At 39.5% G+C, this 111,607-nt stretch carries 111 protein-coding genes, 2 rRNA genes, 2 pseudogenes and 1 other annotated feature (2 of these 116 only partly in view); of the genes and pseudogenes, 74 read left to right on the top strand and 41 right to left on the bottom strand.

What is annotated here, in order from left to right:
• The 6 genes from ACGLYD_RS18615 to ACGLYD_RS18590 form a co-directional block, all read left to right on the top strand.
• Positions 1 to 2,702 (top strand): 23S ribosomal RNA (locus tag ACGLYD_RS18615); it begins 230 nt to the left of the window's first position.
• Positions 2,703 to 2,783: 81 nt separating this feature from the next.
• Positions 2,784 to 2,899, top strand: a 5S ribosomal RNA gene (rrf, locus tag ACGLYD_RS18610).
• A gap of 592 nt (positions 2,900 to 3,491) precedes the next feature.
• On the top strand, positions 3,492 to 4,319 hold the full coding sequence (locus ACGLYD_RS18605; protein ID WP_399629849.1) for a YihY/virulence factor BrkB family protein: 828 nt from the start codon (positions 3,492 to 3,494) through the stop codon (positions 4,317 to 4,319).
• The gene (locus tag ACGLYD_RS18600; RefSeq protein WP_399633310.1) at positions 4,319 to 4,993 is read left to right on the top strand and encodes a response regulator transcription factor; all 675 of its coding nucleotides are present in this window, start codon (positions 4,319 to 4,321) and stop codon (positions 4,991 to 4,993) included. Before ACGLYD_RS18605 ends, ACGLYD_RS18600 begins: the two co-directional genes overlap by 1 nt.
• Positions 4,990 to 6,369: an ATP-binding protein gene (locus ACGLYD_RS18595; RefSeq protein WP_399629846.1), complete on the top strand. Its 1,380-nt coding sequence runs from the start codon at positions 4,990 to 4,992 to the stop codon at positions 6,367 to 6,369. Before ACGLYD_RS18600 ends, ACGLYD_RS18595 begins: the two co-directional genes overlap by 4 nt.
• A 75-nt stretch (positions 6,370 to 6,444) precedes the next feature.
• On the top strand, positions 6,445 to 6,843 hold the full coding sequence (locus tag ACGLYD_RS18590) for a hypothetical protein (protein WP_067213709.1): 399 nt from the start codon (positions 6,445 to 6,447) through the stop codon (positions 6,841 to 6,843).
• Between the two features lie 80 nt (positions 6,844 to 6,923).
• Here the strand turns inward: ACGLYD_RS18590 and topB are convergent, their stop codons facing one another.
• The 4 genes from topB to ACGLYD_RS18570 all read right to left on the bottom strand — a co-directional run bounded on the left by topB (position 6,924) and on the right by ACGLYD_RS18570 (position 12,162).
• Positions 6,924 to 9,074, bottom strand: coding sequence for a DNA topoisomerase III (topB, locus tag ACGLYD_RS18585; protein WP_338654522.1), 2,151 nt, complete (start codon positions 9,072 to 9,074; stop codon positions 6,924 to 6,926).
• A gap of 640 nt (positions 9,075 to 9,714) precedes the next feature.
• Positions 9,715 to 10,767, bottom strand: coding sequence for an ATP-binding protein (locus ACGLYD_RS18580; protein ID WP_399629843.1), 1,053 nt, complete (start codon positions 10,765 to 10,767; stop codon positions 9,715 to 9,717).
• Entirely contained in the window at positions 10,764 to 11,453 is a 690-nt protein-coding gene (locus ACGLYD_RS18575; RefSeq protein WP_399629840.1) for a response regulator transcription factor, read from the bottom strand. The genes ACGLYD_RS18580 and ACGLYD_RS18575 overlap by 4 nt, the downstream gene beginning before the upstream one ends.
• A 55-nt stretch (positions 11,454 to 11,508) precedes the next feature.
• The gene (locus tag ACGLYD_RS18570; RefSeq protein ID WP_399629837.1) at positions 11,509 to 12,162 is read right to left on the bottom strand and encodes a lysostaphin resistance A-like protein; all 654 of its coding nucleotides are present in this window, start codon (positions 12,160 to 12,162) and stop codon (positions 11,509 to 11,511) included.
• 310 nt (positions 12,163 to 12,472) lie between these two features.
• Between ACGLYD_RS18570 and ACGLYD_RS18565 the strand changes: the two genes are divergently transcribed.
• From ACGLYD_RS18565 to ACGLYD_RS18540, 6 genes are all read left to right on the top strand, one after another.
• Positions 12,473 to 13,030 carry a cysteine hydrolase family protein gene (locus tag ACGLYD_RS18565; RefSeq protein ID WP_399629835.1) on the top strand — a complete coding sequence of 186 codons (558 nt, stop codon included), beginning with the start codon at positions 12,473 to 12,475 and terminating at the stop codon, positions 13,028 to 13,030.
• Positions 13,031 to 14,188: 1,158 nt separating this feature from the next.
• On the top strand, positions 14,189 to 14,806 hold the full coding sequence (locus ACGLYD_RS18560; protein ID WP_067213703.1) for an NAD(P)-dependent oxidoreductase: 618 nt from the start codon (positions 14,189 to 14,191) through the stop codon (positions 14,804 to 14,806).
• A gap of 425 nt (positions 14,807 to 15,231) precedes the next feature.
• Positions 15,232 to 15,471 carry an MMPL family transporter gene (locus tag ACGLYD_RS18555; RefSeq protein ID WP_187046215.1) on the top strand — a complete coding sequence of 80 codons (240 nt, stop codon included), beginning with the start codon at positions 15,232 to 15,234 and terminating at the stop codon, positions 15,469 to 15,471.
• A gap of 974 nt (positions 15,472 to 16,445) precedes the next feature.
• Positions 16,446 to 17,126: a response regulator transcription factor gene (locus ACGLYD_RS18550; protein WP_399629830.1), complete on the top strand. Its 681-nt coding sequence runs from the start codon at positions 16,446 to 16,448 to the stop codon at positions 17,124 to 17,126.
• A gap of 110 nt (positions 17,127 to 17,236) precedes the next feature.
• Positions 17,237 to 18,874, top strand: a complete 1,638-nt coding sequence (locus ACGLYD_RS18545; protein WP_399629828.1) for a sensor histidine kinase — start codon at positions 17,237 to 17,239, stop codon at positions 18,872 to 18,874.
• On the top strand, positions 18,867 to 19,763 hold the full coding sequence (locus tag ACGLYD_RS18540) for a hypothetical protein (RefSeq protein WP_399629826.1): 897 nt from the start codon (positions 18,867 to 18,869) through the stop codon (positions 19,761 to 19,763). The genes ACGLYD_RS18545 and ACGLYD_RS18540 overlap by 8 nt, the downstream gene beginning before the upstream one ends.
• 616 nt (positions 19,764 to 20,379) lie before the next feature.
• Here ACGLYD_RS18540 and yiaA read toward each other — a convergent pair.
• Entirely contained in the window at positions 20,380 to 20,850 is a 471-nt protein-coding gene (gene yiaA, locus ACGLYD_RS18535) for an inner membrane protein YiaA (protein WP_399629823.1), read from the bottom strand.
• Positions 20,851 to 21,875: 1,025 nt separating this feature from the next.
• On the opposite strand from yiaA, the gene ACGLYD_RS18530 reads away from it, so the two are divergent.
• Positions 21,876 to 22,181: a monooxygenase gene (locus ACGLYD_RS18530; RefSeq protein ID WP_338656726.1), complete on the top strand. Its 306-nt coding sequence runs from the start codon at positions 21,876 to 21,878 to the stop codon at positions 22,179 to 22,181.
• 482 nt (positions 22,182 to 22,663) lie between these two features.
• On the opposite strand, the gene ACGLYD_RS18525 is transcribed toward ACGLYD_RS18530, so the two are convergent.
• Entirely contained in the window at positions 22,664 to 23,089 is a 426-nt protein-coding gene (locus ACGLYD_RS18525) for a GatB/YqeY domain-containing protein (RefSeq protein WP_067213697.1), read from the bottom strand.
• 270 nt (positions 23,090 to 23,359) lie between these two features.
• Between ACGLYD_RS18525 and ACGLYD_RS18520 the strand changes: the two genes are divergently transcribed.
• On the top strand, positions 23,360 to 24,742 hold the full coding sequence (locus tag ACGLYD_RS18520; protein WP_399629819.1) for a catalase: 1,383 nt from the start codon (positions 23,360 to 23,362) through the stop codon (positions 24,740 to 24,742).
• A gap of 503 nt (positions 24,743 to 25,245) precedes the next feature.
• Here the strand turns inward: ACGLYD_RS18520 and ACGLYD_RS18515 are convergent.
• Positions 25,246 to 25,572, bottom strand: a complete 327-nt coding sequence (locus ACGLYD_RS18515) for a helix-turn-helix domain-containing protein (RefSeq protein ID WP_187046210.1) — start codon at positions 25,570 to 25,572, stop codon at positions 25,246 to 25,248.
• A 137-nt stretch (positions 25,573 to 25,709) separates the two neighbouring features.
• On the opposite strand from ACGLYD_RS18515, the gene ACGLYD_RS18510 reads away from it, so the two are divergent.
• The 3 genes from ACGLYD_RS18510 (at position 25,710) to ACGLYD_RS18500 (ending at position 27,657) form a co-directional block, all read left to right on the top strand.
• Positions 25,710 to 26,117, top strand: coding sequence for a DoxX family protein (locus ACGLYD_RS18510; protein WP_399629816.1), 408 nt, complete (start codon positions 25,710 to 25,712; stop codon positions 26,115 to 26,117).
• 18 nt (positions 26,118 to 26,135) lie between these two features.
• A complete protein-coding gene (locus ACGLYD_RS18505) occupies positions 26,136 to 26,984 on the top strand; it encodes a VOC family protein (RefSeq protein WP_340741104.1) in 849 nt (282 codons plus the stop codon).
• Positions 26,985 to 27,099: 115 nt separating this feature from the next.
• Entirely contained in the window at positions 27,100 to 27,657 is a 558-nt protein-coding gene (locus ACGLYD_RS18500; protein WP_067213692.1) for an NADPH-dependent FMN reductase, read from the top strand.
• A gap of 248 nt (positions 27,658 to 27,905) precedes the next feature.
• On the opposite strand, the gene ACGLYD_RS18495 is transcribed toward ACGLYD_RS18500, so the two are convergent.
• The 5 genes from ACGLYD_RS18495 to ACGLYD_RS18475 form a co-directional block, all read right to left on the bottom strand.
• The gene (locus ACGLYD_RS18495; protein ID WP_340767666.1) at positions 27,906 to 28,694 is read right to left on the bottom strand and encodes a DUF817 domain-containing protein; all 789 of its coding nucleotides are present in this window, start codon (positions 28,692 to 28,694) and stop codon (positions 27,906 to 27,908) included.
• A 107-nt stretch (positions 28,695 to 28,801) separates the two neighbouring features.
• Positions 28,802 to 29,023 carry a helix-turn-helix transcriptional regulator gene (locus tag ACGLYD_RS18490; RefSeq protein ID WP_067213691.1) on the bottom strand — a complete coding sequence of 74 codons (222 nt, stop codon included), beginning with the start codon at positions 29,021 to 29,023 and terminating at the stop codon, positions 28,802 to 28,804.
• A gap of 10 nt (positions 29,024 to 29,033) precedes the next feature.
• Entirely contained in the window at positions 29,034 to 29,516 is a 483-nt protein-coding gene (locus tag ACGLYD_RS18485; RefSeq protein WP_399629811.1) for a DUF2975 domain-containing protein, read from the bottom strand.
• Between the two features lie 214 nt (positions 29,517 to 29,730).
• Positions 29,731 to 30,177 (bottom strand): PaaI family thioesterase, encoded by a 447-nt coding sequence (locus ACGLYD_RS18480; RefSeq protein ID WP_187046207.1) that lies wholly within the window; start codon positions 30,175 to 30,177, stop codon positions 29,731 to 29,733.
• A gap of 441 nt (positions 30,178 to 30,618) precedes the next feature.
• The gene (locus ACGLYD_RS18475; RefSeq protein WP_067213688.1) at positions 30,619 to 31,377 is read right to left on the bottom strand and encodes a GTP pyrophosphokinase family protein; all 759 of its coding nucleotides are present in this window, start codon (positions 31,375 to 31,377) and stop codon (positions 30,619 to 30,621) included.
• A 537-nt stretch (positions 31,378 to 31,914) separates the two neighbouring features.
• Between ACGLYD_RS18475 and ACGLYD_RS18470 the strand changes: the two are divergent.
• Positions 31,915 to 32,431, top strand: a pseudogene (locus ACGLYD_RS18470) (bile acid:sodium symporter family protein); the annotation flags it as partial.
• Between the two features lie 517 nt (positions 32,432 to 32,948).
• On the opposite strand, the gene ACGLYD_RS18465 reads toward ACGLYD_RS18470, so the two are convergent.
• Positions 32,949 to 33,659: an NAD(P)H-dependent oxidoreductase gene (locus ACGLYD_RS18465; protein ID WP_399629808.1), complete on the bottom strand. Its 711-nt coding sequence runs from the start codon at positions 33,657 to 33,659 to the stop codon at positions 32,949 to 32,951.
• Between the two features lie 58 nt (positions 33,660 to 33,717).
• Entirely contained in the window at positions 33,718 to 34,587 is an 870-nt protein-coding gene (locus tag ACGLYD_RS18460; RefSeq protein WP_399629806.1) for a DMT family transporter, read from the bottom strand.
• A 118-nt stretch (positions 34,588 to 34,705) separates the two neighbouring features.
• On the opposite strand from ACGLYD_RS18460, the gene ACGLYD_RS18455 reads away from it, so the two are divergent.
• The 7 genes from ACGLYD_RS18455 to ACGLYD_RS18425 all read left to right on the top strand — a co-directional run bounded on the left by ACGLYD_RS18455 (position 34,706) and on the right by ACGLYD_RS18425 (position 42,002).
• Positions 34,706 to 35,575 carry a LysR family transcriptional regulator gene (locus ACGLYD_RS18455; RefSeq protein WP_399629803.1) on the top strand — a complete coding sequence of 290 codons (870 nt, stop codon included), beginning with the start codon at positions 34,706 to 34,708 and terminating at the stop codon, positions 35,573 to 35,575.
• A 374-nt stretch (positions 35,576 to 35,949) separates the two neighbouring features.
• A complete protein-coding gene (locus ACGLYD_RS18450) occupies positions 35,950 to 36,897 on the top strand; it encodes an ATP-binding protein (RefSeq protein WP_399629801.1) in 948 nt (315 codons plus the stop codon).
• 13 nt (positions 36,898 to 36,910) lie between these two features.
• The gene (locus ACGLYD_RS18445) at positions 36,911 to 37,783 is read left to right on the top strand and encodes a lipopolysaccharide assembly protein LapB (protein WP_187046205.1); all 873 of its coding nucleotides are present in this window, start codon (positions 36,911 to 36,913) and stop codon (positions 37,781 to 37,783) included.
• Positions 37,784 to 38,379: 596 nt separating this feature from the next.
• The gene (locus ACGLYD_RS18440) at positions 38,380 to 39,186 is read left to right on the top strand and encodes a hypothetical protein (RefSeq protein ID WP_399629798.1); all 807 of its coding nucleotides are present in this window, start codon (positions 38,380 to 38,382) and stop codon (positions 39,184 to 39,186) included.
• A 25-nt stretch (positions 39,187 to 39,211) separates the two neighbouring features.
• Positions 39,212 to 40,384 carry a helix-turn-helix domain-containing protein gene (locus ACGLYD_RS18435; RefSeq protein WP_399629795.1) on the top strand — a complete coding sequence of 391 codons (1,173 nt, stop codon included), beginning with the start codon at positions 39,212 to 39,214 and terminating at the stop codon, positions 40,382 to 40,384.
• Positions 40,385 to 41,083: 699 nt separating this feature from the next.
• Positions 41,084 to 41,236: a hypothetical protein gene (locus ACGLYD_RS18430; RefSeq protein WP_399629793.1), complete on the top strand. Its 153-nt coding sequence runs from the start codon at positions 41,084 to 41,086 to the stop codon at positions 41,234 to 41,236.
• 277 nt (positions 41,237 to 41,513) lie between these two features.
• The gene (locus ACGLYD_RS18425) at positions 41,514 to 42,002 is read left to right on the top strand and encodes a hypothetical protein (RefSeq protein WP_399629791.1); all 489 of its coding nucleotides are present in this window, start codon (positions 41,514 to 41,516) and stop codon (positions 42,000 to 42,002) included.
• 273 nt (positions 42,003 to 42,275) lie between these two features.
• On the opposite strand, the gene ACGLYD_RS18420 is transcribed toward ACGLYD_RS18425, so the two are convergent.
• Positions 42,276 to 42,440: a hypothetical protein gene (locus ACGLYD_RS18420; protein WP_156476125.1), complete on the bottom strand. Its 165-nt coding sequence runs from the start codon at positions 42,438 to 42,440 to the stop codon at positions 42,276 to 42,278.
• A 357-nt stretch (positions 42,441 to 42,797) separates the two neighbouring features.
• On the opposite strand from ACGLYD_RS18420, the gene ACGLYD_RS18415 reads away from it, so the two are divergent.
• From ACGLYD_RS18415 to ACGLYD_RS18390, 6 genes are all read left to right on the top strand, one after another.
• Positions 42,798 to 44,093 (top strand): tetratricopeptide repeat protein, encoded by a 1,296-nt coding sequence (locus ACGLYD_RS18415; protein WP_399629788.1) that lies wholly within the window; start codon positions 42,798 to 42,800, stop codon positions 44,091 to 44,093.
• Positions 44,093 to 44,227, top strand: coding sequence for a hypothetical protein (locus tag ACGLYD_RS18410; RefSeq protein WP_399629785.1), 135 nt, complete (start codon positions 44,093 to 44,095; stop codon positions 44,225 to 44,227). Before ACGLYD_RS18415 ends, ACGLYD_RS18410 begins: the two co-directional genes overlap by 1 nt.
• Positions 44,228 to 44,550: 323 nt before the next feature.
• Positions 44,551 to 44,994, top strand: coding sequence for a MarR family winged helix-turn-helix transcriptional regulator (locus tag ACGLYD_RS18405; protein ID WP_399629783.1), 444 nt, complete (start codon positions 44,551 to 44,553; stop codon positions 44,992 to 44,994).
• Positions 44,995 to 45,048: 54 nt separating this feature from the next.
• Complete coding sequence (locus ACGLYD_RS18400) at positions 45,049 to 45,990, top strand: ring-cleaving dioxygenase (RefSeq protein ID WP_399629780.1); 942 nt, start codon at positions 45,049 to 45,051, stop codon at positions 45,988 to 45,990.
• 16 nt (positions 45,991 to 46,006) lie between these two features.
• Positions 46,007 to 47,065 carry an LLM class flavin-dependent oxidoreductase gene (locus ACGLYD_RS18395; RefSeq protein ID WP_399629778.1) on the top strand — a complete coding sequence of 353 codons (1,059 nt, stop codon included), beginning with the start codon at positions 46,007 to 46,009 and terminating at the stop codon, positions 47,063 to 47,065.
• A 12-nt stretch (positions 47,066 to 47,077) separates the two neighbouring features.
• Positions 47,078 to 47,644, top strand: a complete 567-nt coding sequence (locus ACGLYD_RS18390; RefSeq protein ID WP_399629776.1) for an NADPH-dependent FMN reductase — start codon at positions 47,078 to 47,080, stop codon at positions 47,642 to 47,644.
• A gap of 160 nt (positions 47,645 to 47,804) precedes the next feature.
• Here ACGLYD_RS18390 and ACGLYD_RS18385 read toward each other — a convergent pair whose 3' ends face one another.
• Together ACGLYD_RS18385 and ACGLYD_RS18380 are read right to left on the bottom strand one after the other, a co-directional pair.
• A complete protein-coding gene (locus ACGLYD_RS18385; RefSeq protein ID WP_187046198.1) occupies positions 47,805 to 48,053 on the bottom strand; it encodes a hypothetical protein in 249 nt (82 codons plus the stop codon).
• Positions 48,054 to 48,729: 676 nt separating this feature from the next.
• Positions 48,730 to 49,305, bottom strand: a complete 576-nt coding sequence (locus tag ACGLYD_RS18380) for a nitroreductase (RefSeq protein WP_187046197.1) — start codon at positions 49,303 to 49,305, stop codon at positions 48,730 to 48,732.
• Positions 49,306 to 49,988: 683 nt separating this feature from the next.
• Between ACGLYD_RS18380 and proS the strand changes: the two genes are divergently transcribed.
• The 3 genes from proS to ACGLYD_RS18365 all read left to right on the top strand — a co-directional run bounded on the left by proS (position 49,989) and on the right by ACGLYD_RS18365 (position 53,114).
• Positions 49,989 to 51,428 carry a proline--tRNA ligase gene (proS, locus tag ACGLYD_RS18375; RefSeq protein WP_067213674.1) on the top strand — a complete coding sequence of 480 codons (1,440 nt, stop codon included), beginning with the start codon at positions 49,989 to 49,991 and terminating at the stop codon, positions 51,426 to 51,428.
• Positions 51,429 to 51,662: 234 nt separating this feature from the next.
• The gene (locus tag ACGLYD_RS18370; RefSeq protein WP_399629771.1) at positions 51,663 to 52,397 is read left to right on the top strand and encodes a sulfite exporter TauE/SafE family protein; all 735 of its coding nucleotides are present in this window, start codon (positions 51,663 to 51,665) and stop codon (positions 52,395 to 52,397) included.
• Positions 52,398 to 52,514: 117 nt separating this feature from the next.
• The gene (locus ACGLYD_RS18365) at positions 52,515 to 53,114 is read left to right on the top strand and encodes a short chain dehydrogenase (RefSeq protein WP_187048028.1); all 600 of its coding nucleotides are present in this window, start codon (positions 52,515 to 52,517) and stop codon (positions 53,112 to 53,114) included.
• A gap of 62 nt (positions 53,115 to 53,176) precedes the next feature.
• Here ACGLYD_RS18365 and ACGLYD_RS18360 read toward each other — a convergent pair whose 3' ends face one another.
• From ACGLYD_RS18360 to ACGLYD_RS18340, 5 genes are all read right to left on the bottom strand, one after another.
• Positions 53,177 to 53,995: a purine-nucleoside phosphorylase gene (locus ACGLYD_RS18360; protein ID WP_067213671.1), complete on the bottom strand. Its 819-nt coding sequence runs from the start codon at positions 53,993 to 53,995 to the stop codon at positions 53,177 to 53,179.
• Between the two features lie 112 nt (positions 53,996 to 54,107).
• Positions 54,108 to 54,365: a hypothetical protein gene (locus ACGLYD_RS18355; protein WP_340741087.1), complete on the bottom strand. Its 258-nt coding sequence runs from the start codon at positions 54,363 to 54,365 to the stop codon at positions 54,108 to 54,110.
• A gap of 54 nt (positions 54,366 to 54,419) precedes the next feature.
• Positions 54,420 to 55,613, bottom strand: coding sequence for a DHHA1 domain-containing protein (locus ACGLYD_RS18350; RefSeq protein WP_399629767.1), 1,194 nt, complete (start codon positions 55,611 to 55,613; stop codon positions 54,420 to 54,422).
• Positions 55,614 to 55,880: 267 nt separating this feature from the next.
• Positions 55,881 to 56,873: a bile acid:sodium symporter family protein gene (locus tag ACGLYD_RS18345; RefSeq protein ID WP_399629764.1), complete on the bottom strand. Its 993-nt coding sequence runs from the start codon at positions 56,871 to 56,873 to the stop codon at positions 55,881 to 55,883.
• A gap of 14 nt (positions 56,874 to 56,887) precedes the next feature.
• Entirely contained in the window at positions 56,888 to 58,270 is a 1,383-nt protein-coding gene (locus ACGLYD_RS18340; RefSeq protein WP_399629761.1) for an FAD-binding oxidoreductase, read from the bottom strand.
• 197 nt (positions 58,271 to 58,467) lie between these two features.
• On the opposite strand from ACGLYD_RS18340, the gene ACGLYD_RS18335 reads away from it, so the two are divergent.
• The 5 genes and pseudogenes from ACGLYD_RS18335 to ACGLYD_RS18315 all read left to right on the top strand — a co-directional run bounded on the left by ACGLYD_RS18335 (position 58,468) and on the right by ACGLYD_RS18315 (position 61,473).
• Positions 58,468 to 59,181, top strand: a complete 714-nt coding sequence (locus ACGLYD_RS18335) for a FadR/GntR family transcriptional regulator (RefSeq protein WP_399629759.1) — start codon at positions 58,468 to 58,470, stop codon at positions 59,179 to 59,181.
• 192 nt (positions 59,182 to 59,373) lie between these two features.
• Positions 59,374 to 59,820, top strand: coding sequence for an NUDIX hydrolase (locus ACGLYD_RS18330; RefSeq protein ID WP_067213663.1), 447 nt, complete (start codon positions 59,374 to 59,376; stop codon positions 59,818 to 59,820).
• 56 nt (positions 59,821 to 59,876) lie between these two features.
• Positions 59,877 to 60,567 (top strand): annotated as a pseudogene (locus ACGLYD_RS18325) (class I SAM-dependent methyltransferase).
• Between the two features lie 31 nt (positions 60,568 to 60,598).
• On the top strand, positions 60,599 to 60,982 hold the full coding sequence (locus ACGLYD_RS18320; RefSeq protein ID WP_399629757.1) for a YxiJ family protein: 384 nt from the start codon (positions 60,599 to 60,601) through the stop codon (positions 60,980 to 60,982).
• 59 nt (positions 60,983 to 61,041) lie between these two features.
• Complete coding sequence (locus ACGLYD_RS18315) at positions 61,042 to 61,473, top strand: GNAT family N-acetyltransferase (protein WP_399629754.1); 432 nt, start codon at positions 61,042 to 61,044, stop codon at positions 61,471 to 61,473.
• Positions 61,474 to 62,193: 720 nt separating this feature from the next.
• On the opposite strand, the gene ACGLYD_RS18310 is transcribed toward ACGLYD_RS18315, so the two are convergent.
• The 7 genes from ACGLYD_RS18310 to ACGLYD_RS18280 form a co-directional block, all read right to left on the bottom strand.
• Positions 62,194 to 62,955, bottom strand: a complete 762-nt coding sequence (locus ACGLYD_RS18310) for an ABC transporter ATP-binding protein (protein ID WP_399629751.1) — start codon at positions 62,953 to 62,955, stop codon at positions 62,194 to 62,196.
• Positions 62,946 to 63,767 (bottom strand): ABC transporter ATP-binding protein, encoded by an 822-nt coding sequence (locus ACGLYD_RS18305; protein ID WP_399629748.1) that lies wholly within the window; start codon positions 63,765 to 63,767, stop codon positions 62,946 to 62,948. Before ACGLYD_RS18305 ends, ACGLYD_RS18310 begins: the two co-directional genes overlap by 10 nt.
• Complete coding sequence (opp1C, locus tag ACGLYD_RS18300) at positions 63,730 to 64,617, bottom strand: nickel/cobalt ABC transporter permease (RefSeq protein WP_399629746.1); 888 nt, start codon at positions 64,615 to 64,617, stop codon at positions 63,730 to 63,732. Before opp1C ends, ACGLYD_RS18305 begins: the two co-directional genes overlap by 38 nt.
• 1 nt (position 64,618) lies before the next feature.
• Positions 64,619 to 65,548, bottom strand: coding sequence for a nickel/cobalt ABC transporter permease (opp1B, locus tag ACGLYD_RS18295; RefSeq protein WP_399629744.1), 930 nt, complete (start codon positions 65,546 to 65,548; stop codon positions 64,619 to 64,621).
• 204 nt (positions 65,549 to 65,752) lie between these two features.
• Entirely contained in the window at positions 65,753 to 67,357 is a 1,605-nt protein-coding gene (gene nikA / locus ACGLYD_RS18290; RefSeq protein ID WP_338654609.1) for a nickel ABC transporter substrate-binding protein, read from the bottom strand.
• 209 nt (positions 67,358 to 67,566) lie between these two features.
• Positions 67,567 to 68,319, bottom strand: coding sequence for a hypothetical protein (locus ACGLYD_RS18285; RefSeq protein WP_399629740.1), 753 nt, complete (start codon positions 68,317 to 68,319; stop codon positions 67,567 to 67,569).
• Entirely contained in the window at positions 68,316 to 68,852 is a 537-nt protein-coding gene (locus tag ACGLYD_RS18280) for an RNA polymerase sigma factor (protein WP_231885741.1), read from the bottom strand. The genes ACGLYD_RS18285 and ACGLYD_RS18280 overlap by 4 nt, the downstream gene beginning before the upstream one ends.
• A 188-nt stretch (positions 68,853 to 69,040) precedes the next feature.
• On the opposite strand from ACGLYD_RS18280, the gene ACGLYD_RS18275 reads away from it, so the two are divergent.
• Positions 69,041 to 69,586, top strand: a complete 546-nt coding sequence (locus tag ACGLYD_RS18275) for an NADPH-dependent FMN reductase (protein WP_399633307.1) — start codon at positions 69,041 to 69,043, stop codon at positions 69,584 to 69,586.
• An 854-nt stretch (positions 69,587 to 70,440) separates the two neighbouring features.
• Here ACGLYD_RS18275 and ACGLYD_RS18270 read toward each other — a convergent pair.
• Positions 70,441 to 71,004: a GNAT family N-acetyltransferase gene (locus ACGLYD_RS18270; RefSeq protein WP_338654613.1), complete on the bottom strand. Its 564-nt coding sequence runs from the start codon at positions 71,002 to 71,004 to the stop codon at positions 70,441 to 70,443.
• Positions 71,005 to 71,099: 95 nt separating this feature from the next.
• Positions 71,100 to 71,984 carry an EamA family transporter gene (locus ACGLYD_RS18265; protein WP_399629736.1) on the bottom strand — a complete coding sequence of 295 codons (885 nt, stop codon included), beginning with the start codon at positions 71,982 to 71,984 and terminating at the stop codon, positions 71,100 to 71,102.
• 526 nt (positions 71,985 to 72,510) lie between these two features.
• On the opposite strand from ACGLYD_RS18265, the gene ACGLYD_RS18260 reads away from it, so the two are divergent.
• The 6 genes from ACGLYD_RS18260 (at position 72,511) to ACGLYD_RS18235 (ending at position 78,119) form a co-directional block, all read left to right on the top strand.
• On the top strand, positions 72,511 to 73,449 hold the full coding sequence (locus ACGLYD_RS18260; RefSeq protein WP_338654619.1) for a carbohydrate kinase: 939 nt from the start codon (positions 72,511 to 72,513) through the stop codon (positions 73,447 to 73,449).
• A gap of 114 nt (positions 73,450 to 73,563) precedes the next feature.
• On the top strand, positions 73,564 to 74,718 hold the full coding sequence (locus ACGLYD_RS18255; RefSeq protein ID WP_399629733.1) for an ABC transporter substrate-binding protein: 1,155 nt from the start codon (positions 73,564 to 73,566) through the stop codon (positions 74,716 to 74,718).
• Positions 74,719 to 74,810: 92 nt separating this feature from the next.
• Complete coding sequence (locus ACGLYD_RS18250) at positions 74,811 to 75,695, top strand: branched-chain amino acid ABC transporter permease (protein ID WP_399629730.1); 885 nt, start codon at positions 74,811 to 74,813, stop codon at positions 75,693 to 75,695.
• A gap of 4 nt (positions 75,696 to 75,699) precedes the next feature.
• Positions 75,700 to 76,680 carry a branched-chain amino acid ABC transporter permease gene (locus tag ACGLYD_RS18245; protein WP_342539287.1) on the top strand — a complete coding sequence of 327 codons (981 nt, stop codon included), beginning with the start codon at positions 75,700 to 75,702 and terminating at the stop codon, positions 76,678 to 76,680.
• Positions 76,652 to 77,425, top strand: coding sequence for an ABC transporter ATP-binding protein (locus ACGLYD_RS18240; RefSeq protein WP_399629727.1), 774 nt, complete (start codon positions 76,652 to 76,654; stop codon positions 77,423 to 77,425). Before ACGLYD_RS18245 ends, ACGLYD_RS18240 begins: the two co-directional genes overlap by 29 nt.
• On the top strand, positions 77,418 to 78,119 hold the full coding sequence (locus ACGLYD_RS18235; protein WP_399629724.1) for an ABC transporter ATP-binding protein: 702 nt from the start codon (positions 77,418 to 77,420) through the stop codon (positions 78,117 to 78,119). Before ACGLYD_RS18240 ends, ACGLYD_RS18235 begins: the two co-directional genes overlap by 8 nt.
• Positions 78,120 to 78,562: 443 nt before the next feature.
• On the opposite strand, the gene ACGLYD_RS18230 is transcribed toward ACGLYD_RS18235, so the two are convergent.
• Entirely contained in the window at positions 78,563 to 78,811 is a 249-nt protein-coding gene (locus ACGLYD_RS18230) for a hypothetical protein (protein ID WP_067213645.1), read from the bottom strand.
• A gap of 177 nt (positions 78,812 to 78,988) precedes the next feature.
• Here ACGLYD_RS18230 and ACGLYD_RS18225 point away from each other — a divergent pair, with 177 nt between their 5' ends.
• A complete protein-coding gene (locus ACGLYD_RS18225) occupies positions 78,989 to 79,444 on the top strand; it encodes a general stress protein (RefSeq protein ID WP_399629721.1) in 456 nt (151 codons plus the stop codon).
• 349 nt (positions 79,445 to 79,793) lie between these two features.
• Here the strand turns inward: ACGLYD_RS18225 and ACGLYD_RS18220 are convergent, their stop codons facing one another.
• Positions 79,794 to 79,988: a CsbD family protein gene (locus tag ACGLYD_RS18220; protein WP_067213643.1), complete on the bottom strand. Its 195-nt coding sequence runs from the start codon at positions 79,986 to 79,988 to the stop codon at positions 79,794 to 79,796.
• A gap of 212 nt (positions 79,989 to 80,200) precedes the next feature.
• Here ACGLYD_RS18220 and ACGLYD_RS18215 point away from each other — a divergent pair, with 212 nt between their 5' ends.
• Positions 80,201 to 80,605 carry a hypothetical protein gene (locus ACGLYD_RS18215; RefSeq protein ID WP_340741078.1) on the top strand — a complete coding sequence of 135 codons (405 nt, stop codon included), beginning with the start codon at positions 80,201 to 80,203 and terminating at the stop codon, positions 80,603 to 80,605.
• Positions 80,606 to 80,647: 42 nt separating this feature from the next.
• On the opposite strand, the gene ACGLYD_RS18210 is transcribed toward ACGLYD_RS18215, so the two are convergent.
• Positions 80,648 to 81,463: a flagellin gene (locus tag ACGLYD_RS18210; RefSeq protein ID WP_399629718.1), complete on the bottom strand. Its 816-nt coding sequence runs from the start codon at positions 81,461 to 81,463 to the stop codon at positions 80,648 to 80,650.
• 167 nt (positions 81,464 to 81,630) lie between these two features.
• On the opposite strand from ACGLYD_RS18210, the gene ACGLYD_RS18205 reads away from it, so the two are divergent.
• The 10 genes from ACGLYD_RS18205 to ACGLYD_RS18160 all read left to right on the top strand — a co-directional run bounded on the left by ACGLYD_RS18205 (position 81,631) and on the right by ACGLYD_RS18160 (position 89,386).
• The gene (locus tag ACGLYD_RS18205) at positions 81,631 to 82,776 is read left to right on the top strand and encodes a betaine/proline/choline family ABC transporter ATP-binding protein (RefSeq protein ID WP_399629715.1); all 1,146 of its coding nucleotides are present in this window, start codon (positions 81,631 to 81,633) and stop codon (positions 82,774 to 82,776) included.
• 13 nt (positions 82,777 to 82,789) lie between these two features.
• On the top strand, positions 82,790 to 83,446 hold the full coding sequence (locus tag ACGLYD_RS18200) for an ABC transporter permease (protein WP_067213639.1): 657 nt from the start codon (positions 82,790 to 82,792) through the stop codon (positions 83,444 to 83,446).
• A 28-nt stretch (positions 83,447 to 83,474) separates the two neighbouring features.
• A complete protein-coding gene (locus ACGLYD_RS18195; RefSeq protein WP_187048026.1) occupies positions 83,475 to 84,374 on the top strand; it encodes an osmoprotectant ABC transporter substrate-binding protein in 900 nt (299 codons plus the stop codon).
• A gap of 17 nt (positions 84,375 to 84,391) precedes the next feature.
• Complete coding sequence (locus ACGLYD_RS18190) at positions 84,392 to 85,078, top strand: ABC transporter permease (protein WP_067213638.1); 687 nt, start codon at positions 84,392 to 84,394, stop codon at positions 85,076 to 85,078.
• A gap of 93 nt (positions 85,079 to 85,171) precedes the next feature.
• Positions 85,172 to 85,393, top strand: coding sequence for a hypothetical protein (locus ACGLYD_RS18185; RefSeq protein WP_067213637.1), 222 nt, complete (start codon positions 85,172 to 85,174; stop codon positions 85,391 to 85,393).
• A 194-nt stretch (positions 85,394 to 85,587) separates the two neighbouring features.
• Positions 85,588 to 85,788: a PLDc N-terminal domain-containing protein gene (locus tag ACGLYD_RS18180; protein ID WP_399629710.1), complete on the top strand. Its 201-nt coding sequence runs from the start codon at positions 85,588 to 85,590 to the stop codon at positions 85,786 to 85,788.
• A complete protein-coding gene (locus ACGLYD_RS18175; protein WP_399629707.1) occupies positions 85,785 to 86,684 on the top strand; it encodes an ATP-binding cassette domain-containing protein in 900 nt (299 codons plus the stop codon). Before ACGLYD_RS18180 ends, ACGLYD_RS18175 begins: the two co-directional genes overlap by 4 nt.
• On the top strand, positions 86,684 to 87,466 hold the full coding sequence (locus tag ACGLYD_RS18170) for an ABC transporter permease (protein WP_067213634.1): 783 nt from the start codon (positions 86,684 to 86,686) through the stop codon (positions 87,464 to 87,466). The genes ACGLYD_RS18175 and ACGLYD_RS18170 overlap by 1 nt, the downstream gene beginning before the upstream one ends.
• A 60-nt stretch (positions 87,467 to 87,526) precedes the next feature.
• Positions 87,527 to 88,231 (top strand): CBS domain-containing protein, encoded by a 705-nt coding sequence (locus tag ACGLYD_RS18165; protein WP_340741076.1) that lies wholly within the window; start codon positions 87,527 to 87,529, stop codon positions 88,229 to 88,231.
• A 747-nt stretch (positions 88,232 to 88,978) separates the two neighbouring features.
• Positions 88,979 to 89,386 (top strand): hypothetical protein, encoded by a 408-nt coding sequence (locus ACGLYD_RS18160; RefSeq protein WP_399629704.1) that lies wholly within the window; start codon positions 88,979 to 88,981, stop codon positions 89,384 to 89,386.
• A 265-nt stretch (positions 89,387 to 89,651) separates the two neighbouring features.
• On the opposite strand, the gene ACGLYD_RS18155 is transcribed toward ACGLYD_RS18160, so the two are convergent.
• Positions 89,652 to 89,981, bottom strand: a complete 330-nt coding sequence (locus ACGLYD_RS18155; RefSeq protein ID WP_067213631.1) for a hypothetical protein — start codon at positions 89,979 to 89,981, stop codon at positions 89,652 to 89,654.
• A 274-nt stretch (positions 89,982 to 90,255) separates the two neighbouring features.
• Between ACGLYD_RS18155 and ACGLYD_RS18150 the strand changes: the two genes are divergently transcribed.
• Complete coding sequence (locus ACGLYD_RS18150; protein WP_067213630.1) at positions 90,256 to 90,477, top strand: hypothetical protein; 222 nt, start codon at positions 90,256 to 90,258, stop codon at positions 90,475 to 90,477.
• 225 nt (positions 90,478 to 90,702) lie between these two features.
• Positions 90,703 to 91,734, top strand: coding sequence for a multifunctional transcriptional regulator/nicotinamide-nucleotide adenylyltransferase/ribosylnicotinamide kinase NadR (gene nadR, locus ACGLYD_RS18145; RefSeq protein ID WP_340741075.1), 1,032 nt, complete (start codon positions 90,703 to 90,705; stop codon positions 91,732 to 91,734).
• A gap of 156 nt (positions 91,735 to 91,890) precedes the next feature.
• Here nadR and ACGLYD_RS18140 read toward each other — a convergent pair whose 3' ends face one another.
• Positions 91,891 to 92,901, bottom strand: a complete 1,011-nt coding sequence (locus ACGLYD_RS18140; RefSeq protein ID WP_399629700.1) for a PQQ-dependent sugar dehydrogenase — start codon at positions 92,899 to 92,901, stop codon at positions 91,891 to 91,893.
• 169 nt (positions 92,902 to 93,070) lie between these two features.
• On the opposite strand from ACGLYD_RS18140, the gene ACGLYD_RS18135 reads away from it, so the two are divergent.
• Genes ACGLYD_RS18135 through tatC (ACGLYD_RS18120) form a run of 4 tightly spaced genes read left to right on the top strand, consistent with a single transcriptional unit; the run spans position 93,071 to position 96,637 of the window.
• Positions 93,071 to 93,829 (top strand): gluconate 2-dehydrogenase subunit 3 family protein, encoded by a 759-nt coding sequence (locus tag ACGLYD_RS18135; protein WP_067213627.1) that lies wholly within the window; start codon positions 93,071 to 93,073, stop codon positions 93,827 to 93,829.
• Positions 93,830 to 93,844: 15 nt separating this feature from the next.
• The gene (locus ACGLYD_RS18130) at positions 93,845 to 95,557 is read left to right on the top strand and encodes a GMC family oxidoreductase (RefSeq protein WP_067213626.1); all 1,713 of its coding nucleotides are present in this window, start codon (positions 93,845 to 93,847) and stop codon (positions 95,555 to 95,557) included.
• Between the two features lie 21 nt (positions 95,558 to 95,578).
• A complete protein-coding gene (gene tatA / locus ACGLYD_RS18125) occupies positions 95,579 to 95,779 on the top strand; it encodes a twin-arginine translocase TatA/TatE family subunit (RefSeq protein ID WP_187046170.1) in 201 nt (66 codons plus the stop codon).
• A 12-nt stretch (positions 95,780 to 95,791) separates the two neighbouring features.
• Positions 95,792 to 96,637 (top strand): twin-arginine translocase subunit TatC, encoded by an 846-nt coding sequence (gene tatC / locus ACGLYD_RS18120; protein WP_067213624.1) that lies wholly within the window; start codon positions 95,792 to 95,794, stop codon positions 96,635 to 96,637.
• A gap of 97 nt (positions 96,638 to 96,734) precedes the next feature.
• Here tatC (ACGLYD_RS18120) and ACGLYD_RS18115 read toward each other — a convergent pair whose 3' ends face one another.
• On the bottom strand, positions 96,735 to 96,881 hold the full coding sequence (locus tag ACGLYD_RS18115) for a hypothetical protein (protein ID WP_187046168.1): 147 nt from the start codon (positions 96,879 to 96,881) through the stop codon (positions 96,735 to 96,737).
• A gap of 164 nt (positions 96,882 to 97,045) precedes the next feature.
• Between ACGLYD_RS18115 and ACGLYD_RS18110 the strand changes: the two genes are divergently transcribed.
• Genes ACGLYD_RS18110 through ACGLYD_RS18090 form a run of 5 tightly spaced genes read left to right on the top strand, consistent with a single transcriptional unit; the run spans position 97,046 to position 101,889 of the window.
• Positions 97,046 to 98,620, top strand: coding sequence for an ABC transporter substrate-binding protein (locus tag ACGLYD_RS18110; protein ID WP_399629694.1), 1,575 nt, complete (start codon positions 97,046 to 97,048; stop codon positions 98,618 to 98,620).
• On the top strand, positions 98,610 to 99,578 hold the full coding sequence (locus tag ACGLYD_RS18105) for an ABC transporter permease (RefSeq protein WP_399629692.1): 969 nt from the start codon (positions 98,610 to 98,612) through the stop codon (positions 99,576 to 99,578). Before ACGLYD_RS18110 ends, ACGLYD_RS18105 begins: the two co-directional genes overlap by 11 nt.
• Positions 99,579 to 100,391, top strand: a complete 813-nt coding sequence (locus tag ACGLYD_RS18100) for an ABC transporter permease (RefSeq protein WP_399629689.1) — start codon at positions 99,579 to 99,581, stop codon at positions 100,389 to 100,391. It begins immediately after the preceding gene.
• Entirely contained in the window at positions 100,384 to 101,133 is a 750-nt protein-coding gene (locus ACGLYD_RS18095) for an ABC transporter ATP-binding protein (RefSeq protein ID WP_067213620.1), read from the top strand. Before ACGLYD_RS18100 ends, ACGLYD_RS18095 begins: the two co-directional genes overlap by 8 nt.
• Before the next feature lie 18 nt (positions 101,134 to 101,151).
• The gene (locus ACGLYD_RS18090) at positions 101,152 to 101,889 is read left to right on the top strand and encodes an ABC transporter ATP-binding protein (RefSeq protein WP_399629686.1); all 738 of its coding nucleotides are present in this window, start codon (positions 101,152 to 101,154) and stop codon (positions 101,887 to 101,889) included.
• 124 nt (positions 101,890 to 102,013) lie between these two features.
• Here the strand turns inward: ACGLYD_RS18090 and ACGLYD_RS18085 are convergent, their stop codons facing one another.
• Together ACGLYD_RS18085 and ACGLYD_RS18080 are read right to left on the bottom strand one after the other, a co-directional pair.
• Entirely contained in the window at positions 102,014 to 103,393 is a 1,380-nt protein-coding gene (locus ACGLYD_RS18085; RefSeq protein WP_399633305.1) for an alkaline phosphatase, read from the bottom strand.
• A 179-nt stretch (positions 103,394 to 103,572) separates the two neighbouring features.
• Entirely contained in the window at positions 103,573 to 104,811 is a 1,239-nt protein-coding gene (locus ACGLYD_RS18080) for an MFS transporter (RefSeq protein WP_067213618.1), read from the bottom strand.
• 65 nt (positions 104,812 to 104,876) lie between these two features.
• Positions 104,877 to 105,130 (bottom strand) — a binding site (T-box leader).
• 837 nt (positions 105,131 to 105,967) lie between these two features.
• Between ACGLYD_RS18080 and ACGLYD_RS18075 the strand changes: the two genes are divergently transcribed.
• Positions 105,968 to 106,303 (top strand): L,D-transpeptidase, encoded by a 336-nt coding sequence (locus tag ACGLYD_RS18075; protein ID WP_067214102.1) that lies wholly within the window; start codon positions 105,968 to 105,970, stop codon positions 106,301 to 106,303.
• A gap of 196 nt (positions 106,304 to 106,499) precedes the next feature.
• Here the strand turns inward: ACGLYD_RS18075 and tatA (ACGLYD_RS18070) are convergent, their stop codons facing one another.
• Positions 106,500 to 106,706, bottom strand: coding sequence for a twin-arginine translocase TatA/TatE family subunit (gene tatA / locus ACGLYD_RS18070; RefSeq protein WP_067213616.1), 207 nt, complete (start codon positions 106,704 to 106,706; stop codon positions 106,500 to 106,502).
• 103 nt (positions 106,707 to 106,809) lie between these two features.
• Complete coding sequence (gene tatC, locus ACGLYD_RS18065) at positions 106,810 to 107,565, bottom strand: twin-arginine translocase subunit TatC (RefSeq protein ID WP_187046163.1); 756 nt, start codon at positions 107,563 to 107,565, stop codon at positions 106,810 to 106,812.
• A gap of 386 nt (positions 107,566 to 107,951) precedes the next feature.
• Here tatC (ACGLYD_RS18065) and ACGLYD_RS18060 point away from each other — a divergent pair, with 386 nt between their 5' ends.
• The 4 genes from ACGLYD_RS18060 to ACGLYD_RS18045 form a co-directional block, all read left to right on the top strand.
• Positions 107,952 to 108,200 (top strand): hypothetical protein, encoded by a 249-nt coding sequence (locus tag ACGLYD_RS18060; RefSeq protein WP_067213614.1) that lies wholly within the window; start codon positions 107,952 to 107,954, stop codon positions 108,198 to 108,200.
• A gap of 80 nt (positions 108,201 to 108,280) precedes the next feature.
• Entirely contained in the window at positions 108,281 to 109,039 is a 759-nt protein-coding gene (locus ACGLYD_RS18055; RefSeq protein WP_399629682.1) for a gluconate 2-dehydrogenase subunit 3 family protein, read from the top strand.
• Between the two features lie 25 nt (positions 109,040 to 109,064).
• Positions 109,065 to 110,780 (top strand): GMC family oxidoreductase, encoded by a 1,716-nt coding sequence (locus tag ACGLYD_RS18050; protein WP_067214101.1) that lies wholly within the window; start codon positions 109,065 to 109,067, stop codon positions 110,778 to 110,780.
• Positions 110,781 to 111,110: 330 nt separating this feature from the next.
• Positions 111,111 to 111,607, top strand: the 5' portion of a protein-coding gene (locus ACGLYD_RS18045) for an ABC transporter substrate-binding protein (RefSeq protein ID WP_399629679.1). Its footprint extends 472 nt past the window's final position; the window shows 497 of its 969 coding nt (coding positions 1–497); it begins with the start codon at positions 111,111 to 111,113; its stop codon lies beyond the right edge, outside the window.

Below are 111,607 nucleotides of genomic sequence, written 5' to 3'. Positions count from 1 at the left end.
ATCGATTCCCTGAGTAGCGGCGAGCGAAACGGGAAGAGCCCAAACCAAGAAGCTTGCTTCTTGGGGTTGTAGGACACTCTATACGGAGTTACAAAGGAATGGATTAGACGAAGCGACCTGGAAAGGTCCGCCGTAGCGGGTAAAAGCCCCGTAGTTGAAAGTCCATTCTCTCCAGAGTGTATCCTGAGTACGGCGGAACACGTGAAATTCCGTCGGAATCCGGGAGGACCATCTCCCAAGGCTAAATACTCCCTAGTGACCGATAGTGAACCAGTACCGTGAGGGAAAGGTGAAAAGCACCCCGGAAGGGGAGTGAAATAGATCCTGAAACCATGTGCCTACAAGTTGTCAGAGCCCGTTAATGGGTGATGGCGTGCCTTTTGTAGAATGAACCGGCGAGTTACGATTCCATGCAAGGTTAAGCAGTGAATGCGGAGCCGCAGCGAAAGCGAGTCTGAATAGGGCGATAGAGTATGGGGTCGTAGACCCGAAACCAGGTGATCTACCCATGTCCAGGGTGAAGGTAAGGTAACACTTACTGGAGGCCCGAACCCACGTACGTTGAAAAGTGCGGGGATGAGGTGTGGGTAGCGGTGAAATTCCAATCGAACCTGGAGATAGCTGGTTCTCTCCGAAATAGCTTTAGGGCTAGCCTCAAACTTAAGAATCTCGGAGGTAGAGCACTGTTTGGACTAGGGGCCCATCCCGGGTTACCGAATTCAGACAAACTCCGAATGCCGATGATTTATGTTTGGGAGTCAGACTGCGGGTGATAAGATCCGTAGTCGAGAGGGAAACAGCCCAGACCACCAGTTAAGGTCCCCAAGTATTCGTTAAGTGGAAAAGGATGTGGCGTTGCCCAGACAACCAGGATGTTGGCTTAGAAGCAGCCATCATTTAAAGAGTGCGTAATAGCTCACTGGTCGAGTGGCGCTGCGCCGAAAATGTACCGGGGCTAAACGAATCACCGAAACTGTGGATTGACATCTTAGATGTCAGTGGTAGGAGAGCGTTCCAAGGGCGTCGAAGCTAGACCGTAAGGACTGGTGGAGCGCTTGGAAGTGAGAATGCCGGTATGAGTAGCGAAAGAAGGGTGAGAATCCCTTCCACCGAATGCCCAAGGTTTCCTGAGGAAGGCTCGTCCGCTCAGGGTTAGTCAGGACCTAAGTTGAGGCCGAAAGGCGTAGACGATGGACAACAGGTTGATATTCCTGTACCACCTCCCCGCCGTTTGAGCAATGGGGTGACGCAGTAGGATAGGGTGAGCGCGCTGTTGGTTATGCGCGTCTAAGCAGTGAGGTGTGGAATGAGGCAAATCCCGTTCCTATAACATTGAGCTGTTACAGCAAGGGGATTTATCCCTGAGTCCCTGATTTCACGCTGCCAAGAAAAGCCTCTAGCGAGGCGGGAGGTGCCTGTACCGCAAACCGACACAGGTAGGCGAGGAGAGAATCCTAAGGTGATCGAGAGAACTCTCGTTAAGGAACTCGGCAAAATGACCCCGTAACTTCGGGAGAAGGGGTGCTCTGGTAGGGTGTTAAAGCCCGAGAGAGCCGCAGTGAATAGGCCCAGGCGACTGTTTAGCAAAAACACAGGTCTCTGCAAAACCGCAAGGTGAAGTATAGGGGCTGACGCCTGCCCGGTGCTGGAAGGTTAAGAGGAGAGGTCAGCGCAAGCGAAGCTTCGAATTGAAGCCCCAGTAAACGGCGGCCGTAACTATAACGGTCCTAAGGTAGCGAAATTCCTTGTCGGGTAAGTTCCGACCCGCACGAAAGGCGTAACGATCTGGGCACTGTCTCAACGAGAGACTCGGTGAAATTATAATACCTGTGAAGATGCAGGTTACCCGCGACAGGACGGAAAGACCCCGTGGAGCTTTACTGTAACCTGATATTGAATTCCGGTGCAGCCTGTACAGGATAGGTAGGAGCCTTGGATTCCGGAGCGCTAGCTTCGGATGAGGCGTTGGTGGGATACTACCCTGGCTGTATTGGACTTCTAACCCATGCCCCTTATCGGGGCAGGAGACAGTGTCAGGCGGGCAGTTTGACTGGGGCGGTCGCCTCCTAAAGAGTAACGGAGGCGCCCAAAGGTTCCCTCAGAATGGTTGGACATCATTCGTAGAGTGCAAAGGCATAAGGGAGCTTGACTGCGAGACCTACAAGTCGAGCAGGGTCGAAAGACGGGCTTAGTGATCCGGTGGTTCCGCATGGAAGGGCCATCGCTCAACGGATAAAAGCTACCCCGGGGATAACAGGCTTATCTCCCCCAAGAGTCCACATCGACGGGGAGGTTTGGCACCTCGATGTCGGCTCATCGCATCCTGGGGCTGTAGTCGGTCCCAAGGGTTGGGCTGTTCGCCCATTAAAGCGGTACGCGAGCTGGGTTCAGAACGTCGTGAGACAGTTCGGTCCCTATCCGTCGCGGGCGCAGGAAATTTGAGAGGAGCTGTCCTTAGTACGAGAGGACCGGGATGGACATACCTCTGGTGTACCAGTTGTCTTGCCAAAGGCATCGCTGGGTAGCTATGTATGGACGGGATAAATGCTGAAAGCATCTAAGCATGAAGCCCCCCTCGAGATGAGATTTCCCATTACGCAAGTAAGTAAGATCCCTCAAAGAAGATGAGGTTGATAGGTCTGGGGTGGAAGCACGGCGACGTGTGGAGCTGACGGATACTAATCGATCGAGGACTTAACCAATTTTGAAAAGGGCTTGATTACCCTGATTCTGTGTAGCACAATGTCTGTTTTATTCAGTTTTGAGCGAACAAGCTCAAAGAGTCTGGTGACGATTGCGAAGAGGTCACACCCGTTCCCATCCCGAACACGGAAGTTAAGCTCTTCAGCGCCGATGGTAGTTGGGGGTTTCCCCCTGCGAGAGTAGGACGCCGCCGGTCTCATTGAAAGACCATTACCTTATAGGTAGTGGTTTTTTTTGTGTTTATTTTTAATGTTAACTATTTGGAGAGTTTATGGGTATGTGGTCGGAAAAAGGAATGGTTCTTTATTGTCGGAAATCTGCATTTGGAATTAATCCTACTGGTTATATAATTGGTTAGGGATGAGATATGTGATTGATTAGCAATGGGATATGATCGTTACCAGTGTTATATGATTGGTTAGCGATGGGATCTGATCGTTGCCAGTGTTATGTGATCGGTTAGCGATGGGATCTGATCGTTGCCAGTGTTATGTGATTGGTTAGCGATGGGATCTGATCGTTGCCAGTGTTATGTGATTGGTTAGCAATGGGATATGATCGTTACCAGTGTTATGTGATTGGTTAGCAATGGGTTATGATCGTTACCATGATTATGTGATTGGTTTGCAATGGGATATGATCGTTACCAGGATTATCTGATCGGTCCGAGGCACCTACTCTCAACCAATAACTTAATACAATTCACCTCTATAAATATTCTATATCCCTTTATAGTTATCCTATGGCATTCTTTAGAATAGGGTATATTGAAGTAGAGGGGGTTGCAAATGACAATTATTAAAAATGTAGTGGTTCGTTTTTTTAATGAACGCTTTTTTGATCAGGCAGCACAGACTGCATACTATCTTTTATTGTCCATGTTTCCATTTTTTCTTTTCATCCTTTCCTTACTCAGTTTGTTTCCCGTTGATGAAGAGATGCTTTTGACATTTCTCAGGCCTTTCACGCCTGATGAAGCGTTTACTGTAATAGAGGAAAATGTTCGTGCGGTTCTCAATAAAGGGCATGGGAAGGTGCTATATGCAAGCCTTGTAGCAGCGTTCTGGATTACTTCCATGGCTGTACAGTCGCTTGCGCGTTCACTTGACCTGGCGAATGGCTATGTACGTCGCTATGCATATTGGAAAGTACTGATACGTGATCTTGGAGTAACGCTTCTTTTTATGTTAGTCATTCCGTTATCATTGTTTCTTCCAATTATCGAAAAGGCTTTATATAGAGTTGTGACTTATTACGATACGATTGAGGAATGGCAAGGTTGGTTTTATATTTGGCCGAATGTTAAATGGGGTTTGGGAACGTTATTTCTGTTTCTATTCTTCTTATTGTTTTATAAAGTGGTGCCAACAGGTAAGATGAAGTTTAAAGAAGCACTTCCGGGAGCACTCTTTTCTGCTATTGGTTGGCAGTTATTTTCACTTGTGTTTGGGAGCTATGTTTCGAACGTTGACTATACTCGCTTATATGGACAATTGTCGGGTATTATCCTACTTGTTATTTGGTTTTATTTGACGGCGGTTATTATTTTGCTGTCAGGTTTGTTAAATGCGGAATGGCGTAGGCCATCCGGTAGAAAGAGGAGGCGCGTAACATGATGAAGATATTGGTGGTAGACGATGATCCTAATATTTTGGAGCTTGTGAGCATTCAGCTGACACAGGCCGGGTATACAGTTATGAAAGCATCGGATGGTTTTGAGGCGCTGGAGTTATTGGAAAAGGACTTACCTGATTTGGCAGTCGTGGACGTGATGATGCCAAGAATGGACGGCTATAAGTTGACGAAGAAGCTTAGGGCAGAGGCGGATATATCGGTTTTATTGCTGACGGCCAAAGGGGAGCTAGAAGATAAGGAAAAAGGGTTCCTTGCGGGTTCCGATGATTATGTTGTAAAACCGTTCGAGCCGAGAGAATTGTTATTTCGGATAAATGCAATTTTGCGCAGATACGATAAAGCAGTTGATGTGTTCATTCAAGCTGGACCGATGAAAATAAATCGGCAGAGCTATGAAGTCTCTGTTGGCAAGAAAGTGCTTCTTCTGCCGTTAAAGGAGTTTGAATTACTTTCGGTTTTGGCATCACGGTCAAATCATGTATTTACAAGGGAAATACTAATTGAACGGGTATGGGGTTATGACTATGAGGGCGATGAACAGACGTTAAACGTTCATATCAAGCGAATTCGAGACAAATTGGTGAAGCTGACAGGGGAAGTGACCATCTTAACAGTGCGAGGTGTTGGGTATAAGCTTGAAGTGTCACCATCATGAGATCGCTGTACGGAAAATTTATCGCGATGACAACCGTTATCATGATAGCAAGTGCGCTGATTGCATTTCTAGCGGTCAATACATATTACCATCAACAGCTGAAAGGGCAAAACGACGAGAAGAATATGAGCATTGCGAAAAGCATTGCGTCATTCATTGAATCGGATAAGGAATTAGATCTGGTAAATTACCTTGAAACGCAGTCTGCGGTCGGGTATAAGCTCTACGTTGTCAATGAAAACCAAGAAGCCACGATGTATGGGGAAGCATTTCGGGTAGAAAATCTTTCAAACAACGTTGTAGAACAGGTATTGAATGGTGACGTGTATCACGGGATGAGAGATCTCCCAGGCGAAACGTTCGTAACCGGATTTTTCTCGAATGAATTAGCAAACACCGTGGGGGTGCCCTTTGAATATAGTGGGGAAACATACGCCCTTTTTCTACGCCCAGACATTAAGATGCTCTTTACGGAAGTGCACTATATCCTTGGTGGGATGGTGCTGATCATGGCAATTATCAGTTTGCTGGCGATGCTGATTGTGGCTAAAATGTTGATTGATCCCATTACAGAGTTAACTGCCGCGACGAAAAAAGTTGGCGAAGAACAGTTCTCTGGAACGCTCGATATTAATCGAAAAGATGAAATTGGGCAACTGGCGAAAAGCTTTCAGCTGATGACGAGGAAACTTAGTGAAAATGATCGGATACGCAAAGAATTCATAAGCGATGTGTCGCATGATTTCCAGTCACCGTTGCTTAATATAAAAGGATATGCAGAGCTGTTGTTGGACGATAAACTCACGGAAGATTCACGGAAAAGTTATGCTAACGTTATCCAATCCGAAACGGAACGATTGTCTTCATTGACGAAACAGTTGCTGCTTCTCACATCACTCGATCAGTTATCATCCCCACTCGAAAAGAAGACCTTTGACTTGGACATGCAGTTGAAGGAGACGGTCCGCAAGTTTAGATGGTTGCTTGAAGTGAAAGAAATGACGTTAGAAATGGATCTTGAAGAAGTTCGTTTCACCGGAGACCCTGCATTTCTTGAGAAAGTTTGGGAAAACCTGCTATCGAATGCACTAAAGTATACAGAGATTGGCGGTGCGATTGAAGTCGTGTTAACCGAACAGCCGGATCATGTTACAGTTCTTATCCAAGACAATGGAATTGGCATTGATGAAGAGGGACTTGAGCGCATTTTTGACCGTTTTTACCGAGCAGATGACTCGAGAACACAGGAAACAGGCGGAACAGGACTTGGCTTATCGATCGTCATGCAGGTTGTTAAACTGCATGGTGGAACAATTAACGCTGTTAGTCGTAAAGGGCAGGGTACGACTTTTACTGTGGTGTTTCCGAAGTTGTAATGTCCTGTTCATCTTGCGTTCATATAGGATGTTTAAGATATGGGTATAACATTAACATTACAGGAGGAATTAAATATGGAAGCAAAATGGAGTCTACGATTGATTCGTATAGCAGCAATTTTTGGTTTGATCGGTACAGTATTAGGTTCACATATGGCCGGAGCAGGATCACCTGCATTCCGTCCAATTCACGCGCACATTTTATTAGTTGGTTGGTTGTCTCTATTTGCTTGGGGCGTCTTCTATCGAATTTACAAAGTCCGAGCAAAAAAACTGATTGCGATTCATGGATGGACGGGAATTATCGGAGCAATCGGTCTGACGTCAGGTATGTGGCTACAATTCATGCGACCGTTTGGGGTGAATGAAACACTGTCACTTATTCTGTACATCGTTGGTGGAACAATTTTACTCATTAGCTTTGCATTGTTTGTTATTATTACATTTTTAACTGAAAAAGAAAGTAAACGATAAGCGATTACAATATGATAGATTAATTCAACACAAAAAGTCACTTCCTTGATTTAAAAAGGAGGTGACTTTTTTGTGTGAAATTAAAACTCAATATTTATTTTCCCGTTAACGAGCGTTAAGCTCGCATCAAACTTCTTATCAGAATTGGAGACGAAACCTTTTATAACATTCGTTTTTCCTTTCGTGCAGAGAAGTTTAACTTGAGTAGGCGTGAGCTTTTTTTTCAAAAAGACAGCAGGAAAAGTCTGCTTGCAACCACTTGCGTAGGCACTGCAACCGTAGAATTCTTTGCGTGCAATAATCATACCTTCTTTACAAGCAGGGCATGGAGCGACTTCGACTTGTTGATAGGAGGTCCGTTGAGGCATCTTGCTCACTACATTGGCGGCTAGTTTTGCATCAATGGGCTTGGCGTTTAATTGGCCCGGTACTTCTTCCAATAAGCTGTTGATGAACTTCGCAATGCTGCCGAGAAAACGTTCCTGTGTTCCTTCACCATTGCCGATCTTTCGTAAATACGCTTCCCATTTAGCAGTCATGGACGGGCTTGCGAGAAGATTCCCTTCGATTGCTTGGCAGAGAATGCGCCCTTTATCCGTAATGGAAACGATGTTTTTTGTTACGTCGATATAAGCATGCCGTTTGATCGTTTCGATGATTCCACTTCGGGTAGCTTCTGTACCGAGTCCTTCAATTTCTTTTAAAATATCGGTCTCTTTTTTATCCTCGACAAGTTTTCCGCATGTTTTCATCATCGCGATAAGTTGGCCTTCTGTATACGGTTTCGGCGGCATCGTTTTGCCTTCTTTAATGCCGATATCACTTTCCACAGGTTCGTGCATCACAAGTGGCGGTAGCGTTGGCTCGTCCTTGTCTTTGTCATTTTCTTTCGCCGAACGGATGAACAATGCTTTCCAGCCCTTATCGCGTTCCGTCTTCCCGATTGTGAAGAATGGGAGCTTGTTGACTTCTGTCGTCACTTTCGTTTCAGTGTACAGATAATCAGTATGGAACATAGCGAGTGTGGTGCGGACAACTTCTTCATATAAGTTACGCTCGATGGTCGAGAGCCCAGCAAGTACCCCTTGTGAAGGAATTTTCTTCGTTGGAATGATTGCATAATGCTCCTGTACTTTTGAACTGTCGACATAGCGCTTTTTCGGAGCGAGTGATGCGACAGGGAAAGTATGACCGATAAGCTGCTGATACTCGGTTACTTGTCCAGCGAGATAGGTGAATTCACTTGGTGTGATATACCTGGAATCCGTCCTTGGATACGTCACGAGCTTCTTTTCATAGAGCCCTTGCATTGTCTTCAATACATTCGCAGGACTTATTTTCCATAGGCGGTTTGCCGTTGCCTGTAGTGTAGACAGTGCATGTAGCTGTGGAGGCGGCGTCCGTTTATCGACCGTTTCTACCGAAGTAACTACACCAGGTGATTTCGGATGGATATTATGTTTTGCGAGAAGGTCCCGGATAATTTCTCTTTTCGAATCCTTTGCTTTGGCCTTACCTTTATATGTCCCGTTTGCGGCAGTAAACGTCGCTTCGATTTCATAAAATGGTTCAGAAACGAATGCTTCAATTTCTATTTGCCGCTGATAAATAAGGTAAACAGTCGGCGATTGCACACGTCCGATTGAAAACACATCTCGAATGCCGCGTGCTTGCAACAGAAGGGAATAGAGCCGAGAACCATTCATCCCGACAAGCCAGTCACTAATTTGTCGGGCTTTCGCCTCCTCATACATCAGAAGATCTTTGCGATTGTCTTGTAAATTCGCGAATCCTTTGCGCACTTCATCGACTTCCAGCGAATTAATCCAAAGCCGCTTTATCGTTTGGTTTTTGGCGCCTGTTTGATAATAAATACTATAGAAGATATTCGATCCTTCACGGTCCACATCACAAGCATTAATGACAGTATCAGTAGCTTTAATCAGCTTTTTTACAATGGCGAACTGCTTGGTTTTATCCTTTGCGACCTGAAACTCATAGCGTTCCGGCAATATTGGCAAACTGGCAAGCGACCACTTGGCCCATTTCGGATCGTACTCTTTAGGTTCTTTTAGTTCGACAAGATGGCCGATTCCCCATGTAATATATGCACCTTCAGAAAAAATAGGGGAGGGCAATAACTCTAAATAGCCTTCATGTCGCCGTACAGAAAAAGCGTCTGCGTATGCCTTCGCTTGGCTTGGCTTTTCGGCTAAAATTACTGGTTTCATGACAAGACCTCTTTCACTGATAAGGAAAAAACGTTAGTTCTCCTATTATCTCATAGATTGAGAAGGTTTTCTAATCAATAGTTAGGGTGAAAATTAGTGCTAAGCTATGTGGAAGTTTATTTGGTTTTCAAGTAGAAAAGACAATACTCAACAAATAGTTGAGAAGTGACAAGTAGAATTAATATTGTTGATACCGTATTGTCATTCTTGGTGATTATCAAGCTTTTGATAAGGATAGTATCATTAAGATACATGAGGAGGGCTTTCAAGCAGGCTATTTTGATGAATCATTAAGGGACCACCTAGCGAACGCTGCAATTAATTACTATGCAAATAAATCAGCTGAAGATTTAAAGTTAGAATTAACTAGAGATGTAAGTCTTGCTTCAATGTCCTTAATTTTATTAGCAAATGAAGCTGGTTTTGAAACAATCACTATGTCAGGTTATGATTCTAAACAATTAAAGGCGACTTTAAATATATCTGAAAGGTATTTAGACGTTTTGCTTATAGCGATTGGTAAAGGAACTACAGCCGGTCATAAAACAGTAAGACATGATGTGAACAAGGTACTTTATAAAGACAAGATACTGTAATTATTTTCTTCAGCAATATGATATATAAAGAGTTGTAATTCTTTTTAAATTCCTTCATCATAAATCGGCAATTCAATCGTTATGATAAATCTATTCTTATTTATAGAAGCTTTTATTTCACCTTGCATTAAATGAACTAGATTCTTTGATATACTCAACCCAATCCCTAGATGTCCTTTAGGGTTTCCATTTCTATATTCACCAGAATAATATCTATCAAATAGTTTAGATAACTCTTCCGGTTGCAAGTGATGTCCATCATTTGCAACCGAAATGTAAATCGTTTGATGATTATTCCAGCCTTTCATTTCAAATGTATTCATTGCATACCTGGTAGCGTTATTGACTAAATTACTAACCACCCTTTGCATATGGTCCTTATCCACTTTAATTCGACAATCATTCTCTATTTCATTGATCAAAACACAAGGTATTCCCTGTAAGGCTACATCCACCCCACACGTTTCGTATAAATCTTCTAGAAGGTCCTTTGCATAGAGCACTTCACCCTTTGTAGGTAGCTGATCTCCCTCGGATTCATTGAATACCTTTAATTGACCAATCAAAGTATCCAGTTCTTTCACTTTTTTATCAATCACTTTTAGGTATTTTTGAAAGTCTTCTTCGTCAACAGCCATCCCATCTCCTAACCCCTCAACATAACCACTGATAGAGGCTAAGGGTGTCTTTAAATCATGGGTAATGTTTGTGATAAACTGTCTACGTTTTTGTTCAAAGACCATTTGTTCCGCCTTGTTTTTCTTTAAACTCAATCGCATTTTTTCAAAATGAGTAGCAAATCTACCAATCTCATCATTTCGATCATAATTAATGGGGAAATCGAGGTTTCCTGAAAGAATTTCGTTCGATACTTGTGTTAATTCCTCTAAAGGCTTAACCACTCTTATTTTTATAAAACGGGTTAGCACCATTGTTACAAGAATATAAGGAATAGCAAAAAAGAGGCTTATAGAAATAATGAAAAGTAATTGTTCTCTTGACGAACTAAATCCCACCAGTAATAGGCCCATAAGCAAAGGCGAAATTATGAGCAGGATGAGAATAGATTTTAATGTCGATATTAATCCTCGTTTCATTGTAAATCACCGTTAAACCGATAACCTACACTACGAACAGTGACGATGCAATTTGCCAACGCGAGTTTATCTCTAATTTTTTGAATATGGATAACCACAGTGTTTAAGTCCCCGTATTCATCAAATCCCCATACTTGATCATACAGATGCTGTTTTGAAAAAACTTGATTTGGATGGGACAACAGGAATGAAAGGATATCAAACTCTTTTGCGGTAAATTGAATTTCAACTCCGGATTTTTTGACTACTCTGGATATCCTATTTACTTGTATATCGCAAAATTTTAAGATTGACTTTTCATCAGTTTGTAAGTTTGTAAATGTCGTTGCTCTTCTTAGTTGGGCTTTTACCCTTGCTACAAGTTCCTTTATAGAAAACGGCTTCACCACGTAATCATCCGCACCTAATCCTAACCCTAAGATACGATCTAGTTCTGTTTCCTTTGCACTGATAATAATGACAGGCAGTGTAGACTGTAGCCGAATATTCCTCAAAATTTCTAGCCCATCAATTCCTGGCAACATTAAATCTAGCAAAATAATATCAGGCTGCACTTTATTGAAAATGGTTAACGCTTCATTCCCTGAGTTGCAGATGATAACTTCAAAGTTATCCTTCTTGAGATAATCCCTAATTATATCTGCTAGTTCAGTCTCATCCTCAATTATTAAGACTTTCTTATTCAACGTCAGGCCTCCTCTGGTGTAGATTTTACTGCTTGATTTAAACTAAAATGTCATTTTACGTATACAGGACTAGTGGGATCAAGGCGCTTAGATTGTTAAATGTATGAAAAATAATTGGAACAAGCAAGTTGTATTTAGAAACGACGTACAATGTGCCAAGTATAAGGCTAATTGTTAAATAAGGCACGATGTTTGTGAGGTCAGAGAAACTGTGCATATGCAGTAATCCAAACAAAATGCTTGATAGCAACACACAACCCCATACGGGTATACGACTTGATAATCTGTAGATCAGCAAATGCCGGTATACAAATTCTTCTACTATCGGCCCCATAATACCTAGAATAGCGAGAATGAGAATTGTAGGAAATGCCATTGCGATCTGATAAACATTTTGATCATTGGTTGCATCACCGATAGGTAACAAGTAGTAAGCCAAAACAGAAAATAAGATGAAAATGAAGTAGAAGCCAATCAGTAACAATAAGCTACGAGAAATGGATTTCTTCAGAAGTTGCCAACTATCAGCCAGATGCTGGCGAAATAAAAAGATTCCTGCGATAAAAAGCACGGTATATAACATGAGTGTCATGGCTGACCTTACTTCGACCGTATACAGATGCTGGAAGAAACGAATTGCAAAAATAAGACAATAAGTAAGTGCAAAAATAATTATTTTTCTGATAGGTACATTTCTGGTTTCGGTCATCCTCTTTCACCTGGTTTACTTATTATAAAAGTTTCGTTTTTGCGTAACCTGATATTCACCATAAAAATTCCTCCCTCTTTTTATTAATCGTACAAGAGGAAGTTAATGTGTTCGTAATGACTAGATAGTAATTTTATAAAGCTTTGATAAAGTTTTGATAAAGTCATTAATATTCCTCTATTCTTTTTTTACCATTAATCAATGCGGTGAAGTAATCATTTAATTAGTGGAGGATACAAGCTACAAATGATTGATTAAATCGTGATTAGTCTGTATGTTTTAATTGTATGGGAAATTAGGAGGATTAGTGATGGATAAAAGAAACCAAGCTTTAATTATCATAGATGTGCAAAAAGCTTTCGATGATAAAAAATGGGGAGAACGAAATAATCTTCATGCCGAAGAAAATATTAGTGAGATCCTGACATTATGGAGGGAAAAAGGGTGGAAAGTAATCCATATTCAACATATGTCAGATAATCCAGATTCCGTATTTCATCCTAAGAATGTTGGATTTGCAATTAAAAAATTGGTTGAACCTACTGCTGAAGAAGTAGTGATCACAAAGAAAGTAAATAGCGGTTTTATTGGTACAAATTTAGAAGAATATCTAAAACAAAATGATATCTCAACGGTTGTAATCGCAGGATTGACCACGCCTCATTGTGTTTCTACGACTACAAGAATGAGCGGTAATTTAGGATTCAATACATACCTTATTTCAGATGCAACAGCAGCCTTTGGTATGACGGATCAAAATGGTACATATTACGATGCAGAAGTGATACACAATGTTTCTATTGCAACTTTGCATGAGGAGTTCGCGAAAATAATTACAACAGAACAACTAGTAAATGAACTTTCATAGTACTCTTATTGAACCACCGGATTGTTTATAGCCAAATGAGAAGGTGTAACAGGGCAGTAATAATTGAATAAAGGGAAGAAAAACGCCTTAATTTAAGGCGTTTTTCTTCCCTTTATTTGTGTCAGTGTTAAATATTAACGGAGTCAGTAATAAATTCACCCAAAATGATTGATCTTCTAATCCTCGTTATTGTTAGACTATTTACTCGGAAAAGTCTATCGTAAATATGGTCTACAGTTCTTATCAAGTAAGGGATTCAACAAATGTTATTCAAGTATAGAGGTTGCTTGACCCATATCATCCACATAATGGGATGACCGGTTTCATGACCACACCTCTTTTCTTTTTACGATGAAACGTTAGTTCTGATAGTTGTATTATCGCCCAAATGGGGGAGGTTATCTAATGTATGACGGCACCATATTTTATTTCTTCATGGGTTACTCAATTCAATGTAATATAGGGATTTTATCGATCTTATAGAATATAGAAATGAAGATCAGTGTAACAATCAGTACTTTTTAAAGCAATGAGATGTACAGAGAGAAAAATGAAAAGTATATTGTTGATGTATATGTCTAAATTCACTTCTCTGAACGACGAGGACCAACTATAGCTGAAATATAAACATTGAGGAATTTAACAAGGGAACCATTGAACCATTCATCTTGGATAAGGAGAGGTCCCCACCAGTAGTGGGTGCACTCCAAAACGATTAATCCAATAGACCAAATGAGTTCAAACGCTTCCAAGCGCTATGCCATGTTTGCTTGAAGCTGATCCATTTTCAATAATGATAAGTGATATACCTTAAGTAAGAGCAGCTTTCCTTAGATTTGTTGAGTCCTTTTTAACTACCTATTTTTGTTCTAGCTTTATTGTAATCGGTGGTTTAAGATGATTAATCGACTTAAGTTAAGACCTGTTTTTTACAATCAAAAGATTGAAGTTGTTAATTAAACAACCACGCTTACATCGATTAGAAAAAGTGATGTTTTCATTCCGAACAAGTTGGCGGGGGATTTGTTAGCAATAATTACTCAATGCTGGAAAGTGATTTTTAGTATTCCAATTCGAAGGAGGTCGTACTTTAATAGTTATGTTAGAATTAGTTTACGAGTTAAATAATGGTAAACCAATTCAGCTTGGAGGGAACTTATGAAAATCATCATTTTTGGAGCTTCTGGAAAAACAGGGAAGTTGCTTGTTGAGCAAGCGCTTTCTGACAACCATAGGGTCACAGCATTCGTAAGAAACCCAAGTAACTTAAACATTTCCAATCCGAACCTTGTGATTGTACAGGGGGATGCAACAGATGCATCTGATGTAAAAAAAGCTATTCTTGGGCATGATGCAGTTATTTCAACACTTGGAACGAACACTGGATTACGAAAAACGACAATACTTCATGAAATGACGCAAAACATCGCTCAAGGTATGAAGGAACAGCAAGTGTCGCGGATCGCTTACATGGCTTCGGCAGGAATCGACAAGGAAATACCAGGTGTTATCGGGAAAATTACGATAAAATTGCTTGGAAATGTGCTAGACGATCATCATAATGCAGTGGCTGTATTAAAAGATAATAATTTACAATGGACGATTGCAAGACCCCTAGGACTCAACGACAAACCGTTTACAGGGACATATCGTAAAGAAGCGATTGGGGTTCCTAAAGGCGGCCGTGCAATTTCTCGTGCGGATGTCGCCGACTTCTTATACCAGGCCATTGTCAATGAAGAATTTATCCATCAGTCTGTTGCTTTGAGCGACTAGTCAACAAGAAATGCTAGATAAAAGCACAAGAATAGTAGAAGGCCGAGTTCTAACACATTTAGAGATGTGTTAGAACTCGGCCTTTGAGTGGTCCATCTACTATTGATGTATCGTATTCATTAAAAGTAGCGTTTTTATTGTATATGTGGGTGATTCAAGGTTTCCTAAAGGGAGATACCGAACCGCGATATTTGCGAGTAGCGATGATATCAACCGCCCCGCATGACACAGGCAATTAAGTAGTGAGGTGAAACGGAAGTTATTGGTGAGGTACTTGATAATGTGAGTGCTGCTGAAGTCAATAGATTAAAAGAGATGCTACCTTTCAGTATTTTACCGCCACAGGCCCACACAAGCTTTTTCTCGGAAAATAAAGATCATTAGATTCCAAAGAATTAGAGGTAAGTATAAAGAAGATAAAAGTAATGGTACAAGATCAAATTGGTATGACGGTTTATATGACTGGTCCTGCAGGAATTGTTATTGACACCCTAAGCTTGTTTTCTAGAGCTGATCTTGTATTAATTTTATCAACGGTCGGAATTATTTTGGTTTTATTGATTGTCATTTATCTTTCGCCGTTACTTGCTTTGATTCCTTTACTAGCTACATACACGGTATTTATTTGTATGGCGGCTAACTATAATCAGGATATTCTAAAATGAAAGGCGAAGCTGAATAGCAAGAACCCATTATTAGGTGCTTCACATTAATTAAAGTCTCAATTGTATAGTGGGAAAATGCACATAAATCCTGGTTGTTAATCGGGTTATGTGCATTTTTATATTTACGTGCATGGCGATACCATCAATTAATGCAAAGAGCCGCTCAACTTCCAGATCAAGATTGAGATTTTTTTAGTAAATCCATCGTATACAAATAACTAATGAGCTTTTGCCTACCTTCTAATATTCCATCATCAAGTATATTTAATTTAGATGTACGATGTTTCACATGTGCTTTAAAAGCAAACCAAACTGACATTTCTGCAAGTAATTCTGTATTGTCGGATACACACTCAAGTAATACAATGATGACTCATTCCCTTTTACATATGTGAACGAAGTTCTTCCAAGACCGCGTAACTCGCACTTTTCATTGGTGCGGACTTTTTATGGTCGACAATCTTTTAAAAAAAGTCGAACGCGTATATGGTCTATTTACCTTGCATAACAAGAGATTCAATAGCCTTTATTAAAATTTAAATATTGCTTGACCCTTATCACCCACATAATAGGATGACGGGTTTCATGACTGCATATCTTTCGGTCCGTAATAGAAACGCTTGTTCTGTGAATATCGCATATAATGGAGAGGTTTCCAAATTCATAGTTGGTGTGAAGGCGGCTGTTAATGTCAAACAAACCTTGAGAACTCGGTGACATTGTAACACTGTAGAAAACAAGAGTATGATTCAGTTAAGACAATTGTTTGTTGTGAATTAGTAATTGCTAGAAGAAGTCCTTTAAAAGTTTTGACTTTACTGGTTTATGAAATCCATACAACGTACACACGACGTACACAGGAGTCCTCTATACTAGGTCTAGAAAGTACTATCGGAGGTGTAGGGTACGTGAAAATATACTAGAATCATGTCCATAGTTAAAGGGTGACGTGGATAGATGTGGAGAGTGCAGCTATGAAAAGAAAGATATTGTTAGTCGAAGATGATACGCTGATGCGTGAGTTTATAACGGATTATTTCAAAAAGGAGCAATGGGAAGTATACGAAGCGGAGAACGGAATGCTCGCACTGGAGATTTTTGAACAAAATTCCATTGACCTGATTGTTTTGGATATTATGATGCCGGAAATGGATGGGTGGTCGGTATGCAGGCGCATTCGCAAGGAGTCAGACATACCGATTATCATGATTACAGCTAGGGTGGAAGACGATGATCAATTGATGGGGTTCGAGTTGGGTGCCGATGAATATGTGACGAAGCCTTTTAGTCCGAGGGTATTAGTGGCTCGTGCTACCGCATTAATGAAAAGAACGGAAGGTACAATTGGTCGTGAAGGAGATATACATACCTTTGGCGATCTAGTAGTAAACAGAATGGCTCATACTATTTCCGTGGCGGGAAATATGATTTCTTTGTCACCAAAGGAATATGATTTGCTTATCTTTCTTATCAAGCACTACGGTAAAGTTTTATCCCGTGATTATATTCTGGACGCTGTATGGGGATACGATTATTTAGGGGATTTGCGGACAGTAGATACCCACGTCAAAAAATTAAGAGCCAAGCTTAGTGCCGAAGGTCGATATATAGGTACCGTCATCCGCGTAGGTTATAAATTTGAGTTGGAAGCATGAGAAGGCAGGGGGTAGTCCTTAAACTTTTTGTGGTAACATCTATTCTGATTATGACTGTTTTTTCCCTTGTGATGCTTGCGGAGGGCTTGTTTTTCGAGCGGTTTTATCGAATGTCCAAGATCCATGCACTAGAGCAGAATATGAGCCATTTCGAGGATCAATACGAACAGGTTGGATCCAATAATCAGCAAGTTTCACGGCTACTCGGTGCGTTTATGAATGATAATGATACCAGTACTTCCATCTTAAATCATCGGTTTGAACGGATTAGCATAAATCCTTATTTTCTGGAGTTGCAAACAGATAGACAGGCCATTACCATTCGTGTGCCCGCGGATGGTATGGAACTAGGTGCTATTCCGAATGGGATTCAGATCGGTGATACAACAGTGATAGACGGTATTTTCATGGATGAGGATGATACTGTCATGCAACTTGTTGCCATACAGCAGAAAAACGAAGATCTCGTAAATGGGTTAACACGAGTGAAGGGTAAAATAACGGATTTGATGCTACCCGAACAACGCTCGTATAACCCTCTATATCAAGATACCCTGATCGATGAAGCCCTCCAGGACTGGATGCCGAAGCTGGAACAATATGAATCTCGTTTGCAGGACGGTTCGCTTGTTCAGGCGGAATGGATAGATAATTGGAGTGGTGTCCAATACGCTATTCTGATTAAATCGCTAGCACATAGTGAAAATACAGAACGTTATTTATTCGTCATAACTTCTCTACAACCAGTTGGGGAAGCAGTCGAGATACTCAAGAAGTATTTTGTATATTTGACGCCGGTAATTATTATGCTCACCATTATTCTATCTTTGATTTACTCGAGAATTGTATCCCGTCCGTTAGTTACGCTAAACCGTGCTGCCGCGCGACTCGCCAAGTTAGATTTTACCATGGAGCCTGAAATTCATTCGAAGGATGAATTCGGGGAGCTGTCGCGCAATCTAAATGCGTTGTCTCAGAATTTAGATACGACCTTAAAGGAACTTACTAATATGAATGTGAAATTACAAGTGGAGATGGAAGAAAAGCGGCGATCCGAGCAACTTCGTAAAGAGCTAATCGCGAACATATCGCATGAATTGAAAACCCCTTTAGGCATTGTAAAAGGTTTCGCAGAAGGGTTGCAGGATGGAGTAGCGAGCGACAAAAAAGACCGTTACCTGAATCACATCGTGAATGAAACAGATCGGATGAATGCTTTAATAATGGATATGCTGGAGCTCTCCAAATTCGAAGTCAAAGCCATTCATTTAACGCTTAGAAGCGTATCCATGACAAACCTTGTTCAAAATGTAGCTGATTCGTTTTCTCATCAATTAGAGGAAAAGCACCTTCAATACAAGTTGAACAAAGTAGAAGAACTATTTGTAAAGGCAGATTCTAGACGGATTGAACAGGTCGTTCTAAATTTATTGAGTAATGCCATTCGACATGCTGTGGAGAACAGTGTCATTTCCATTAGTATCGAGCGGACATATTCTGGAAAGGTAGTCACGGTAATCGAGAACGCTGGACCGCCCATTGCGGAGGACGATTTGAACCGGGTGTGGGATCAATTCTACCGGATTGAGCGTTCTCGGGATCGTAAATCTGGAGGGACCGGTCTGGGACTCGCGATTGTCAAACATATCCTGGAGCTTCATGATAGCGAGTTTGGTGTAGCGAATACAAATCAAGGCGTCGCATTTTCTTTTACCTTATATGAAAGTAGAGGAGAATCCCATGAATAACAAAAAATACAGCTATATCATTTCAGCTCTGTGCATGCTTCTTTTAACTAGTGGTTGTGCTATGAAATCTGAGTCTGAAGCACCGGACGCGCAGCCATCTGAAACAAATCAAGACAATACCACCAAAGTAGAGGACGCTTTAGCGGATTCCGGGAATGAAATATTAATTGTAATAGATCAGACCCCAAAACCGATAGAGGGAAATAGTTTCGATTTCGTAGTGAAACAGGTACCGGAAGGATTCGCGCTAGCCGAAATACAGTGGATTTCCAAGGATAATCTGATTGTAAATTCGGTTCAAGATGCCATTGAACACGGAGCTAATGGGGAAGATGGATTTTACATTAGTGGTGACGGACAATTCTCGGGTTTCATATATCCGGATACGATGAAGGGTGAGGAAGGTCAGGTTGTATTTCTATTCAAAGATTCCGAAGGCAATGAGTTAACTTGGAAAAAGAAATTAACGTTGAGTCCGTCAGCAAACTCTCAGGAGGGGGGTAAGAATGAAAATGCCATTGAGATTCCGCAAGATGCGTTAGAGCAATATATGCAGGCTATTGCTAATCAGGATGCTGCAAAGTTGGTCGAGTTATACGGGGGTAGTTACCAAGGACTCATTAACTTATTTCCCGAAACAGACACTAGTGACAAGTTGAAATTAATTGATCAGTATCTGAAGCTACTGCCAAGGATTTCACTGAATGAAATTCTTGAACAGACCGTAGTAAGCAAGGACGAATATATATTCGTGATTACGTTAAAGTTGGAAGACGGAACCTTGTTCCATACGAGGGAGTTTGACACGACCACTGAAAAGTTTACTTACACAGTTAAACGAGTCGATGGCAAGCTGAAAATGATGGAACTTCCTCCATACCAGGCTTAGTTTGATGGTAGTCACGATGAGTTGAAACTTTTGTTAACATCATTGAAAGCAATGATGTTAACAAAAGTAAATACTAAGGTATATCGTGCATAACTTTTCATTCGATATTGATTAAAGGCTATATAAAACCGACTGATGGGCTTAATAAATTGAGATTCTGATTTGAATTTTGGGTAGTATAATAACCTGAGATGGGAGAGCGTCACGCTGACGGTTTGAAGGTCGACGTTTCGCACCCAGTATGCACCATAAAATGAAATGCGGTTTGAGCTCTTGATGAATAAGGGTTCTTTTTTTGATTGATAATTGAATCTAAGGTGACAGTCAGAGCGACCCTTCCTTTAGACTCGCTACGGATGAATACTATCTTCAGGCGAAGCAATTGAAAGATGGTACCGAGGGGGAAAGTGACCAGAGCTTGAAAAAAGTCCTTTCCAAGCTGAAGAGCGGGAGAATTTGATTTAATAAGATAGAGTATGTGGGTGACTGACATCCTAAATGTAGTGGCGTTTATTCAAAAAAAGCGAGTCACACTCCGGTAAGAAAAAGGGGTGACTCGCTTAGTTATATTCTACTTGTTGAATAAGTCCAGACTGTCAAATTAACGGGAAGTAACTCAATCTATTTCTCTTGCTCTCTGTGTATCCCTAACATTTTTCTGAACGGTTATCGCTGCAAATATACTAAGAACGAAAGCCATACCATAGAACCCTTTTTCACTTAAGACAATACTTCCTGCGTTGTATAAACCGATGGCCATTAATAAAATAGATATAATAAGTGCTAACCAACTAATACCATAATAAATGTTCGTGACTGGTATTCCTTCTTCTTTATCTCTTACAGCTTTTTGTAAAGAGACAGATGAATAGAGTCCGAATACTAAAATTGCAAAGTAATATCCTTGTTCATTCAGTTCCATAGCTGCATTATACAGGCCAAAGAGATAAGCTGATACTCCTATTACCAGTGCTGCCCATGAAGCTCCTTTGAAAACCGGAGTTGGTTCTCCATCTTTTCTTTTTATTTTCATTTTTGGGGCATTTTGTTTTTCTTTATCAAATAAATCTTCATTATTATTAGTCATTGAATGTTCTCCTCCCCTTTCGACAATCATATCTGAACGAGTATAAATCAGCAATGTTTTTTGGGAATAGTCTAACTCCTCTAAAAAGTTGACTCTGATTTTAAGTCTACAAAAGTGTTAGCTTTAACAGGGATCATCAAGGATTATTCGCAAATGAGTTCGTTTCTGTCATTCTTTGAACATTGCAGCTAATTTTTTGTAGGAACTTTTATAGTATGTAAATAAGGGGAAATTAACTAGTCGTGTATATATAATTTTATGGGATATATTCTGCGTATTGGGAGAAAGAAGAGGTATACAAAAAAATATCTATGGTGGTGAGAATTCTTTCCAAAGTTATATTGGAAAGCAGGGGATTGGTTAAAATGATGCAGCCCATCTAAGTAAGTCTCTTCTTGTATTACAATTTTCTAATGGATTACAGCCCAATCCGAACTAATACATATTATTTTAACGTAACTATCAAACTGGACAAACTGACGGAAATTGTACACTGAATCCAAATGGAAATACTCGATCCCGATTGGACTTATGGGGAAAAATGATAGCAGGCGGATACTGTAGCTGTTAATTACATATTATGATTGACAGGTTTAAATATTACAGGGTAAAAATGAAAAGGGGAGGAAACAACATGTTTATACATTCATGAGAGTCTTCGAGGGAGATCAAATCATACAAAAAGGACACGCTTTTAAAACTCATTCTTAACTTTTAGGTATAATACATATGAACAAATGCGGCTAGTTAGCTAATTAACATAAGAGTCTTTATAATTAAGGTATTGACATCCATGAATACTATTTGAAGGATGAAAATAAGTTCTAAATCTGGAAGCACTACAACCATCCCTTTTTAGCTTGCATTAAACAGAAAAACTTCTATTTCATAAAGAAATTGAAGTCATGTACATTGTTGAACAATCAGTCATTAACTCATTTATTAAAAAATAGCTTACACGAGATCATTATCAAGCGCAGGAAAAATTTATTTTACAACTACTAAATAATCGGAGGAGAATGACTATGGCGTACCTATTACAAGTGGATTTTAAAATGGATGGACCATTCGGAGATGAAATGGCGGAAGCGTTTACTGATTTAGCAAAAAGCATCAATGAAGAAGAAGGATTCAAGTCGAAAGTTTGGACAGAAAGCCCAGAAACAAATGAAGCCGGTGGAATTTACATTTTCGAAACAAAAGAAACAGCTGAAAAATATCTAGATATGCACACTAAAAGATTAGCCGGATTTGGAGTCACAGCCGTCAACGCAAAAATCTTTGCGATTAATTCTAAACTTACCGAAATTACTAAAGGGTCGATAAAGTAAATAAAAAACCTGTAAATTTATTGTTAAAATTCACGGATTTTATATCGTCTCTTATCAAACGAAAAGTAGTACATCAGTGCTTGAGTAGAAACTCTTTCTGTAAAGAAAGTTCAGGATACTCTTGAGAATTGTATTAGTATCTAGCCGGCCCCCTTGAGGGATCAGCTATTTGACCGTCCGATCTATCAAATCGGAGGTCTTATTTTTTTATTCAATTTAATTTCTTGATATATAAGATTGGATAGCTAACAGGTAGGATCTTCATTTCTACAAGGGGATTTTTGTGAAATGGGTCTTTTACAACCACAATTTCTTTTGAGTGAATAGGAAAAAGAGCTGATATTATTCGAATAGTATCAGCTCTTACCTATTACTACTTAACGGGAAGTGTATCCAGCATCCACATAAAGGGATTGTCGATCTACAAATGAATATGGGGTTTCCGTGCAACAATTATCTTGCACGGAAACCCCACACTAATATCAGATTAAGTTTTTCACGACTTTTGACATCGTTCCTCCGTCTGTTTTCCCAGTAAGTAATGGTTTTGCGATTTTCATGGCATCACCCATGTTCATACCTTTGGTGATTCCTGCCTCTGTCAACATTGTTACAATTTCGTCTTCGCTAAGTTGTTTAGGTAAGAATTTTTTGAGCAGAACTAATTTTGCTTCTTCTTGTGCAATTAAGTCTTCACGCTGTGCTTTTTGTGCGCCTTCCAGCGCTTGATTGGTCTGTTTGATTTCGCGGTTGACGATGGCAACTTCCTCATCAGTTGAAAGAACTGCACCTTTTTCCTTTTCAGCGCTATCGAGTGCTGCTTTTACTAATGTTAGTACTCCTTTTGCAAGCACATCTTTTTCCCTCATGGCATTCTTTAGATGTTCGAATACGATTGTCTTTAACATTTTTGGATCTCCTCCTATTAGTGGTTAAAAGTATAGAAGAGATGCATGTGAAAAGCAACAAATGACGATTTATTTATATTGACTTGAATCAGCACAAACTCCCTGCTCTGCTGATTAGCGGAACTCTGGCTAAGGTCGCCGCGTCCTGCGGATGTCCGTTCTTTTTTGCATGGTTATTCAGCTAACTACATTCATAATTGTATGGTGCCTCACATAAATAATAGTGTATCTTAGGGAATTAACTTATGGGTACAGGAGGCAGGAATAACTATGAGAGAAAACAATGGAGGGGAATCAGGTTCTTCCACGCATCTAAACAGAAATGTATCAAAATTTTGGGCTGAGGAAATGCATTCACAGACTGTAGGTGAAAGAGGTCCTGTACTGGAGCAGGACAGTATTTTACATGAAACATTGGAGACCTTTGTCCATTCAACAATTTTAGAAAGACCAGTGCATGTTAAAGGCTTTGGTGCTTTTGGTTACTTTGAGACTGTGTATTCTATGGCAAAATACACAAAGCTGTGCTTTTTACAAAATCCTGGGCAGCAAGTTCCAGTTACTGTGAGGTTTTCGCTTGCTGTAAGTAATAAAGGTACTCCGGATACCTCACGAAATGTGCGTGGATTTTCTACTAAGTTTTATACTGAAGAGGGTATTTTTGATTTGGTCTTCAACCATATTCCTGTATTTTTAGTACGAGATGCTATACGTTTTCCAGAGACCATTCAAGCTTTTTTACCCTCGCCCGTAAATAACTTGATGGATCCCGAACGGTTCTGGAGCTTCATAGCCAGAGCACCAGAATCAACCCATTTTGTTGTTCGGCTTTACTCTGATGCAGGCACAGTAAAAAGCTTTCGCCACATGCCGGGTTATGGTGTGAATACCTACGTTTGGAAGAACGGGGAGGGGGTACGCAGTTATGTAAAATATCACTGGGTTCCTTATGCTGGGGAGCAGTATATAGATGCTCAAGAAGCCGCCCGATGGAATGGCGAGAACCCAGATATTGCAGGTCAGGATTTGTATGATACCCTAGCAAAGGGAGAGCCTGTTGTATATGGGCTTTATGTGCAGCTTATGAATCCGAAAGATGAAGCCACTCTTCCTTATGATCCATTGGATGATACAAAAGTTTGGGATAAACAGCAGTACCCTCTGATGCCGGTTGGCCGCTTGACGTTGAACCGCAACCCGGATAACTATATGGAACAAGTGGAGAAACTGGCATATTCACCGTCCAATCTTTTGGAAGGGGCCGAATTATCAGATGATAAGATGCTGCAGGGACGCGCCAATATTTACTCGGATTCCCAGCGGCGGCGGCTTGGACCAGATTTTCGCAAAATACCTATCAATCATCAGGAAGACTGGACTCCAGCAACACAAGTGACAAGCGGCAACGGCAGATTTGTGGAGGGGCATCTTGAACGATCCGATTTGGCAAAACCGGATGATTTTACGCAGGCCGGGCAATATTATCATGCTCTTCCCCCTGAGCAACAAAATCACCTAGTAAATAATCTTTCTGCTGATCTTGCCGGCATATCCGATGAGACACGACGCATTGTTTTGACGTATCTGTACAATGCATCGCCGGAAATGGGAGAACGGGTTGTCCGACAAATTAAGACACAGACAAAGGGTTAATTCGATAACTTTCACTAAAATGATCAAACCTTATTATGAATTTTTCGAATTTAGGTACATGTACAATACACTACTCAAAAAATACAATTGAACAATAATAAAATGAAGATTGGACATGTACGCGGATGTCTAATCTTTTTTCTTGTTTATTCAGAATTTAGAAAAAATAAAAGCACCAAAAGTTCAAAAAAGGGAGCGCTTCTCTACATTGCATGTCATTGAATGAAAATGAGTTTTGTGATTATTGATTTTGTGAAGACAACTAGTACAATCTATATTTTCAATACGGTTTCTAAATCTAAATTACAGCAGAAGATTAAGAAAAAGGAATGACTAGCCTGTACCAAAATAAGAACGGTCATGAAAATGCCAATATTGAATATATTCACCTTCCCGCAAATCGGAAAGATTCAAAAACCTATAATTATTCCTAGTTGACGTTTTCTTAGAAATCATTTTGTTAATTTCATATTTTCCTTTTGTGGATAGGTAAGGATATGATTTTATGTTTCTTCACTCTCAATTTCCACCCATGACTGTGACCAATTTTCTATTTCTTTCAAAACCGGCTCTAATGAAAGCCCTTTTTCCGTTAAGGAGTACTCAATAATAACAGGTGTTTCAGGTATAACATCACGCTTTACAATCCCTTGTTGTTCTAAATCTTTTAAGCGTTCTGACAAAACTTTGCCACTGATTCCGATAGAAGATTGAATTGTACTAAATCGGTTTGAGCCCGACAATATTTGATTGATAATCAAAGCCATCCAGCGCTGACTTAAAAGCGAGATGGCTTTTTCAAATCGGGGACAAATAATAGATTGCTTCATTTTTTCTTTCACTCCTTTGTATGCAGTATATAACATGGCGGGTTTATTTCGTAAGTAATTAACTTACTTGACAACTATAATGCTCTATAATATAGTTAATTACATAAAGTAACTAACTATAAAGGGGAATAGAGAAAATGAATAAAAATGATGTGGGTACGGTTATTTTGCGTTTGGTTTTAGGTCTTACTTTTTTCATTCATGGATTATCTAAGTTTCAAGGGGGCTTAGCTAACACTGCTGGTTTTTTCGAAAGCCTTAGTATTCCAGGATTTTTAGCTTATGCCGTTGCAGTTATAGAGTTAATTGGCGGTATTCTGCTGATACTTGGTATTGGAACACGAATTATTTCTGTATTGTTTGCTGTTATTATGCTGGGGGCAATTTTCACGGTAAAAATTTCTGCAGGGTTTCTTGGCAATGATGAAATGGCGGGGTACGAATTGGAATTGGCACTACTCGCTATGTCCATTTTTATCGTTTTTGCAAACAGCTCTCGTTTCTCATTAGGTAATAAAATCTTTCGTTCTGAGGGACAAAAATAAAAAATGGAGGTAATAAATATGGAGTTTCATAGCAAACCAAACACTTTTGTAGGTCATGTAAACATTAAGGTACAAGATTTAAATCGATCACTTACGTTTTATCAGGAGATTCTTGGTTTTCAAATTCTAGAACAAACTGAAAAAACGGCTAAACTAACAACGGATGGTAAAACGAGTGTACTATCAATCGAACAACCAGAAAATGTAGTACCGCAGTATGAAAAAACTACGGGTCTATATCACTTTGCCCTTCTTCTACCTAAACGCTCAGACTTAGCTGAAATCGTGCATCATTTTATGGAAATCGGTTTGCGGTATGGATCATCAGATCATCTTGTAAGTGAAGCTTTATATTTAGCAGACCCAGATGGAAATGGAATTGAAATTTATATAGACCGCGAACCTTCCGAATGGACTTGGAGTAACGGTGAAGTGGCAATGACAGTGGATCCATTGAATTTTGAAGATCTTCTATCCGAAGGGAGACCGCAGTCATGGAAAGGTTTACCGGCTGGGACCGTCATGGGGCATATTCATTTACATGTATCTGAATTGAAAAAGACCGAAGAGTTTTATACTAAGGGCCTCGGTTTTGAAGTGGTTAACCGGTATGGCAATCAGGCGCTTTTCATCTCTACGGGTAAATACCATCATCAAATTGCCTTAAACACTTGGGCCGGAGTTGGGGCTCCAACACCACCTTTAAATAGTGTTGGGCTGGAGTCGTTTACTATAGTTTTAGCAGATGAGGTAGCAAGGAATAATGTTATCGCCCAGTTGAAGAATATTGGTGTAGCTGTGACAGAAGAAAACGGTTCTTTTGTATCCTATGATCCTTCTGGGAATCGTATTTATCTAGGGATTTAAGGGGGCGATTTATAAAAGTAGAGTATTGAAGCCGAGATAAATAAATCGTATAGGTGGTTATTATGTGGGGTTTTTAGATAGACTATTAGGTAGATCTAATGAGGAGGAAAAAACAATGACAAATGAAAAATTGAAAATAGGTATTGTTCAAGGTAGTGTGCGTGAAGGGCGAAACGGTGATGCTGTAGCAAAATGGATGGTTGATTTTGCGGAAAAACGTAATGACGCGGAGTATGAAATCGTAGATCTTGCAAATTACAATCTTCCATTCTTGGGTTCAGCAAATGCACAACCTGGTGCTGAAGGACAAATAAAAGCTTGGTCAGAAAAAATGGCTTCTTTCGATGGTTATATTTTCATCACACCTGAATATAACCATGCAATCGGTGGAGCGCTAAAAAATGCACTTGACTTCTTAAACCCAGAATTAAACAATAAAGCGGCTGGTTTTGTTGGATATGGTAGCTTGGGCGGTACGCGTGCACATGAAAACCTGCGCCTGATTTTGGGTGAGCTACAAGTTGCTGACGTACGTACGGCAGTTACGTTCTCACTTATGTCTGACTTTGAAAACATGAGCGTGTTCAAACCTGCTGACTACCATGCAGCCAACGCGAACACAATGCTTGACCAAGTCCTTTCTTGGAGCGGTGCATTGAAAACTGTACGATAAATTAACAATTTTGTGCCAAGTGCCACTCCACAACTTGTAATTTTGTTGGTACTTGGCACGTTTTTTTATAACGTCAAAAAGGTATACGTTTGAGGATGACCTTTTGGTAATTTAAAGTTCATTTGCGTTATATCTATCGGACATAGAAACGTGGAATTACACATGTGTTGATTAACCAAAGGAAACCAGTAAATGACTGCTTAGTTTTGTGTTAAAACACTAGTCGTCTTACGTATTCTTAACTGTCATTATAATTGACTAGCATCTATCTTAGTGGAATTTTTCCCCTTAACCTGTTTTAACGTCGCTACTATAAGAAAGCTAACAATTACTAATAAGAGCCATGAACTTACCTTTCCTAGATGAACGAGACTCCATGCATCGGTTTGGTTTGGGTATTTCCATGCACCAAAGAACGTTGCAATATTTTCAGCTATCCATATAAAAAATCCGATGAGCACAAAAGAAAGTGCGAGTGGCATGCGGTAACGAGTTCCATCAACCTCGTATGTGACCCATGATTGCCAAAAGACGATAATTACAAGTCCAGATAGCCACCACCGAACATCGATCCAATAATGGTGAGTGAAAAAGTTTAAATAAATTGCAGCTGCAAGAGGCACAACTATCAAAAACGGTGGCCACTTAACCAGTTCAACCTTTAACCTCCTCCATGCCTGGCAAAGATAACTCGCTACACTCGCGTACATGAATCCACTATATAAAGGCACTCCAAAGATTTTGAAATAGCCATCCTCTGGATAAGCCCAGGAGCCCATATGTACTTTGAAAATTTCAAGAGCAAGTCCAATAAGGTGGAACAATGTGATAACCTTTAGTTCATCCCGTGTTTCAAGCCCAGAACGCACCATCCACCATTGCATCAGAAGGAAGATAATGAGCAGCCAGTCATAACGTGGTAGGAACGGAAGTGGGATGAATTGTGTAAAAGCCAAAGAGGCGAAAATGACGACAGGAAACAAACATGATAGGGCCTGCTCCCGGCCAAAACGAACGAGTTGTTTTGATGCTCTCATGATTTGTGTCTCCATTTTTGGATGGTTAAATTCATGAGTAACTCCCTTTTTATGAAATAACGTAAAAAGATGTCCTTTTTCTTTCAATGTTAAATACCTCCACTTTGTTAACCTTGGTTGTCTTCATCACTTCGGTATTCCAAAATATCTCCAGGCTGACAGTCCAAAGCTTTACAAATCGCTTCTAAAGTTGATAATCGAATCGCTTTTGCCTTTCCATTTTTCAATATAGAAATGTTAGCCATTGTTATTCCAACCCTCTCTGAGAGTTCTGTCACGCTCATTTTCCTTTTAGCCAACATCACATCAATATTGATTATTATTCCCATTGTTTTCACCTCAGACTGTTAAATCATTTTCTGATTTTATATTAATAGCTTCTTGCAAAAGTTTTTGGAGAACGGCAGCAAAGACTGCGATTACCATTGGAGCAAAAATAAAGAGCATTCCAACCAATATGACACCCGGGGCGTCGTCTAACTCCGCAAAGATAAAGAAGAAGGGCATACCAACCACATATAAGCCACTGATTGTGATTGCACAATGTTTTATATTTTTCAAAGCTTTTACAGATATTTCCGAGAACGCTTTGCTCTTATCAATATAATTTAAAAGTTTAAAAGCCTGATACAATGCAACGAAAAATGGTATCGCCGAAATATACATAATTATTACAATACCATATAGTACATATGAGAACTCCGAATTACTTTCTGCTGCTTCTTTAGCTAGCAGGGGCAACCCAAATATACATAAAGCAACAATAGGGATTCCAAGAAGAATAACGGCTATTTTTAAAAAGTTTGTTGAACCTCGTTTCAAAAAAAAGCACCTCACTTATTTATTAGTAATTTCATTTTAGCACGTTTTTTATCGATTCGCAATAAATGTTTATCGTTTTTGGTTGTACCTTATTTTATAAAAACATCTTTTTAATTTTAGGCAAAGATAAAAAGCATTTCTCATTACAGGGAAATGCTCCATAACTTTAAACTATTCAATTTATAACTTGTGCAACTACTTATTTATCCATGGCTCACTCTACCTGAATTCGCTTCTGATTAGACTGCCCTTTTAATACCATACATGTGCTTGTCGAATAGGCGACTAGCTCATCCTTTTCATCAAAGATATTACACGTTAATAAACCTATTGAAGAGCCTTTTTTCATTAACTTCCCCTCAGCACGTAACTTACCTCTGAAAACTGGTTTGAGGAAATTCGTTTTTATTTCTACCGTTGAAAACAGTTCGTCTTTCTTGAGTGTGGTCGCAAACGCATAGCCCATCGCGGCATCTGCGATATCACATATTATTCCACCATGAAGTGTTCCCATCGGATTGTGTAGTTTTTCCGTCACGTTGAGTTCAATGATCACCTTTGCATCCTCCGCTTTGGTCACTCTAAATCCAATTAAATCAGCAGCAGGTGATTCAGGCAATTCGCCCTTAGCAACCTTCTGTAATACTTCTAAAAAATTCATCGATTAGCCACCATCCTTATAAAAGTAAAATCCTTTTTAGAACGGTCATTCTAAAAATGTCAGTCTAAGACGCTCAATATTGCATTAATCACATTCTTAAGTTTCTCCTTATCAGCTGTGGTTTTAGCTAAAACTAGCATATCAGTGTTGGAACATTCAGTAAAATAACGAGTGCAATACAATCTATAAATAATTATTACTTCTTAAAAAGTTAAACCATAACCCGCTATTTCTAACTTCGATTCCTAGTATCTGGAGTCACAGAAGGTCCATCTTCAAATTCACTTGGGGAAAGCTTTTTAATCCATGCATAAATAGAAAAAGCTGTTTGCCCCATACTCGGGAACAAACAGCATCTTAAAACAGTTCTCTTTCAAACTCATCTCCCTTTCCAGGTTGAAAATGAATGGTTTGCGAATTAATTGGGAACCAAAATACTAGCTATACTTCAGTCAGGCTAATTTTGCTACTTTCATTCATCATTTCTAAGAATTTAAGCGGGATATTGAAGTCATTCTTTTCATTAAAAAGAGGTGTAGTAAACTCTTCATCCATTCGTTTAATTTCATTGACTTCTTTTTGAAGATTCTCCATCTTTTGATCCAATTCGTTGGCAGATTCCGCGGCCTCTTTCAACTCTTTCGTAATTTTTTCAGGGACAGATTTGTTGAATTTATAAAAGATTTTATGTTCCAGACTTGCCCAAAAATCCATAGCAATTGTCCTGATTTGCATTTCCACAAAGACGTGCTCTACCCGATCTGTCATAAACACAGGAATTTTTAATATCAAATGAAGACTACGATAACCATTGGGTTTGGGATTTTGTATGTAATCTTTGTACTCAATCACTTCAATATCCCTTTGCTTTTGAATCATTTCACTTAGTTTATAAATGTCGGAGTTAAAGGAGCAGTTAATACGAATGCCTGCGATATCCCGCATATTTTCCTTTATGGAAGACAGGGACAGTTCAACATTTTTACGATGTGCCTTTTTGATAATGCTTTCTGGTGTTTTCAAGCGGGTATTAATATGTTCGATGGGGTTGTATTCATGTATTAATTGAAATTCTTCTTCCAAGATATTGATTTTGGTGCTCACTTCGTCTAACGCAAATTTATAGGCCAGCATGAATCTCGTCATTTCTTTTTTTAGATGATTCAATCGGCTATAGTCTAGTTCATTTGTCAGTTTCAAAATAAATTCCTCTTTTCTTTACGCTCACTATGACTAAGATGTTCTATAGTTGGCTTTTACTTTAGCTTCTCTCTTGCAATTGAATGGTGACGTCCGGTAGAAATACCATGCGATGTAATCTTCTTTGCCTTCGTATTTTCATATCCTTTTTCAATAAAAAGAATGCATTTACTCTCAAATAAAGCTGTTCACTTACTTTGGGAACGTTCTTGTTTGTGCATCTACTTATCGCCAATTGAATGATAGCACGAATACAAAAAAACTTTACTTGAGTTCTAGCTATTTTAGCATTTCTACTGGATATTTGCTGTTTCGTTCACTCTTTATTCGAAAAGAGGAAGCGGGTCCTGGGAGATAAATCAGTTCTCCTTCTTTGCCACAATCCTCTGTTATTCAGGAAAGTCTAGGCGATGACCCCATCCAGATTGTTACAATAGTAGCAACGATATGTGTTATTTCAAGAAATACGATAAACTTTATCGTATAAAATGAAAAGTGATTTTTTAAAACGATTTGAAAAAGACTTCGCCTCGAGGAATCACATCTTGTACTACTTTGTTGGCACCTTTTGTGACACCTGCATTGATCCTATTGCTTGCCAGAAAATGGCTGCCGGTTTCAGTAGGAGATATGTTTTTGTCGGTCATAAATATTGTTCTCATTCCGATTGTCCTAGGACTCATTGCGAAAATGCTGTTCCGCAAGCAAGTAGAACAAAGTGTAAAGGCTATGCCGCTTGTTTCTGTTATAGCGATTGTTTGCCATTGTCGTGGCGGTTGTCAGTGCAAGTCAGCAGAAAATTGCTGAAACAGGACTGCTCATCTTACATGTTGTTATTTTGCATAATTCTCTTGGCTATTTGCTAGGCTATGGGGTTGCTCGCTTAATGAAATTGGATTATGCTGACCGGAAAGCTATTTCCATTGAGGTGGGAATGCAGAAATCTGGGCTCGGTGCCGCATTGGCAGCAGCACACTTCTCACCACTTGCAACTGTGCCGAGTGCCATCTTTAGTGTATGGCATAATATTTCCGGCTCACTACTCGCAACATAGTGGAGCAAAAGATCTGAAAAAGTTAAAGAAACAGATGAGGCAAGTCTGAAACCATTGGAAAATTAAGGTTTTTAACAACTTATTAATTTTTTAGGTACCCACTCGTGGAACTATACAGATATGGACAATCTTTTAATTGAATTACTAATCCATGATCAAATGTTTCCCTGCAAAATTTGCAATGCCTGTTGTATTCGGCATTCTATTACTACAAGTCTTAGCATCATTGTTCGGCAAAGTCTTATAAAAATATCAAGTGAATTTTTGTTCATAGTGTGAAGCCATACAGCTATAAAGAAATCCGCAGGCGGGTACAATTGCAGGGAGACCCTTTGGATTTAAATGACTTTATTGTTGTCGATCACATATGTTAGTATTTTACGGAAAAGTGTTCACGTCGTAATTGCCGCAATGATATTCAATTAAAGTACCCATTCGTAATAAAAAGTCAACCAGATATTCCTGGTTGACCTTTTTATATATGGTCTGATTATAACGGTAATCGGGTTAGTAAGAGTTATCTATACTCCATCTTTAATTGATGATTTTCATCATAATGAGAAGTAGGGTGATATGGGATAGATGGAATTTCTTCGAGATTGTGTAAACGCTTTTTATATTCTTCTAGGTATTGTTTTCGCTCTTCTTCATCATGTGATGGAGTCCAAGAGATGAATGGTTCGACGGGTTCAAAGCCAGCAAAGTAAAGCATTCCGTGATTAATAGGATAAAGTATCTTTTCATTCATATCACCGTCCATTCCATACGGCGTATACGCACCTTTAGGAGAGCCTGTTGTAGCGGACAACATCGCTTTTCTACCTTTGAGACCGCCAGTATCATATCTATTACCTCTCGAATAAATAAAACCAGAAGCAAATACTCGATCAAACCAGCCTTTTAAAATGGCAGGAACAGAATACCACCATATAGGAAATTGGAAAATGACAAAATCCGCCCAAAGAAGTTTATCTTGTTCTTCTTGAATATCTGGAGAGAAACTACTCGTCTTCGTTGCATGTTTTTGTTCAACTGCATATTTTAAAAAGTTCTCGTTTTGAAGTGATTGAAAGTCATCACGGTCAGCGACAGCTTTGAAATTCATAGCATATAAATCTGACACTTTGACTTGATGACCTAGAGATGTTAATTCTGAAACGGCAAGGTCTTTTAAAGCACTATTGAATGATTTTGGTTCTGGATGTGCGTAAATAATTAATATATTCATGATCTCAGCTCCTATAGTTTAAATACATTATTCACGAAGGAAAAAAATCCTATATTCATTAAAAGTCGATTTCCAGTTGTTTTTTAGATGTAGAGTTTGCTATCAGTACACCAGCTAAAATGAGCATCGCAGCAAAATAGCCTTGTAGCCCCATATTTTCATTTATGAAGATGAATGCAAATATAGCTGAAAAAATGGGTTCAAGCGAAAAGAGAAAACCGGTGCTTTCAGGTGTTGTGTACTTTTGAGCAATTGGCTGCATAACAAAGCCATAAGCAGAGCAGATGAGTGCTAGACCGAGTATAGAAAACCAATGAATCGCACTAGCCGGCAAAACAGGAGTCTCAAATAGAAAGGTTCCAACGGTTGCAAACAGGGTAGTGAATCCCAGTTGATAAATACCTAGCTGCAAGGCATCAACCTCGCGCACAAAGCGGTTTGTCACGATAATATGGACTGCATAAAGGAAGGCAGCTACTAAACAATAGTATGCGCCGGATGCAATAGTAAAATCATCTCCAATCAGTAATAGTGCTAAACCGGTAGAGACAATTAGAACGCCGCATACAATTTTTCTACTGGGGAGTTTACGTGTAATGAATATTTGTAAAACGGGAACGAGGATAACTGTTGTACTCGTCAGAAAACCGGCTGTAGAAGCAGTCGTGTTTTTTACGCCGTACATTAATGCAATGAAAATCCCACATAGCAGAGCGCCTACAATCGCACTATACTTTAACGTTTTAGCGTCTACACGGATTATTTTTTTGAAGAATATCAGTACCATAACGATAAATGCAATGCCGAATCGTAAAGCGACAATCGTTATTGGAGGAATTACATCCACAGTGATTTTCATGAAAATATATGATGCTCCCCAAGCCAATGAAACCGTAGCTAAAATCAAGTTTGCTTGACGCTGTATCATGCTCGGAATTCACCCCCTTCCATCTGTTTATCTATATCGTATCACCGGTACTTGTATTAATATAATTAATATTTATAATGTAACTATTAGATTAGCTAATGTAAGGGAGTGAGAGAAGATGAATCCGTATGATGCTTTTGTCAAAATCATTGAAACAGGCAGTTTTACCAAAGCAGCTGAAGAGCTTCGCTATACGCAATCTGCTATTAGCCAAATGGTCCATTCATTAGAGAAGGAGCTTTCGACCACGCTGATTTTGCGCTCCCGCAAAGGGATTACGTTGACACCAGATGGCGAGGAGTTTTTACCTTATATTAAGAATATACGAAATTCACATCAGGAATTAATAGAAAAGCATAACGAGATGCAAGGACTGCATAGTGGACTTATCAGAATTGGAACGTTTTCGAGTGTTTCATGCAATTGGTTGCCAGGATTGATGAAGGATTTCAAGGAACAGTATCCAGCTGTTCATTTTGAATTACATCAAGGCGAATATACGAATATCTCCAATTGGATTAAAGAGGGAAGCGTTGACTTTGGCTTTGTCAATCCAACTGCTGTCACGAATCTGATAACCATTCCGCTGCAAGAAGATGAAATGCTTGCTGTATTGCCAATGGACCATCCTTTAGCTAAGCACCGCAATGTTTCCTTGAAAGAATTAACGAATGAACCCTATATTCTTTTGGATGAGGGCGAACTAAGCGAACCGTTAACCATTTTTAAACAAAATAACTTAGAACCCAATATACAATACCGGGTGCATGATGATTATTCGATTATGGCCATGGTTGAACAAGGGCTTGGGCTTACTATTTTACCTAAGCTTGTCTTAAATAGGTGCCCGTATAACATTGTGACGAAAACGATCTCTCCAGCTGTTTTTCGTACAATCAGTTTGGCATACAAGGATAAAAAGGTATTGCCGATAGCAAGTAGATATTTTATTGACTTTATCATAGAGAGAAATAGCAAACTCGTTTGAAGTTTAACACCGGATTGCAAAAGAATTCCCAATAAAACCTCGCAACTTATAACTTTAAAAGAATGATAAATTGGAGGAGGCTGCTGTTTTATCGGTTGTGCACATCAGTAGGGTGAAGAGGAAGCCGCTAAATAAAGAATTACAAAGACATTCATCCCAGCTGTCTGTATTTACGTTTGGTACAAATTGAGTCGGGTTTTCTGGATTCTAGTTTGGAATTTGATTGCCAGGCAATTTTCACTGTAACAAAACTTTATACCCTTGTGCTTTGTACTCATAGACGTTTTTTAAGCTTTATTCTAAAATTAACATATGGAAATATTTGAGTATTTACATTTCAGAAACTAGGATGAATTTGTGCAAAGGGGCCTATTATGACGAATGACTATGAAGGAAAACGAAAACAACTAAAAGTTATTCAATTTGACAAAGCGAAAAATACGCTAATTGAAAAGACAGAGCCGAAGGAGACGTTTGCGGATGTTGGCGGTTTGGAGGATGTTAAAAAGAAAATTCAGATGAACTTCATCCTTCCACTTAAGAATCCAGAGTTTTTTAAAGCATATGGCAAAGAAGCCGGGGGAAGTTTACTGCTATACGGACCACCAGGTTGTGGAAAAACGTTTTTGGCAAAAGCGATTGCGGGTGAAATAAATGCCAGTTTTCTACATTTGGAATTACAAGCAATTTTGTCGATGTACGTAGGGGAAAGCGAGCATAATCTCCATGATGTATTTGAAGCAGCGCGAGAAAATAAACCATGCGTCTTATTTATTGATGAGTTGGATGCAATTGGTGGAAATCGGCAAAACATGAGACAACATCATGAGAGAATGCTTGTCAATCAGTTGCTCCTTGAGTTGGATGGTCTAAATTCTCATAATCATGGTATCTATGTTATTGGCGCAACGAATACGCCGTGGTATTTGGATTCTGCATTACGGAGACCTGGCCGTTTCAATCAGTTGCTGTTCATCCCCCCGCCAAGTGAAACGGAAAGAGAAGTCATCCTACAGTTAAAACTGAAAGACAAACCTCAGTCTTCGCTAAATCATAAAAAAATTGCTAGTAAAACTGAACATTTCTCTGGGGCTGATCTTGGCCAACTTGTCGGGGATGCAATCGAGTCTGCATTACACCGTTCGTTGGAAACGGGTGAACTACAACCGTTAACGAATGATGATTTAAGTGGAGCATTGAAGCAAAGGAAGCCGACGACTTTGGAGTGGTTTTCCACGGCTAAAAATTACGCCACCTTCAGTGATGTGAATAAGGATTATCAACATGTGCTTGATTATATAAAAGAGAATAGAATTAGATAGGTTGTGAGTTGCGATGGACGAAGAAAAACAATATGCACAACTCATGCGGATTGAACAATTGTGTGAGTGGAGTCGTTTTAAAGACGCCATTAAAGAGACGGAAAACTACATTCAACAATACCCCGAAGATGCGGATGGTTATGCGCTGCTCAGTAAAGTCTATTTAATGTTAGATGACTTTGAAAAATCTTGGCATTGGTCACAAGAAGCATTAAAGAAAGAACCGGAAAATGAGGTCGCGTGGGAGGTTAGGGTATCGACGCTTTACACAGAAGGTAAATATGATGAAGCGATGACCGCGATTAAAGAGGCTTTAACGATTTACCCCGAAGAAGGCCATTATTATTTTTTGAAAGGGAATATTTATAATCAGCGCGGTAATTATAAGAAAGCGAAAGAAAGCTTTCTCGTTGCTTTAAAATTTGAGACTTCTAATGCACTCTATCTTGCAAATTACAGTTATGTTGAAAGTATTTTGGGGAATCAAGATCTTGCTCTTCAAGCGGAAGAACAAGCATTGGAACTAGAGCCAGAAAATTCAACTGTCTTTATGTATTTAGCTTGGGCAGCTGATCAAAGGGGAGATCATTTAAAGTCATTGCATTACTTGGAAAATGCAGTCCGAATAAAACCTGATAATCGCCAATTAAGAGAAGAGTACTTGGAAATTTTACAAAAGCAATATAAAGTGTACCGATTGTTCTTGGTGCCGTCTAAACTGTTAACAAGAGTAAAACCGATATATGCATTCCTAATTTGGATTGTGGCCTGGATTTTATTTAAGCCACTTGTCGTTGTATTTATTATTTTATATGTCCTGGCCCATTGGTCGACGAAAATCATTGTCAATGTAAAGGTGTTTGGTCGGATAATTGTAAAGGCATGAAATCTAGTATTAATGAATAGATATGAAAAAAGGTACCTAGTTCTGAATTTTTTCAGAAACAGGTACTTTTTTAGGGTTTTTATGGGGATTAAACGATGTCACAAGTGACCACTTGGTTCATTTTGGATTGTATTGTTTTGGTTCTTTCAATTTAACAAGAATGTTGATTTCCCCATGTAATATATGAACTTTAAGGAAAAGTAGGGATGGCAATAACTCTAAATAAACCTTCATGCCATCGCACAGAAAAAGTGTCATTGTATGCATTCGTCGGGGTTGATTTTTCAGCTAAGATGACGGGTTTCATGGCAAAACCTAGTTTATTTCAATAATAAAAATGCTAGTTCTTGTAATTGTATTGTCGCATAAATCTATGACGTTACTTAATTCGATATTAATTTGATTGACGCAGTGGTTAGGGGCGTAAATTATAGATTATTTATTACAATGTAACATTCGGGTTAGTATAGGAGACTGTGTAAATCCTTATTCATTAAATTACTTTAAAAAAACACTATAAATTGTGGACTTTCTTTGGTAAAAGGTTATTATAGAGGAAAGAGTGCTTAGTAAATTTATAGAAGCGAGGGAATCATATGACCGTTTATAAATTTAGTGAAGAACTGAATATCCGATTAGTAAGAGGAATAGAACAAGGCTATAGTGACTATGCTGAAGTAAGAAGAGAAAAACGAAGTGAATTACTCGTTAGTAGTGCTTATGCCTGGGTGAAAGGAAATCATATTGAAGATCAAGTGGCTAGAGAGCTTAAAGTACTAGGGATTGAATGTAAAAGAGAAAAAGCCGGGTATGCATGGGAATACCTGAGTTTCAATGAGCCTAAGAAAAATCATCTAATTTTAATAAAAAATGCCACTGTGATTAAGGGGAAATCAACGAAACCTATACTGGATATCCCTAATTCCGATAACTATTTGGTAAAGCTGTCAAAAATAAATTCTAGTATTGATTTTGATGAAGTTAAAGGTCCCAAGCAAGGGACTCTTACGTTCTTAGATTTACAAATGCCTTCGCTATCGACTGAAGATGAAGAGCTAGAGAAACTTAAAAAGCAGTATAACCATTTTTATATTTTAACGTATACGATTGATCCGGGAAGTCGAATGTTAATGGATATTGATTTATGGATGCCTGAATTTATTTCTAGTAGTCGGGTTGAAATGGTTAAAATTGATTCTTTGTCTGAGTATATAGGGCAGACTGATGCTGATATTAACTTAGAGGCTATTCATGAACTAGTTCATGTTTCCGACGAAGAATTTTCAGGAACTGCTAAGGAATTTGAATTTTCTTCATTAGAAGATGTAGAGGAAGAAACTTCAGGAACTCCAGTAGATCATGGTATCGAAGAAAATGAAGAAGAGAATGAAGAAGAAGTGTAAATTTTAGTAGAAAAGAGGGCGTATCATGTTTGTTGGGGAAAAGTTAACCGACATTCGATTACTCCACGGCTATTCACGCAATGAATTAGCGAAGTTAGTAGATGTCAGTGAGCAATCTATTTGGCAGTATGAAAATAATTATAACGGACCTAGACTTGAAATTGTTAACAAGCTAAAAGATTTGTTTAATGTGAAAACGAAGTATTTTTATGAAGAGAAGTCTTATAAAACAAAATTCGATCCAAGTTTATTAGCGTATCGATCAAAAGAAATAAACAGCGTTGTAAAAACCAAATATGAAGCCACACATTTAGAGTTTATAGAAGGATTCATCAATCTATTAGAGGGCTATATCGCTTATCCTGAAAACAGGCTTGTCAAAACTCGGGATTATTGTGTCCAATTTATAGTAGAGGCTTCCGGACGCCTTGACCGAACAGAAATCATTCAACATATAGCTGAATATGCTAGGAAAGAGTTACAAATTGGAGAAGATAACCAGAAACTCTTGTTTTTTTTAGAGAAAAATGGAGTTTTTGTTTTTGAGAAATTTTTAGGTGAAGATATTGATGCCTATAGTACTTGGAGTAATAAGGATAAACCTATCCTTATTTTAGGAACTGCAAAGAAATCATCAGTAAGGAGAAACTTTGATCTTGCTCATGAACTTGGTCATCTTTTGTTGCATTACAAAATGGATTTAAGCGAGCTAACGAAGGCTGAATACAAAAAAGTCGAAGCAGAAGCCCATGATTTCGCATCCTATTTTTTAATGCCTAAAAAAGAGTTTATTGAGGACATCAAACAAATTCAAAGAGTCTCCAATCCAAACGCGTATATTGATTTAAAAGAAAAATGGCTGGTATCTATTGCTGCAATGGCCTACTATGCAAGGAAGTTAGGCTATCTAACTTATGAACAGCACAGATATTTCTATGCGTCATTAAGTCGTCAAAACTATACACAGATTGAACCATTGGATGATAAGATAAAAATAATTAGACCTGGTAAAGTCAAAAGTTCTTTGCAGTTTTTATTTGAAAAAGAAATTATAGCACTTGAAGATCTTATCAAAATCACAAATTATAATGAAAAGTTAATTGCTAAAATAGTAGGTTTAGACGAAAAGTTCCTCACGAATTACTTGAAGGAACCCTCCTTTTTTGGTGTCAGTTATATTAGTGAAAGACAAAAATGAAGAATAAAGTCCCTTAGTTGAAATCAGCTAAAGGACTTTTTCTGTTTGCAAAGGGAAAACAATGCATCGAATAACTGTATAAGGTATCCATAAGCAGTTAGAATGCGAAGAAACTTTATTATCTAAATGTATTGACAATTATAAAATGGAAATGGTATCCTAAAGTAGTTAGATTTACAAAAAGAGGGAGGCACGGAAAAAATGATTAAACGTGTATATTCTACCTATAACTTTATAGTCATTCCGTGCTTAAACAATCTTTCTTTTAACTAATTAGTATCGGAATGGCATATATTCTGCCGTTCTTTATAATGAGCACACGCTTATTTTAATAGGCGTGTGCCTTTTTGAGTTCAATTTAAATATAAATTGGTGTTTCCACGCATTGCGTGTTGCATAAATAAGAAGAAAAGGAGTGTTGACTATGTTTTACGTAATTCAGCAAAGAAAAGTATTGAGGAAAGAATCTACAGAGAGCGGATAGTGAAAGATTATAATACTTTAAGAATTAATTAAAAATAAGATTGAGGAGGAGAATAAAAGATGATCAACAAAATTGTTAATAACAGATTGAATAAGCGATACGGAGAAAATAAATTGGAGTCACCAACAGTATATTTAGGTGGTAAATATATAACAAGAATGGTGTTTGCCATACCTTTACAATAAACTTGGAAGTGCTCCTAAGGGAGTAATAGAATGTTTGAACATGATATAGAATACGTCCGTGAACGGATGCGTGAATTACAGAAAGAAGCAAGAGCTCATGAATTAGTACGTCGCTGCATGAGCATGGAAAAGAAAAAGAGAAAATCTTTTTGGGTAATTTTAATGAGCTACTTTGAGAGATGAGTAACTAATCGGTTACTTCTGTTAGAGGGCACATCATATAAATAGTGAAAAACATCTTTGTCTACAATGAAATCTAGTAGATAAAGATGTTTTTTATGCATGGTTACAGTTTTTCATTAATAGTGCATCAACTTTCAATAGAAGCACTAAAGCCAGAGATCTATATCATTTCTGGCTTTACATTTGCCTACACAAATTTCCGTGTCTAGCGAACAATCGATATTAAGATAGCATAATCTATATAGATATAAGTTCGATTAGCAACGGAGGTAAAGGGATGATAAACTTTAAAGCTTTTAATGGTACGATAACGACGATTGATGATTTTTCGATAGGGCAAAATAACGAAGCCGGTTGCTATAAATTAATAGCCGTGGAAAATGGGAACGGGACGTTAGTCAATTTCGTAGTGGCACCCACTACTTACTTTGTAGATCATGTAATGGTGGCAGTAGGCGATAGGATAACTGGATTTTATGATGCGAACGCGTTAGTCCCTCTCATATTCCCACCACAATTTCGAGCGCTTGTAATTGCCAAAGACACTCCCTATCAAAATGTGAAAGTATCCTTTTTTAACAGTCAATTAGAGAGTAGCGACGGCGCATTAAGATTAAATATATCTTCGCATACTAAAATCTTATTGGAAAACGGGCAAGCCTTTACCGGAAGTATTGCAAATCGAAATCTAATTGTTACCTATGGCGCTACTACTAGAAGTATCCCAGCCCAAACTACACCCAATAAAGTTATCGTTTTGTGTTAGTGGTTTGGAGCAAATGAGTGCTATCTATTCGAGCGAACTACAATCTCATAATAAAAACTCAGTCATATACAATTTGACTGAGTTTTTTGTTGTATACGATTTTTTTGGTATTAGCGTAGGCTGTATTTTGGTATTGTATACTACCCTCTAGTGGTTTAATGATTTCCAACTATCAAGCTAACTCACTCAGAACTGCAATAGCACATGTTTTGTTTCACCAAAATTAAACTGAAAAACTTTTCAATGATAGAATTGAATGAATAACTCCTTGAGTTAAATCTGCTTGATTTCATTTGAAATATCGCGAAATTCTACTGATTCTAAGAATCCATTAGACTTCATCTTATCCAAAAACTCAATCAGTTCAATTTTCATTTGATATAATTGCAGATCTTTATATTCACCATCAAATTGCTCGTTTGTCGTTTCCGTAGGCATAATCTCACTCCCTTCGAAAGAATGGTATGAATTTATCCACTAGATTTAACATATTGGAAATTGCTTTAGAATCTCGAACCGATCCATTATTATCTATACATTGACTAGTGCCTTTATCTATTTTAATTATCTTAACGGTTTTATGGGGATGAATGTCTTCAATTCGCATGCGTACTACCCCTTATTTATTGCTAAGTTAAACATACCACCCACAAGACTAAAGTAACATTGAATTAGGTTGGGACATTTTATTTAGAATTACGCATTATTTAAGCCTTTTGGTAATTAATTTCTCACATTTAAATGGTATGATTAATGTTAGGTATGTATTATGCTGTAAAAGAGAGGGATTCACTAATGAAAGTTGGTCATTTAATAAGGGCAGAACGAATTAGACAAGAAATGAAGCAATTAGTATTAGCAAAAGGAATCTGTACGCCATCTTACTTATCTAAAATTGAACGGAATTTAATTTTTCCTAGTGAAGACATAGTCACATTATTATTTAATCGTTTAGGAATAGATCCATCGAAGTTACAGAAAAATAATCAGCAAACTGAAATTGATTTCGAAAAGATGCTGGAAGCTACTTACAAGGAAGTAATTACAAATCAAAATGTAAATTTTACTAAACAAAAACTGGAGTATTTAGAACAACACAGTCCCTTATTTGAAAACCGAACGCTCTACTACACTTATCTGCTGATTGTATTAAGGTTTCGCATTATTTCAGGCGGGAAAATGGATGAAATAAAAAAGGAAATAAAAGATCTTGAAGAATTAAGCAAAGATTTTAACCCACGGCAAACCTATTTATATAAAGTAAATAAGGCATTTTACTATTATTCAACAGAAAAACGCAATAAATCGATTGAATATTTAGAAGACGTGTTATTATTAGTCGATGACATTGCATTAGAAGCTTGGGAAAAAGCGGAATTGAATTATATGATAGGCGTAGTTTACACAGCAGATAGCCGAATCTTTACTACTATTGATTATATAAGAAGTGCTCTTGGTTATTACAGAGAAAATTTTTTAATGAAGAGAGTGTTAGATTGCTACATACTTATTGGGATAACTCGCAAGAAAAGTGAACAATTTCAAGATGCGTTTGAATCCTATTTAAAAGCAATGCAAATATGCGATGAGTTTAACTTGCATCACGAAAAAGGGATTGTTTACCATAACCTTGGTTCGTTATCTAGTATAATGGGCAATAGTGAGGAAGCAATTCGTTACTATAAAGAAAGCGTTGCATTTGAAAAAAATGAAGATAGCGCCCTAATTTCGATATTTTGTTTAGTGATTGAGTATTCAAAAATGAATAATCAGAGGCTTGTTAATGATTGGTGTGATAAGGGGATTTCACTACTTTTACAGTTAAAAGATAATAATTTCACATCGTATTACCATCATTTTAATATTTTCAAATCACTTCATAGTGAACAAGGCTTATCTGAAAGAATTACTAAAGAAGCGATCGAATACTTTAAGGAAAAACAGAATTACCAGTATGTTCGTAAATATTCGATAGCTCTAGCTGAATGGTATTACAATAATAGAAAATATAAATTATCATCTATTTGTTATCAAGAAGCAATTAGATATGATTATATTTATAGAAAAAAAAAGACATGGGAGGATTTATAATGAAAAAACTATTATCTATACTTATACTTGTTGTAATCTTCAGTGGAGTTGCTGGTAACCAAGCTTTTGCATCTCAAGACCGATTACCGAAACTGTTTAAAACATCCAGTTTTACTGTTGAACTCCTAAAATAATCGCAACAAAGGGAACAACTCTTAATGGGGTTGTTCCCTTTTTTTATTGCTTAAAATGCAGACGAGTGTGTTGGGTGAGAGAGCAAGTGCGGTAGCTTTTTGTTTGCATAGTCTTTTACCGAGTTGATTTGAACTTGAGTAAGAATGAACAAACTAGTAATAGTCAATGGGCGAGGTGGGAATTTTTAATACTAGTTTCCTGCTGCCTATTAGCAAGTATAAATTTTAAATAATTAAGTCTTGAATTCGAGATTTATAATTTGTTTTAATATCACTTGCGTGGTAAAGTGATATTAAGGTTAGTGATGAGGAGGCGAAACAAGATGCGTAATAATACGATTGGCTCGTTGATTTGGTTACGTTTAATGCGTTTTACAAACCAAAGTAACCAACTGTCGAATGAGTTTTTAAAGCGTTTCGATTTAACAACTGCCCAATTTGATGTACTTGTTCAAATTCAGATATACCAGCCACTTACACAAAGTGAATTAGCTGAAAAAGTGACCGTTACGCAAGGCGGTATTTCCCGCATGCTCGCACGACTTGAAAAAGAAGACTATATTGTACGTAAGCAAGACTGGAAAACGAAAATGATTAGCTTAACTGACAAGGCTGAAGCGATTTTAGAAGAGGCGATGCCAGCTCAACTGGCGTTTCAAACGTCATTTTTTGCTGATGTATTAAACGAGGAAGAAGAGAAAATACTTTACAAATTAATGACACGCATCCATAAACATAGTCAAAAAAAAGAATTGCCGCTGGAGTGATTTTTTTTGCACTATCACTTGACTAATCAATTTAAAAACCAAGGAGGAACTAGCATGTATAAAATACCAGGACATCACCACATTTCAATGATTACAAAAAGCGCTCAAGCGACTAATCACTTTTACCGAGATGTATTAGGCTTGCGCCGTGTGAAAAAGACGGTTAACCAAGATAGCCCATCCATGTATCACTTGTTTTATGGGGATTTAACGGGAAGTGCAGGAACGGAGTTATCCTTTTTTGAAATGACGAACGCTGGAAAAACCGTCCGTGGAACAAATGCCATAACACAAATCGGCTTACTCGTGCCATCACTTGAAAGTTTAACGTATTGGAAAAAGCGCTTTGAGCAATTGGATGTAGAGCACGGAGACATTACAACGTATGCAGATCGAGCAGCGCTGCCATTTGAGGATACAGAGGGGTTACGAATGATCTTGCTAAATAATAATGGCGAAGCGATACCTGAATTTTGGTCGCCTTGGGAAGATTCAGTTGTGGAGCAAGAGCATCGTATTTTAGGAATGGGAACTACGGAAATAACAGTACGTTATTTGGAACGGACGGCTAAAATGTTGCAAGAGATGTTTGGCTATGTGGAAGTAGCTCATTCTGAGAAAGAAGCTATTTATCAGTCTGTTGCTGGGCAAGCATTTGGCGAAATTGTTGTGAAGCAGTTGGAAGGACCGAGTGAAAAACCGGGCCGAGGCAGTATTCATCATTTAGCGATTCGTGTGAAGAACGAGGAGGAGCTACGCTACTGGGACGAAGTAGTGAAAGAACGTGGCTTCGATTCATCTGGCGTTATCGATCGTTTTTATTTCCAAAGCTTATACTTCCGTGATTCAAATGGCATTTTATTTGAGATTGCTACAGATGGACCTGGATTTACAGTAGATTCGACGATTGAAGCGTTAGGTAAAGAATTAGATTTACCACCATTTTTAGAATCAAAACGTGCAGAAATTGAAGAGAAATTACAACCAATCGATTAAAAAGGGGAGAATTTAAATGGAGAAATACCGTATTGACACAACTAAAGGACTTGAATTTGGTTTATATTCGATTGGGGATCATTTACTAAATCCGTTAACAGGAAGCCGTATTAGCGCAGAGCAGCGTATTCATGAATTGATTGAAGCAAGTAAGTTGGCAGATGAGGCGGGACTAGATGTTTTTGCAGTAGGGGAGAGTCATCAAACGCATTTTACAACACAAGCGCATACTGTCATTTTAGGCGCTATCGCACAGGCAACAAAAAATATTAAAATTGCAAGTTCTGCAACGGTGTTAAGTGTATCTGATCCTGTGCGTATCTATGAGGATTTTGCCACGATTGATTTAATTTCAAAAGGTCGAGCTGAAATTGTTGCAGGGCGTGGTTCACGGATTGGGGCCTATAGTTTACTTGGATTTGACGTACATGATTACGAAGAGTTATTTGAAGAAAAGTTAGAACTTCTGTTGAAGATAAATAATGAAGAAACGGTGACATGGCAGGGGCAATTTCGGGCACCATTGGAAAATGCAACGATTTTACCACAACCGCAGAATGGTCATCTGCCAATATGGCGTGCAGTAGGAGGACCACCCGCGAGTGCGATTAAGGCGGGGTATGCAGGAGTCCCGATGATGCTGACAACTCTTGGTGGACCAGCGATTAACTTTAAGGCGTCGGTGGATGCCTATCGTGAGGCGGCGCAGCGTAGTGGTTTTGATCCAGCGGCGTTGCCAATTGCAACAACGAGCCTATTCTATACAGCAGAAACTTCACAGGATGCGCTTCGTGAATATTATCCACATGCCAATGCAGGTATGCAGGCGTTAAGAGGCGGCGGCTATCCGAAACAACAATTTGCACAATCAACGGATACGCGCGATGCATTAATGATTGGTAGTCCACAGCAAATTATTGAAAAAATGCTCTACCAATATGAGCTATTTGGTCAACAGCGATTCATGGCACAAATTGACTTTGGTGGTGTACCGTTTGATAAAATCATGAAAAATATTGAGCTGATCGCGACAGAAATTCTGCCAGCAGTTAAGAAATATACAGCTGGAAAATAAGGAGATGCTATCATGAAAATCGTCTTACTATCGGGTTCCAATGTAGGGTCTAAAACAAGAACGGCAATGGATTATACGCTCAAAATAGCGAATGAAAAATACCCGGATACAGAAATTACATTACTGGATCTAGCTGAATTTGAAATGGTCTTTAGTGACGGGCGAAATTATTTGGACTACGAGGGCGATACCAAATATGTAACGGAAATGCTTATGGCCGCGGATGCCCTCATTATTGGAACACCAACGTTCCAGGCTTCTATTCCGGCTACGCTCAAAAATATATTTGATTTATTACCAGTCAATGCGTTCCGAGATAAAGTGGTGAGTATGCTCGTAACAGCAGGTACAGCTAAGCATTATTTGATGGTGGAACAACAGTTAAAGCCAATTTTAGCGTATATGAAGGCACATATTGTACCTACTTATGTGTTTATAGAAGAAAAGGATTTCCATCGCAAAGAAATCGTTAATGATGATGTTCTCTTCCGTCTGGAGCGCTTAGTGGAAGATACCGTGCTTCTTGTCGATGCTTATGTAGGGATTCGAAAAGCGAAAGATGAGGAATATGGTTTTTAACTAGTTCAAGGCAGTAGTCCACATTGTGCGACTGGAACTTAGAAAGAAAAAAGGTGGTACTGCTTAAAGTGAAAATCTAGGGCGTTACAAAAATCCCCACAATCTCGTAGAAGTTTACGACGAGATTGTGGGGATTTTGGCTAGTAGTGACTGTCACTTATTAAGAATGAAGCTTTATCTTTTTTTCGTTTTTAAATAATAGATAATGTGCTTTTCCTAATTTTTCTTCTATATAGTCGAGTGAATAGTTACCGGATGGATCTGCTAAGTCTCCAAGTGCCCGAGATAGATTATCAACCGCGAGATTTAGCGTCTCAAACTGTCTTGGCTCATTCCCTCTATTCATTTCATGCATGATTTCATGAGCTAGTTGCTGGATTCGACGTAAGCGTACTTCTTTCGTCTGCATGATATCCTCCTCCATATATCAACTTATATAGCCTAACTATATGGCTAATGATAGGAGTTCATGAGTAGATGTATAAATTAATTCGGATAACCGCTTACAAGCACTACTTATATATGTTGAACAAATGAATATGGCGTATGCGCTTTACAAGGGCATTTGGGAGGCCGCTGAAAAGGATGAAATAGAACTCCTACCAATACCGCTTTGGCGCTTTGTGGATGCCTCCCGCGATAAGCCAGAAAGAAGACCGCTTTCAGTCTTATCGCTCCGGCTACCACGAAGTCGCGCCTTCGCTGGATGGTCTGTGTGAAAAAGAGCTTTTCATTATCTACGATGAAATCTGCAACCTAGATTGCGTCTTTCTTGACTATAATTATATATGTTGAATCCGGTATATATACTGAGCGGAGGCACCTTAACAGGGGTAGCCGAAGCCATCCCCTAGCGCCGTAGCGGTTCAATGGAATTCTTTATTTCAATTTATATAGTATCAACTAGTAATCACCTTACAATTTCTCCATATACATCTCAAAATCACATTTCTCTCGATAATGAACACCAAAGCGCCAAGTGTTCTACAATCCACACCCCGAATTAAAACTTTCTCATTCTTGAGTACTACTGCAGATTCAATGGGATTCTTTAATTCAACATATATAGTCTCTAATTCGAAAAACTACTTATTAATGATCGTAACAAGTTCGCGAATATCCGTGCGTGGTTGAGCTTCTGGTATATGTTTAGGATAGCCGATCATTAACGTCGCTACGACTTTTTCGCCAGGTAGGACATCGATGGCCTCCCTGAATGCCGGGTCGTATACCCAATCGTTAGTACGCCAAATCATTCCAATTTCCCTTTCCCATGCCGCAAGTTGGAAGTTTTGAATTAGAGAGGAAATTGCCCCGTAATCCTCATCCCATCTTCTTTGACGGGGATCTTCAGGCATAATGACTACAAGATGAACGGGTATATCTCGGAAGTATTGTGCTTTTCTATTCACTTTTTCTGAAACTTCGCCATCTACTTTCGGCTGCGAGTCAATGTAGGCCTGAACAAATTGTTCTTTTCCTTCACCCACGTACAACTGAAAGCGCCACGGTTCCGTCAACTTGTGGTTCGGTGCCCATTTCGCGACATTTAGCAGCTCGATGATTACTTCAGCACTAATCGGATCTTTTTTAAAAGATTTGATTGTTCTTCGGTCTATAATGTTTTGTTCAACCACATTTTTCCCTTCTTGCTGACTCATCTGATAATCCCCTTTATGTTTAGATAGTATATGAAGTTTTTGAACTTCAAATGAAAATCATTCTCAATTAAATGCCCATTTAGTATAGCATGACAAGTAATAATAGCTCAATAAATCTAATCTTAAATTAGAACAGACTTCATCTACATCGTAAGAGGCAACTTCGATGGGAATCATATGCAAAAATTACGACCGTATTTGCCCAAATAATTTTCCAGTGCCTGTCGACATTCATTGAAGTTGTATGAACCGTGAGTATTTGATATATTAAAAGTAATATGAAATCTTTGATGTGACCAAGTAGACAAGAATTGTGAACCAGAAAGTATAGCGACTTACTGAGAGCTATATCACCGCTTCTTGTCGAAACCTACCACTGAGATGTTATGACAACATAACCGAGTCGTTTTCGTTATCAAACGTTTTAGAGGGCTTGAATTTAACTTAATTCAGCTGAATTAAGTTAAAGCCTCCGGCGGATGTCACAGATTTTGAATTGCGCACATGCAATTCGAAATCTGGACGCAATTACACCGGGGTGCAATTGATTTAGGCTAAACTAAGGTGGTACCACGTCCATTCAGCACAAAGACGTCCTTATTATAAGGACAACTTTGTGCTTTTTTGATGTCTAGACTTCAGGCAACCGAAGGATTTCTTTATTATTTTAGGAGGGGAAATTAATGACCAATCAACAGAAAAATGATTTTACAAGCTGGTATATCGACACGATTCAAAAGGCGGATTTAATGGATTACACGCCAGTTCGCGGGTGCATTGCATTCAAACCGGATGGCTATGAAATTTGGGAGCATATCCAAGCCGAGATGGATAGACGTTTTAAAGAAACGGGGCATCGTAATGCCTATTTTCCAATGCTTATTCCAGAGTCGTTTTTTGAAAAAGAGAAGGATCATATCGAAGGGTTCTCACCAGAACTCCCTTGGGTTACCGAAGCTGCAGGTGAAAAGCTAGAAGAGCGTTTAGCGCTTCGACCAACGTCTGAAACGATGGTTGGGCATCTTTATTCGGATTGGATTAAAAGCTATCGAGATCTTCCTGTGTTAATTAACCAATGGGCGAACGTCTTCCGTTGGGAAAAGAAAACATTGCCGTTCATTCGGACGTCTGAGTTTTTATGGCAAGAAGGGCATACAGCTCACGTGGATGAAGAAGAAGCACGTGCTGAAACGATGCAAATGCTCAACATTTATAAAGAAGTTGTCGAAGAGTTGCTGGCGATTCCAGTATATGATGGTCAAAAGACACCTTCCGAGCGTTTCGCAGGTGCTGTAGATACGTACTCCATTGAAGCAATGATGAAGGATGGAAAAGCAGTTCAAGCAGGAACTTCACATTATTTAGGAACAAAATTCGCGCAAGCATTTGATATTAAGTATTTAAATAAAGAAAATAAGCATGAATTTGTCCATACGACATCTTGGGGGACTTCTACCCGATTGATAGGTTCTGTTATTATGGTGCATGGCGATGAACAAGGGCTTGTATTGCCGCCACGTGTCGCACCGACGCAGGTTGTATTAATTCCAGTAGGACCTTGGAAGAAGAATCCTGAAATTATGGAAAGACTTGATAAGATTTATGCGGAATTAAAGGCAAAAGGAATTCGCGTGCGCTTGGATGATTCTGATCAATCACCGGGTTATAAATTCAATGAATGGGAACTGAAAGGTGTGCCGGTTCGAGTTGAATTAGGGCCACGTGACTTGGAGAATAACCAAGCAATAATAAAAGCTCGCGATGAAGAAGAAAAAATTTCTGTTGATCTTCCAACTATAGCTGACTGCATCGAAGGCGCGCTTAACACGATGCAAACTCGCTTATTGGACAAAGCACGTGCATTCCGTGAAAAGCATTCCCATACGCATGTCGATTCACTCGAGCAATTAACGCAACATATTACGGATTCAACAGAAAATGGAGAAATCCCAGGTTGGATCCTTGCGGGTTGGTGTGGAGATGACGCCTGTGAAAAACAAGTGAAAGAAAAAACAAAATTCACGACGCGTAATATCCCATTCAATCCACCCGCTACGAAGTCAACATGCATCAATTGTGGAACAGAAGCAAAATATACTGTGTGGTTCAGTCGAGCTTATTGATTAACTAACTAGAATGAAAAATGCTCCCCCGAATAAATCGGAAGGAGCATTTTTTATTCCATGTACATTCATTGTTATTATGGAGCAACAGCCCCAGCGCGCATTTTGAGTACTATATATGGATTGGCTCATTCATTTTTCGAATGTACTTTCATTCATACAATTGAATTTACTTATGGACTAAGGTTGAATATGCTAGTCATATAGAGGTTTTCACTGAAAGAAGGATGCTATATGGAATACATCTTGCTTTATTTCATCGGATTTGCTGCAACAACACTTGGTACATTAGCAGGAGGTGGAGGACTTATCAGTTTGCCGGCCATGCTGCTGATGGGATTGCCAGTTCACTCAGCAATTGGGGCCAATAAAGTATCAAACACAGTGAGCTCATTTTCAAGTTTTCTTGTGATTTATAAAAATAAAGAAGTAACGGTCAAAGAAGCATTTACGGTTGTTCCAATCAGTCTTGCTGGAGGAATTACAGGCGGAGTTATCGCTTCCTTTTTGAAAGAAGAATGGATGATTGTTATCGCGATTATACTATTAACGTTCGCATTCATCTCATCATTTCTTGGAAAAGCGGATTTTGACGGTAATAAATCCTTTCGTGCAACTAAAAAAAGTGCCACTTCATTGTATGGAATTGGTATTTACGACGGCGTTTTTGGACCGGGTAGCGGAACGTTAGCGTTATATTTATTTGCTCGATTGAAAGTTTCTTACTTGAGGGCAGTCGGCTTGTCTCGTATCATGATTTTTTCAAGCTGTTTCGGCGCCTCAATCAGTTATATTTCGACGGGGAAAATAATATGGCCACTCACAATTGCATTAATGCTTGGTTCGATAAGTGGTGCACAACTTGGTGTTCGTCTCGCACGTAAATTGAAAACAGAGCATGTTAAACCACTACTACGTATCGTAACCGTGCTCCTGATTATACAGATTGGTGTGAAGTATTTTGGATGAGGTACTTTTAAGAACAAAGAAAATTCATTTGGGGTATTTTTCATAAGTAGTGCATTTGATAAGTATGATGGAACAATAACTAATTGAAGCTAGATACTTTAAAAAGGGGGGCTACATATTAAAATACTTGTCGTAGGTGCAAGTGGAACGATTGGTAATGCGGTTACTAAAGAACTGGAGAAAAATCACGAGGTCATTCGTGCGGGACGAAATGGTGCCGATGTATCTGTTGATATTACGTCAGTAGAGAGCATTAAAAAGATGTATGAACAGGTTGGCAAAGTTGACGCGGTGATTAATGCAGCAGGTCGTGCTCATTTCGACGCAGTTACGGATATGACACCCGAGTTGAATGACATCGGGATTGATAGCAAACTGAAAGGGCAAGTCAATCTAGTGCTTTTAGGTTTTGATAATATGAACGATGGTGGGAGTTACACGTTAACGACGGGGGTTATGATGGATGACCCAATCGCGAAAGGAGCATCAGCGGCTCTGGCAAACGGCGGCGTCAGGGCATTCGTTAAAGCTGCGGCTATTGAAATGCCAAGAGGAATTCGCATTAATAGCGTAAGTCCAAATGTGTTACAAGAGTCGATACACAAATTCGGCACCCTTTTCCAAGGGTTTGATGCAGTACCTGTAAGGCGTGTAGTTCTTGCTTTTGAAAAAAGTGTCTTTGGCCTACAAACTGGTCAGAACTTTGAAGTCTATTAATAAGCATGTGAAAAGCCCTCTGGGAGTGTTTCTCAGAAGGCTTTTCGTATTTATTAATTTCTTTAAATCTCTTGCAAGACGTTTTTAATTAAATGTACAAATGCACTTCGAGATTGAGCAGCAACTTTTATGACATCCTCATGACTTAATGGTTCATCTAGAATCCCACACGCCATATTCGTTAAGCAAGATATTCCTAATACCTTCAGCCCTGAATGAATCGCAACAACTGCTTCAGGCACTGTTGACATGCCAATTGCATCTCCACCTAAAATGCGAATCATACGGATTTCAGCAGGTGTTTCGTAAATAGGGCCACTCCACCAACCATAGACGCCTTCTCTTAATGTAATGTCATTCTCACGCGCTACTTTTAACGCTATTTCTCTCATTTCGCGATTATAAACCTCAGAAACGTCTGGGAAGCGCGTTCCTAAATCATCGTTGTTTTTACCAATCAATGGATTTATGCCAACTAAATTAAGATGATCTGTAATTAGCATTAACTCGCCCGGATTAAAGTCAGTATTTACCGCTCCACACGCATTCGTGATAATTAGTTTTTCTATACCTAATGCTTTCATCACTCTGACAGGGAAGGTAACTTCGTCTAAAGAATACCCTTCGTAGAAGTGATAACGTCCTTTCATAGCCACGACTGTTTTACCTTCTAAACGCCCGATAACTAATTCATTTGCGTGACCAACTGCAGCTGATTTCGAGAAAAAAGGAATATCCTCGTATGGAATGACAACTCCGTTTTCTATCTCATCGGCAAGGCCGCCCAATCCAGAACCTAGGATAATTCCGATTTCGGGAACTTCTTTTGTTTTACTAAGAATGTAATTTTTAGCTTCTAAAATTTCTTCTGTTTTATGCATTAATAGTACCTCCTGTTATTTCTATGGAATTGTTTATTAATAGCGATGCTTTCATAGTTTAGTGCTTGTACTAAAAAGAATCAAGAATGGTTCATTGTAGGTTGGTACCAACTCAAGGATTCGCAAGTTCATCAGATGCTTTTGAAGTTCTACCTAGTTTCTGCGAAAGGAAGTAGGCAATTGTTGATGATAGGAGGATGAATAATAAGGGAATAGTAGAACTCCCTCCATATATGGCTTCTTGATTCGATGTAGATTGCATTAAAAATATATCCGGCTTATAGAGAGCGGTAAGAATTGCTCCTGATGAAAGTTGGAATAGCGTATACAACGCTGCAAAACTAATGATAAAGATCAGATACTTTTTCAAAATAATCACCCCTTTCTCTATTTACGTTTCAATTTAACCAAAGTTTCATATACCTTAGTTTTCGTCACATGAGTCTTCCATCACAGTCAGTAACTCCTCTGCGGATACCAATCGTTCACCGCCACCTTGGACAAACGCATCATTCCCGCCGCCTTTTCCGTTAATCAGGGGAAGTGTAGCAGATGCGACTTGTTTCATGCTTGTTTCTACAGAAGCTCCTCGAGCCGCGACAAACTGTAATCGATTATCACTTTCAGCAACGAGAAGTACAATTACTTCATCTGCTTCAGTCACAAGAAGTCGGGCAAGTTTCTGTAATTGCTGGACAGTTCTATCTGTAAAGAGTGCTTTCACAACGCCATTTTCCTGTTGCCTTAACAATGCTTGCGCTTCAAATGCTAACAGTGCTTCTTGCGTATCCGCCAACGATTTCTCGAGTGAATGATTCATTTCTAATAACTTTTGTACTGCATCCGCAACACCAACGTCCGGGGCACTTAATAGTCTGGATGTTTCCGCTAACACCTGATTTTTTCGTTGCAATTGCTGTAACACACGTCCACCGCATACGAAATGTACGCGCACTTTGCCTCGATGCTTCTCAGTCGATAAAATCTTCAGTACACTTACTTGTCCAGTTGTACTAGGATGTGTACCACCACAGCCGTTATAGTCAAAATCAGGGATAATGACAAGTCGAATTTCGTCTGTCACTGCCAGTTGCTTACGAAGGGGGTAGTGATGAAGCTCATCTTCAGTTATCCATTTTATTTCAATCAGTCTATTTTCTAAAATAATGTCATTCGCTAATTTTTCCACCGTGTCCAATTGCTCTGGAGATACATCCTCCATATCCAAATCAATCGACACAATTTCTTTACCTAAATGGAAACTTACCGTCGGATAACCGAACAATTCAACAAACGCTGCTGATAAAATATGCTGTCCTGCATGTTGTTGCATATGATCAAAGCGTCGCTTCCAGTCGATAGCGCCCTCTACTTCGGTTGCAGAACCAAGACTTTCAGCCAATGTATGGCGAATTTCATCTTCTACTTCTTCTACATTGAGTACTTGAATCCCATTCAATGTCCCCATGTCATGCGGTTGGCCGCCGCCTGTCGGATAAAACGCTGTATTGTCTAACACGACATAGTGATTTCCTTCTGCATCTTGTGCCGCTTTAATAATCTGAGCCGTAAACAATTTGCAATATGGATCTGCATAATACACACGTTCTTTTAACATAGACAATCGACTCCCACTCTTTGTTTTGTATATATTAACATTATACAGAAAAGAAGGGGGTTTCTCGTTGGTCGAAAACTCGACTTTTGAGAAACCCCCTCTTCTTGCGGTGTTTTTTAACCATGGCGGTGATAACCCCGTTCGTAGCGGTGATAAACTGCTCCAAGGCGGTGATAACTTATCCTATAGCGGTGATAACAACCATGGAGACGGTGATAACAAATTTATAATAAAGATATTAAGTCAAAACAAGTCCTATGTTCATTCTTACAATTTCTCGGAAGGAGTTAAAACCGTAACTTCCGGTGCATCATCGGGTTCATCTTTCTCTTCAACAATCGGTTTCTTTGACCAGATCGTGGCGAGGATTGGGCCCGAAATATTATGCCAGATCGCGCCCCAAACGCTCGGCAGTGCTGCAAGCGGGCTAAAGTGAGCAGTCGCCAAAGCCACGCCTAATCCAGAGTTTTGCATGCCAACTTCAATTGAAATGGCTCGTCGATCATTTTCGTTCAGGCCGAGCATTACCGCTGTCAAATAGCCAAGTAGTAGACCGAATCCGTTATGAAGGAAAACGGCGATGAAAACAACGAGTCCTGAACTTGCAACATTATCCGCATTGGCGGCAGTGACGGCTGATACGATGATTAAAATCGCCGCTACTGAAATGAGTGGTACAATCGAAATGCTTTTTTCGACAGCTTTCGGGAAAAGCTTTTGGACGGCAAACCCTAATATAATTGGGATGATAATCACTTGGACGATTGACTTGAACATCGAAACTGGATCAACGGGTAGCCATTGTCCCGCAAGTAAAAGCAACAAAAGTGGTGTGACGACTGGAGCCAATAAAGTGGAAAGGGAAGTCATTGCTACTGACAACGCAAGATTTCCTTTCGCAAGATAGACCATAACATTGGAGGCCGTACCGCCTGGAACACACCCGAGAAGCACTAAGCCCGCCGCCAATTCAGGGGGCAACTTGAGCAAGTGAGCTAATGCGAATGCAACTAGGGGCATGATGATGAACTGGGCACCGACACCGACAATTACAGGTAGCGGTTTTGTCAGGACAATTTTGAAATCAACGGGCTTTAACGTCAGTCCCATTCCGAACATGACGACACCTAGTAAAATTGTAATATAGCCGCCCAACCCTAAAAAGGGTGTTGGGACCATAAAGGCAATTACGGCAATCGCGATAACCCAAAAGGCAAAATATTTCCCTGCAATTGTGCTAAGGGTTTCAAGTATTTTCATAGTAGATATCCTCCCTAGTCCATCTTCACGTTTTTATTTGGATTCAATAAATTGTCTGGATCAAGTGCTTTTTTTATTTTTTCCATAACGAGGAGTGCAGCACCGTGCTCCCGTTCCTGATATTTCTGTTTACCAATCCCAACCCCGTGTTCTCCAGTACATGTGCCACCACGCTCAAGCGCATACATGACGATTCGTTCATTCAACTCATCGGCTTTCGCAAGTTCTTCGGCATTGTTCATGTCCATCATTAGTAGTACATGGAAATTACCATCGCCTACGTGGCCGACAATTCCGCCAGTCAAATCAAGTGACTCGACCGTTTCACGTGCATGTTCAACGGCACCTGCTAACTCTGAAATCGGGAGACAAACATCCGTTACCATCATCTTTTTCCCCGGATAGCCGTGGATGAAGGCATAGGCTAAATTATGCCGCGCCTCCCATAGTCTGTTGCGTCCCGCGTTGTCCGTTTCAAATTCGATGTCTTCACAATGATGGTCTTTAACAATTTCTTTTGTGAAGTCAACGTCTTGTTTTAATCCTGCTTCATTCCCATGAAATTCTAAGAATAGTGTTGGTTTTTCTTTGTAGTTGGTTTCACTGTAAAGATTCGCCTGTTTTATAGATGGTTCATCGACTAACTCAACCCGTGCGATCGGAATACCAGCCTGTAGAATGGACACAACAGCTTCGACCGCGTCATTGACAGTAGCAAAGGAAGCTCGGGCCGCCGTGACGTGTTCTGGAATTCCGTATACGCGTAGTGTTAATTCCGTAAAGCAACCAAGCGTGCCCTCAGATCCTACGAACAGACCGTTCAGATGAAGGCCAGATGCAGACTTCGCGGCCATATTCCCAGTATGAATGATTGTTCCATCGGCCATCACAACTTCCAAATCACGGACTTGATCACGCATGACGCCGTATTTGACGGTCGTTGTTCCACTTGCATTTGTTGCCGCCATTCCACCAAGTGTTGCATCCGCTCCCGGATCGACAGTGAAAAACAGCCCGTGCTTTTTCAGTTCTTTATTTAACTGTGTACGGGTTACACCAGGCTGTACTTTAACGAGAAAGTCATTCTCTCGAACTTCAATAATCTTGTTCATCAGCGAGAAGTCAATCGTGATTCCTCCTTTTGAAGGGATTACATGTCCTTCCAGGCTTGAACCGAGACCGAATGGAATGACCGGAACTTGGTATTCTTTTGATACTATCATTACTTTACTTACGTCTTCAGTTGATTCTGGAAAAACAACAATGTCCGGAAGTCTTGCCGCGTGATACGATTCATCCCTGCCATGAAGCTCTCTTACGGTTTCATTGATGGTTACCTGCTCGTCCTTAAGTACTTTTGTTAACGCTTCAACTATATTTACTGTAGAAATTTTCATTATATTTTCTCTCCTTAATTAACTAATTTGTCATACCAATATTTTATGTAATTCGAAATTTTAAATTTTGGTCCAACCACTTTTCATTATACCTAATAATCTGAACAGTGCAACGATTATTTCGGGATATTGATTATTCCAAATTTAATTGATATCGTTAAAGTCACGAAAGAGGTTCGATGTAAGGGGGGAAATCGTTGAATCTGCAGAAGAAAAAGACCTACGAAGTTATTGTTGAAAAGATAGAAAAGTTCTTTTTAAATGGAAAACTAAAATCGGGTGATAAATTGCCGCCGGAAAGAGAATTGGCAAGTCGGTTTGGTGTGAGTAGGACGTCTGTGAGAGAGGCACTTCAGGCATTAGAGATTAGCGGTGCTATTGAAATCAGACAAGGCGGGGGAAGTTTCATCAAAACGTCTGAAGTTCAGTTAGTAAGTGATGCACTTTCAACTACAATTATTCAAGCCGAAAACAATTTGGTCTATGAAATGTTGGAGCTGCGCCGTGCGTTGGAAGTTGAATCGGTATCTCTTGCCGCACAACGAGCAACTTCAGCAGACTTGGAAAAGATTCGTCAGTCACTAGAACAAATGGCTGTATCGGGGCAAGATGCAGAAGCGGGGGTACAGGCTGATCTGCATTTTCATTTGCAAATTGTCTATGCTACTCATAATAAATTACTTATTAATTTGGTCCAAACGCTGACTGAACGAATGGAGGATACAATTCGTGCGACACGGAAACACCGGTTTTTAGATGATGATCGCTATGAGGATACATTCGAGGAACATAAGGAGATTTATATAGCAATCGCATCGGGCAATGCTCAGGAAGCGAAGAAACTAATGGAAGAGCATATTACGCGTGTTCGGAGAGAATTAAGCGAAACATTTTTGCCGACTTTTGAATGAAAAAGTAAATAATATAGGGGGATCATTTTGAAGATTGATCATTCTAATTAAAAATAAATAAACATGAAATTGACTTAGATATGTTAAACAAATGAAAGCCTATTTAAACTGTGTTAAGGCGGCCTAGCGAATTAAATGGGGTTCTTTATTTCACATATATAGATCCGAAATTTATGCAAAAGGGAGAATGTCATGAATTACATAAAGTATTTAAGGGGATTCATAGGAACAAAACCTATTATTGCCCCGGGATCAGCAATAATCATAATGAATCTGGAAAATGAATTGTTATTGCAATTACGTTCAGATACAAAAGATTGGGGTATTCCTGGTGGAGGTATGGAGATGGGCGACACATTTGAAGAGACCGCCAAAAGGGAGTTATTTGAAGAAACTGGTCTTGTAGCAAATCAATTAGAACTTTTGGGAGTAGTTTCTGGAAAAGAATTATATTTTAAATTTCCACATGGTGACGAGATATATAATGCAACTGCTGTTTACAAAGCAACAGAAGTTACTGGAACACTTACAAAAGACGAGGAGAGTATAGAGCTATCGTATTTTCCTTTAAATTCATTACCAAGTTTGAACTATACAACTTTAAAAATCTTGCAAAAAGTAGGATATATAGTGGATTAAATTAATAAATTGGGGAATAGACTAGCAATTTTCATTTCGTAGATAAGGGGATTCTTTTGGAATATAAAGGCAATGCAGTTTATGACGATGATGAATCATTTGGAAATTATTTAACAAGAAGACATAGAGCGGAAAGTCCAAACAATATCATCGAAAAGCCGTTGTTAATGGAGCTAATTGGAGATGTTAGTGGGAAAAGGTGCTGGATTTAGGCTATGGCGATGCCGAATTTGGATTAGAGCTGATAAAACAGGGATGTTCATTTTATGAAGGTGTGGAAGGTCCACTCAACATGGTCCAAAAGGCAGTAAGCGTCTTAGATTATACTGCTAGTAAAATTCAACACTCGTCAATGGAAACCTGGGATTTTCCACAAGAACAATATGACCTGGTTGTTTCTCGACTAGCACTGCATTATCTAGAAAAAGTAGATGGGCAATTTGTTTTTAGTGTTCAACATCCAGTTTTAAACTTCTTCAGTACAAAGTGCAACAAAATCGGCACCTACAGATTGGAAGGTAGATGATTATTTTCATACTGGAAAACGTGTAGAGCCTTGGATTGAAAAAGAAGTCGTTAAATATCATTGTACATATAGAAGAATATTTTAAGGAATTGAAACGTGCAGGATTTAAACTAGAGGAAATAAATGAATGTCGCCCGCGTCTTGAAAACTTCAAAAGTGAGGAAGAGTATAGAAGAAGAATGAGAATCCCATTATTTTTAGTATTTGCATGCAGTAAGTAAAGGTTAGCAGAAGTTTAAGAAAAAAATTAAAGTGGCGGTGTTAAAAATAGAAAAAGAACTTATTTATAAAGAACTGCAAGTTATAAAAGATAGCCTACATATCCCCTTTCCTTATAGTGATATTTATAAAATACAGGAGGATTTTATAAAAGAAATAAACCCAAATGATATCTTAACAGCTGATTTGAGCGCCTACTGGGCGAATATTGCCGGAAGTCTTGGGTACATTGAAAGAGGAAAATCGGAAGCAATTCCTCAAGGTCAAATAGATTGGCTTCAATTGACTTTTTATGATATTTTTCATCAATATTATTTTTTACAAGAAAGCATGATAAATTATCCAACGTTTTACGCTGAGTATATGAATCATGAAAAAGCACGGGAGTTATTAGTAGATTATTTAACTAATAAGTGAACGGTTGAGTTTCGGTGTTTGTTTTTCGAATAAAAGGAATGGAACTAGGAGGGAATAGTATGAAGATAATTGAACAATGGAATCAAGACGATAGCGACTATATAAGAAGTAAGGTCATAGAACATAATATGGAACAGCTCCCGAACGAACTTAAAACCTCAAGGGAAAGTATTAGCTTCGTTATAAAGGATGACAAAGGAGAAGTAATGGGTGGAATTACTGGAGATATATTTTGGCATCATATGCATATTGACTTTTTGTGGGTTGATGAAAGTGTTAGGAAAGAAGGTTATGGGAGTATTTTATTGGGAAAAATTGAAAGTCTCGCAAAGGCAAAAGGATGTAGGCTTATTCACTTAGATACATTCAGCTTTCAAGCTCCTGAATTTTATCAGAAAAATGGCTATGAAGTTTTCGGTGTAATTGAAGATCATCCAAAAGGGTTTAAGCAATACTTTTTGCAGAAAAGATTTTGTGATTCATACATTTGAGAATGAGTATAGTAAGAGATGAATATATAAACACCAAAATAGATACGACTAATTAATAGTCGTATCTAAGATTGTAGACAAACGTATAATTATTTATCTGATTACAATTAGAAACCGATAATAGACTACTTACTCCTTTGCCTTACTTGGCTTTCAGAAAACGTATCTCTTTTATACGAATAGAGACTAACCAAGTTATTAATCTTTCATAGTTCTCTTTCCATAGTTTTTTCATTATCAAAGTCAAGAACAGCAGAGATAACAAAAATAAAAAAGAGATGATACTTGTTAACTGGAAAAAAAGAGTTTCTTTAAAACCACCATAACCAATGCAAATGATAACGCTACTCGCAAAAACTATTGATACAACAGGTAACAATTGAAAAAATATGTCGTAGTTTCGTTTCTTGATAAATCGCATCATAGTCGGGGAAATTAAAGCAATAAGTAAGATATAGGACATAACGACGAGTACGTCTATTACGACTAAGAATAAGTCCATCTCGTTTCAACCCCCTTATCAAACCCACCTATAGAATGACCCTCTTAGAAAAGGCTATATAGTTAAACTATACCCTTTGAACCCTGCGATTATGCATCGAAACACGCTATTTCTTTGCAATGAACATAAAAAAGAGGATGGTGTATCACCCATCCTCGTTACGCTGTCGTTATTCTATTACCCCTGGCTTTTTAATACAGGCTTTTTAAGCGATGCAATCACGGAACATTAAAGAGCATTACTGAATTTAGTAACCTCTTCGCATAATCATTTTTTGCAAGTAGTAGATTGGAGCTTTCTAATTCCTCAACAATTTCTCCTTGATATAGAAAAAGAATTCTATCGCAAATATTAGCGACGACCTGAAGATCATGAGTTATAAAGAGGTAAGTCATATTCATGTCATCCTTAATATCACGTAGTAGTTGAAGAATTTCCGCCTGACTCGAAACATCCAGGGAACTGATGGCCTCGTCAAGAACAATAAATTTAGGCTTAGTTGCAATGGCACGTGCAATACAAACACGCTGAAGTTGTCCTCCGCTCAACTCATGCGGATATTTATGGATCATTGTATGTGGGAGCCCGACTCTAGATAAGAGCTCAGCGATCCGTTCATCGAGATTTTTATTATCTCCTAGAGCAATCAGTGGTTCTGCAATTATACTTCGGGTTGTAAATTGTGGATTTACAGACGAGGTGTAATCTTGAAATACTACACTCATTTTCCCTTTATTCTTCTTAATCCATATCGAAAAAGGTTCTCCCTCAATCATTACTCTGCCGCGACCTGGTTTCTCTAGACCAAGAATGATTTTGCTCAGCGTGCTCTTACCGCTTCCACTTTCACCAATTAACCCTAGACACTCGCCTTTTTTAATCTGAAGGCTAATATCGCTCAAAACCTCGGTTTTAGACTTAATAAAAAAACCGCCGTATTTATTATAGCTTTTTGATACGTTCTCAACGTTTACAAACATGATAATAATCCCGACGTCATAGATTGCTGAAACGGCTCTGTTAGGCTCAATCGGGTATTGATTAAATACTTCGTGAAATCATGCTTCGGGAAGGAAAAGACTTCCTTGGTCTTTCCGTATTCTAGACATTTTCCATTTTGCATAACGAGCAATTCATCTGACAAATATTGAACAACCCCTAAATCGTGGGAAATGAAGATAATCGAAGTGCCTGTGAGTTCGCGTAGCAACTTGAATTGCTCTACAATATCACGTTGATTTATGAAGTCGATTGCTGTTGTGGGCTCATCGGCTATTATGATATCCGGCTCCATCATAATCACAATAGAAATCATTACTCTCTGTAGCATCCCTCCCGACAGTTGATGTGGATACATCTTCAAAACTTGCTCGGGATGATGGATATGTACACGATGCAACGCAACTTTTGCCATGTCTATAGCGAGCTTCTTTTTAACCCCTAAGTTTTCGCGAAATGTCTCACTCATTTGTCTGCCGATAGTATTGAGTGGATTAAAAGCTGTCATTGCATCTTGAAGAATCATACAGACTTGTTGTCCCCGGATTTTTCTCATCACCCCATTTGATTGTCCGATTAAGTTCATTCCATTAAAAATGGCTTCACCCGTAACATCCAGCCATGGGGAAGTTAAACCGAGGATTGCTCTTGCGGTTATTGATTTTCCACTTCCGCTTTCACCTACAATACCGAGGCAGCTGTTCTCTTTAAGAGTGAAATTTAAATCTTGTACAATCTGCTGCCCACTTCTCGTGTCAATAACGGATAGCTTTTTTACTTCTAGTAAAGACATTCAAGCGACTCCTTTTCTTTTTCATCTGAAAGTGTATAGGATTTATGGCTGAATGTAAGCTGTCGCCGAGGAAGTTGAACGCAGCAACGACAATTACAATTGCAAGTCCTGGAGCAAGCATGTGTGCTGGGTGGGTAATCATTACGTTTCTCGCTTCATTTAACATCATGCCCCATTCTGGTGTCGGTGCCTGTACACCTAAACCTAGGAAGGAGAGTGCAGAGATATTTAAAACAACCCATCCCGTATCAAGGGTCGCAAATACCGCTACTTCGCCTGATACACCAGGAAGTAAATGTTTTCTCATAATATGTCCTGTGCTACAACCGGATACCTTAGCGAAGCGAATATAATCTTTGTCTATATATTGAATAACCACAGATCGGATCATACGTGTATACCAAGCCCATTTGGCAAGGATGTTGGCGATTACCACATTTAACAAGCCTGGTCCAAGGACCCCTACAATCGCTAAAATCATGACTTCTGATGGAAAAGACAGCATAATATCACAAAATCTCATAATAATTTCGTCTACTTTCCCACGGAAGAACCCTGAAATAATTCCAAGCAATGTTCCAATCGTAATCGTAATGCACATTGTAACCAAAGCGAAAAAGACGGTTGTGCGAATTCCAAATAAAAGTCTGGATAAAATGCATCGTCCTAATTGGTCTGTTCCTAATGGGTAGGTTTGGCTGACTCCTGCATATTTCTGAAGGATATTCATTTCTAACGGATTATGAGGTGCAAGAATGGGAGCGAAAATACCGGCAGTAATAACCAAAAGTAACAATGATAAGCAAAGAATGGCCAATTTATCAGTCTTTAAACGTCTCCAAACATTCATACTATAATTCCTTTCTCATGCGTGGATCAAGCATTGTATTAAGAATATCAACTAGAAGATTACATATAACGAACAGCACGCCCATAATTAATATGTAAGCTTGGATAATTGGGAAATCCGAATTAAAGATTGCAGTAACGCATAATCGTCCAATACCTGGCCAAGCAAAAACATTTTCGACAATAACCGTTCCAGCAATCAGCTTAGGAATCGACATTCCTATGGCGGTCATGGAAATTTGAAGAGAGTTTTTAAAGACTTTTCTGGTGATTGTGCCTTCCTTTAAGCCACGAACCCTAGCATAAAGTACAAAGTTTTCACTTTTGTTTTTAATCATATTGTTTCGAATAAGGCGGACATAAGTTGAAATAAATCCTAAAGACAGCGTGACAGCAGGGAGAATAACAGAACTTGGCCTTTCCATACCGCTAGTGTCGAACCAATTCAGCTTGACAGAAAAGAGCCAGATAAGAAGAATTCCTATCCAAAAACTTGGCATTGCTGTGGAGATGAAAATCAATGCGCGCATCACTTTATCACCGATGCTTCCTTCGTAAATGGCGCACAGCATGCCGATTATAATACTGAAGGAAAGAATAATAACTAACGCAATGAACGCGAGCTGGAGAGTTGCCGGCAGTGCAGTTGCCAGTTGATCAGCAACAGGCTCATGCGTTACATAACTGTTACCAAAGTCCCCTTGAAGGTTATTTCCGAGCCATGAAAAATACCGGACTAAATAGGGTTTATCAAGACCCAGTTCAATTCTCATTGCCTCTATCATGTCTTCTGTCGGTGTAACTTGGTTTACTCGCATTGCAATTTCTGCCGGATCGCTAGTTCGTAAGTTGATCAGTACAAATGCTAAAAACGAAATGCCAAGGATAATTGGAATGATAACTAGCACACGTTTTAATAGATATATTTTCAAGGATATTTCTCCTAACAAGATATTTTATCAAGTAAAATCCCCGGCCAATTCTCTGTCTATAAAAGCATAATCGGTGAGAATTCTATATCTATATAAACTGAGCGAAAGTGCTTGGCTTAGGGCGGGAGGCATCCCAGAGCGCTGTAGCGCCTTAAATGGGATACTTTATTTCAATACATTTATCTATCAAAGGATCGTTTGATTTTATTCTTCGAAGTACATTTTTTCAAAAGGAATTTCGTACTGTGAGACATTAAAATCAACTCCTTTTAGCGCCTTAGTATGAACGGCCTTTGTTACAGAATAGGTTAATGGTATATAAATATTCTCGGAGTGAATATACGTTAAGATATCCTTATACATTTGCTTACGATTATCTTCGCTTTGTTCACTCATAAGATCAGTGATGACTTGATCCAGCCATTCCTTTTTCTCAAGCCCTACTTGTGCTTGATAATCGGCATGAGAAGGCACTCGCCAAGACGATACATAAGTTTGTGGATCATAAGGCAGTCCCCATGATAGAGAATACATTAAATCGAAATCTCCTGTTTTTTGTCGGTCAAAATAGGCTTGTTTCTCTTCTCCAATGATTTTAAGACTGGCACCAACTTGTTTTAAATCATTCTGCATTGATTCACTGATTGTACGTTCCTGAGCGTTATCGGAGTTATAGTAAATTGTAATCTCAAGTTTATTTCCATCTTTATATCGATACCCATCTTTACCTATTTTCCAGCCGGCTTTTGTTAGCAATTCATTTGCTCTGTCTTCACTATATTCTTGTTTTATTAAGTTCACATCTGCATAGGGGACAGATGGTGCAAGAAGGGTATCAGCTACTTGCTCAGCCCCATTTAGAATTCCCTCTGCAATCATTTGTTTGTTAATCGCAGATTGGAATGCTTCGCGAACTATTGGATCTTTTGTAATCGGTTTTTGTGAATTTAAGACAATTGCTCGAGAACCGACTGGACGGCTAACAGCGGTGCTGTATTTGTCTTGCTCAGAAAGCGCCTTGAAAGAATCGTTATCTACCATATCTCCATCGGAACCAAATAGTAGGTCGATTTCACCTTTTTCCAAGGCTAGAAGTATGGTTTGGTGATCGGGCATCACTTTCCATTTAATGGATTTGATTTTCGGCTTATCGCCCCAGTAGTTGTCATTCTCCGTAAATACGGCATATTGATTTTTTTTATGCTCTGTCAACACATAAGGACCTGTACCTGCATAGCTACTAACTCCATTAGCTGTTGTTCCGGCGATAAAACTTTTGGGTGAAATAAACCGAAAGGGGCGAGTCAGGCCGAGTTCTTCTAGTGTAGGATAATAAGGATTCTTCAGTGTTAACTGGAATGTATACCTATCCACAGCTTTTGTTTCTTGGATTTCAGCCACAAGATTCAGCCATGCATTTTTTTCAATATTTTCTACTACAGCATCTACATTCATCTTTACAACTTCCGCATTAAATGGCTCACCATCTGTAAAGACAACTCCTTGCCTTAGATAGAAAGTATATGTTAAACCATCCTCCGAAATATCCCAGTTTTCAGCTAAGGCAGGTTTTATCCCTTCATCCGTATTAATTACCAGAGATTCAAATACAATGTTTTGGGCTGGCATTTCACCTGCATAGAGATGCGGGTTAATGTCTCGAATATCTTTTGTACTTGCAAAGACAAGGTCATTAGTAGACTTAGCTTTGGAGGTCGGGACATTGCCGTCCTTTTTATCGAAGCAAGCCGAGAGTAAAATTACAGTTAGTATGAGTAGGAATATAGAATAACTTTTTTTGTTTTTCAAAGCATAGTCTCCCTTTAGTTTTTGTATTGCAGATTCCCTCACCAAATCGTAATCATTACGATTTGATAGTTAGCTTAGCATGAAAAATATATCGATGCAATATCTATTTCGGAATTCAGAGGGGGCCTACCGACAAAACGGTATGGTGAAATATATGCAAGCGTTCAAAAAAAAAAGACCGTCTCTTGACGGCCCGCTCAAAAAAGGTATTATTCTACGATCTCAAAGCTCTCCAACATATGGTGGAACCTTGCTCCGTGGCCTTCCGCAGCTTCGAGGAAATAGTTTTCTGTAATGACATAGCTACCGTCTTTGCCGTTGCTGATGACATAGGCATGAACAACTTTAGCATCCCAATCGCTACCGTTCAATCCGTGTAATAAATAACCTTCAACTGGTTCTGTCACTGTTTCGACTGCTCTTAGCTCCGGGAAGACTTTCTTTAACTCGGCTTCAAACTTTTTAACGAGATCTTCGGGTTTCTGATCAGCTACTTGTTTAATTTCCATTGTCACTTCCGGGTACTTTTCTGGAAGGGGTTCAATTGTTGTAATGACGTCTGCTTTATCGCCGTTGATCATTTTATAGCGTGTTTCATCGACATAGATGATGTACTCGGAGTTTCCACCTTCATTTAAATTAACGTCGGTTTTTTCGTCCTGTCCTTCAATGCTTTGAGTAATTTCCTTTTCTGGGACGAACATGTCTTTAATACCTTTCATGAATGCCATTCCTGTATCCGTTTGTAAACTGAATGCGATGACAAGGGCGGCGGCAGTTGTAATGATAATTGGAATTACACGATTTTTCTTTTTCATTTTCTTCACATCTCCTCTGTTAACGTTCTCTTCGCTGAATAGTTCTTTTTCTAGACCGTTCCATATTTCATCTTTTAGACCAAGCGTTTCTTGTTCAGTCCGTTTATCGAGAGCCTCTTTTGCTCGTTCGTCGAAGTTACTCATTGTGATCCCTCCTCCTTATTCGTCGGGTCTAACTGTTCTTTTAGTCGTTTTCTACCTTTAAACAACCGTGACTTTACTGTATTGTGATTTAACCCTAGAATGTCCGCAATTTCTTTTTCGGTAAAGCCCTTCACATACTTTAATATGATTGGAATTCGGTGTATGTCATCAAGCGATTGAATCGTATCGTATAAATCGGATAGCTGATTGAAAGATTCTTCGGCAAGAGATGGGTCATTTTCCAAGTCGGGATGTTCAAATTTTGAAAGAGGGGACTCTTTCTTTAGGTAACGAAGACATTCATTCATTAAAATCCGGTAAAACCACGGGTCAAAGGGCAATTCAGGGTTGTAGCTACCGATTTGCCGATAGACGCGGATGAACGTTTCTTGTACCGCATCTTTGGCCATTTCACGGTTGCGCGTAATAGCAGAAGCCGTTCGAATTGCGTAGTCTGCATATGCTTCGTAAAATTCGCGAAACGAGTCTTTGTCACCGGTCTGTATGTTTCGTATCAATTTTTCTATCTCCACTCGGGTTTCACTCCTTCCAAAACAACGGTATTTTGTTGCTCTTACTATACTTACCCTTAGAAACACTAAAAAGTTTTCAGGGAAGAAATTTAATTTGCAAAGTTGAGTCGAATGATAGATGTGAATCGTGGGTATCGTGTAGAATACATGTTAAAGAATGGAATATGTAAAAAAGAGGAGAGAACTTGATGAAAATTGTAGCGATTGTCGGGAGTTTACGAAAAGATTCATTCAACATGCAGTTAGTAAAAACGGTTGAAAAGAGATACAGTCACCTTTTCGAAATAGAAATTGCGGATATCGGAAATTTGCCGTTCTACAATGAGGATGAGGAAAAGTCACCTTCTGAGAAAGTACAAAACTACAAGAAAATGGTTGCTGATGCGGATGCTGTACTCATTAGCACACCTGAATTCAACTGGTCCATGTCGGGCGTTTTGAAAAATGCATTGGAATGGCTATCCAGAGTGGACAAGCCGATAGCAGGTCAACCGGTATTGCCGATGGGAGTTTCTCAAGGAGTGTTAGGGACGGTTAGAGCACAATTGCACTTGCGACAAGTATTAGGGAGTATCCAAGCAACTACACTGCCTCCTGCGGGAAATGAAATATTCATTGGCTCAGCCGGACAAAAGTTCCAAGATGGTTATCTGACAGACGAAGGCACACTCAAGTTTTTGGATTTAGTCGTTGATAAGTTTGTTACTTTCGTAAAAGAGCAAGAAAGTAAATAAAGAAAACCGCCTTTTTGATTTCTAATGGATAGAAAACGAAAGGGCGGTTTGTATAGTAAAAGAAAGTCACGTCTGTTGATTAACCACTTTCTTGCATTAAGAGCAGGTAAGAAAGGCTTGAAAAACACCATTTTCACTTGATCATTTCCGGTCCGCTTTCAGCGAAATAGTCATGACAACTTTACCGAGGGGAGAGTGTGGCTAGAAATGACTTCGTCATTCCTAGCCACACTCTTTTCAGTAATTCTGTTACGATTAGTTGCCTGTCGCGTTCCTACAACGTTTAAGTGAAAAATACAGCTACTTTTGAAAAAAAGATTAGATGACTCTTTAGAAAGGTTGTAAGTGCCCGAAGATACAATTTCGGGCACTTTAGTACTTTGTACAAGGTGTTCCTTGCTTACTATTAGTAAAGAGTATGCACCTTATCATGCGATGGACTATAAGAAAGTGACTCTTTCTTAACTAAAAAAGACAAGACTATGGAGAAGGCTTCAGCCGCCAAAATTGAATCTTTGGTGGCTATTATCCAGCTAAGAAGCCCCGCTATTCTTTCGTCCCAAAAAGTTTTAGCACTTCGTGTACGTATACATTTGGAGAGCGACGGATGAATAAGCACCATACGATTACCGAAAAAAATGTGTAGGGATGCGACGAAGTCGTATTCCTACACATCAAGATATCTCGTTAATCGTATAGAGGTCGTTCAATCCAAAGCGATCCAAAGTAATTGTACACGAAGCGCCTAGTGTTGGATTTAGTTATTTACTGATTGTTTTTGGTTAATCAACACATGTGAAAGAAAGTATAAGTTTTTATCTGGAGTGGTGTCTAGACTCCAGCGCTGTTCTTAGTTAAACAATTTTCACCATATGATGAAAAGGTTCACCAATGATTGTCCAGGGTGAGACGATTTCATAACCCAGCCGTTTGTATAGACGAATAGCTGGTTCTTTTTGTGTTTCGACGTTTAAAGAAAGCTTTGCACTGTATTTTTGTTTCGCGACTTCTTCTGCGTACTCAAACAACTCCGTACCGATTCCTTTACCGCGAAATGCAGGATCAATACAAACTGTATCGATGTAAAGTTCGTCAGCTAACGATTCCGCTTCGACTTCAGAGTTAGTAGCACCTTTTTTAGCAAGCCACTCACTTAAATTTCGATCGAGTTCAGGGGCATCTGCGCCTGCATACAACACCATAATACCTGCTACTTTTCCATCCAGCTCGGCAATATATGTATAGAGATGGGAGTGTCGGTTATCCTCACGCTTGAAAAGTACGCATAGTTCCTGCTCTACCTTGTCCCATTCTGTTTCGCCTGTCATTCTTTTAGCGATATCACCGATTGCGTCGATAATAAGCGGTGCAGCCTGTTCGGCATCAGTCGGTTGTGCTTGTCGAATTGTTATGTCCATTATTAAAAACCTCCTTCTACATCCTCTATTATATCAAATATTAACTGTTGTAAAGAAAACAACCCACCTGCAAGTGCAGTGGGCTGTTGAAACTATCAGTTGTATTTCAATCTTCTCTGCGCAATGGTCGGTAACGTCATACCAATTACGATAATAATAATACCAATTACTTGGAAAATTGTCAGCGCTTCGCTCAATAAAATAACGGACGCGGTGACAGCAACGGGAAGTTCTGCTGCGCTTAAAATCGATGTCATCGCAGTCCCAACTTTCGGCACTGCAATTGAGAAGAGGTAAATCGGAATGACAATCCCGAACAGTCCTAGGATCAAACCATATATCCATAAATTTTCGTTAAACAACGTACCGTTCCAGACGATTTCGGGCGATTGGAAAAAGAAGATTGCAATTGCTGCGAAAAACGATGTGAACAGTAGACGCGTTTCCGTATCCATTCCTTCAACTTGTCGTGAATTAATCATAACGAATGATGCAAAGCTGACAGCTGAAGCCATTCCCCATGCCCAACCTTGCCAAGGAATTCCGCTAAGATCTGCATCGATAATACCGGCTGCAAGAATTGTACCGCCGAAAAGGAAAAGAAGTGAAATGACTTCAATCCGTTTTGGAAGGCGTCGTTTCGCGATACAGTCGAACAGCATTCCTACCCAAGTGAATTGGAATAGCATAACAACCGCAAGAGAAGCAGGCATGTATTCAATGGCTTGGCCGTATACCGTACCAGTCGTTGCAGTAAATAACCCTGCAAGAAGGAGTGTCACACCACCGCCAAACTTTGGGACTTTACGTCGTACAAAGACGAAGATAAGTAGAGCTATGAAAAAACCGACAAAGTATTGGCTCGTTACTGCTTCAGCAGCAGTGTAACCATCTTGAATCGCGAGTTTAATAATTGTTGAAAGAATACCATAACAGCTTGCTGCAAAGACGATAAGTAGTGGATAAATCCATTGTTTCATAAGAAAATCCTCCCGTTCCATCCAAACAGTATACCACGATTAGGGAAAGAATTACAGGTCAGAGGTCAGACAACTAACATGAATTTAAATTGTGGGGTGTAATGATTCGATTATAAAGTCACGTCTGTTGAATAACTATTTGTTTGTATAAAATACTGGTGAGTAGGGCTTGGAAAAATCCGTTTTCACTGGATCATTTCCGGTTCGCTTTCGGCGAAATTATCACGACACTCTTTTCAGTAATCCTATTGCGAATAGTTGCCTGTCGCATCCCTACATATCCAGACATCTCGGTAATCGTATAGAAGTCATTCAATCCAAAGTAAATTATATACGTAGCGCCCAGTAGGTGATCATGTTATTCACTAGTTACTTTTGGTTAATCAACAGGCGTGTTACGAAAGCGCCGAAGGGGATTGGAAGAAATTCTTTATTTCAACATCTAAAACTATATATTTCCGTACTCTTCCTGTAAATCGTGTTCCATGATACGATTGGGAAAAATAAAGTGATAGGGTGTACATTCATGATTGATGCGAATAAAAAACATGTTTTAATTTACGGCGATGCATTCGTCGATTATATAGCGGAAGACCAGTCCAATTCAACATTCACGACGTTTCTTGGCGGAGCAACGGTCAATGTGGCAGCGGGTATTTCTAGGCTTGGCGCTTCGTCCGCATTCATCACCGTGACAGGAGATGACGAAACTTCCCAGTTTGTTCGGAATGAATTGAGGAAAGAAGGCGTCGACTTGACGTTTGCTAAACTGGAGAATGACAAACGGGTGAGTGGCGTGTATGTCCATTTGACGGATGACAACGACCGTATTTTTCATACATATATCGATGAGACGCCTGATATCCAAGTAGAAACTACTGATTTGTCTATAGAGGCATTTCAAGATGCTTCCGTATTGCATATTTGTTCGGGCACAATGTTTCATTTAACAGCCCTACAAACGACGCGGGAAGCGGTACGTCTTGCTAATAAGTTTGGAGTGCCTTTGTCATTAGACGCAAATATCCGCCCGCTAAGGTGGGAGAGTGAAGCGCTTTGCCGTGAGACAATCATGTCATTTGTTGAGAACACCAATCTGCTGAAACTGACCGAAGAGGAGCTTTTTTTCCTAACGGAGACAGATACGTTGAAAGATGGAATCCTCAAGTTAGCACCTTATCGGATTCCTGTAATACTCGTCACCGCGGGTGAGCTCGGTACGTTTGCTGTCATTGACGGCAGCATAACACATGTAGGCGTTGAACCCATCATAGCTGTCGATACGACGGGAGCAGGCGATGCATTCATTGCAGGAATTCTTCGCCAAATCCAATTGAAAGGGAAACCAAAAACCCGCGATGAGTGGATTGACTATATTTCCTTTGGCAATAAACTCGGTGCACTCTGTGCAACAAAATCGGGCGCATTGTCGGCAATGCCTCGGCTTGAAGAAATAGATGAATAATGGAATCCTCCCTTTTTTATAGGGAGGATTTTTTATTTGATATTCCAATTAACTAAATAGTGGTGTATATTTAGAATTATCACTATTTTTAACTATTAAAGGGGATGGGATTAAATGAATAAGAGAATAAAACTGCTATTTTCAGTCTTGATGATGTTCACGCTAGTTGTGCTGACAGCTTGTGGAACCGATACGAAGGATGCGGGCGACAAAGAAACAGGAGCAGATGGCCCGGTAAAGGCTAAAATAGGTGTCATTTCTTATTTAACTGGACCAGGAGCTGGTTATGGAGAAGCAATTACGAATGGCTTGAAACTGGCCCATAAAGAACTTAAAGAAGCAGGGGAAGTTGACCTGGAATTAAAGATTGAAGACTCAGCTGGTAAACAAGAAGAAGCATTATCAGCTGCACAGAAATTGATGAACTCAGATAATGTCGATGCAATTATTGGGCCTACGCTTAGTACAGAAATGTTTGTAGTTGGACCTGAAGCAGATTTAAATGGTGTTCCAATCATGGGGACTTCAAATACGGCTGAGGGGATTCCTCAACTTGGGGATTATGTATTTAGAAACTCAATCCCTGAGACACTAGCGATTCCAGCGTCAGTACAAAAAGCAATTGAAAAATATGATGTTAAAAAAGTAGCGATTTTATATGGCAATGACGATGTATTTACAAAAGCGGGTTACGATGTAATGAAAAAAGTAGCAGAAGACTTAAATCTGGAGGTCGTTACGACAGAAACATTCCAGTTAGGTCAATCCGATTATAAAGCACAATTGACGAAAATAAAGAACTTGAACCCGGATTTGATTCTTGCATCTGCTTTGTATAATGAAGGTGCGGTAATTTTAGACCAAGCTAGAAAAATGGGGCTTGATGTTCCATTTGTGGGTGGGAATGGATTCAACTCACCGGAAGTTATCAAAATTGCTGGAGATGCATCCAATGGTTTAATCGTTGCGACACCGTGGTTTGCTCAAAAGGATGACGAAAAAGTAAAGAACTTTGTTAAAAACTATACAGAAGCATATGGAGTTGAACCAGATCAGTTTGCTGCACAAGCTTATGATGGATTGTATCTAATGGCTGAAGCGGTTAAAAATGCAGGTGTAGCTGACCGCGATGAAATTCGCGATGCGTTAGCAACACTCAAGGACTTTAAAGGTGTATTAGGCACAATGTCATTTGATGAAGACGGAGATATTGTCATGGAACCAACTGTATTAATTATTGAAGGTAACGAGTATGTAGTGTTCGAATAAATGATCGGCAATCAGGTTGAGATGTTTGCAGCCTGATTGCATTTCTATTTTAACTATTTAAAAAAGCTGAGAATGGATAAGGAGGGTGCACATTGCTAATTGAACAATTAATAAATGGTCTTACATTGGGTAGTATTTATGTTGTTGTTGCCCTCGGTTATACGTTGGTGTTTGGTGTCCTTAACATTGTCAATATGGGGCATGGGGAAATTTTTATGTTTGGTGCATTTATGGGCGTTATTGTAACGAATAGTTTAGGTTTACCATTATATGTGGCCTTTTTGGTCGCAATTATTGTTACAGGTATATTAGGTTATTTCCTTGAGCGTTTTGCATTAAGACCACTGAGAGGTAAAGAGGGCGTGTCCCATCTTGCTCCGCTTATCAGTACGATTGGGGTATCTATTTTTCTTGAAAATGCTGCTCATCACTTTTTTGGAGCTGGAAATCATCCATTTCGGACAAGTTTTTCAGAGTTGAACATTACGATTGGTTCAACAACCGTCTATTATGTCCAAATTCTTATCTTCATTATTGCGATTCTATTAATGTTTGGACTCACATTTTGGCTATCGAAAACAAAGGCGGGCAAGGCATTACGTGCAAGTGCGGAAAATTTAGCTGTTGCAAGCCTACTAGGTGTTAATACGAAAAGGATGATTACACAAACAGTTATTATTGCATCTGCAATGGGTGGAATTGCCGGAATTCTAGTTGGAATTGCATTCAACTCAGTTAATCCACAAATGGGTTTATCATTCGGATTAAAAGGTTTAGCTATTATCATTCTTGGTGGTTTAGGAAACGTTCGTGGTGCGATGGTGGGCGGGTTAATATTAGGGCTTTCTGAAACGTTTTTAGTAGCTTATGGAAATTCAGGCTATCGTGATGCGATAGCGTTTTTAGCTATTATCATTATTTTAATTGTGAGACCACAAGGACTTTTCGGTACGGCAACATCGAAATCAAGGGGGTGATTATATGTTAAGCGAATTAATAAACCCATATTATTTGCAAGTTGCAACTTTTATTTTATTGAATATTATCCTTGGTGTTAGTATTTACATAACACTTGGAACAGGGCAATTGTCACTGGGGCATGCAGGATTCATGAGTATAGGTGCATACACGTCGGCTATTTTAACGCTTAATTATAATGTACCTCTAATACTCGGTATTATTATTGCAGCTGTGTTTACAGGTTTTATCGGCGTGTTAATTGGTTTTCCTGCCCTAAGGTTACAAGGCGTATATCTTGCGATTGCGACGCTTGGGTTTGGGGAGGTCATTCGAGTACTGTTTATCAATTGGGAAGGTTTAACAAACGGTGCTATTGGGATTCGTAGTATCCCTCATCTTGGGCGAGAGATTTTGAGTTTTAGTAACAGTTTAGGTTTTAGTCCGGAAATGATTGGATTAAAAAATAACCAATTTATAAGTTTAGCAGTTTTTCTTGTATTACTGATGATTAGCATTGGCGTTATTTGGTTCTTTATTAGACAAAACAATTCTAGAATTGGGCGTGCATTTGCTTCTATTAAAATGGATGAAGAGGCATCGGAAGCAATGGGTATTAACATTACATACTATAAGATTCTAGCATTCGGTCAAGGAGCGCTACTTGCTGGATTTGCAGGTGCATTATATGCACATTTAACGGCTTATATTAGTCCATCAGATTTCGATTATCATCGTGCTGTTGAAATTCTGATCTTTGCTATATTTGGAGGAAGTGAAGTTATTTGGGGACCGATATTCGGTGCTATTTTCCTTTCAACAATGCCAGAGTTTTTGCGTGTTATCAGCGAGTATCGTTTCATGATTTACGGTGCACTCCTTGTATTGATGATGGCGTTCCGGCCACAGGGGCTCATTGATATGAATGTCGTCAATTGGATTAAACGTCCAAGATTAAAGAAGAAGGAGGGAAAACATGGTACTGGAAATAAAAAAGATAAGTAAAAACTTTGGTGGGATTCAAGCATTGACAGATGTTTCTTTTTCAATAGAACAAGGAGAAGTGCTTGGCTTGATAGGGCCAAATGGTGCTGGAAAAACAACAATGTTTAATATGATTACCGCCATGTTTCCTCCTAGTTCTGGTGAGATAGAATTTACAGGACAGTCGCTTGCAGGTTTGAAACCGCATGAAATTACGAAACAGGGCATTTGTCGTACATTCCAAAACATCAGACTCTTTTCAGAGTTAACTGTTCGCGAAAATGTAATGGTAGGAAATCACTGTCGTCTCACTACTGGTGTTTTGCAAAGTGTGTTTCGGACGAAATATCAAAAGCAAGAAGAGGAAAATGTTCTGAAAAGATCGGATGAGATTCTAGAAATTGTTGGATTGTCAGAATACAGTCAAACGATTGCGAAAAACCTTGCTTACGGTCAACAACGTAGATTAGAAATTGCAAGAGCTTTGGCAAGTCGACCTAAATTATTGCTTCTTGACGAGCCAGCTGCTGGAATGAATGAAAAAGAGACAAATGATTTGTTTGATTTGATCAAGAAAATTCAAGCGCTAAATATAACTATTTTATTAATTGAACATGATATGCCACTTGTTATGCGGATTTGTAGCCGTATTGTGGTATTGAACTTTGGAAAGAAAATTGCAGAAGGTACACCGAGCAGTATTCAAAACAATAAAGAAGTAATTGAAGCCTACCTCGGGGTTGAGGAGGAAGATGAGCTTGCTTAAACTACAGAATGTCAGTACTTTTTACGATAAGATTCAGGCATTGAAAAGCATTGATGTAACGGTTGAGGAGGGGACGATAGTAACCATCCTCGGTGCAAACGGTGCGGGGAAAACAACGATGATGAATACGATTGCAGGTTTATTGAAACCGAAAGAAGGTAGTATTCATTATTTAGGTAAGGATGTAACTGGACAACGACCTGATCAGCTTTTAAGAAAAGGGTTAGCTTTAGTTCCAGAAGGAAGAGGTATTTTGGCTTCTATGACTGTTTTAGAAAACTTGGAAATGGGAGCGTATCATCGAAATGACGCTGAAGTGAATGCTGATCTTGAAAAGGCGATGAATCGATTCCCAATACTAAGGGAAAGACAATCTCAGCTAGGTGGCACACTTTCTGGTGGACAACAGCAAATGCTGGCAATCGCGCGAGTAATTATGTCTAAGCCCAAGTTACTTTTACTTGATGAACCATCGATGGGACTGGCCCCGTTAAACGTTGCAGATATCTTTAAAATTATTAAAGAGATTAATGAAGCAGGAACGACTGTTTTACTGGTTGAACAAAATGCACGTCAGGCTTTAAAAGTTGCGGACTATGGCTATGTGCTTGAGACAGGTAAAGTGGTCGCGAGTGGTAACGCGAAAGAGCTGCTGCAAGATGATACGATAAAAAAGGCTTATCTAGGACATTAATAATTTTGAAGTACATCGACGGTAACGATTTTTGTTGCCGTTTTTTTGCGTTGAACTTTCAATCCAAAGTAATTCAAAAGCACCTGTACATAGAGTGCCTAGTGTTTCATCACAAAAATAAGCAGTACTTTTCTGGTTAATCAACACACGTGTGAAATTGCTATACTATATTTATCATTAGCAAATAGAAAAATTGTGAAATTAACGGTTGAACTCTCAAGTATTCCTCGGCTATCTGCATTTGAATTTACAGAAATGGTTGCGTGGCTAAGCAGGTGTCATAAGGCAAGCAAAAAATACATAGGAATTTGTCGGTCTAGGAGAAGCGATGAACGAAAAGACGGATACTTTTCCGGGGGAATGAAACAGCTATTATTACGTAGGCGATTGTCCATAAACCAAAACTGTACCCCAATCACATTATATGAATGGGGTACAGTTTTTTACTGTTTTTTAAGTCCAGAGCCGCGGAATTTCTCTTCGCTGGATGAATTACTTTTGGAATCGTGATGATGTTTCTCTTCCCGTTCTTCCAATTTTAAATCTTCCAGAGGAATAGAGTCGACAGTTTTCATATCTTCATGCATATCGTAAATGCTTTCCTTATCAGTTCGGAGGTTTTCGGGATTATCCATGTATGGTCCTTCAGCATCCTTTCGGTCCCGTTCAGTAAATACTTTTTTGTTAGTCATCAAAAACAGACTCCTTTCATCTTCGAGTTTGCCGTGGAATATTCTCTTGTCCTTATGTTATTCACTCTTTTACAGAAACTAAACATCCGATTTGATGGAGCAGTGCGTTTCTTAATGGTTTGGACGGGTACAATAAGAAACAAAGGCAATATCATCGAAAAGGAGGAATTTTGTAAAATGGAAAACAAGAAGTATATCGGTACATTTCATTCCATTGATACAGTTTTATATAAAATTACAGAATTGAAAGCGCAAGGCTATGATGAAAGTGATATGTATGTTGTTACCAATGAAGAAGATAATATTTCAATGCTTCGGGGACAGACCGATGCCGAACTCCTCGGTACAGCAGATGATAATTGGTTAGATCGTTTTAAACTGTTTTTGGGCGGTGAAGAACCCATTCTGAATGCTTTTTCACGCATGGGGTTTTCAGAACAGCAATCAAGGGGCTATTACAATGAAGTTAAAAATGGTGGCGTTGCTCTATTCGTTAAAAGTAAGGCACTGGATGAGATGGATAGTAGTACAGAACGTGGCCTGAGCGGAGAACCATTGGATGGTCAGGGTGGAAACCAACAAATGATCGATAATGACGGTACGGTCCCACGCCTCAATACAAGAAACTTATGAGTGGCAGAAGACGGCTGTTAACCCATTGCAAACAGCCGTACTTTTTATATATATGTTGAACAAATGAATACCTAAATAAACTAAGCGGAGGCGCCTTACAAGGGGATATTTATTTCAACTTAAATAGTTGTTGTTATTACGGTTACCCTATTAGTTTCGCAAAATTTACATTCACGCCTTAATAATTTCACACTACCTCAACAAATTAAAAAGCCCCCTCCGTCTAAAAAAGGGGGACATACAGTCATATAATCAAAAGAATGATGCATATTGATACACTTATTCCAATTTCTTAACAGGTATGGACTTATAGCTATCACTGTTTGATAGATGACTTACTTTTTAAAGATTATCGATTGTTATTATCGGAAACTTTATCTTTTAGTTCTCCGATTTTCTTTTGCGCTTCGCCTTTTAACTTATCAAACTTACCTTCAGCTTGTAGTGAAGGATCATTTGTGGCATTGCCTATCTGATCCTTTGTTTCACCTTTCACTTTGTTTACTGTCCCTTTGACTTTGTCTGAGAAACTACCGTTTGTCATTGTAAAGCCTCCTTTTTATTCTTGTTAGGTAATAGATACCCTGCATGAAAAAACATTAAACATGGGAGAAAAAAATAATACTCAATGGTATTTGTTCAGAATAGGTTCAAAAGGTCTAATTTATTGTATAAAAAGGTGACTAAACTTATGTACCCAACCTTCGATATATTACATATAATATAGGTAGATACAAAATAGTGGGAGGAGATGGGATGATTAGAAAAGGTCGATTTGCTTTATGGGATAAAAGGGAGTTTGAACTGGCTTCTTATCAACGACAATACTATTTGCAATCGGCGGATCCTTTAGACTTGAGGAACGGGTTCGTGAAGAATGGATCTAACCATGTTTATATTAAGACTATTTCCGTCGAGGAATTAGAGGATGCGTATGAAGTCATTCCATATGGGATGATTGAAGGCTACCGTTTTGCAGTAGAAGGATATGATGAAAAGACTGGGAAAGTTGCATTGGTAACAAACAATCCATTTGTCAAAGAACGGATCGAAGTGCGTCCTTATGGGGAATTTCAATACATAATAGAAATACTTCTTGAAGATATTGTAATTGAGGAAGATCGGGTTCCTATACTTGGATTTGATGGTTTATACACATAAAAAGGCAATTGTGCATGTCGATAAGACAACACGATTGCCTTTTTATTGTTTTAATAGCTGTAGTACGGACTGGGCTTGTTGCATGTGCATAGCGAGTACGTATTGACCGGCCTGAAGTAGAATGTTTGCTTTCGTGAGTGCCATCATTTCCTTTGCGATGTCGACATCTCTTATGCGGGATTCGGCTGCGATTAAGTTTTCTTCCATGACGAGTGTATTGTTGTAAGCATGTTCAAGCCGGTTTGTATAGGCACCTATTCTAGAGCGTTCTGAGGATACGTTTTTAATTGCATTGTCGAGTAATCCAATTGCATCATTGGCCTTGGATTGGGTTGAAATCGATGCGTCAGACAAACCGATTGTCTCTGCACTCATATCACCAATGAAAAATTCAATTGATTGGCCGGCATTCGCCCCAGCTTGAATCTTCAAGGAAGAGCGTGAACCGTCTAACAGTGTCAATGTATTGAACTCTGTATCTTTTGAAATACGAGTGATTTCCTTTTTTAGTTCTACAAATTCTAGAGAGAGGGCTTCACGATCGGAATCTGTCACTGTTCCATTGGCAGCCTGTACGCTTAGTTCACGCATCCGTTGCAGTATAGCGTGTGTTTCATTTAAAGCACCTTCAGCTGTTTGGAATAGGGAAATACCGTCTTGGATGTTGCGTCCCGCCATCGATAGACCTCGGATTTGCGCACGCATTTTCTCTGAAATTGCAAGGCCTGCTGGATCATCTGCAGCTCTGTTTATGCGCATACCTGAAGACAATCGCTCCATCGACCGCATTACTTGATTGTTTTGCATAGTCATATTGCGGATGACATTCATTCCTGTCGCCTGCCATATTCCAAGCATGGCACAACCTCCTCTTTAAATGTTATATCGGTGATAATTGAGAGATATTAACAAACCGTCATAATCATGTTTGAAAAGTGATGAAAAAGGGTAGCCCATAGAAATAGGTATCTGCTCAGAATACGTATAAAGATGGTTGAACAGTTTAATCATAGGGGGCGAAATGTGTGCTTGAATTTAAAAATGTGTCAAAGATTTATGCTGGAGGTAAAAAAGCTGTAGATAACTTAGATTTACATATCAATGCAGGTGAATTTATCGTCTTTATCGGTCCGAGTGGTTGTGGAAAGACGACAACTATGAAGATGATCAATCGATTAGTTAAACCCACAGAGGGTAAAATATTGATCAATGGAGAAAATATTATGGAAAAGAACATCGTGCAATTGCGACGTTCAATTGGCTATGTCATTCAACAAATTGGTCTTTTCCCCCACATGACCATTCGAGAAAATATTGCACTTGTCCCGCGGCTTATGAAGAAGTCGGTTGATGAGCGAAACAATAAGGCTGATGAGTTAATCGACCTTGTCAATATGCCTAAAGAATTCCTTGATCGCTACCCCCATGAACTAAGTGGAGGTCAGCAACAGCGTATCGGTGTACTTCGTGCATTAGCAGCTGATCCTCCCCTTATCCTTATGGACGAGCCTTTTGGTGCGCTAGATCCGATTACCCGCGATTCGTTACAGGCGGAATTCAAACATCTTCAAAGGACACTTGGTAAAACAATTATTTTTGTAACGCACGATATGGATGAAGCCATTAAGCTCGCAGATCGCATTGTAATTATGAAAGATGGGAAAATTGTGCAAATGGGAACTCCAGACGAAATTTTAAGAGATCCGGCCAATGAATTCGTAGAGGATTTCATCGGTAAAGACCGTCTTTTGCAAGCTCAACAACGTATACAGACGGTGGGACAAATTATGAACCCGAACCCTGTCTCCTTTAAAACGGAAGGGACACTGTCTCAAGCAGTTCAGCTTATGCGTGAGCGCCGTGTGGATTCGCTTCTTGTCGTTGATGAAAACAATGTACTGAAAGGTCTGCTCAATGTCGAGATGATAGACAGGGGCCGCAATATGGAAACGCAGGTCAAGGAAGTCATGTCTACGGAATTGACCGTCGTTCAGGAAGATACGCTTCTTCGTGAAGCAACGCGAAATATTCTTATACGTGGATTAAAATACGTAGCTGTTGTCGATGAAGATCGGCGTTTGGTCGGCTTGATTACAAGAACGAACCTTGTGGATATCGTCTATGATTCCATTTGGGGAGAAAGCGAAGAGCAGACACTTGGTCAGGTGTAAAGGAGGTTTTTGAATGAACGGATTTATTGATTTTTTCTCGGAGTATGGAAGCCAGTTGGCAACGAAGACTTGGGAACATTTGTACATCTCATTTATTGCACTTTTTCTTGGAATCCTTGTTGCAGTACCAATTGGAATAATGCTTACAAAAGTGCCGAAGATAGCTGGTTTTGTATTGGGGGTAGTTGGAGTTATCCAGACATTTCCTAGTCTTGCGATTCTTGCGTTCTTCATACCACTTCTGGGAATCGGGAAAACACCCGCAATTGTTGCTTTATTCCTTTATTCGATGTTGCCAATCCTTAGAAATACGTTTATCGGTGTGAAAGAGGTCAATCAGGATCTCGTGGAGGCAGGTAGGGGAATGGGAATGACGGCGTTTGAACGTACGATGAACGTTGAACTTCCTCTGGCAATTCCTGTTATTATGGCTGGTGTAAGGCTGTCTGCAGTCTACCTTATTGGATGGGCAACACTTGCATCATTCATTGGTGGAGGTGGGCTTGGGGACTTTATCTTTGATGGTCTGAATCTATTTAGGACAGACTTGATTATTGGTGGGGCGATACCAGTTACGTTGCTTGCGCTACTAGTCGATTTCCTGCTCGGTCGTTTTGAATCCTTCGCTACGCCAAAAGGACTTAAAGAAAGCAGAAAAGTGGTTTCTTAAGGAGGGAAAAAGAGTGTTCAGAAAAAGTATGAAAAGAATAGTACTTCCATTATTGGCCACCAGCCTGCTGATTGGGGGTTGTTCACTTCCAGGCCTCGGAGGAGGTAATGACACAATTCGAATTGCAACACTTACAAGTACGGAAACATCGACACTGGGTCATATGATTCGACTTATGATTGAAAAAGAAACAGATTTGAATGTTGAAATGGTGGAAAATTTAGGAACTTCAATCATCCAGCACCAGGCGTTGACGAGCGGGCAAGTAGATATTACAGCTGCACGCTACACGGGTACTGATATGTCGAGTATTTTAGAAGTAGAGCCCCTAGCAGATCCAGAAGAGGCAATGACGCTGGTCCAGGAAGAGTTTGATAAACGATTTGACCAGGTTTGGTACGATTCATACGGGTTCCAAAATACGTATGCGCTCACAGTAACAGCCGACCTTGCTGAAAAAGAAGGACTTGAAACTGTCTCGGATATAGAAAAGATAGCTGATGATTTAACGCTGGGTGTAGACAACTCATGGTTGAACAGGGCAGGAGATGGCTATGAAGGATTCGTTGATACATATGGATTTACATTCGGAGAAGCATTGCCCATGTCTCTGGGGCTCGTCTACCAAGCGGTGAATAGTGGTAAGATGGATGTCGTTTTGGCCTATAGTACTGACGGACGTTTGAAAGCATTTAATTTGAAGACGCTTGAAGACGACAAGAAGTTTTTTCCGCCTTATGAATGTTCACCTGTGACGCGAAAAGATGTAATCGAACAGCACCCAGAAATTGATATAATCCTGAAGAAACTTGCAGGTAAAATAGACGGAGAAACAATGACACGTTTAAATTACGAGGCGGATGTTAATAAAAAAGAACCTGCAATCGTGGCGCAAGAATTTTTGGAAGAAAACAATTACTTCAACTGAATTACGGGGGTGAATGAATGGAAACGTTACAAGAACTTTGGTCATACTACACAGTGAATGGCACGTATGTGTGGGATCAGTTTGTCAGGCATTTCCTTATGTCTGCATACGGAGTCCTGTTCGCGGCGCTTGTTGGTATTCCAGTGGGTATTCTTATTGCCCGATACGGTAAATTGAGTGGATGGGTGTTATCGGTAACGAATATTATTCAAACTATTCCAGCCCTTGCAATGCTTGCTGTTCTAATGCTTGCGATGGGTCTTGGACCGAACACAGTTGTTATGAGTTTATTTTTGTACTCTCTGCTGCCTATTATAAAAAATACGTATACAGGTATAAAAAGTGTAGAAAAACCTATTTTAGAAGCTGGTCGTGCAATGGGGATGACACGGACGCAGATGCTCTTCATGGTAGAACTTCCGCTATCGTTATCAGTTATCATGGCAGGTTTGCGGACCGCTCTTGTTATTGCAATTGGTGTGGCAACAATTGGAGCTTTTATCGGTGGTGGAGGACTCGGCTCCATTATTATTCGAGGGACGAATGTGACAGATGGAGCATCCATTATTTTGGCCGGAGCAATTCCAACCGCATTAATGGCGGTCATCGCGGACCTCTTTATGGGATGGCTGGAACGTGTTTTATCTCCAGCAAACAGAAAAGCAGTAGCAAAACAATCAACATCTACAAATACAGTGGCATGAAATCCCCCCTTTTCTTTGAGGGAATATAAGCCTGAAAGTGCTTAGGGCGGGGAGGAAGAAGTTCTACATGAGCGAAATGGAGGAGATGAAGAGATGATTGGTAAATTTAATGTGAGGAAAGAAATATTTGAAGATACGCCAAATGAAACATTACACTTCGAATTGACGTTGGACAGTAAGGAATATCAAGGTCATTATAAAGAGAATGAAGTGAGCTGGTTTCAAATGCAGCCTGATCAAGAAAATCATGAGATGAAGCTTGAAGATTTGGAAGTTGAAGTGAAAAAACGTATTAAAGAGTGGAAAGAAGATTAAATTAAATCAAGATTTGATTGAAGACTACCTAGTGACTGGGTAGTTTTTTTTATATACCGTCAAGTGAGTTGTTTCGAGTGGCACTGATAAGCTTCTTTAGCATCATAAATATTTCGGTATTTCTGTTATATACAACGTATAACAGTCGTGGTATACTGAATTTACCATTAATAGTTAGAAAGGGTGTGAAGTTTATGTCTGAGCTCACGAGTATTCCTTGGAATCTTCTTATGCCATTGATTGTACTTCAATTCATTTTGATGATTGTTGCACTCGTTGATGTTATTCGCCATAGAAGGACGAACGGTCCATTTATCATGTGGATTTTCATCATTGTTCTTGGCAGTTTGATTGGATCAATACTGTACTTTATCTTTGGGAGGCGGCAAGTATGACAAATTTACTTCAAGTGGATAATTTGACGAAGAAATATATCAATAATCATGTAGTGGATGCTGTCTCGTTCGAACTTGAAGAACATACAGCAACGGCTTTGATAGGGCCAAATGGAGCTGGAAAAACTACGACACTGTCTATGCTTGCAGGGTTAGTCTCGCCAACAAGCGGATCAATACAGTTCCAGGGTGCTGCAAAGCAGGATATCCGTTCGATTATCGGATTTCTTCCACAATATCCAAAGTTCTTTCCTTGGCTATCTGCACTTGAATTTACTGAAATGGCTGCAGGACTAAGTGGGGTGGAAACAAAACAAGCAAGAATAGAAGCGAAAAAGACCTTGGAATTTGTAGGCCTAGGCGAAGCGATGAACAAAAAGACGGGCACTTTTTCCGGAGGAATGAAACAGCGTCTGGGGCTTGCGCAGGCAATTGTCCATAAACCAAAACTACTTTTACTCGATGAGCCGGTATCTGCACTTGATCCAGTTGGGCGCCGTCAAGTGATGGATTTGTTGAAAGACTTGCAAAGAAAAACGACGATTTTATATTCAACTCATATTTTAAATGACGCTGAAGAAATGACAGACCAGTTGCTGTTCTTACGGCATGGGAAACTTGTCGAACACGGTTCACTTGATGAAGTACGTGCGCGCTATGCGGAACCGCGAATCGTCATTGAATTCGAAGGGATGCAAGAGTTGCAGCGCTTTATGGAAGCAACTGCATGGCAAGTGACATCAAAAGGGTTGGTTGTTTCGATTGACGTTCGGTTGGAAGAAGCTGAAATGTCATCGGTCCTATCCATGTTAACCGCAGGCAAGTTCTTAGTGAGAAAAGTGGAACTGCAGACGGCGAGCCTTGAAGATATCTTCATGAAAGTGGCGGTGGTCTAATGAATGGATTTAGTGTGTTATTGCAGAAAGAATGGCGTGAACATACACGGAATTTCAAAATGTTATGGATTCCTCTCGTCTTTATTATATTCGGTATTTTGGAGCCCGTAACGAATCATTTTTTGCCTGAAATTATGAGAAGTGTAGGTAATATGCCAGAAGAAGCTGAATTCTTATGGCCAGAGTTCAAAGGAGAGGATATCTTCCAGTCATTGCTGGGGCAATATCAAATGATCGGTATTCTCGTTATAATTCTTGCTTTCATGGGGACGATTTCAGGAGAGCGGAAAAATGGAACGGCCACATTACTATATGTTCGCCCAATGTCATTTCGAAATTACTTTTTAAGTAAGTGGCTGGTCGTTAATGGGATTGTACTTGGAAGCGTCTGGCTCGGCTTTATGGCTGCCTGGTATTATATTGAAATCCTTTTTAACCATGTAGATGCAGGGGCAATATTTGCTTTTGTTGCGACGTATAGTTTATGGCTCGTCTTCGTTGTCACTGTTGTTTTAGCGCTAAGCGCATGGCTTCCGACAGGTGGGGCGGCGGGCCTAGCGATTCTAATTACACTTGTCTACCAAATTATAGATTCGCTTATCGGTACCTATTGGACAGTATCACCATGGAAATTGTCGATGTATGCATCCTATTGGTTCGATTCGAACTCTGAACTGTCGGATTTATGGATGAGTTCGGGTCTGACAGTGATACTAATCGTCATCTTAATCGTATTCGGAGTATTTATGTCGAAACGGAATGCGGCAAAAACAACAGTGTAAATAACCCTTTGTGGTATAATTCGTATAAAGACGAATTATTCTGAAAGGGAGGGGTTCTAGATGACTACACGCAATTCAGATCGCTTCATATTCGCATTTAACCGTATTGAAAAATCTTTGGAAAAAATAAGTGGCTTAAGCAGCTATATGTCTTTCCAGCGATTGATTGATAAATCCAAGCATTTGAATGCGGTTATTCGGAAATTTGAGCGGGATTTGCGGGAATGTGGTGATTTACGCAATGCAATTGTCCATAATCGGACTGATATTGAATATGCAATTGCAGAACCACATGATGATATTGTGGAACTAATTGAATACATTGACCGAGAACTTTCGAAACCTGTTACAGTCGGTGATATGTTTTTACGAAAAGTCCATATATTACAAGCTACTGATACACTTGCCTACGGATTGAAACTAATCCGGGAAAAAAAGTTCAATCAGATACCAATTTATCAGAGCAATAAATTCATTGGGCTTGTTACTGCGACAGGCATTACGTATTGGCTTGCAGATAATATGACAGATGAAATAATTTCCCGGGAAATGCCGACGCTTCTCGACATTTATTCCCATGAAAAACAAAAAAACACGTATCGATTTATAAGAATGGATCTTTCTGTTTATGAAGCGGAGGAATATTTTAAAAAGTCTGTTGCTGAAGGAAAACGTCTTGAGGCACTTCTCATTACGGAAAGTGGAAGACCGGAAGAGAAACTACTTGGAATTATTACACCGCTGGATCTGATGAAAATAGATTAAAAAGCAGTGCCCATTCACAATAAGTGAATGGACACTGCTTTTTTTAGGGATTGAGGGAATTTACTTTGCTCGATATAGCGTTTTCTGTAATAGGCAGTTGTTTCTTTGTTGATGTTTTCATTTTAAGTTATTTTTGAATGGTGAAGAACTGATTCTTGCTGCTTGTACTCGTATGGCATTCTCAGAACAGTAATCACGGGTTTATTATGATGGGATAAAAGTTGGAGGGATTGCGCCATTCATAGATACTCCGAATCCAATTCACAGCGTTAGAATGAAAGTGGAGTAATCAGTGCGATGAAAAACTATATATGTTGAACAAATGAATACGGCGTATGCGCTTTACAAGGGCTTTTGAGAGGCCACTGAAAAAGCCGTTGTACTTGGAATGAATTAGGATTCCCACTAATACCGCTTCGACGCTTTGTGGATGCCTCCCGCGATAAGCCAGAAAGAAGATCCCATGGGAGGGATTGAACTGCATCCCTCCTTAGTCTTATCGCTCCGGCTACCACGAAGTCGCGCCTGCGCTGGATGGTCTTATGTGAGAAAGAGCATTTCATTAGCTGTGATGGAATCTGCAAGCTGAAGTGCGTCTTTCTTTAATTCGACATATATAGTGAAAAACCAGCTTTTTTATGTGTAATTCTACCAGGTTTTTTTGTTGAAATATGACGAAAAATGTATACACAATTTTCAATCTATTATGTATAATGGATATATAATATAACTAGTGGGGGAGATGAAGTGATAAGAAAAGGACGTTTTGCTGTATGGGGAAACAAAGAGTTTGAACTAATTTCCTATCAACGACAATACTACTTACAATCGGAAAATCCTTTAGACATGGAGAATGGGTTCGTAAGGAAAAATGGGGAAAAACAGATTTTCATTAAACCAGTTTCCATTAGGGAATTGGAGGATGCGTATGAAATCGTTCCGTATGCAATGATCGCAGGCTATCGATTTTCTTTAGAAGGATACAATGAAAAGACTGGTAAAGTTGCGCTTGTGACAAATAATTCTTTTGTCAAAGAGAAGGTCGACGTGCAAGCTTACGGGAAGTTTGAATATATAATTGAAGTTTCGTTAGACGAGATCCGATTAGAGGAAGATCGAATTCCGATACGTGACTTTGAAGGTTTGCACACATAAAAAGGTAATCGTGTACGCTGAAATGACAGTGCACATGATTACCTATTATGGTTTTAACGGCTGAAGGATTACTGGTTTTGGGGAAAAGATAAGAAATTATACGTTTTTCAATTGAAGTAGTGTCTAGACTCTAGGGCTTTTCTTACCTGATAAAAATTGATCGAAAAAGAAGTACCTTACTTCATGTAACGGGAACAAAGGCACTGCTTTTTACGAATCAGTTTTTTGCGTTAGATAACGTACTTTTAGTGTGGATCTTCCAATGTTACTTTTTATTAGTAAACTTGTCTTTCAGTTCACCGAACTTATCTTGTGCTTGCCCTTTAAACTTGTCGACCTTATCGCTGTCCATTGCGGTACCGATTTTGTTTTTCACTTCGCCAAATTTGTCCTGCGCTTGCCCTTTAAATTTGTCAACCTTGTCATTGTCCATTGCGGTACCGATTTTGTTTTTCACTTCGCCAAATTTATCCTGTGCTTGCCCTTTAAACTTATCGACCTTGTCGTTATCCATTGCCGTATCGAATTTGTCTTTCACTTCGCCTTTTACTTTGTTTACAGCGCCTTTGAATTTGTCGGAAAAACTGTTGCTCATAATAAAACCCCCATTTGGTTAATTATACAACTATATACCTGACAACGAATATAGTAAACGTTATAGCAAGTTTAGTAAGAAGCATCATTTTATTAGCTATCGATTTTCGGACTACAGGTTTCGATAGGGGTCAAGTTATCTTCGAAGACAATCGCAAAGCTGACAAATGCTACGATGTGAAATGAATTTCATGATTCAAGTAAGAAATCGCTGATAAATGTGCATGATAGGAATGGCAAACTGTAAAAAGAATTAACTAAATGGAGGCGATGTTATGATCGAAAATTTTAATGTGCGGAAAGAAATATTTGAAGATACACAATACGAAACGTTACATTTCGAGTTGACGTTGGACGGAAAAGAATACCAAGGACATTATAAAGACGAGGAAGTGAACTGGTTTCAAATGCAGCCTGACCAGGAAAATCATTTAATGAAGCTTGAAGATCTGGAAGCTGAAGTGAAAAAACGTTTAAGAGAATGGGAAGAACAATGAACCGGAAGTTGTTCAGATACCGCCTATCACTAGGTGGTTTTCTTTAAAGATACAAAACTATAAGTTTTTCATCTGGAGCAGTGTCTAGACTCGAACGCATAGCCCCTGGTCCCACACGAAGTAGGCCAGCAAGTGTCGGGGCTACCAAGGGGCTTGCGCTTTTCTTATTAGTGCAAGACCTTGTAGTATTGGACTCATATGAAAGTATTCTGGGGGGCAGGAAAGATGACAGCGAAACGTAGAATTGGGATGTACGGTGGAAAATTTTTACCGGTACATTTAGGGCATGTGAATGCGATGGTGATGGCTTCAACAATCGTCGACGAATTACATGTCGTTGTTTCATATGATGAAGAATATGAGAAAGAAGTCTTTGAAGGGACAGGAATGAAACCAATTTCAGCGGTTCAACGACTTCGTTGGTGGAGCGAAATTACGGCTGATTTGGATCATGTATTTGTACATAGTGTTGAAGAAAAGCAAACAGGGAAATTTGAAGATTGGACGGCAGGCGCGAAAGCGATTAAAGCGTGTGTAGGGAAAGTAATCGATACGGTCTTCAGTTCTGAGAGTAGTTATAATGAATACTTTAATGAGTTGTATCCAGACGCTGAACATATCGTGCTTGATAATGATCGGGAGCTATTTGATATTTCGGCAACAAAGATCAGGGATGAAGGGCCTTACGTTCATTGGCATATGATTCCCCAAGAAGTTCGCCCCTATTTTGTGAAAAAGGTTGCTGTCATTGGGACGGAGAGTAGTGGGAAGTCAACGCTCGTTCGAAATCTAGCACGCGTGTATAATACGTCATATGTTGAGGAATACGGTCGTACATATTATGACAAATTCAAAGATTCCATGTCGATTACGCTAGAAAGTGATTACCATGAAATTGCGTTTGAGCATAAATATCATGAACGTATGCAAACACGGACGGCAAATAAAGTACTTTTTATCGACACTGAAGCGATTGTTACCCAGTATTATTCGGAGCTATATGTCGGGAAAAGGCTAGATATCCTAACTGAGGTGGCAAAGTTACAAGAGTACGATTTACATATTTATTTGGAGCCCGATGTGGCCTGGGTGAACGATGGTATACGTGTTCACGGAGATCAGTCCATTCGAGAAGAAAATAACCGTAAGTTAAAGAAAATGTTTGATGAAGCTGGCGTTGACTATGTCATTGTAAGTGGGGATTATGAAGAGCGATTTGAAAGATGTAAGGCATTGGTGAAAGCGATTATGAAGTAAATAGAAAGAGGCTGCCTGTGTCGGGGAGCCTTTTTCTCATTTCATAGGAAACTATAAGATCTCGTACTGTGGATAACCTCCAAAAGAAGCTAATTCAAGTCTAGACTCCAGCGCCTCTGACCAGGCGCTGGCACTTTTGGTCGGTTTTTCTAACACCTATTTCAAGCGATATAGCACATCATCATCTTCGGTAGGGTTCCCTCTACCATCGGTATTATTTGTTATGAAAAATAATGACTCGCCATCCGAGAACACATCACGGATGCGGCCATAGCCTTCTATTTTCTCAAGGAGTTTGCCAGCCAATGGGTCAATGACAAGAATCGCCTCGCCGCGGAGTGCAGCAACGTACAACAATCCCTTGTGAAAAGTAATGGCTGATGGCGCCCATGTATCACCAGTGCCAGAGGTGAGAAGTGGTGTTTCCATGCCTTCTCCTAATTCCGTTCCCTCGATGATTGGCCATCCATAATTGTTCCCGGCTTCAATTTTATTAATTTCATCATTCGCAGATTGACCGTGTTCTGATGCATATAATACTCCGCTTTCATCCCACGCGAGCCCTTGTGAATTTCGATGTCCAATGCTCACGATTTCGAATGTGTTGTCATCAGTTAACCGGATTATTTTCCCGTTGAATAAATCAGTGTCTTGTGCTGAATCAGGATTTGCCCCATCGCCAATAGTTGCATATAAAATGCCGTTCGGAGAGAGTGCAAGACGCCCACCATGATGGACTGGACCTGATACGATTCCGTCCAACAGTATGTCTTTTTCATGCCACGAAGTTCCGTCATAGTGTAATGTTACGATTCGATTTACAGGTGTGCCTTCTAAATCATATGTGTAGTAGGCATATGCTTCATGCGATTTCAGAAAATCCTTTTTTAACACGAAACCAAGCAAACCAGATTCAGCTACATTTGCTAATGGCTTCGCAAGAAAGACATCCTCGCGTAAAGTCTGACCGTTTCCCCATACCTTAACAACTGACCCTTCTTTCTCAGAGATGAAAAAATGTTCTCCATCGAAATCAATGGACCATGGTGCGATGAGATTTACTGTGACCTTTTCTGCGAGTTCAGGATTCGCATGGGGTGAAGGACGTGCTTGATCTGTGCACCCAGCTAGTATAAATAGAAAAAAGAAGAGGAGAAGGCGTTTCATCGGAAAACTCCTTTCGTATTTCGTTTTTTTCAGTATATCCCGTTATGCGTGTGAGTAAAAATTAAGTTGATCAAAAAAATCCATGTATTGTATAAAAAATGGATAGGACTGCCATGCTTTGTGCTAGGAATCATTATATAGACGACAGTCATACTGAGGAGGATAAAGGATGGCAGTGGAAAAAAAAGGCTTATCGAGACGAGACTTTCTGAAGACAACGGGAATTGCAACAGGGGCTCTCGTGGGAGGGGGGCTCATAGGGGGACTTGTCGGTTACAACGTCAACAAGGAAGGTCAAGTTGCCGGCACGGGTGACCATAAAGGAGCTGGCGGCGAACCGACAGCTGTTAGCAATCGGGGCTTAATGTACTTTACAAATATGGCTGAATTCAATGTATTGTCTCAAGCAGTTGAACGGATATTCCCTGAAGATGACCTAGGACCTGGAGCAATTGCACTTGGTGCTCCGTATTTCATCGACAATCAGCTTGCAGGCAATTATGGAAGCAATGTGAAGGAATATATGCAAGGACCGTTTTTTGCGGGTGAAGCGACTCAAGGCTACCAAAGTAAGTTGACACGTGCAGAAATCTTTAGACAAGGTATCGCAATAATGGATGAGCAAGCAAACAAGCGGTTCAAACAAGGGTTTGTCGACCTCGAGGGTGCGCAAATGGATGAAATCATTACTGCATTCCAAAAAAATGAAATTGATATGAAGGGCGTATCGTCAGAATTTTTCTTCAAGCTTCTTCGACAAGCAACATTAGAAGGTGTCTACGCGGATCCAATTTATAACGGCAACGTGAACATGGATGCTTGGCGTATGAAGGAATTTCCGGGCAATCAAATGACCTATATCGCCGAAATTGAAAATGAAAAATTTGTGAAGTACGAACCAGTATCACTTACGAGTATGGAACATTAAGGGGGGAAATAGCGTATGGCAACAACGTTGGAGAAAGTAGATGTTATTACAGTTGGTGTTGGATGGGCCGGTGGTATCATTGGCGCAGAGTGTGCAAAAGCTGGTTTGAAAGTACTTGGACTAGAGCGTGGTAAGGAAAGAAGTACAAAAGACTACTCATTAGTACATGATGAGTTTCGCTACGCGATTCGTTACGATTTAATGCAGGATCTCTCAAAGGAAACGATTACGTTTAGGAATTCCCGGAAGATGCGGGCGCTTCCTATGAGGCAGATGGGATCGTTTCTTCTTGCGGAAGGTCTCGGCGGTTCGGGGACGCATTGGAACGGGCATACTTGGCGATTTCTTCCGTATGATTTTGAGATTAAATCGATGACGGATAAGAAATATGGAAAAGATAAACTCTCAAGCGACTATCTGATTCAAGATTGGGGCGTTACATATGACGAGCTAGAGCCTTACTTCGATAAATTTGAAAAGACAGCCGGCATCTCTGGAGAGAATAAAAATCCATTTGCGGGGAAACGCTCCTCAGAGTTTCCGACGCCTCCTATGAAGCGGACACCGATTCTAAAAAAGTTTGAAAAGGCAGCAAGCAAACTTGGGTATAGTCCTTTCATGTTACCATCTGCAAATTTGTCCGAGTCGTATGAAAATCCAGATGGAGAATCAATCATGGCGTGTCAATATTGCGGTTTTTGCGAGCGGTTTGGCTGTGAATACGGTGCGAAAACATCTCCGGAGATTACTGTCATTCCGACTGCAAGAAAAACGGGGAACTACGATGTCCGTTTCTATGCAAATGTCGTCGAAGTGTTGAAGAAAGGCAATAAAGTGACTGGAGTTAGATATATCGATACGCAAACCGGTGAAGAATTCATCCAACCAGCCGAAGTCGTAGTACTTACAAGCTATATGATGAATAATGCGAAGCTTCTTATGGTATCGGGAATTGGAGAAATGTACGATCCGGATACTGGAAAAGGGACGCTTGGTAAAAACTATGCGTACCAGGTTTTGCCGGGTGCAACAGGCTTTTTTGATGAACAAATGAATGTCTTCATGGGTGCGGGGTCGCTTGGGATGTCAATTGATGATTTCAATGGTGACAATTTTGATCATGGGGATCTAGATTTCATTCACGGGGCAAGCCTATCCATAACACAGACGGGTGTAAGGCCGATTGCGACCAATCCTCTTCCGCCAGATACACCTGTGTGGGGTGAAGATTTCAAAAAATCATCGATTTATAATTACACGCGCACGCTAAATATTGGCGGGCAGGGTGCCTCACTTCCTCATAAGGAGAATTTCTTGTCACTTGACCCAAATTATAAGGATGCATATGGGGTCCCATTGCTTCAATTGACATACAATTTTACTGAACAAGATAAGAACTTGCACAAGTACTTAACTGAAAAGACGGCAGTCATAATGAAAGAGATGGGTGCGAAGACAGTGATGGCTGGAAATCCAATTACCAACTATGATATTGTGCCATACCAGACGACGCATAATACCGGCGGAACAATTATGGGAGCAAGCCCGGATAATAGTGTCGTCAATACTCAATTACAACACTGGGATGCAGAAAATCTATTTGTTCTTGGAGCTGGAAACTTCCCGCATAACGGCGGCTACAATCCTACGGGGACAGTTGGCGCGCTCGCTTATCGCGCAGCAGAAGGAATTGTTAAATACAGTAAAGCTGGTGGGTCACTTGTTTGAAAATGAAGGGAGACTTTGGCAATGAGTTTAGCGAGTATTGGCGTACCGGGTTTAATCATCATTCTTGTTATTGTTCTCATCTTGTTCGGGCCGAAAAAGTTACCCGAAGTGGGAGCCGCGGTAGGGAAAACACTTGCTGAATTTAAAAGGTCAGCGAAAGATATTATGGAGGATGAAGAACCAGTAACCCCAAAGGAAATAAAGAAAACGGATCAACTATAAGCAGGTGAAAGTATGGATCCATACGGAGATCACAGTCGTAAAATTTTAAGTCCGCTTGATAAAGTCCAAGTCGAAAAGACGAAGATTGGTATACCCGTTAAACCGGAAATAGAATCTGACATTACTCGGGATGACAAGGTCGTAGAAAGCAATTTTGAAGCTGCTCCGTCTCTTGTTGACCATCTCACAGACCTAAGAAAACAGCTCGTCAAAAGTGCAGCTGTTTTCCTTTTTTTTCTAATCGCAGTGTTTTCAAGTATTAATTTATGGTTCCCGTATATTACCCGCGGCCATGAGCTAATCATTCTTGGACCACTCGAAGTTGTGAAGTTTTACATGTCGATTTCCACAGCACTTGCATTGGGTTTATCAATCCCTTTTCTCTGTCATTTTCTCTGGCAATTTGTTAAACCGGGACTTAACGAACGGGAAAGCCGGTTTCTAAGCATGTATTCGCCTGTAATGTTACTGCTTTTCCTTATAGGTGTATCATTTGGTTATTTTATCGTCAATCCGCTTAGCTATAAGTTTCTTGTCTCATTGGGAGCCGTGAATTTTAATGTAATGGTGTCGGCGCAAGAATACATCAGTTTCTTGCTAATGACGACTATGCCAATCGGGATATTATTCGAGTTACCAATTGTTGCGATGTTTTTGGCGGCAATCGGGTTACTTACAGCGGAATCAATGAAAAAAGTGCGTAAATGGTCGTATCTTGCCATCGCAATAATTTCGGCTTTGATTACACCGCCGGATTTTGTGAGCCAACTCATTGTACTGATTCCAATGGCGTTGCTTTACGAAGCGAGTATCTTTATTGTCCTGTATACGGAGCGTCGAAATGCTGTTGTAAACTAATGCTATATTCGACATTTTCACAACAAAAACGGCAACCTATTTAAGGGTTGCCGTTTTTGTGCAAAAGTTTTTTCGCTTAATCGTTTATAAAACAATTTTACGAATTACTTTGCGATTCGCTTTTCTTGGAAAGTGTACCTGTGAACGATTCAACCTGTTTCATCAGCTTGTTCCTAGCATCTTTATTTCTCATTAAATATGCTGCGCCAAGTCCAAGTGCTGTCACGGCCATCTTGTTCATCATATAATCACCCTCCTTATTTTTTTGTTCATGATAATATGCCCGAGTTACAGGATTTTAGTCGGAAAGTCTGCAAGAAGATTGTTCCAAACTGCGTTAGGTTAGACATTGAACATCCTGCTCTTTATAATTAGGAAGTATAGAATTACATTTTTTTGGAGGTTACTATGTTTAGAAGGAAAACAAATGCATATATTATTTTTATTGCTATTTTACTCGTTATTGCGGGTTGTGGAAACAAGGAGAAAGAAACTTCGAAAACAAAAGAAAACCGACTTGTCTATGCGTCGGAAACTGAATTTGAAGGGCTTAATCCGCTACTGGAAGAAACGAACCTGGATGCGCTATTATTCCGCGGTCTGATACGGTTCGATGAGAACAATGAGCCAACAATGGATATCGCTGAATCATATGAACTATCACCTGATAAGCTAACGTATACGTTTAAATTGAAAGAAGACATTACGTTTCACGACGGCGAACCACTTACTGCTGACGATGTGATTTTCACAATTGAGAGCATACTAGACGATAATAATGCTTCGTTTTTGAAGTCGGATTTCACGGAAGTGGATTCGGTGACAAAAATTGACGACTACAAACTTGAATTGAAACTAAAACGCCCATTCACGCCGATGCTTGATAAGTTAACGGCTCCAATTTTGCCCAAGCATGCTTTTGAAGGCGTTGAGATGAGGACAGCTGAATTCAATAGTCATCCAATCGGCGCGGGTCCATATATGTTTGATAAGTGGGACCGTGGCAACAGTTTAACGTTAAAAGCCTATAATAATTTTCATGGAACAAAGCCTTCTATTGAAAAAGTGATTTTTAAATTCATTCCGGATAGTAATGTCCGTGCATTGCAACTCAAGTCTGGAGAAGTCGATATTGCACTACTCGACCCGGTCCAAGTTGAAGAGTTGGAAAAAGAAAAGAATATTAAAATTTACGATATTGAATCTGCGGATTATCGCGGTATCCTTTTCAATACGACCATTGACTTGTGGAAAGATGTCGACGTGAGGCGCGCATTTAGCTATGCGATTGATCGCGCTCAAATCGTCAAAGGTATTTTGAAAGGATACGGGACAGAAGCGTATTCACCACTTCAAAAACATGCATTTAACAATGAAAATGTAGAGAAGTATGCATACGACATTGAAAAAGCAAAAGAGCTTCTAGACGGAGCAGGCTGGAAAGAAGAAAAAGATGGTTTCCGTTATAAAAATGATGAAAAATTGGCGTTTACGATTACGGCACCTGTATCGGATACAGTACGTGTAAATATGGCGAACTATGCTGCCGAAGGATTCAAGAAAATTGGCGCTGATGTGAATGTAGATGCGCTTGACTGGAGTGCCATTACAATCGAAGATGCAGAAGCATTCATGGTCGGGTGGGGTAGTCCGTACGATGCGGATCATCATACACATATTTTGTTCCATACGGATCAGTCGGTTTTGACGAGCTCTGGTTATAACTACGGTAGCTATTCGAATGCAAAAGTAGATGAGCTACTTGAAAAAGGCCGTTTTTCGACAGATGCTGAAGAACGCAAAGCAATTTATATGGAGTTCCAAGCTGAGCTTGCGAAGGACCCTGCATTTGCTTATATCGCGTACGAAGACGCGGTTTACGGGATTAATAAAAATCTAAGCGGTGTGAAAGAACGAATACTTGGCCATCATGGATCTGGTTTCCTCTGGAATGTTGAGGAGTGGACGTGGAATGACCGTTAAATGGATTGGGAAGCGAATGATGATGGGGATAATTGTCCTCCTCATCGTGAGCTTCCTCTCTTTTTTCATCATGCATGCAGCTCCCGGTGATCCGGCAGCGGCTTTTTACGGAGGGAATGCACAAACATTGAACGCGGCTGAAAAAGAACGAATCAGCCGTGTTTTTTCGCTTGACCGACCTGTCATTGCGCAGTATGGTACGTGGTTAGCGGAAACAGTGAAAGGGAATTTAGGTGTTTCGTATAAAGAAGGGCGGCCCGTATCGACAATTCTTATGGAACGGCTGCCAAATACATTACTTCTTTTCGGCGTGACGCTATTTTTTATTAGTATAGGTTCAATCTGGCTTGGAACGATAGCGGGCATGAAGGCTGGATCTGTGTGGGATAAAGGATTATCGACAGTCAGTATTGTGACTTCTTCGATTCCAGCGTTTTGGCTTGGTATTTTATTTATTTCATTTTTTGCAGTCAAACTCGGCATCCTTCCGTCATCTGGAACAGGAGATATCGGCGGTGAAGGTGGATTTTTGGATAAATTGCGTTATCTACTCATGCCTGCAACTGTTATCATTTTGACTCACGTTGGAATTTATGCACGCTTTCTCCAAGAAAGCATCAAAGTAGAAAGCCGTAACTATTATGTAACGGTAGCACGTGCCAATGGTGTAGCGGAGCAAGTCATTCGAAAAGGGATTTTGCGCAATGCATCTATTCCCTATTTGAATTATATCGGGATGACCATTCCTTCATTTGTTGGCGGGTCGATTATCGTAGAATCGCTCTTTTCATGGTCGGGACTTGGTCAACTAACCGTAAAAGCGGTGGTTACGAAAGATTTCCCATTGTTGATGGGTGGTATTTTACTAACGGGTTTAATCGTTGTCATAAGCCTTTTCGTTATTGACCTCATTACGTATTTATTGAATCCGAGGCTACGGAAAGGGGATGTGCGATAAATGAAATCAAAAAAAGCATTGATTTTTTGGTGCGTTGTCCTCGGTGTTATCATAATCCTAACTACTTTTGCAAGCTTCCTATCGTCGTATGAACCAAATGATATGAATCTCGATGAAGTATATGTTTCTCCCGGCGAAGGCCATCTGTTAGGGACGGATCATCTCGGGCGCGATGTCTTTTCACGTCTTTTGGAGGGCGGAAAAGTAACGTTAACTGTTGCAAGTATTTCTGTACTAGTATCGCTTGTTATTGGCGTTCTATACGGCGGGATTAGCGGCTATATCGGTGGATTCGTCGATACTGTTATGATGCGATTTTTAGAAGCGCTCATTACGATTCCTTCGCTTATTATCATCTTAGCATTTCAAGCATTCATGCAAGGCGGAATGTGGAGTATGGCTCTCATTATTGGCGTTACGGGTTGGTTGGTTACCGCACGTATCGTTCGCTCTGAATTTATTCGATTGAAGGATGCGGAATTTGTGAAAATGGCGATAATGTTTGGAACACCGATGTGGAAGATTATTTTTAGTCATATGCTTCGCAATAGTATTCCCGCTATTTTCGTTGTTACATTGTTTAACTTTGCAGGAGCTATATTCATCGAAGTGTCGCTTAGTTTTCTGGGGATTGGTGTACCACCAGCGATTCCATCATGGGGCAATATGTTGTACTATGCGCAAAATGATATCCTAATTGGGGCTTGGTGGATTGGATTGTTCCCAGGCATAATGATTTTCATTACAATACTTGCGATTAACTTTATCGGTGAAGCGTTGAAAGATCCGGAACGGAGGCGTTTAAATGCTTAGGGTACATCAATTGTCGATTGATATCGATGGTAAATCGATTGTGCGTAATAGTTCGTTTTCTGTTCCACTCGGAAAGATTACTTCCATTATTGGTGAAAGCGGCAGTGGGAAAAGTATGACGGTTTCCGCACTGCTCGGAATAGTGCCAACGGGAGCGAAGGTAACTGGACAGGCTATATTTAACGATAAAAACTTGATTACGGTTTCGGATAGAGAAATGATGGAAATTAGAAAAAAACACCTATTTACAATTTTCCAAGATGCGGCGAACAGCTTTAATCCCTCTGTGAAGATGAGGCATCAACTTTTTGAGTTTTCAGGAAGAAAAACGGGCGATACAATTGAAGAATTTCGAGTGAAGATGGAGTGCATTTTGGATGATCTTGGCCTTGCATCGGAAATCATGGAACAGTATCCATTCGAATTATCGGGCGGTATGTTGCAACGATGTATGATTGCGTGTGCACTGTATATGGAACCGGCCCTTTTAATTGCAGATGAACCCACTTCTGCACTCGATATGGTGCTACAAAAGGAATTCATTGGGCTGCTAAAGAGATTGAACGAGCGGCATGGAACAACAATTCTTCTTATAACGCACGACTTGGATATCGTTGCAGAGGCGGCACATGACATGGTTGTTATGCGTCATGGTGAAGTTATTGAAACTGGCAGTGTGGTGGAGGTATTTGATTGTCCTAAGCATCCTTACACGAAGCTTTTGTTGGATAGTAGGTTTTAAAGGAATGGAGGTGTGACGGTGTTAGTGGTGGAAAGTGTATCAAAAAGGTATGGTAGTGGAACTAAAGCGAAAGAAGTCCTTCGTGCAATCAATCTCACAGTTGGAGAAGGTGAAATCGTTGGGCTTGTCGGGGAAAGTGGAAGCGGGAAAAGTACGCTGACACGTGTAATTATGCAACTTGAAGCGCCTGATGACGGAACAATTTTATTCAATGGTTCGCTCGTCACGAGGCAGTCCCGAAAAGCATTTTACAAAGGGTGCCAACTCATCTTTCAAAACGCATCGGCTGCCCTCAATCCATTATGGACTGTACGTGAAATCTTGATGGAACCGCTTCGTAATAAGAAAGGGGACCGGGATGCTCATATTCGACGCATGCTCGGCAAGGTAAAGTTAACGGAAGCTCATTTACATAGACGTCCTTCCGAACTGAGTGGTGGAGAAAGGCAACGTGTTAACTTGCTCAGATCAATTCTCGTGGAACCTAAACTACTCGTATGTGATGAAATCATTTCCAGTCTGGATCGATTGATTCAAAAAGAAATTATTGATTTACTAATAGAACTTAACCGTGAAACCGGTATGGCCTTACTTTTCATAGCGCATGATTTGCAAGCTGTTGCGTATATGTGTGACCGGCTATATGTGATGAATAACGGGGAGATTGTCGATGAAAGTGTGAAAGTGGAAGGTAGATTCGATTTTACACATCCGTATTCGGTAAGACTTTTTGGGGCGGAATTTAGGAGAGAATAAAAAAAGTGGGGAACGGTGTAATTTCATTTTACTAAAGAAAGGTTCGGGAATAGCTCACTCGGGCTTTTTTTGTATGAAGAAATAAACCCGTTGCTTCAATGGAAGCAACGGGTTCTGACTAGTATTACTTACTTTTATCCGTATCTAAAATGTTGAATATGATTTGTGCATGGTCTGTATTATCGAGTAACCCGGCAAAACGATCTTTAGATGGACCGAAAGCATACACAGGTACGTCTTCACCAGTATGTCCACCTGTTGTCCAACCTGTATAAGAACGCTTGTCAAAAATTGATTTGATTGCGTTATTGATATCACTTGCTTTTTCACCAGCAGTTTTAACAGATTCGATTTCAACTTCTGTCAGAGGTAATAACTCTTGATCAATATAGCTTTTTAAGGTTTTCTCGACATCAGCACCATTAGCAATTTCATCTGCCATGAAGGACGGTGTCCGTTTTGCGGCTTTGATTGTATCAGTGAGCCAGTTATAATTACCGTCTGCACCTATAGAAAATCCACCTGTAGAATGGTCAGCAGTTGCTACGACTAGCGTATGCTTATCTTTTTTTGCAAATTCAATAGCTGCATTAAATGCTTTTTCAAAGTCTTCCATTTCGCTCATTGCACCAACAATGTCATTATCGTGGCCAGCCCAGTCAATTTGGCTACCTTCAATCATAAGGAAGAAACCATTGTCATTTTTACTTAAGCGATCGATTGCTGTTGTAGTCATTTCTTCAAGTGAAGGGATATCATCTGGACGATCAATCATTTTTGGAAGACCGCCAGTAGCAAATAACCCAAGTATTTGATCATTAGTATCTTTTAACAGTTCATCTTTAGTGGTTACATAACTAAATCCATCTTTTTTAAAGGATTCTGTAAGATTCACATCTGAGCGCTCAAAATTTGATTTCCCACCGCCTAGGAGGACATCAATTTTATGCTCACCATTGATTAATTCATTGTAATAATCATCGGCAATTGCATCCATGTTTTTACGGTTTTCATTGTGAGCACCGAATGCAGCAGGCGTTGCATGAGTAATTTCTGAGGTAGCAATAAGTCCAGTCGATTTGCCTGTTTCTTTTGCAGCCTCTAAAACAGTTTTTACGTTAGATTTGTCGTTATCCACAGCAATTGCGGCGTTATATGTTTTTACACCTGCAGACATTGCAGTTGCAGCGGAAGCAGAATCTGTTATTGTTTGTTCAGGATCTTCTGGGTAAGTCATTTGCTGACCAACGAGGTAGTTGTCAAACGCTGTCTTCTCAACAATAGGTGTAGTAGGATCATCTTTCAAGTAACGATAAGCGGAAGTATAGGATACGCCCATTCCATCACCAATGAGGAAAATCACATTTTTGATTTCTGCATTGTTGTTTAGTTCTGCTTCATTTGCCTGGGCGCTTGGATTAGTGATTGCACCACTCCAACTTGCGACCAAAACAGTAGAAAGAACTGCGATGGGGATAACTTTTTTAAAGAACTGCTTTTTCATCAATATAAAACCTCCTATTTAATCTACTATCAAATTTAACTATAAAGTGAAGTTGTTAATCTAACATGAAGGACATGTAAATTTGTGTTAATAGTTTGTAAAGAAATGAAAGGTTGTGCAATCGATCTTAAATGATGAGATAGGAATGTCCAGTGGCGTTGTAACAAAGGATCTAATATTTAATCTACAGAGGCAGTCGAGTATAGTTTTGCCTTTGAAGGACGGATGTTAAAAAGAAACAGTGTAATGGAAATCACCAACATCACAAATGTCCCTACAATGACAACATACTGAATAGAAATGAGTTGAGCTGCCACGCCAGCTATGGTCGTTGCAAGTATGATTAAAACAGCTTCAATTAATCCGTAAATACTTCCGACTCTCCCCATCACATCGACTGGGATATTGTTTTGGTAAAAGGTATGGAAGCCTGTATTCGCAAAGGCCAGAGAAAAGGAAAGAATGAAAAACCCAATAGCTGCCATGAAAAAGATAGTGGAAAAAGCGTAAACAATATAGCCGATAGAAACGAATAGGGAGCCTAAACCAATTAACAAAGAAGTCGATGATTTAGTGGCAATCATCGTATTAATAATTGCGCCCATTACGATCCCCGCTCCCGCTATGCTGACTAAAAAACTATATTCACTATCCGATAAAGAAAGGACCTCTTTAGCAAATGCCACTTCAAGTGAGTCAATAGCTGTAGCCATGACCATTACACAGCCAAAAAGAAAGTAAATGAACATGATATAGGCGTAGCGACGACTAAAATTCAACACAACAGTCCAATCTTGCTTCACTACTTCAAAAGATATTTTTTCATTTGTACTATTAAACTGTATGTGTTTTTCGAGGTTGGGCATCATCATAGTGACTAATCCTGATAATAATAAAGCAATGGCGTTCATGTAAATGGCAAAAATGGGTGTGCCGATGATAAATAACAATCCCGCTATAGCTGGCCCAATTAGAAAGCCTCCAGAATCGATTAAACTGCGTAATGAATTAAACCGTTTTCTATCCTTAGAGGGAATTAGTTTTGTAATATAAGTCATAGATGTCGGGTCAAATATAGAGCGTGCTATATTGATTAAAAAAACGACTAGATAGATCGACCAAAGAGAAGAAAGAAAAGATAAGGTAGCGATAAATACCGCACTAACCAGGTTAAGAGTGACCATTAAATTACGTTTATTTAACCGGTCTATGACGCTGCCTGACCAAAAATTTGTACATAACGTAGCCAAAGGTTTAAGGATATAAAGGACAGCCACTGCAAGCGGAGAACCTGTTTTCTCAAGGATAATCAAATTAAGCGCAATTAAATAAATCCAGGCGCCCACATTAGAAATGCCAATTCCAGCTAACAACATTAAAGGATATTTCCAAGATTCAACTACGTTCCCAAGCCTCATTTGATTTTCCTCCTCTATCATTCATTTTTTGACAATAAAAAAATCCCACCCCCAAGACCTTAAGTCTTGAGGACGAGATTGTATCAATCGTGGTGCCACCCCAGTTTATTACGATGTTTCCATCGTAACCTTATCAGATACGGCAAATAGATGCGTATACCCTGGCTCTATAACAGGAGCTCCTGTCACTCTATCCCCATTGCTGGTTCCGGAGTGATGCTCAGAGACTTGTTTCGATAACGCATTCTTACTCCTTTTCAGCAACCGGAGCTTTCTGCAAAGAATGAACGTTAGCTACTCTTCTCTTCGACGCATTTGATTTTTATAGATAATAACACTCTTGGGATGAATTGTAAATAGAGAATTCAATCTTATTTGTTAATAAAATTAGGGGGAATATCGTAATTTAGGACTGATAATACGGGCTATATATGTTGAATTAAAGAATTTCATTGAATTTACTGTGGCGCTCAATAAGGAGAGAGTTTTAATTCGGGGTGTGGATTGTAGAACGCTTGGCGCTTTGGGCATGCCTTTGCCGCGCCTGCGCTAGGTTGTTCATTATCGAGAGAAATGTCATTTTAGATGTATATGGCGAGATTGTAAGGTGATTACTAGTTGATACTACTTATAGTCAAGAAAGACGTACTCCAGTTTGCAGATTTCATCACCGCTAATGAAATGCGCTTTCTCACATAGACCATCCAGCGAAGGCGCGTCTTCGTGGTAGCCGGAGCGATAAGCCACTGAAAAAGTTCTTTTTTATAGTAAGAACTAGTTGATTGTAGTGAAGAGCGGCGACTCCAGCGGGAACAGCGCGAGCTGAAGACCCCGCAGGAACGCAGTGACCAGGAGGCTGAAGCCGTGCCCGCGGAAAGCGTCCGCTCGGAACGGAAATCAACGGGATTGAAGAAAATTGTACTTTTTCAGTGCCCTGGCTTATCGCGGGAGGCATCCACAAAGCGTCGAAGCGGTATTAGTTGGAATCCTAAACCATTCCAAGTACAAGAGCTTTTTCAGTGGCCTCCCAAAAGCCCTTGTAAAGCGCATACGCCGTATTTATTTGTTCAACATATATAGATAATTTTGGACCCAGTTAACTAGGAACCATCCTCATACAATAAATGAACGCTCACTTTTGTATGGAGGTGATCTTATCAACCTTTGGATTGATATATCTACACGGAAACACCGATTAAAACTTTACGATGGTCATCACTTAATGAAAATATATCCGATTGCGGTAGGGAAAATGGTCACAGCGACGCCAATGGGGACATACAGAATTATAAACAAACAAAGCAATCCTGGTGGACCTTTCGGGGCTTTTTGGATGGGGTTATCAAAACCTCATTATGGGATACATGGCACAAATAATCCTTCATCTATTGGGAAAAGCGTGTCACATGGATGTATCCGAATGCATAATGAAGATGTTCTAGAATTAGCGTCTATGGTCTCGATTGGAACCACTGTTACTATTCATAAATGAAACACTTACTACCTTGTAATTTGTATGTTTCATATGATTGGTGGGAAAGTGAGTAGACTGCTAATATTACTGGCCAGATTGATATCGGAGTATCGAGATTACATTGAATCGTATTATATTTTAATAAAAAAAGCCAGCATCAAATACAATTCTAAATTGAGAGTTGTATTTAATGCAGGCTTTTTTGAGTTACCTATTAAATTTTCTTTTTCTCTGTTGATTCTTTATCGTCTGATTTAAACTCATCTGTGACATCGTCCATGATGTCTTTCGTTGAATTCTTAAATTCTTTCAGTGTTTGTCCAACAGCTTTGCCTAATTGAGGCAACTTGGATGGTCCGAATATGATTAAAGCAATCACTAGAATTATAATTAAACCCGGTACACCGATACTTGATGGCATGATTTGTTCCTCCTTTGAATTCATGTACATTTATTTGGGAATTGTACATGCTCACAGCTACTTGAATCAGTATAACATTCCTGATTACAAGAATGCTTCGATCTTAATCCTTCGACATCTTCTCTCGTCTTACTTCATTTGCACGCTTTTTTTTCAGTGACCAGCTTGATACCAGAATGCTGATCTCAAATAGTAGTAATAAAGGAATAATGATCAGAAAGTCGGAAATGAAATCAGGTGGTGTTATTGAAACTCCGACTACTACAAGCATGAAGTAAGCGATCTTTCTCATTTTTCTCAACTTTTCTGGTGTTACAATACCTAACTTCGTTAAAAACAGGATGACGACCGGCAATTCGAAGACAATACCTATTGGAATGATTAAGTTAAACATGAACGTAAAGTATTGCTTCATCCCATATGTTTCAACTGCACCAATCGATTCATTGATATTTGACATAAAGTTCAACATTAAAGGGAAGAGGAGAAAATAACTAAAACTGACCCCCGCCAAAAACAATAAAAAAGAGGCCGGAATAAACATGACTGTTCCTTTTGATTCGTCTCTGGACATTCCCGGTTTTACAAATAACCACGTCTGGTACAATGCAATGGGTAATGTAATCAGAATAGCCAACAGTAAAGCGCATTTTACATAAATCATAAGCCCATCCGTATAGCCGAATACGTTCCATTCCACATGACGGGCTGTAGGTTGCATTTTGATGAACGTTAATATTTTAGGTGCAATACCGAAACCTATTGCTAGCGATATTATAAAAGTCACGGCTACAATAATTAGCCGCTTTCTGAGCTCCGTTAGATGTTCGACAAGAGTATATTCTTGTTCTAGTTTCATGCTTCTTACCACCCACTATCTTATAATGCTAAAAAGTAAATTCAGAAGATATAAACTTTCTTATTTACCAAAAATAATAGCTTTAATTCATACTAAATTGAAAAAATGTAGTAGAATTAAGAAAGGTAATCTAACTACCCTACACATTATACACATCAAAAATGAATTGTAAATAATAGGACGCTCAATAATTAAGAAGAGTAAATTCGGAAAATAATAACTTTCTTGGATGAAGGGAAAGTTATTTCTAATCCATATCAATAAAGAAAAAAAAGTAGTAGAATTAAGAACGCGTTGATTTGGACCACAACATACTATCCGTTACTAAATCGATTTACTAAATAATAGGACGTTTATTCACGGAATCGAAAGAAAGGAGAATGAAGGTGTCTCAGTATTACATTGAAGAGTTTAAAATCATCAGCCAGGTATTTTTACCAATCTTGTTAATCGGTGGATTGGCTACGTTTCTTATCGTTTTTAATGATGGTTATCCTTGGTATACATTCATCGGTGCCGCAATTGGCTTATCTATTATTATAGTTTCATGGACAGAAAAAAAGTATGCAATTTTCATAACATCCCTGTTGATGTGCGCAATTATCTATTCTGCTCTTTCTAGCCTTTACAACTAGAATGTTTTTGTTATTGTCTGATACTTAGCTAGATAAATAATTAGAGTATATTAATACAGTTAGAATTTGGAGGTTTTATCATGTCGAAGCAAGAGAAGAATTCATTTGTAGATAAACGTTCTTCAAGGCGTACGTTTTTAAAAAATTCAGGATTGACGGTAGGCGGTGTAGTACTGGGTGGCGCATTGGGGAGTTTGTTAGGGAACGATCCTAAAACACCTGCACCGGTAAAACAAGTACATACTCCTACTGCAAATCCGAACGTTGCATTAATATTCTTTACAACCGAACAATATCAATTAACACAAGCAGCAAGCGAACGAATTTTCCCAGAAGATGAAAATGGTCCAGGAGCAAAAGAATTAAATGCTGCCATCTATATTGACCATCAACTTGCGAGCCCATGGGGATTAAACGTGAAGGATTATCGGTTAGGGGCATTCCATACACCGGAACCAACACAAGGCGGACAAACAAAAATGCTTCGTAAAGACTTGTTCCCAGCAGGTTTACTAGCATTGAATACCTACAGTGTTAAACAATTTGAAAAGAAATTTACTGAATTGGAAATAGCGGAACAAGATGCTGTATTAACCGATTTTAGTGAAGGAAAAACGACTGTTTATAAAGGTGTTTCTTCTACTGAGTTCTTTAACTTATTACGTTCATTAACGATGGAAGGTGTGTATGCCGATCCATTATATGGCGGTAACAAAGAGATGCTTGGTTGGAAAATGAGGAAATATCCTGGCTCACGGATGACTTACCTCCAAGAAATTCAAAGTGAAAACTTCGTCGTACTAGAACCGCAAGGCTTAAACAGCCACATGGGACATTGATTATAGGAAGGAATGAATGACAACAATGAGTACAAAATTACCTAAAGTACCTGTCGTTATTGTAGGTATGGGCTGGGCTGGCGGTATTATTGCAGCCGAACTAACAAAAGCAGGAATTCAAGTCGTGGGACTAGAACGTGGAAAAGATCGATCAACTGCAGATTACTTAATGGGGCATGATGAACTGCGTTATCAACATCGGACGGAGCTAATGCAAGACTTATCGAAAGAAACGATTACACATCGTAATAATCTTGAGATGCGTGCACTTCCAATGCGTTATTATGGATCATTCATCGTTGGTGATGGAGTTGGTGGAGCGGGAAGTCACTGGAATGGTCAAACTTATCGTTTCCTTCCATATGACTTTGAAATCAAAACTTTAACAGAGAAAAGATACGGTAAAGGGAAAATTAAATCGGATATGCCTATCCAAGACTGGGGTATAACATATGACGAAATAGAGCCTTATTACGATACATTTGAAAAAATGGCGGGTATTTCCGGCGAAACAGTGGAAGCTTACGGAAAACGTTCGAATCCATATCCGACAGGTCCAATGTTGAAAACTCCTGTTTTAAAAGTCTTCGAGGAGGCAACGAAAAAGTTAGGCTATACACCTTATATGGTTCCTTCTGGGAATTTGTCGGAGTTCTACGAAAATCCAGATGGTATTTCACGTGCGGCCTGTCAATATTGTGCTTATTGTGAGAACTTCGGTTGTGAGTATGGTGCGAAAGCGGATCCAGCCGTAACGGTTATTCCTGTTGCAAGAGAGACAGGAAAACTTGACCTACGCACACACTCAAATGTAGTACGTATTTTAAAAGATGGAAAAAAAGCAACAGGCGTTGTTTACGTGGATACGATTACTGGGGAAGAGTTTGAACAACCGGCAGATGTTGTAGTTGTTGCAAGTTATGTATTTAACAATGCACGACTTTTGCTCAATTCTGGTCTCGGACAACCTTATAATCCGAAAACTGGAAAAGGTTCAATCGGGAAAAACTATTGCTATCAAGTAAGTACTGGTTCTTCAATGGCATTCTTTGAAGATAAAGAATTCAATCTGTATGCAGGAGCAGGGGCATTAGGCATGGAGATTCCTGAATTTGTTGGCGATAACTTTGACCATTCGAACGAGAACTTTATTCATGGTGCTGGAATCCGTATGTTCCAATATGGTGCACGTCCAATTGCAAACAATGTTGTACCAAGCGGCACGCCTACTTGGGGGCCTGAATTCAAGAAACAATCGATCAAATATGCGAACAGCTACTTGAAGGTTGCTTCACAAGGTGCGAGTATGCCTCATCAAAATAACTACCTTGATCTTGACCCTGATTATAAAGATGCATACGGTATGCCGTTACTTCGCATGACATATGATTACACAGAACAAGATCGCGAATTGGTGAAATATATGTCGAAAGTGACACGTTCAGTAGCAGAAGCAATGGGGGCTGACATCATTGATACCGCTGATGAACAAGGTGAATTCAATGTAAACAAAGATACAAATACGCATAATACAGGCGGAGTAATTATGGGTGCTGACCGTGAAACTTCAGCCGTTAACTCGTACTTGCAAATGTGGGATGCCGAGAACGTTTTTGTGGCGGGTGCTTCTGCATTCCCTCATAACAGTTCTTTCAATCCAACTGGTACACTTGGCGCTCTATCATATAGAGCGGCAGAAGGAATTCAAAAGTTCCTAAAACAGGGCGGATCACTTGTATAGGTGACAGTCATCAAGATAATTGTTTGTAACAAGTACGATGATTATTATTGTTTCGAAAATTAATAAAACAGCCTTAAATTGTTTTTGATTTAAGGCTGTTTTTATTCACTTTAATCAAAGCCGTGAAATTCACCTAAATAAATATGGGAAATTTAATATTAAAGTTAAATTAAAAGAACCATCAAACTCAATATGATGAATGAGCCGATTTAGGGGGAAACTCTTAGATTGGTTTTTTTATTTTCAAATAATTCATTGACAGTGAGAATTGTTATCAGTAGAATGGAAACCACTGAGAATGATTATCATTATTAATTGGGAGTGTGGAAAATGAAGAAGGTATCATTACTTTTATTATCTGTACTGTTGTTACTCGTTTTAGCAGCATGTGGTACGGAGAATGGTAAAGCAGCAGTGAAAGAAGAGGAACCAAAAGATAAGGAGAAAAAAGAAGAGGTCACGTCAGCTATTGAAGTGACAGATGCATCGGGTGAAAGTATTACGTTTGAAAGTGCTCCAGAATCTATTGCAGTTTTAAATTCAGGAGACTTAGATATTTTACTAGCATTAGGTGCTAATGTGACTGGCCGTCCAACGGCAAGTGGACCTGTTTCAAAAGAAGTAGAAAGTATTACGGAAATCGGTAATCCACATCAGCCAAACTTTGAGAAATTAGCGGAAGTTCATCCAACTGTTTTAGCCGCAGCAATGAGTTTCAAGCAACATGCTGAAAATATAGAACGACAAGGAACGAAGGTTATTTACACTAAAGCAAATTCAATCGCTGATATTCAAGAAACGATTCGTCTATATGGACAACTATTTCA

Origin of the sequence: Sporosarcina sp. SG10008 (assembly GCF_044569405.1) — a bacterium.
Classification (GTDB): domain Bacteria; phylum Bacillota; class Bacilli; order Bacillales_A; family Planococcaceae; genus Sporosarcina; species Sporosarcina psychrophila.
The sequence above is the reverse complement of the archived record's forward strand: the minus strand, read 5'-3'. Positions and strand labels throughout refer to the sequence as shown.

Bases quoted from the DNA above. Each gene is read 5' to 3' on its own strand.
- ACGLYD_RS18430 (WP_399629793.1), top strand. From the start codon at position 41,084: ATGTTTGAACATGATATAGAATACGTCCGTGAACGGATGCGTGAATTA.
- ACGLYD_RS18415 (WP_399629788.1), top strand. From the start codon at position 42,798: ATGAAAGTTGGTCATTTAATAAGGGCAGAACGAATTAGACAAGAAATG.
- ACGLYD_RS18600 (WP_399633310.1), top strand. From the start codon at position 4,319: ATGAAGATATTGGTGGTAGACGATGATCCTAATATTTTGGAGCTTGTG.
- ACGLYD_RS18115 (WP_187046168.1), bottom strand. From the start codon at position 96,881: ATGATGAACAAGATGGCCGTGACAGCACTTGGACTTGGCGCAGCATAT.
- ACGLYD_RS18380 (WP_187046197.1), bottom strand. From the start codon at position 49,305: ATGAGTCAGCAAGAAGGGAAAAATGTGGTTGAACAAAACATTATAGAC.
- ACGLYD_RS18275 (WP_399633307.1), top strand. From the start codon at position 69,041: ATGAAAATTGTAGCGATTGTCGGGAGTTTACGAAAAGATTCATTCAAC.
- ACGLYD_RS18400 (WP_399629780.1), top strand. From the start codon at position 45,049: ATGTATAAAATACCAGGACATCACCACATTTCAATGATTACAAAAAGC.
- ACGLYD_RS18105 (WP_399629692.1), top strand. From the start codon at position 98,610: ATGACCGTTAAATGGATTGGGAAGCGAATGATGATGGGGATAATTGTC.
- ACGLYD_RS18140 (WP_399629700.1), bottom strand. From the start codon at position 92,901: ATGAAACGCCTTCTCCTCTTCTTTTTTCTATTTATACTAGCTGGGTGC.
- proS (WP_067213674.1), top strand. From the start codon at position 49,989: ATGACCAATCAACAGAAAAATGATTTTACAAGCTGGTATATCGACACG.
- ACGLYD_RS18435 (WP_399629795.1), top strand. From the start codon at position 39,212: ATGTTTGTTGGGGAAAAGTTAACCGACATTCGATTACTCCACGGCTAT.
- opp1C (WP_399629746.1), bottom strand. From the start codon at position 64,617: ATGAATGTTTGGAGACGTTTAAAGACTGATAAATTGGCCATTCTTTGC.
- ACGLYD_RS18420 (WP_156476125.1), bottom strand. From the start codon at position 42,440: ATGCCTACGGAAACGACAAACGAGCAATTTGATGGTGAATATAAAGAT.
- ACGLYD_RS18390 (WP_399629776.1), top strand. From the start codon at position 47,078: ATGAAAATCGTCTTACTATCGGGTTCCAATGTAGGGTCTAAAACAAGA.
- ACGLYD_RS18210 (WP_399629718.1), bottom strand. From the start codon at position 81,463: ATGCTTGGAATATGGCAGGCGACAGGAATGAATGTCATCCGCAATATG.
- ACGLYD_RS18315 (WP_399629754.1), top strand. From the start codon at position 61,042: ATGAAGATAATTGAACAATGGAATCAAGACGATAGCGACTATATAAGA.
- ACGLYD_RS18370 (WP_399629771.1), top strand. From the start codon at position 51,663: ATGGAATACATCTTGCTTTATTTCATCGGATTTGCTGCAACAACACTT.
- ACGLYD_RS18095 (WP_067213620.1), top strand. From the start codon at position 100,384: ATGCTTAGGGTACATCAATTGTCGATTGATATCGATGGTAAATCGATT.
- ACGLYD_RS18580 (WP_399629843.1), bottom strand. From the start codon at position 10,767: ATGAAACGAGGATTAATATCGACATTAAAATCTATTCTCATCCTGCTC.
- ACGLYD_RS18565 (WP_399629835.1), top strand. From the start codon at position 12,473: ATGGATAAAAGAAACCAAGCTTTAATTATCATAGATGTGCAAAAAGCT.
- ACGLYD_RS18515 (WP_187046210.1), bottom strand. From the start codon at position 25,572: ATGAAGCAATCTATTATTTGTCCCCGATTTGAAAAAGCCATCTCGCTT.
- ACGLYD_RS18500 (WP_067213692.1), top strand. From the start codon at position 27,100: ATGACAAATGAAAAATTGAAAATAGGTATTGTTCAAGGTAGTGTGCGT.
- ACGLYD_RS18305 (WP_399629748.1), bottom strand. From the start codon at position 63,767: ATGTCTTTACTAGAAGTAAAAAAGCTATCCGTTATTGACACGAGAAGT.
- ACGLYD_RS18395 (WP_399629778.1), top strand. From the start codon at position 46,007: ATGGAGAAATACCGTATTGACACAACTAAAGGACTTGAATTTGGTTTA.
- ACGLYD_RS18450 (WP_399629801.1), top strand. From the start codon at position 35,950: ATGACGAATGACTATGAAGGAAAACGAAAACAACTAAAAGTTATTCAA.
- ACGLYD_RS18510 (WP_399629816.1), top strand. From the start codon at position 25,710: ATGAATAAAAATGATGTGGGTACGGTTATTTTGCGTTTGGTTTTAGGT.
- ACGLYD_RS18080 (WP_067213618.1), bottom strand. From the start codon at position 104,811: ATGAGGCTTGGGAACGTAGTTGAATCTTGGAAATATCCTTTAATGTTG.
- ACGLYD_RS18445 (WP_187046205.1), top strand. From the start codon at position 36,911: ATGGACGAAGAAAAACAATATGCACAACTCATGCGGATTGAACAATTG.
- ACGLYD_RS18270 (WP_338654613.1), bottom strand. From the start codon at position 71,004: ATGGACATAACAATTCGACAAGCACAACCGACTGATGCCGAACAGGCT.
- yiaA (WP_399629823.1), bottom strand. From the start codon at position 20,850: ATGACTAATAATAATGAAGATTTATTTGATAAAGAAAAACAAAATGCC.
- topB (WP_338654522.1), bottom strand. From the start codon at position 9,074: ATGAAACCAGTAATTTTAGCCGAAAAGCCAAGCCAAGCGAAGGCATAC.
- ACGLYD_RS18410 (WP_399629785.1), top strand. From the start codon at position 44,093: ATGAAAAAACTATTATCTATACTTATACTTGTTGTAATCTTCAGTGGA.
- ACGLYD_RS18255 (WP_399629733.1), top strand. From the start codon at position 73,564: ATGAATAAGAGAATAAAACTGCTATTTTCAGTCTTGATGATGTTCACG.
- ACGLYD_RS18550 (WP_399629830.1), top strand. From the start codon at position 16,446: ATGAAAAGAAAGATATTGTTAGTCGAAGATGATACGCTGATGCGTGAG.
- ACGLYD_RS18050 (WP_067214101.1), top strand. From the start codon at position 109,065: ATGAGTACAAAATTACCTAAAGTACCTGTCGTTATTGTAGGTATGGGC.
- ACGLYD_RS18200 (WP_067213639.1), top strand. From the start codon at position 82,790: ATGAACGGATTTATTGATTTTTTCTCGGAGTATGGAAGCCAGTTGGCA.
- ACGLYD_RS18100 (WP_399629689.1), top strand. From the start codon at position 99,579: ATGAAATCAAAAAAAGCATTGATTTTTTGGTGCGTTGTCCTCGGTGTT.
- tatA (WP_067213616.1), bottom strand. From the start codon at position 106,706: ATGCCATCAAGTATCGGTGTACCGGGTTTAATTATAATTCTAGTGATT.
- tatC (WP_067213624.1), top strand. From the start codon at position 95,792: ATGGATCCATACGGAGATCACAGTCGTAAAATTTTAAGTCCGCTTGAT.
- ACGLYD_RS18540 (WP_399629826.1), top strand. From the start codon at position 18,867: ATGAATAACAAAAAATACAGCTATATCATTTCAGCTCTGTGCATGCTT.
- ACGLYD_RS18055 (WP_399629682.1), top strand. From the start codon at position 108,281: ATGTCGAAGCAAGAGAAGAATTCATTTGTAGATAAACGTTCTTCAAGG.
- ACGLYD_RS18330 (WP_067213663.1), top strand. From the start codon at position 59,374: ATGAATTACATAAAGTATTTAAGGGGATTCATAGGAACAAAACCTATT.
- ACGLYD_RS18595 (WP_399629846.1), top strand. From the start codon at position 4,990: ATGAGATCGCTGTACGGAAAATTTATCGCGATGACAACCGTTATCATG.
- ACGLYD_RS18175 (WP_399629707.1), top strand. From the start codon at position 85,785: ATGACAAATTTACTTCAAGTGGATAATTTGACGAAGAAATATATCAAT.
- ACGLYD_RS18150 (WP_067213630.1), top strand. From the start codon at position 90,256: ATGATCGAAAATTTTAATGTGCGGAAAGAAATATTTGAAGATACACAA.
- ACGLYD_RS18185 (WP_067213637.1), top strand. From the start codon at position 85,172: ATGATTGGTAAATTTAATGTGAGGAAAGAAATATTTGAAGATACGCCA.
- ACGLYD_RS18195 (WP_187048026.1), top strand. From the start codon at position 83,475: ATGAAAAGAATAGTACTTCCATTATTGGCCACCAGCCTGCTGATTGGG.
- ACGLYD_RS18520 (WP_399629819.1), top strand. From the start codon at position 23,360: ATGAGAGAAAACAATGGAGGGGAATCAGGTTCTTCCACGCATCTAAAC.
- ACGLYD_RS18425 (WP_399629791.1), top strand. From the start codon at position 41,514: ATGATAAACTTTAAAGCTTTTAATGGTACGATAACGACGATTGATGAT.
- ACGLYD_RS18560 (WP_067213703.1), top strand. From the start codon at position 14,189: ATGAAAATCATCATTTTTGGAGCTTCTGGAAAAACAGGGAAGTTGCTT.
- ACGLYD_RS18570 (WP_399629837.1), bottom strand. From the start codon at position 12,162: ATGACCGAAACCAGAAATGTACCTATCAGAAAAATAATTATTTTTGCA.
- ACGLYD_RS18405 (WP_399629783.1), top strand. From the start codon at position 44,551: ATGCGTAATAATACGATTGGCTCGTTGATTTGGTTACGTTTAATGCGT.
- ACGLYD_RS18240 (WP_399629727.1), top strand. From the start codon at position 76,652: ATGGTACTGGAAATAAAAAAGATAAGTAAAAACTTTGGTGGGATTCAA.
- ACGLYD_RS18495 (WP_340767666.1), bottom strand. From the start codon at position 28,694: ATGAGAGCATCAAAACAACTCGTTCGTTTTGGCCGGGAGCAGGCCCTA.
- ACGLYD_RS18180 (WP_399629710.1), top strand. From the start codon at position 85,588: ATGTCTGAGCTCACGAGTATTCCTTGGAATCTTCTTATGCCATTGATT.
- ACGLYD_RS18555 (WP_187046215.1), top strand. From the start codon at position 15,232: ATGGTACAAGATCAAATTGGTATGACGGTTTATATGACTGGTCCTGCA.
- ACGLYD_RS18310 (WP_399629751.1), bottom strand. From the start codon at position 62,955: ATGTTTGTAAACGTTGAGAACGTATCAAAAAGCTATAATAAATACGGC.
- ACGLYD_RS18490 (WP_067213691.1), bottom strand. From the start codon at position 29,023: ATGGGAATAATAATCAATATTGATGTGATGTTGGCTAAAAGGAAAATG.
- tatA (WP_187046170.1), top strand. From the start codon at position 95,579: ATGAGTTTAGCGAGTATTGGCGTACCGGGTTTAATCATCATTCTTGTT.
- ACGLYD_RS18285 (WP_399629740.1), bottom strand. From the start codon at position 68,319: ATGAGTAACTTCGACGAACGAGCAAAAGAGGCTCTCGATAAACGGACT.
- ACGLYD_RS18170 (WP_067213634.1), top strand. From the start codon at position 86,684: ATGAATGGATTTAGTGTGTTATTGCAGAAAGAATGGCGTGAACATACA.
- ACGLYD_RS18085 (WP_399633305.1), bottom strand. From the start codon at position 103,393: ATGAAAAAGCAGTTCTTTAAAAAAGTTATCCCCATCGCAGTTCTTTCT.
- ACGLYD_RS18525 (WP_067213697.1), bottom strand. From the start codon at position 23,089: ATGTTAAAGACAATCGTATTCGAACATCTAAAGAATGCCATGAGGGAA.
- ACGLYD_RS18530 (WP_338656726.1), top strand. From the start codon at position 21,876: ATGGCGTACCTATTACAAGTGGATTTTAAAATGGATGGACCATTCGGA.
- ACGLYD_RS18465 (WP_399629808.1), bottom strand. From the start codon at position 33,659: ATGAATATATTAATTATTTACGCACATCCAGAACCAAAATCATTCAAT.
- ACGLYD_RS18590 (WP_067213709.1), top strand. From the start codon at position 6,445: ATGGAAGCAAAATGGAGTCTACGATTGATTCGTATAGCAGCAATTTTT.
- ACGLYD_RS18505 (WP_340741104.1), top strand. From the start codon at position 26,136: ATGGAGTTTCATAGCAAACCAAACACTTTTGTAGGTCATGTAAACATT.
- ACGLYD_RS18340 (WP_399629761.1), bottom strand. From the start codon at position 58,270: ATGAAAATTTCTACAGTAAATATAGTTGAAGCGTTAACAAAAGTACTT.
- ACGLYD_RS18545 (WP_399629828.1), top strand. From the start codon at position 17,237: ATGTCCAAGATCCATGCACTAGAGCAGAATATGAGCCATTTCGAGGAT.
- ACGLYD_RS18245 (WP_342539287.1), top strand. From the start codon at position 75,700: ATGTTAAGCGAATTAATAAACCCATATTATTTGCAAGTTGCAACTTTT.
- ACGLYD_RS18360 (WP_067213671.1), bottom strand. From the start codon at position 53,995: ATGCATAAAACAGAAGAAATTTTAGAAGCTAAAAATTACATTCTTAGT.
- ACGLYD_RS18110 (WP_399629694.1), top strand. From the start codon at position 97,046: ATGTTTAGAAGGAAAACAAATGCATATATTATTTTTATTGCTATTTTA.
- ACGLYD_RS18260 (WP_338654619.1), top strand. From the start codon at position 72,511: ATGATTGATGCGAATAAAAAACATGTTTTAATTTACGGCGATGCATTC.
- ACGLYD_RS18455 (WP_399629803.1), top strand. From the start codon at position 34,706: ATGAATCCGTATGATGCTTTTGTCAAAATCATTGAAACAGGCAGTTTT.
- ACGLYD_RS18230 (WP_067213645.1), bottom strand. From the start codon at position 78,811: ATGACTAACAAAAAAGTATTTACTGAACGGGACCGAAAGGATGCTGAA.
- ACGLYD_RS18165 (WP_340741076.1), top strand. From the start codon at position 87,527: ATGACTACACGCAATTCAGATCGCTTCATATTCGCATTTAACCGTATT.
- ACGLYD_RS18345 (WP_399629764.1), bottom strand. From the start codon at position 56,873: ATGAAAATACTTGAAACCCTTAGCACAATTGCAGGGAAATATTTTGCC.
- ACGLYD_RS18130 (WP_067213626.1), top strand. From the start codon at position 93,845: ATGGCAACAACGTTGGAGAAAGTAGATGTTATTACAGTTGGTGTTGGA.
- tatC (WP_187046163.1), bottom strand. From the start codon at position 107,565: ATGAAACTAGAACAAGAATATACTCTTGTCGAACATCTAACGGAGCTC.
- ACGLYD_RS18385 (WP_187046198.1), bottom strand. From the start codon at position 48,053: ATGCAGACGAAAGAAGTACGCTTACGTCGAATCCAGCAACTAGCTCAT.
- ACGLYD_RS18480 (WP_187046207.1), bottom strand. From the start codon at position 30,177: ATGAATTTTTTAGAAGTATTACAGAAGGTTGCTAAGGGCGAATTGCCT.
- ACGLYD_RS18605 (WP_399629849.1), top strand. From the start codon at position 3,492: ATGACAATTATTAAAAATGTAGTGGTTCGTTTTTTTAATGAACGCTTT.
- ACGLYD_RS18460 (WP_399629806.1), bottom strand. From the start codon at position 34,587: ATGATACAGCGTCAAGCAAACTTGATTTTAGCTACGGTTTCATTGGCT.
- ACGLYD_RS18265 (WP_399629736.1), bottom strand. From the start codon at position 71,984: ATGAAACAATGGATTTATCCACTACTTATCGTCTTTGCAGCAAGCTGT.
- ACGLYD_RS18225 (WP_399629721.1), top strand. From the start codon at position 78,989: ATGGAAAACAAGAAGTATATCGGTACATTTCATTCCATTGATACAGTT.
- ACGLYD_RS18350 (WP_399629767.1), bottom strand. From the start codon at position 55,613: ATGTTAAAAGAACGTGTGTATTATGCAGATCCATATTGCAAATTGTTT.
- ACGLYD_RS18135 (WP_067213627.1), top strand. From the start codon at position 93,071: ATGGCAGTGGAAAAAAAAGGCTTATCGAGACGAGACTTTCTGAAGACA.
- ACGLYD_RS18215 (WP_340741078.1), top strand. From the start codon at position 80,201: ATGATTAGAAAAGGTCGATTTGCTTTATGGGATAAAAGGGAGTTTGAA.
- ACGLYD_RS18155 (WP_067213631.1), bottom strand. From the start codon at position 89,981: ATGAGCAACAGTTTTTCCGACAAATTCAAAGGCGCTGTAAACAAAGTA.
- ACGLYD_RS18220 (WP_067213643.1), bottom strand. From the start codon at position 79,988: ATGACAAACGGTAGTTTCTCAGACAAAGTCAAAGGGACAGTAAACAAA.
- ACGLYD_RS18440 (WP_399629798.1), top strand. From the start codon at position 38,380: ATGACCGTTTATAAATTTAGTGAAGAACTGAATATCCGATTAGTAAGA.
- ACGLYD_RS18190 (WP_067213638.1), top strand. From the start codon at position 84,392: ATGGAAACGTTACAAGAACTTTGGTCATACTACACAGTGAATGGCACG.
- nadR (WP_340741075.1), top strand. From the start codon at position 90,703: ATGACAGCGAAACGTAGAATTGGGATGTACGGTGGAAAATTTTTACCG.